This window comes from Mycobacterium sp. NGS39, assembly GCF_059812765.1.
In genome coordinates, this window is record NZ_JCALDH010000007.1 from 1 (window position 1) to 114,232 (window position 114,232).

106 protein-coding genes and 4 pseudogenes (1 of these 110 cut by a window edge) are annotated in these 114,232 nt (G+C 67.5%); 48 read left to right on the forward strand and 62 right to left on the reverse strand.

The features are described from left to right. Positions 1–332: 332 nt before the first annotated feature. The 7 genes from AC5Y39_RS11160 to AC5Y39_RS11190 all read right to left on the reverse strand — a co-directional run bounded on the left by AC5Y39_RS11160 (position 333) and on the right by AC5Y39_RS11190 (position 5,453). Positions 333–548 carry a hypothetical protein gene (locus AC5Y39_RS11160; protein WP_500021468.1) on the reverse strand — a complete coding sequence of 72 codons (216 nt, stop codon included), beginning with the start codon at positions 546–548 and terminating at the stop codon, positions 333–335. Then, the gene (locus AC5Y39_RS11165; RefSeq protein WP_500021470.1) at positions 549–938 is read right to left on the reverse strand and encodes a phage terminase small subunit P27 family; all 390 of its coding nucleotides are present in this window, start codon (positions 936–938) and stop codon (positions 549–551) included. A gap of 383 nt (positions 939–1,321) precedes the next feature. Next, positions 1,322–1,573 (reverse strand): hypothetical protein, encoded by a 252-nt coding sequence (locus tag AC5Y39_RS11170; RefSeq protein WP_500021472.1) that lies wholly within the window; start codon positions 1,571–1,573, stop codon positions 1,322–1,324. Next, positions 1,566–2,012: a hypothetical protein gene (locus AC5Y39_RS11175; protein WP_500021474.1), complete on the reverse strand. Its 447-nt coding sequence runs from the start codon at positions 2,010–2,012 to the stop codon at positions 1,566–1,568. The genes AC5Y39_RS11170 and AC5Y39_RS11175 overlap by 8 nt, the downstream gene beginning before the upstream one ends. Positions 2,013–2,029: 17 nt before the next feature. Next, positions 2,030–3,805, reverse strand: a complete 1,776-nt coding sequence (locus tag AC5Y39_RS11180; RefSeq protein ID WP_500021476.1) for an AAA family ATPase — start codon at positions 3,803–3,805, stop codon at positions 2,030–2,032. A gap of 124 nt (positions 3,806–3,929) precedes the next feature. Then, the gene (locus AC5Y39_RS11185) at positions 3,930–4,154 is read right to left on the reverse strand and encodes a helix-turn-helix domain-containing protein (protein ID WP_500021478.1); all 225 of its coding nucleotides are present in this window, start codon (positions 4,152–4,154) and stop codon (positions 3,930–3,932) included. Between the two features lie 204 nt (positions 4,155–4,358). Beyond that, on the reverse strand, positions 4,359–5,453 hold the full coding sequence (locus AC5Y39_RS11190) for a tyrosine-type recombinase/integrase (protein ID WP_500021480.1): 1,095 nt from the start codon (positions 5,451–5,453) through the stop codon (positions 4,359–4,361). A gap of 572 nt (positions 5,454–6,025) precedes the next feature. On the opposite strand from AC5Y39_RS11190, the gene AC5Y39_RS11195 reads away from it, so the two are divergent. Both AC5Y39_RS11195 and AC5Y39_RS11200 read left to right on the forward strand, forming a co-directional pair. Next, positions 6,026–6,787, forward strand: a complete 762-nt coding sequence (locus AC5Y39_RS11195) for an Rv3717 family N-acetylmuramoyl-L-alanine amidase (RefSeq protein WP_500021482.1) — start codon at positions 6,026–6,028, stop codon at positions 6,785–6,787. A 227-nt stretch (positions 6,788–7,014) separates the two neighbouring features. After that, a complete protein-coding gene (locus AC5Y39_RS11200; RefSeq protein WP_500021484.1) occupies positions 7,015–7,722 on the forward strand; it encodes a serine hydrolase in 708 nt (235 codons plus the stop codon). Positions 7,723–7,734: 12 nt separating this feature from the next. Here the strand turns inward: AC5Y39_RS11200 and AC5Y39_RS11205 are convergent, their stop codons facing one another. After that, complete coding sequence (locus AC5Y39_RS11205) at positions 7,735–9,237, reverse strand: serine/threonine-protein kinase (RefSeq protein WP_500021486.1); 1,503 nt, start codon at positions 9,235–9,237, stop codon at positions 7,735–7,737. 142 nt (positions 9,238–9,379) lie between these two features. Between AC5Y39_RS11205 and AC5Y39_RS11210 the strand changes: the two genes are divergently transcribed. The 3 genes from AC5Y39_RS11210 (at position 9,380) to AC5Y39_RS11220 (ending at position 12,115) form a co-directional block, all read left to right on the forward strand. Continuing rightward, a complete protein-coding gene (locus tag AC5Y39_RS11210) occupies positions 9,380–10,843 on the forward strand; it encodes a neutral zinc metallopeptidase (protein ID WP_500021488.1) in 1,464 nt (487 codons plus the stop codon). A 16-nt stretch (positions 10,844–10,859) separates the two neighbouring features. Next, complete coding sequence (locus tag AC5Y39_RS11215) at positions 10,860–11,381, forward strand: DUF4333 domain-containing protein (RefSeq protein WP_500021490.1); 522 nt, start codon at positions 10,860–10,862, stop codon at positions 11,379–11,381. Between the two features lie 224 nt (positions 11,382–11,605). Next, positions 11,606–12,115: a peptidoglycan endopeptidase gene (locus AC5Y39_RS11220; RefSeq protein WP_500021492.1), complete on the forward strand. Its 510-nt coding sequence runs from the start codon at positions 11,606–11,608 to the stop codon at positions 12,113–12,115. Positions 12,116–12,133: 18 nt separating this feature from the next. On the opposite strand, the gene AC5Y39_RS11225 is transcribed toward AC5Y39_RS11220, so the two are convergent. The 7 genes from AC5Y39_RS11225 to AC5Y39_RS11255 all read right to left on the reverse strand — a co-directional run bounded on the left by AC5Y39_RS11225 (position 12,134) and on the right by AC5Y39_RS11255 (position 17,050). Then, entirely contained in the window at positions 12,134–12,448 is a 315-nt protein-coding gene (locus AC5Y39_RS11225; RefSeq protein WP_500021494.1) for a hypothetical protein, read from the reverse strand. Positions 12,449–12,515: 67 nt separating this feature from the next. Continuing rightward, positions 12,516–13,268, reverse strand: a complete 753-nt coding sequence (locus AC5Y39_RS11230; protein ID WP_500021530.1) for an ABC transporter permease — start codon at positions 13,266–13,268, stop codon at positions 12,516–12,518. A 58-nt stretch (positions 13,269–13,326) separates the two neighbouring features. After that, complete coding sequence (locus AC5Y39_RS11235) at positions 13,327–14,142, reverse strand: ATP-binding cassette domain-containing protein (RefSeq protein WP_500021496.1); 816 nt, start codon at positions 14,140–14,142, stop codon at positions 13,327–13,329. Further along, positions 14,139–14,591, reverse strand: coding sequence for a MarR family winged helix-turn-helix transcriptional regulator (locus AC5Y39_RS11240; RefSeq protein WP_500021498.1), 453 nt, complete (start codon positions 14,589–14,591; stop codon positions 14,139–14,141). Before AC5Y39_RS11240 ends, AC5Y39_RS11235 begins: the two co-directional genes overlap by 4 nt. A 28-nt stretch (positions 14,592–14,619) precedes the next feature. After that, on the reverse strand, positions 14,620–15,495 hold the full coding sequence (locus AC5Y39_RS11245; protein WP_500021532.1) for an LLM class flavin-dependent oxidoreductase: 876 nt from the start codon (positions 15,493–15,495) through the stop codon (positions 14,620–14,622). A gap of 2 nt (positions 15,496–15,497) precedes the next feature. After that, positions 15,498–16,520, reverse strand: a complete 1,023-nt coding sequence (locus tag AC5Y39_RS11250; RefSeq protein ID WP_500021500.1) for a nitronate monooxygenase — start codon at positions 16,518–16,520, stop codon at positions 15,498–15,500. A 2-nt stretch (positions 16,521–16,522) separates the two neighbouring features. Then, positions 16,523–17,050: a GNAT family N-acetyltransferase gene (locus AC5Y39_RS11255; protein ID WP_500021502.1), complete on the reverse strand. Its 528-nt coding sequence runs from the start codon at positions 17,048–17,050 to the stop codon at positions 16,523–16,525. Positions 17,051–17,111: 61 nt separating this feature from the next. On the opposite strand from AC5Y39_RS11255, the gene AC5Y39_RS11260 reads away from it, so the two are divergent. Further along, complete coding sequence (locus AC5Y39_RS11260; RefSeq protein WP_500021504.1) at positions 17,112–17,495, forward strand: VOC family protein; 384 nt, start codon at positions 17,112–17,114, stop codon at positions 17,493–17,495. A 10-nt stretch (positions 17,496–17,505) separates the two neighbouring features. On the opposite strand, the pseudogene AC5Y39_RS11265 reads toward AC5Y39_RS11260, so the two are convergent. Next, a pseudogene (locus AC5Y39_RS11265) lies at positions 17,506–17,996 on the reverse strand (beta-class carbonic anhydrase). 196 nt (positions 17,997–18,192) lie between these two features. Between AC5Y39_RS11265 and AC5Y39_RS11270 the strand changes: the two are divergent. The 4 genes and pseudogenes from AC5Y39_RS11270 to AC5Y39_RS11285 all read left to right on the forward strand — a co-directional run bounded on the left by AC5Y39_RS11270 (position 18,193) and on the right by AC5Y39_RS11285 (position 23,743). Further along, on the forward strand, positions 18,193–19,170 hold the full coding sequence (locus AC5Y39_RS11270) for an ABC transporter permease (RefSeq protein ID WP_500021506.1): 978 nt from the start codon (positions 18,193–18,195) through the stop codon (positions 19,168–19,170). Then, positions 19,167–20,102 carry an ABC transporter permease gene (locus tag AC5Y39_RS11275; protein ID WP_500021508.1) on the forward strand — a complete coding sequence of 312 codons (936 nt, stop codon included), beginning with the start codon at positions 19,167–19,169 and terminating at the stop codon, positions 20,100–20,102. Before AC5Y39_RS11270 ends, AC5Y39_RS11275 begins: the two co-directional genes overlap by 4 nt. After that, positions 20,099–21,928, forward strand: a pseudogene (locus tag AC5Y39_RS11280) (dipeptide ABC transporter ATP-binding protein); the annotation flags it as partial. The gene AC5Y39_RS11275 and the pseudogene AC5Y39_RS11280, both read left to right, overlap by 4 nt. A 207-nt stretch (positions 21,929–22,135) precedes the next feature. Next, the gene (locus tag AC5Y39_RS11285) at positions 22,136–23,743 is read left to right on the forward strand and encodes an ABC transporter family substrate-binding protein (protein ID WP_500021534.1); all 1,608 of its coding nucleotides are present in this window, start codon (positions 22,136–22,138) and stop codon (positions 23,741–23,743) included. Here AC5Y39_RS11285 and AC5Y39_RS11290 read toward each other — a convergent pair. Genes AC5Y39_RS11290 through AC5Y39_RS11305 form a run of 4 tightly spaced genes read right to left on the reverse strand, consistent with a single transcriptional unit; the run spans position 23,733 to position 29,799 of the window. Further along, positions 23,733–24,980 (reverse strand): alpha/beta hydrolase, encoded by a 1,248-nt coding sequence (locus AC5Y39_RS11290; RefSeq protein WP_500021510.1) that lies wholly within the window; start codon positions 24,978–24,980, stop codon positions 23,733–23,735. The genes AC5Y39_RS11285 and AC5Y39_RS11290 overlap by 11 nt on opposite strands. A 48-nt stretch (positions 24,981–25,028) precedes the next feature. Beyond that, positions 25,029–26,006, reverse strand: coding sequence for an alpha/beta hydrolase (locus AC5Y39_RS11295; RefSeq protein WP_500021512.1), 978 nt, complete (start codon positions 26,004–26,006; stop codon positions 25,029–25,031). Positions 26,007–26,056: 50 nt separating this feature from the next. Next, positions 26,057–28,669, reverse strand: a complete 2,613-nt coding sequence (locus AC5Y39_RS11300; protein WP_500021514.1) for an AAA family ATPase — start codon at positions 28,667–28,669, stop codon at positions 26,057–26,059. Continuing rightward, positions 28,666–29,799 (reverse strand): metallophosphoesterase family protein, encoded by a 1,134-nt coding sequence (locus AC5Y39_RS11305; RefSeq protein ID WP_500021516.1) that lies wholly within the window; start codon positions 29,797–29,799, stop codon positions 28,666–28,668. The genes AC5Y39_RS11300 and AC5Y39_RS11305 overlap by 4 nt, the downstream gene beginning before the upstream one ends. A 101-nt stretch (positions 29,800–29,900) precedes the next feature. Here AC5Y39_RS11305 and AC5Y39_RS11310 point away from each other — a divergent pair, with 101 nt between their 5' ends. Beyond that, a complete protein-coding gene (locus AC5Y39_RS11310; protein ID WP_500021518.1) occupies positions 29,901–30,401 on the forward strand; it encodes a SixA phosphatase family protein in 501 nt (166 codons plus the stop codon). A 32-nt stretch (positions 30,402–30,433) separates the two neighbouring features. On the opposite strand, the gene AC5Y39_RS11315 is transcribed toward AC5Y39_RS11310, so the two are convergent. Together AC5Y39_RS11315 and AC5Y39_RS11320 are read right to left on the reverse strand one after the other, a co-directional pair. Further along, a complete protein-coding gene (locus tag AC5Y39_RS11315) occupies positions 30,434–30,940 on the reverse strand; it encodes a DUF3558 domain-containing protein (protein WP_500021536.1) in 507 nt (168 codons plus the stop codon). A 44-nt stretch (positions 30,941–30,984) separates the two neighbouring features. After that, complete coding sequence (locus AC5Y39_RS11320; protein WP_500021520.1) at positions 30,985–31,545, reverse strand: DUF3558 domain-containing protein; 561 nt, start codon at positions 31,543–31,545, stop codon at positions 30,985–30,987. Positions 31,546–31,729: 184 nt separating this feature from the next. Here AC5Y39_RS11320 and AC5Y39_RS11325 point away from each other — a divergent pair, with 184 nt between their 5' ends. The 3 genes from AC5Y39_RS11325 to AC5Y39_RS11335 all read left to right on the forward strand — a co-directional run bounded on the left by AC5Y39_RS11325 (position 31,730) and on the right by AC5Y39_RS11335 (position 37,679). Further along, positions 31,730–33,460 (forward strand): ABC transporter ATP-binding protein, encoded by a 1,731-nt coding sequence (locus AC5Y39_RS11325; protein WP_500021522.1) that lies wholly within the window; start codon positions 31,730–31,732, stop codon positions 33,458–33,460. 14 nt (positions 33,461–33,474) lie between these two features. After that, entirely contained in the window at positions 33,475–35,361 is a 1,887-nt protein-coding gene (locus AC5Y39_RS11330; protein WP_500021538.1) for an ABC transporter ATP-binding protein, read from the forward strand. Between the two features lie 143 nt (positions 35,362–35,504). After that, on the forward strand, positions 35,505–37,679 hold the full coding sequence (locus tag AC5Y39_RS11335) for a molybdopterin-containing oxidoreductase family protein (RefSeq protein ID WP_500021524.1): 2,175 nt from the start codon (positions 35,505–35,507) through the stop codon (positions 37,677–37,679). On the opposite strand, the gene abmR is transcribed toward AC5Y39_RS11335, so the two are convergent. Both abmR and AC5Y39_RS11345 read right to left on the reverse strand, forming a co-directional pair. Then, on the reverse strand, positions 37,676–38,239 hold the full coding sequence (gene abmR / locus AC5Y39_RS11340; RefSeq protein WP_500021526.1) for an ATP-binding transcription factor AbmR: 564 nt from the start codon (positions 38,237–38,239) through the stop codon (positions 37,676–37,678). The genes AC5Y39_RS11335 and abmR overlap by 4 nt on opposite strands. Before the next feature lie 67 nt (positions 38,240–38,306). Next, complete coding sequence (locus AC5Y39_RS11345) at positions 38,307–38,510, reverse strand: hypothetical protein (protein WP_500021528.1); 204 nt, start codon at positions 38,508–38,510, stop codon at positions 38,307–38,309. An 87-nt stretch (positions 38,511–38,597) separates the two neighbouring features. On the opposite strand from AC5Y39_RS11345, the gene AC5Y39_RS11350 reads away from it, so the two are divergent. Then, the gene (locus AC5Y39_RS11350; protein ID WP_500048218.1) at positions 38,598–39,854 is read left to right on the forward strand and encodes an HNH endonuclease signature motif containing protein; all 1,257 of its coding nucleotides are present in this window, start codon (positions 38,598–38,600) and stop codon (positions 39,852–39,854) included. A gap of 382 nt (positions 39,855–40,236) precedes the next feature. Here the strand turns inward: AC5Y39_RS11350 and AC5Y39_RS11355 are convergent, their stop codons facing one another. Further along, a complete protein-coding gene (locus AC5Y39_RS11355; RefSeq protein ID WP_500018817.1) occupies positions 40,237–40,728 on the reverse strand; it encodes a DNA-deoxyinosine glycosylase in 492 nt (163 codons plus the stop codon). A gap of 31 nt (positions 40,729–40,759) precedes the next feature. Here AC5Y39_RS11355 and AC5Y39_RS11360 point away from each other — a divergent pair, with 31 nt between their 5' ends. Next, positions 40,760–41,191 (forward strand): HIT family protein, encoded by a 432-nt coding sequence (locus tag AC5Y39_RS11360; protein WP_500018815.1) that lies wholly within the window; start codon positions 40,760–40,762, stop codon positions 41,189–41,191. Positions 41,192–41,201: 10 nt separating this feature from the next. After that, positions 41,202–41,657: a nitroreductase family deazaflavin-dependent oxidoreductase gene (locus AC5Y39_RS11365; protein WP_499912796.1), complete on the forward strand. Its 456-nt coding sequence runs from the start codon at positions 41,202–41,204 to the stop codon at positions 41,655–41,657. Here AC5Y39_RS11365 and AC5Y39_RS11370 read toward each other — a convergent pair. Together AC5Y39_RS11370 and AC5Y39_RS11375 are read right to left on the reverse strand one after the other, a co-directional pair. Next, positions 41,654–42,691 carry an LLM class flavin-dependent oxidoreductase gene (locus tag AC5Y39_RS11370; protein ID WP_500018813.1) on the reverse strand — a complete coding sequence of 346 codons (1,038 nt, stop codon included), beginning with the start codon at positions 42,689–42,691 and terminating at the stop codon, positions 41,654–41,656. The two genes, AC5Y39_RS11365 and AC5Y39_RS11370, sit on opposite strands and share 4 nt — an antisense overlap. Positions 42,692–42,699: 8 nt before the next feature. Next, a complete protein-coding gene (locus tag AC5Y39_RS11375; protein ID WP_500018811.1) occupies positions 42,700–43,524 on the reverse strand; it encodes a uracil-DNA glycosylase in 825 nt (274 codons plus the stop codon). 73 nt (positions 43,525–43,597) lie between these two features. Between AC5Y39_RS11375 and tap the strand changes: the two genes are divergently transcribed. From tap to AC5Y39_RS11410, 7 genes are all read left to right on the forward strand, one after another. After that, positions 43,598–44,842 carry a multidrug efflux MFS transporter Tap gene (tap, locus tag AC5Y39_RS11380; RefSeq protein ID WP_500018809.1) on the forward strand — a complete coding sequence of 415 codons (1,245 nt, stop codon included), beginning with the start codon at positions 43,598–43,600 and terminating at the stop codon, positions 44,840–44,842. An 89-nt stretch (positions 44,843–44,931) separates the two neighbouring features. Next, complete coding sequence (locus AC5Y39_RS11385) at positions 44,932–45,339, forward strand: dopamine receptor D4 (RefSeq protein ID WP_500018807.1); 408 nt, start codon at positions 44,932–44,934, stop codon at positions 45,337–45,339. A gap of 128 nt (positions 45,340–45,467) precedes the next feature. Continuing rightward, positions 45,468–47,033, forward strand: a complete 1,566-nt coding sequence (locus AC5Y39_RS11390) for a succinic semialdehyde dehydrogenase (protein ID WP_500018805.1) — start codon at positions 45,468–45,470, stop codon at positions 47,031–47,033. After that, positions 47,030–48,394: an FAD-binding oxidoreductase gene (locus AC5Y39_RS11395; protein ID WP_500018803.1), complete on the forward strand. Its 1,365-nt coding sequence runs from the start codon at positions 47,030–47,032 to the stop codon at positions 48,392–48,394. Before AC5Y39_RS11390 ends, AC5Y39_RS11395 begins: the two co-directional genes overlap by 4 nt. Before the next feature lie 45 nt (positions 48,395–48,439). After that, a complete protein-coding gene (locus AC5Y39_RS11400) occupies positions 48,440–49,681 on the forward strand; it encodes a cytochrome P450 (RefSeq protein WP_500018801.1) in 1,242 nt (413 codons plus the stop codon). Continuing rightward, positions 49,681–50,259, forward strand: coding sequence for a TetR/AcrR family transcriptional regulator (locus tag AC5Y39_RS11405; RefSeq protein WP_500018799.1), 579 nt, complete (start codon positions 49,681–49,683; stop codon positions 50,257–50,259). Before AC5Y39_RS11400 ends, AC5Y39_RS11405 begins: the two co-directional genes overlap by 1 nt. 63 nt (positions 50,260–50,322) lie before the next feature. Beyond that, positions 50,323–50,691, forward strand: coding sequence for an aminopeptidase (locus tag AC5Y39_RS11410; protein ID WP_500018797.1), 369 nt, complete (start codon positions 50,323–50,325; stop codon positions 50,689–50,691). Positions 50,692–50,707: 16 nt separating this feature from the next. Here AC5Y39_RS11410 and AC5Y39_RS11415 read toward each other — a convergent pair whose 3' ends face one another. Beyond that, positions 50,708–51,847: an acyltransferase family protein gene (locus AC5Y39_RS11415; protein ID WP_500018795.1), complete on the reverse strand. Its 1,140-nt coding sequence runs from the start codon at positions 51,845–51,847 to the stop codon at positions 50,708–50,710. Beyond that, entirely contained in the window at positions 51,844–53,499 is a 1,656-nt protein-coding gene (locus AC5Y39_RS11420) for a DEAD/DEAH box helicase (RefSeq protein WP_500018793.1), read from the reverse strand. The genes AC5Y39_RS11415 and AC5Y39_RS11420 overlap by 4 nt, the downstream gene beginning before the upstream one ends. Before the next feature lie 78 nt (positions 53,500–53,577). Between AC5Y39_RS11420 and AC5Y39_RS11425 the strand changes: the two genes are divergently transcribed. The 3 genes from AC5Y39_RS11425 to AC5Y39_RS11435 all read left to right on the forward strand — a co-directional run bounded on the left by AC5Y39_RS11425 (position 53,578) and on the right by AC5Y39_RS11435 (position 59,033). Further along, entirely contained in the window at positions 53,578–54,138 is a 561-nt protein-coding gene (locus AC5Y39_RS11425) for an LppP/LprE family lipoprotein (protein WP_500018791.1), read from the forward strand. 105 nt (positions 54,139–54,243) lie between these two features. Further along, positions 54,244–57,684 carry a TM0106 family RecB-like putative nuclease gene (locus AC5Y39_RS11430; RefSeq protein ID WP_500018789.1) on the forward strand — a complete coding sequence of 1,147 codons (3,441 nt, stop codon included), beginning with the start codon at positions 54,244–54,246 and terminating at the stop codon, positions 57,682–57,684. Further along, the gene (locus AC5Y39_RS11435; protein WP_500048219.1) at positions 57,681–59,033 is read left to right on the forward strand and encodes an FAD-binding oxidoreductase; all 1,353 of its coding nucleotides are present in this window, start codon (positions 57,681–57,683) and stop codon (positions 59,031–59,033) included. The genes AC5Y39_RS11430 and AC5Y39_RS11435 overlap by 4 nt, the downstream gene beginning before the upstream one ends. Here AC5Y39_RS11435 and AC5Y39_RS11440 read toward each other — a convergent pair. Both AC5Y39_RS11440 and AC5Y39_RS11445 read right to left on the reverse strand, forming a co-directional pair. Beyond that, on the reverse strand, positions 59,030–60,925 hold the full coding sequence (locus AC5Y39_RS11440; protein ID WP_500018856.1) for an MFS transporter: 1,896 nt from the start codon (positions 60,923–60,925) through the stop codon (positions 59,030–59,032). The two genes, AC5Y39_RS11435 and AC5Y39_RS11440, sit on opposite strands and share 4 nt — an antisense overlap. 206 nt (positions 60,926–61,131) lie before the next feature. Further along, positions 61,132–62,382, reverse strand: a complete 1,251-nt coding sequence (locus tag AC5Y39_RS11445; RefSeq protein WP_500018785.1) for a multidrug effflux MFS transporter — start codon at positions 62,380–62,382, stop codon at positions 61,132–61,134. An 80-nt stretch (positions 62,383–62,462) separates the two neighbouring features. Here AC5Y39_RS11445 and AC5Y39_RS11450 point away from each other — a divergent pair, with 80 nt between their 5' ends. Together AC5Y39_RS11450 and AC5Y39_RS11455 are read left to right on the forward strand one after the other, a co-directional pair. After that, a complete protein-coding gene (locus tag AC5Y39_RS11450; RefSeq protein WP_500018783.1) occupies positions 62,463–63,215 on the forward strand; it encodes a hypothetical protein in 753 nt (250 codons plus the stop codon). 245 nt (positions 63,216–63,460) lie between these two features. Then, entirely contained in the window at positions 63,461–67,105 is a 3,645-nt protein-coding gene (locus AC5Y39_RS11455; RefSeq protein WP_500018854.1) for a multifunctional oxoglutarate decarboxylase/oxoglutarate dehydrogenase thiamine pyrophosphate-binding subunit/dihydrolipoyllysine-residue succinyltransferase subunit, read from the forward strand. Here AC5Y39_RS11455 and AC5Y39_RS11460 read toward each other — a convergent pair. Then, positions 67,102–67,512: a DUF732 domain-containing protein gene (locus tag AC5Y39_RS11460; RefSeq protein ID WP_499912764.1), complete on the reverse strand. Its 411-nt coding sequence runs from the start codon at positions 67,510–67,512 to the stop codon at positions 67,102–67,104. The two genes, AC5Y39_RS11455 and AC5Y39_RS11460, sit on opposite strands and share 4 nt — an antisense overlap. 142 nt (positions 67,513–67,654) lie before the next feature. Here AC5Y39_RS11460 and AC5Y39_RS11465 point away from each other — a divergent pair, with 142 nt between their 5' ends. After that, entirely contained in the window at positions 67,655–68,503 is an 849-nt protein-coding gene (locus AC5Y39_RS11465) for an SDR family NAD(P)-dependent oxidoreductase (protein ID WP_500018781.1), read from the forward strand. Here the strand turns inward: AC5Y39_RS11465 and AC5Y39_RS11470 are convergent. Next, the gene (locus AC5Y39_RS11470) at positions 68,492–69,334 is read right to left on the reverse strand and encodes a glycine betaine ABC transporter substrate-binding protein (RefSeq protein WP_500018779.1); all 843 of its coding nucleotides are present in this window, start codon (positions 69,332–69,334) and stop codon (positions 68,492–68,494) included. The genes AC5Y39_RS11465 and AC5Y39_RS11470 overlap by 12 nt on opposite strands. Further along, positions 69,327–70,526, reverse strand: coding sequence for an NAD(P)-dependent malic enzyme (locus AC5Y39_RS11475; RefSeq protein ID WP_500018777.1), 1,200 nt, complete (start codon positions 70,524–70,526; stop codon positions 69,327–69,329). Before AC5Y39_RS11475 ends, AC5Y39_RS11470 begins: the two co-directional genes overlap by 8 nt. Positions 70,527–70,592: 66 nt before the next feature. Between AC5Y39_RS11475 and AC5Y39_RS11480 the strand changes: the two genes are divergently transcribed. Continuing rightward, positions 70,593–71,432: an SDR family oxidoreductase gene (locus AC5Y39_RS11480; RefSeq protein WP_500018775.1), complete on the forward strand. Its 840-nt coding sequence runs from the start codon at positions 70,593–70,595 to the stop codon at positions 71,430–71,432. Here the strand turns inward: AC5Y39_RS11480 and AC5Y39_RS11485 are convergent. Beyond that, positions 71,429–72,418 carry a malate dehydrogenase gene (locus AC5Y39_RS11485; RefSeq protein ID WP_500018772.1) on the reverse strand — a complete coding sequence of 330 codons (990 nt, stop codon included), beginning with the start codon at positions 72,416–72,418 and terminating at the stop codon, positions 71,429–71,431. The two genes, AC5Y39_RS11480 and AC5Y39_RS11485, sit on opposite strands and share 4 nt — an antisense overlap. Before the next feature lie 167 nt (positions 72,419–72,585). Between AC5Y39_RS11485 and corA the strand changes: the two genes are divergently transcribed. Beyond that, positions 72,586–73,680, forward strand: a complete 1,095-nt coding sequence (gene corA, locus AC5Y39_RS11490; RefSeq protein WP_500018769.1) for a magnesium/cobalt transporter CorA — start codon at positions 72,586–72,588, stop codon at positions 73,678–73,680. 5 nt (positions 73,681–73,685) lie between these two features. Here the strand turns inward: corA and AC5Y39_RS11495 are convergent, their stop codons facing one another. The 6 genes from AC5Y39_RS11495 to AC5Y39_RS11520 all read right to left on the reverse strand — a co-directional run bounded on the left by AC5Y39_RS11495 (position 73,686) and on the right by AC5Y39_RS11520 (position 79,145). Beyond that, positions 73,686–74,180: a suppressor of fused domain protein gene (locus tag AC5Y39_RS11495; protein WP_500018767.1), complete on the reverse strand. Its 495-nt coding sequence runs from the start codon at positions 74,178–74,180 to the stop codon at positions 73,686–73,688. A 5-nt stretch (positions 74,181–74,185) separates the two neighbouring features. Continuing rightward, a complete protein-coding gene (locus tag AC5Y39_RS11500; protein WP_500018765.1) occupies positions 74,186–75,361 on the reverse strand; it encodes an ABC transporter ATP-binding protein in 1,176 nt (391 codons plus the stop codon). Between the two features lie 3 nt (positions 75,362–75,364). Beyond that, positions 75,365–76,201, reverse strand: coding sequence for a carbohydrate ABC transporter permease (locus AC5Y39_RS11505; RefSeq protein ID WP_500018763.1), 837 nt, complete (start codon positions 76,199–76,201; stop codon positions 75,365–75,367). Further along, entirely contained in the window at positions 76,201–77,103 is a 903-nt protein-coding gene (locus tag AC5Y39_RS11510) for a carbohydrate ABC transporter permease (RefSeq protein WP_500018760.1), read from the reverse strand. The genes AC5Y39_RS11505 and AC5Y39_RS11510 overlap by 1 nt, the downstream gene beginning before the upstream one ends. Next, on the reverse strand, positions 77,100–78,515 hold the full coding sequence (locus AC5Y39_RS11515) for an ABC transporter substrate-binding protein (protein ID WP_500018758.1): 1,416 nt from the start codon (positions 78,513–78,515) through the stop codon (positions 77,100–77,102). Before AC5Y39_RS11515 ends, AC5Y39_RS11510 begins: the two co-directional genes overlap by 4 nt. Before the next feature lie 120 nt (positions 78,516–78,635). Next, complete coding sequence (locus tag AC5Y39_RS11520) at positions 78,636–79,145, reverse strand: YflT domain-containing protein (protein WP_500018755.1); 510 nt, start codon at positions 79,143–79,145, stop codon at positions 78,636–78,638. A 108-nt stretch (positions 79,146–79,253) separates the two neighbouring features. Here AC5Y39_RS11520 and AC5Y39_RS11525 point away from each other — a divergent pair, with 108 nt between their 5' ends. Continuing rightward, positions 79,254–79,790 (forward strand): DUF4190 domain-containing protein, encoded by a 537-nt coding sequence (locus AC5Y39_RS11525; RefSeq protein WP_500018753.1) that lies wholly within the window; start codon positions 79,254–79,256, stop codon positions 79,788–79,790. 17 nt (positions 79,791–79,807) lie between these two features. Beyond that, positions 79,808–80,239: a DUF4190 domain-containing protein gene (locus AC5Y39_RS11530; protein WP_500018751.1), complete on the forward strand. Its 432-nt coding sequence runs from the start codon at positions 79,808–79,810 to the stop codon at positions 80,237–80,239. 2 nt (positions 80,240–80,241) lie between these two features. Here AC5Y39_RS11530 and AC5Y39_RS11535 read toward each other — a convergent pair whose 3' ends face one another. Continuing rightward, a complete protein-coding gene (locus AC5Y39_RS11535) occupies positions 80,242–81,207 on the reverse strand; it encodes an HpcH/HpaI aldolase/citrate lyase family protein (RefSeq protein WP_500018749.1) in 966 nt (321 codons plus the stop codon). A gap of 24 nt (positions 81,208–81,231) precedes the next feature. On the opposite strand from AC5Y39_RS11535, the gene AC5Y39_RS11540 reads away from it, so the two are divergent. The 4 genes from AC5Y39_RS11540 (at position 81,232) to AC5Y39_RS11555 (ending at position 85,811) form a co-directional block, all read left to right on the forward strand. After that, positions 81,232–82,530, forward strand: coding sequence for a magnesium transporter MgtE N-terminal domain-containing protein (locus AC5Y39_RS11540; RefSeq protein WP_499909793.1), 1,299 nt, complete (start codon positions 81,232–81,234; stop codon positions 82,528–82,530). Beyond that, positions 82,527–83,108, forward strand: a complete 582-nt coding sequence (locus AC5Y39_RS11545) for a DUF1003 domain-containing protein (protein WP_500018747.1) — start codon at positions 82,527–82,529, stop codon at positions 83,106–83,108. Before AC5Y39_RS11540 ends, AC5Y39_RS11545 begins: the two co-directional genes overlap by 4 nt. Before the next feature lie 124 nt (positions 83,109–83,232). Further along, on the forward strand, positions 83,233–84,636 hold the full coding sequence (locus AC5Y39_RS11550) for a lytic transglycosylase domain-containing protein (RefSeq protein ID WP_500018745.1): 1,404 nt from the start codon (positions 83,233–83,235) through the stop codon (positions 84,634–84,636). A 29-nt stretch (positions 84,637–84,665) separates the two neighbouring features. Continuing rightward, on the forward strand, positions 84,666–85,811 hold the full coding sequence (locus AC5Y39_RS11555; RefSeq protein WP_500018743.1) for an Mrp/NBP35 family ATP-binding protein: 1,146 nt from the start codon (positions 84,666–84,668) through the stop codon (positions 85,809–85,811). 6 nt (positions 85,812–85,817) lie between these two features. On the opposite strand, the gene tatB is transcribed toward AC5Y39_RS11555, so the two are convergent. From tatB to sigE, 4 genes are all read right to left on the reverse strand, one after another. Continuing rightward, positions 85,818–86,228, reverse strand: a complete 411-nt coding sequence (gene tatB, locus AC5Y39_RS11560; protein WP_500018741.1) for a Sec-independent protein translocase protein TatB — start codon at positions 86,226–86,228, stop codon at positions 85,818–85,820. After that, positions 86,228–87,754 (reverse strand): serine protease HtrA, encoded by a 1,527-nt coding sequence (gene htrA / locus AC5Y39_RS11565; protein WP_500018740.1) that lies wholly within the window; start codon positions 87,752–87,754, stop codon positions 86,228–86,230. Before htrA ends, tatB begins: the two co-directional genes overlap by 1 nt. Before the next feature lie 105 nt (positions 87,755–87,859). Further along, positions 87,860–88,255, reverse strand: coding sequence for an anti-sigma E factor RseA (gene rseA, locus AC5Y39_RS11570; RefSeq protein WP_500018738.1), 396 nt, complete (start codon positions 88,253–88,255; stop codon positions 87,860–87,862). Positions 88,256–88,308: 53 nt separating this feature from the next. Next, positions 88,309–89,124 (reverse strand): RNA polymerase sigma factor SigE, encoded by an 816-nt coding sequence (sigE, locus tag AC5Y39_RS11575; protein WP_500018736.1) that lies wholly within the window; start codon positions 89,122–89,124, stop codon positions 88,309–88,311. A 164-nt stretch (positions 89,125–89,288) separates the two neighbouring features. Between sigE and AC5Y39_RS11580 the strand changes: the two genes are divergently transcribed. Continuing rightward, positions 89,289–89,921 (forward strand): O-methyltransferase, encoded by a 633-nt coding sequence (locus AC5Y39_RS11580; RefSeq protein WP_500018735.1) that lies wholly within the window; start codon positions 89,289–89,291, stop codon positions 89,919–89,921. 5 nt (positions 89,922–89,926) lie between these two features. Here AC5Y39_RS11580 and AC5Y39_RS11585 read toward each other — a convergent pair whose 3' ends face one another. After that, the gene (locus AC5Y39_RS11585) at positions 89,927–90,166 is read right to left on the reverse strand and encodes a hypothetical protein (protein ID WP_500018733.1); all 240 of its coding nucleotides are present in this window, start codon (positions 90,164–90,166) and stop codon (positions 89,927–89,929) included. A 130-nt stretch (positions 90,167–90,296) separates the two neighbouring features. Between AC5Y39_RS11585 and AC5Y39_RS11590 the strand changes: the two genes are divergently transcribed. The 4 genes from AC5Y39_RS11590 to AC5Y39_RS11605 are packed head-to-tail and all read left to right on the forward strand — an operon-like array spanning position 90,297 to position 94,154. Then, positions 90,297–90,941: a TetR/AcrR family transcriptional regulator gene (locus AC5Y39_RS11590; protein ID WP_500018731.1), complete on the forward strand. Its 645-nt coding sequence runs from the start codon at positions 90,297–90,299 to the stop codon at positions 90,939–90,941. Further along, positions 90,938–91,843 (forward strand): ABC transporter ATP-binding protein, encoded by a 906-nt coding sequence (locus AC5Y39_RS11595; protein ID WP_500018729.1) that lies wholly within the window; start codon positions 90,938–90,940, stop codon positions 91,841–91,843. The genes AC5Y39_RS11590 and AC5Y39_RS11595 overlap by 4 nt, the downstream gene beginning before the upstream one ends. Beyond that, entirely contained in the window at positions 91,840–93,477 is a 1,638-nt protein-coding gene (locus AC5Y39_RS11600) for an ABC transporter permease (RefSeq protein ID WP_500018727.1), read from the forward strand. Before AC5Y39_RS11595 ends, AC5Y39_RS11600 begins: the two co-directional genes overlap by 4 nt. A gap of 5 nt (positions 93,478–93,482) precedes the next feature. Further along, entirely contained in the window at positions 93,483–94,154 is a 672-nt protein-coding gene (locus AC5Y39_RS11605) for a methyltransferase family protein (protein ID WP_500018852.1), read from the forward strand. Positions 94,155–94,170: 16 nt separating this feature from the next. Here AC5Y39_RS11605 and glgC read toward each other — a convergent pair whose 3' ends face one another. Beyond that, positions 94,171–95,385 carry a glucose-1-phosphate adenylyltransferase gene (gene glgC / locus AC5Y39_RS11610; RefSeq protein ID WP_500018725.1) on the reverse strand — a complete coding sequence of 405 codons (1,215 nt, stop codon included), beginning with the start codon at positions 95,383–95,385 and terminating at the stop codon, positions 94,171–94,173. A 117-nt stretch (positions 95,386–95,502) separates the two neighbouring features. Between glgC and glgA the strand changes: the two genes are divergently transcribed. Beyond that, on the forward strand, positions 95,503–96,666 hold the full coding sequence (gene glgA / locus AC5Y39_RS11615) for a glycogen synthase (protein ID WP_500018723.1): 1,164 nt from the start codon (positions 95,503–95,505) through the stop codon (positions 96,664–96,666). A gap of 31 nt (positions 96,667–96,697) precedes the next feature. Here the strand turns inward: glgA and AC5Y39_RS11620 are convergent, their stop codons facing one another. From AC5Y39_RS11620 to log, 7 genes are all read right to left on the reverse strand, one after another. Then, positions 96,698–96,865 (reverse strand): DUF3117 domain-containing protein, encoded by a 168-nt coding sequence (locus AC5Y39_RS11620; RefSeq protein WP_003931055.1) that lies wholly within the window; start codon positions 96,863–96,865, stop codon positions 96,698–96,700. 43 nt (positions 96,866–96,908) lie between these two features. Further along, the gene (locus tag AC5Y39_RS11625) at positions 96,909–97,505 is read right to left on the reverse strand and encodes a DNA-3-methyladenine glycosylase I (protein ID WP_500018850.1); all 597 of its coding nucleotides are present in this window, start codon (positions 97,503–97,505) and stop codon (positions 96,909–96,911) included. Then, positions 97,498–97,914: a DivIVA domain-containing protein gene (locus AC5Y39_RS11630; protein WP_500018721.1), complete on the reverse strand. Its 417-nt coding sequence runs from the start codon at positions 97,912–97,914 to the stop codon at positions 97,498–97,500. The genes AC5Y39_RS11625 and AC5Y39_RS11630 overlap by 8 nt, the downstream gene beginning before the upstream one ends. Positions 97,915–97,942: 28 nt before the next feature. Beyond that, positions 97,943–98,884: a glucosyl-3-phosphoglycerate synthase gene (locus tag AC5Y39_RS11635; protein WP_500018719.1), complete on the reverse strand. Its 942-nt coding sequence runs from the start codon at positions 98,882–98,884 to the stop codon at positions 97,943–97,945. Next, positions 98,881–99,705: a dihydropteroate synthase gene (folP, locus tag AC5Y39_RS11640; RefSeq protein ID WP_500018848.1), complete on the reverse strand. Its 825-nt coding sequence runs from the start codon at positions 99,703–99,705 to the stop codon at positions 98,881–98,883. The genes AC5Y39_RS11635 and folP overlap by 4 nt, the downstream gene beginning before the upstream one ends. A gap of 136 nt (positions 99,706–99,841) precedes the next feature. After that, on the reverse strand, positions 99,842–101,632 hold the full coding sequence (fadD6, locus tag AC5Y39_RS11645) for a long-chain-acyl-CoA synthetase FadD6 (RefSeq protein ID WP_500018717.1): 1,791 nt from the start codon (positions 101,630–101,632) through the stop codon (positions 99,842–99,844). Positions 101,633–101,679: 47 nt separating this feature from the next. Beyond that, positions 101,680–102,246 (reverse strand): cytokinin riboside 5'-monophosphate phosphoribohydrolase, encoded by a 567-nt coding sequence (gene log, locus AC5Y39_RS11650; protein ID WP_500018715.1) that lies wholly within the window; start codon positions 102,244–102,246, stop codon positions 101,680–101,682. A gap of 48 nt (positions 102,247–102,294) precedes the next feature. Here log and AC5Y39_RS11655 point away from each other — a divergent pair. After that, positions 102,295–103,527: pseudogene (locus AC5Y39_RS11655) on the forward strand (AAA family ATPase); the annotation flags it as partial. Here the strand turns inward: AC5Y39_RS11655 and dapE are convergent. Next, entirely contained in the window at positions 103,512–104,573 is a 1,062-nt protein-coding gene (gene dapE, locus AC5Y39_RS11660) for a succinyl-diaminopimelate desuccinylase (protein ID WP_500018846.1), read from the reverse strand. The pseudogene AC5Y39_RS11655 and the gene dapE overlap by 16 nt on opposite strands. A gap of 55 nt (positions 104,574–104,628) precedes the next feature. On the opposite strand from dapE, the gene dapD reads away from it, so the two are divergent. Further along, positions 104,629–105,582 carry a 2,3,4,5-tetrahydropyridine-2,6-dicarboxylate N-succinyltransferase gene (dapD, locus tag AC5Y39_RS11665; protein WP_500018713.1) on the forward strand — a complete coding sequence of 318 codons (954 nt, stop codon included), beginning with the start codon at positions 104,629–104,631 and terminating at the stop codon, positions 105,580–105,582. Between the two features lie 81 nt (positions 105,583–105,663). Here dapD and AC5Y39_RS11670 read toward each other — a convergent pair whose 3' ends face one another. Next, positions 105,664–107,067 carry an acyl-CoA synthetase gene (locus AC5Y39_RS11670; protein ID WP_500018711.1) on the reverse strand — a complete coding sequence of 468 codons (1,404 nt, stop codon included), beginning with the start codon at positions 107,065–107,067 and terminating at the stop codon, positions 105,664–105,666. 41 nt (positions 107,068–107,108) lie between these two features. Here AC5Y39_RS11670 and AC5Y39_RS11675 point away from each other — a divergent pair, with 41 nt between their 5' ends. Beyond that, positions 107,109–107,651, forward strand: coding sequence for an NUDIX domain-containing protein (locus tag AC5Y39_RS11675; protein WP_500018709.1), 543 nt, complete (start codon positions 107,109–107,111; stop codon positions 107,649–107,651). Between the two features lie 108 nt (positions 107,652–107,759). Next, entirely contained in the window at positions 107,760–108,263 is a 504-nt protein-coding gene (locus AC5Y39_RS11680; protein ID WP_500018708.1) for an Rv2253 family sensor-like surface protein, read from the forward strand. Between the two features lie 2 nt (positions 108,264–108,265). On the opposite strand, the gene AC5Y39_RS11685 is transcribed toward AC5Y39_RS11680, so the two are convergent. The 5 genes and pseudogenes from AC5Y39_RS11685 to AC5Y39_RS11705 all read right to left on the reverse strand — a co-directional run. Further along, complete coding sequence (locus AC5Y39_RS11685; protein ID WP_500018706.1) at positions 108,266–109,471, reverse strand: MFS transporter; 1,206 nt, start codon at positions 109,469–109,471, stop codon at positions 108,266–108,268. 5 nt (positions 109,472–109,476) lie between these two features. Further along, a complete protein-coding gene (gene dapC / locus AC5Y39_RS11690) occupies positions 109,477–110,565 on the reverse strand; it encodes a succinyldiaminopimelate transaminase (protein ID WP_500018704.1) in 1,089 nt (362 codons plus the stop codon). 37 nt (positions 110,566–110,602) lie between these two features. Beyond that, the gene (fdxA, locus tag AC5Y39_RS11695) at positions 110,603–110,929 is read right to left on the reverse strand and encodes a ferredoxin (protein WP_499909736.1); all 327 of its coding nucleotides are present in this window, start codon (positions 110,927–110,929) and stop codon (positions 110,603–110,605) included. A 196-nt stretch (positions 110,930–111,125) separates the two neighbouring features. Continuing rightward, positions 111,126–112,013 (reverse strand): annotated as a pseudogene (locus AC5Y39_RS11700) (type IV toxin-antitoxin system AbiEi family antitoxin). A gap of 162 nt (positions 112,014–112,175) precedes the next feature. After that, positions 112,176–114,232, reverse strand: partial view of a bifunctional FO biosynthesis protein CofGH gene (locus AC5Y39_RS11705; RefSeq protein ID WP_500018700.1) — the 3' portion only. It continues 517 nt past the right edge of the window; only the last 2,057 of its 2,574 coding nucleotides appear in the window; its start codon lies off the right edge, out of view; it ends in the stop codon at positions 112,176–112,178.

The following is a 114,232-nucleotide window of genomic DNA, read 5'->3' on the forward strand; positions in this document are numbered from 1 at the left end:
CCTGCGTGCGCTCGCGGCGCGGCGCGATAGTTGATCTGCCGGGTGCTTCGGCGGCGCGGGCCAATGTTGTTGGCCGGGTGCCGAAGCGGCGCGGCAGCGAGATATTTCGCTTCGCCCTGGGTGAAGCGGCTCACGGTGCCTCGACGGCGCGACCCGAAATGGGCCGGGTGTCGAGGCGGCCGGGCCGCAACCCCATTGCTGACGACAATACCAGCGACGCGCGTCAGGAGTGCGCGAAAAACGCGCGTCAGATCGTCCCTGGCGGGTGATCAGCGGTTGGGTCGATAGACGATAGCGGGCGCGATCAAAACCGTGGTGAGGCGCGGCAGCGCTCAGCGCTTCGCGGCCGCTCGTTTCGCATCGTCCAGCCGGTCGAACAGGCGCGGTGTGCCGTCGTGCTGATCGACGGTGCTCAGCTCCCAAAAAGTCCCGTGGAGCAGCTTCAGACCTGGTGGCGCATCGGACGGATAGAGGATTCGGACGCGCCGGATCACGTTTCCGTGATCGTCAAACCACGTGCCGTCGTCATCCTGTCGCCAGTCGATCACCTAGACCCGTCCCGCCCACGCGAAAGGGTTGTAGGTGTCAATGCTCGGGGTGTCGCCAACCAGCCGTGACGCGCTGCTGTAGGTTAACCCGAATTCGCGCAACCAGCTGCGGAAATCGGCTTCAGCTTGTCGCATGTCGCTGACGAGCGGCGAAAGCGCCACCACACCGGACGGGCGCTTCACCAAACGCCCTGTCTTGCGAATCTTCTCGCGGCAGTCATGCCAGGTCGCGGCGGCTTCGCACATCATCGCCAGCCCAACGGCATCTGAAGCCTTAACGGTTCCAGCACGTTCCAGGTCGGTCATCGCGGCGTCCCAAATCTCGGATGCCTTGGGGCTGAAGTCATCTGGCTTGTCCGGCGCACCGCTGCGGAACCCTGCGCCGGCCATAGCAATGCGCCGACCGCCGCTGTCGCGGCCTGGTGAGCGACCCCCCAGCGCGCGCAGGTGCGGCGGCGCTGGTGCTGGCCCGCGTCGACCCATCTGGAACTCCTTACCGCCCAATGTAGGCCATCCTACCCCTGCGCTGCGGCCACCGAATCCGCTGGTAGAAGCGCATTTCCGGCAAAAAAGTTCGGCAAAACGTGAGCGCGCAAAAATCGGGACGCGGGGCGCTGTCGGTGGGCGCCGGTTCCCTCGACAAGGAGGGTACCCCCTCCTAGTCGGAATCCGATGGGGGCCAACGCGATTGGCGCACCTTCGAGGCGTCGTTGATCAGCGCGTGCGCCGCCTGCTGAGCCTTCGCCTGCGGCGGCGTAGGTGGCAGATAGCTTTCATCGCTGATCCCGTAGCCGCCTCTCGACCCATTCGTCTCGCTCGCCAAACGCAGCCCAGCCAAGTGGATCGTCGTCAGCCAGCTTGTCGAGCCGTTGCTGTTCATCGTCAAGGCCGATGTCGAGGCAGGCCAGTTCGGACTCCTCGTCGGTCAGACTGTGCGAAACCAGTGCCTCGCCTGTGCCTTGCCGGATGCGGGCCAGTTCGTCGTTCATGCGCCGGCGCCGGTCGTCTGCCGCTGTGTCAGTCACTGATGCCTCCATAGTGCGTTCCATTGGGTTGTGGGTGTTCGTCGCTCAGGCTCGATCTGAGCGGGTGTTTCGCTGCGTCTGCGGTCGGCTGATGCGAGCCACGAACAGCGCATTCGCGCCAGCCATGTATGCGCATCGAGGCCAACGAAACGTTTTCGGTGTGAAACAGCCACCGCTGCGAGCTTTCGTTGTTGCCGCTTGCGCCACCAACCAATCCCTCACGTTGGGCCATCTCCTTAAAGGAGATGGCCCCAAACGTGATTGGGTGCGCGTGATTGGTGCGTGAATGGTTGCGTGATTGCTTGACGTGCGAATATGCCTCCTGCGTGATTGCCGTGATTGGTGTGTGAATGCTTGTCGGGCAATCACATTGCGTGATTGCTCTGACCTGCGGGTTGGTCGTGAGCGTGATTGGTAGCACACGATGCGTGAATGCCACGCGATTGCTCCTGTGCGTCAGGCGACGAACCATGTTGTCGCCCCTTCGCCTCTGCGCCCGCCCTTGTGACCGGGATCGGACCTCAACTGCCCGGCACGTTCGAATTTGGTAAGCCTGCGTGCTGCCTTGGCGGTCTGAGCGCGCGTCGGGTTGTCGGTCGTGAACAAGACACAGGCGAGCTGCTTCGCGGTCAGCCCGTAGCCACCGTGGCGCGACACCAGCTCCACCACATCGACCTCGCTCTCCGGGTCAACGATGAACCGCCCGCTGTCCGGGTCGAGGGAAAGGTCGAACGGCCCAACGCTCTCCATCGCCGGCTTGACATGGCGGAAACCCACGACCAACGCACCTGGCTCGCCGGTGAGCATGATCACCGAGCCCGCGCCCGCGGTCAGCCATGTGCTCCCGTAGATGTCGGCCAGCAGTTGGTTCGAGTCGGGGGCTGTCGAAAGCTTGCGCGTGTGGTGCAGTTCGGCGAGCTGCACACCGCTGGCGGTGAGCCGTTGGCGGGCACGGTTATAGCCAGCGCCAACCTCGTCGTCGGCGAGCTTGATCGCGGCGTCCTTCACGCTGTCGATGTACACAACGGCGCACTGGTAGAAGTCGGCCATCTGAGCCAAAAGCTCAGTATCCCTGGCTAAGTCACGCAGCGGTGGCCCGGTGCGCACAATCAGCCGCTCCCGCAGCACATCGCGGTCGTCGTCGCAGAACTGGCGCTGCATCGAGCGGCTGATCTGCGGCGGTCGGTCCATTGCCAGATACAGAATGCGCCCGTCGATCTCACGCACCGGCAGGTCAAGTACCGTGCCGTCGCCCAACCCTAACTGTGCTCTGATCAACTGGCCGGCCAGCGTGGTCTTGCCCAGACCGGGCTGGCTGCCAATCATCATGGATTCACCCTCGGCCCACAACACTTGCTGGCCTTTGCCCCACAGCGCCGGAACCTCTTGGGGTGCATCGAGGATGAACGCATCGCCGGTGAGCGCTTCCCAGCCTGGCGGGTTGTAGCCGTCGGGTCGCCAGTGCGTGCCGTCCGGTAGATCACCAGCCTTGTCGTGATCTTCTATGTGCCTGGCGATCTGACCCCAATCGAAGGTGTGGGTGGCCTTACCGAGCGCACGGTCTAGGTCGTGTTCGATCTGCTGGACCGTCTTGTTGTCGCGGGCATGCCCGTTGGCTTCGCTGGCCGCAATGATCGCCGCGAGCACTTCGTCGCGGCTCAGGTAGCCGGCACGAACAAAGCCGACCAGGTACCACAAGGCATCGCGGGTGTCGTTGTCGCGGGTGGTGTTCGGCAGCAGGCGAGCCAGATCATCGGCGCGGCCGCGCAGCGCGGCAAGCGCATAGTTGCGCTTCCAATTCTCGGACGGCTCGGCGAGCGCTCGAAGCTGGTTGCGCCGCTTAGCTTCCTGTGCCGCCTGCCAATGCCGTAGCGCTGCAATGTTTTTGCGCCATGTCTCTGCTTCTGATTCGGCGTAGTCACGTACCCACATGTCGCCGGGTGCGCCATCGGCGATGGCTCGCTCCACTTCCCGCCGCAACCTCGGCCCCGCGTCGGGGTGGTCATCCCATGGGTAGTACGGCAGCGGCGGCAAATCCGACTCCTGGCAGGGTGAACCGCCGATCACGGTCGAATTTGCTTGCCGCTCCTGCACGGTGGGCGGCGTCGCACCGTCAGTGCTGTTTCGCCTGCTAGGCTCGGCACTATCGACGTGACGGTCGTCGTGGGTGCCGGTCCTCTCGGGGGCCGGCACTTCGCGCTCTGGCGGTCCCTGGTTGTGGTCGTCGGTCATGCCCCATCACCGCCGCCGTATGGCTTCATGACCGCGTCGATGTCGTGTGGCGCAGAACAATTCTCGCGCGGCAGACGCCGCACCTGGCTTGTCACGGCGGACCGCCGGTTACCGCTTACAACGCTCATGCACCACCACCGACCGGGCGCATGACCCTGTCCAGCTCAGCGGTGCTGATCTTGAGCAGCCGCGGGCCGACGCGGACGGCATTCAGCCGACCGGCAGCGATCCAGCGCCGGATTGACCTCGGATGGACGTCGCAATAGGCGGCAGCCTCCTGTAAAGAGATCAGCTCGGGCCGACGTTCGCGACGCTCAGCTTCGCGGCGGTTTCTGGCGGTGACAGACATGGTGCTCCCTGTGCATGGTCATCCCATGACCGGGTGCAGCACCTGGGCGTCGGGGCGGAAACCGGCGTGTCGTGTCTTGATCCGTGCGTTTCGTATATATGCCGGGCGGTTTTTGCCGCTTTTACACCGCCCCCGGTCGGTTGGCCCGAGGGTGAACGTTTGACTGCCAGCCAGTCTATACGCGCTATCGCGTGTCGACAGATGTCACTTTCCGGCGGCCAGCTGGGACAGGCGCTTCGCTATTTCGGCGTCGCGACCCTCGGCCACGTGTTGGTACCGCAGCGCCATCTGCGGGGTCGTGTGGCCGAGCCGGTGCATGAGTTCGGCTGTGGTGGCACCGGATTGGGCGGCGAGCACTGCACCCACGTGGCGCAGATCGTGTACCCGAAGGTGCGGCTTTCCGATCGCGGCGCGCGCTTTTTCCCAGTGAACGCGATAGCGATCGCCGTGCATGTGTCCGCCGTCCTCGGTGGGAAACAGCAAGGAGTCGGCGGTGCGGTCCACATGATTCTTCAAGTGCGCCTTGAGGATTGGGCGGATGTGCGGAGGAATCGCTACATCGCGCACGCCTGCCGCGGTTTTGGGCTCACCGACATAGAAGCTGCCCTGGCGGTACGTGACCGCCCGTCGGACGCGGAGAACGCTCAGGTCGTCTGCTACATCTTTCCGTCGAAGCTCCGACGTTTCGCCCCATCGCAGGCCGCACCAGGCGGCCAGCACAACGCTGGCGCGCAACCTTGGGGGCATCTTGGCGGCGAGCCGGTCTACCTCGGCCGGCGTGAGTATGTCGACCTCACGGCACCGTTTGGTCTGCATGGCGGCGCGAATGCGGCAGGGGTTGGCGTCGAGAACTTCGTCTTGAACGGCTGTCGCGCAGATCGCGTGCAAGAGGGCGTACGCGTGCGCGTTGCGCGTCGGGCGGTCGGTGCCAAGATCGGCGTGCCACTCGCGAACGCGGGCCGGGGTGATGGTGGCGAGTTCAAGGTCGCCCAGCTGGGGCAGAATCAGCCGCTCAAGCAGTGACTCGTACAGCCCGCGGGTCCGGGGGCGCAGATGTCGTTGCTCGATCCAACGCTTCGAGTAGTCACGCAACGCGATGCCGTCGGAACGTTCCATCACGCCCCAGGTCCCCAGCTCGATCTTGCGGCGCTCAGCGGCCAGCCAGCCCTCGGCGTCGGCCTCGGCGGCGTAAGTCCTTGGTGCGCGGTGCAGCTTGGCATCGGGGCCGATATACGCGGCACTGTATCGGCCGGAGCGCTCGCGGCGGATGCGCCCGAATGCGCGTCTTTTTCTGCTCATGCTTCGCCCTTCCGCGCAACATATGCACAACATCAGTGTCCGGATGTGTCCGACAATGTACATTACTGCCGGGGCGTCGGCGCCGCTAAAACCGCACGTCAGAGCATAGAAACGCATGGTCGGGGATGCAGTGAGCTACAGATGCTCAGTCAGGTTCGAATCCTGCCGGGGGCACCCCATCTGACCTCGGCGATGTCGCTAAGAGGCGGGCAGCAAGGTATCCACCGCAGCTGCGACTGACGAGGCCTGTGTGACCCACGAGGGTGTCACAGCTGTGTCCGCTCCGGCCGGGGACCGACATGCCCGCCTAGTAGCGACAATCCGCGAGAGCTTCGAGTTTCGCGAACGGTTACCGCGATCTGGCAGTCGTAGAAGTAGCTGCCGTCACTGTCGGTCTCACAGCACACGCTCTGCGGCGGGTGCACAGGTGCGGCGTTCGCCGTCTGGGCGATGCCAAAGAATCGAGCGCGGCTCTTGGCGGATTCTTGGTGAAGGTTCAACGCCATTAGGTCGGCTCCGGACCACACAATTGCCGCGGTCGAGTCCCATACGGCGTTGTTACGCTGTCCGGGATGCCTCTTGCGGTCGTCCGAACAGCCACTGTCGTACTCGTCGGCGCACTGCTGTGCTGGGTCGCCGGCCAACTGAACGCCCCTCACGCGGCGGCTGTTCCGAATCTCGCCGGAATGGCGGTATTCCTCGATCCCGGTCACAGCGGCGCAAACGACTCGTCGATAACCAGACAAGTCCCCAACGGCCGCGGCGGAACCAAGGACTGCCAGACCACAGGCACGTCGACCAACGACGGCTATCCGGAACACAGCTTCACCTGGGATGTGGCGTCCCGAGTCCGCGATTCCCTGGATCGCCTGGGCGTGCGCACTCAGCTGTCCCGCGCCGACGACGACTCCTCCGGTCCCTGTGTCGACCAGCGCGCTGCGGCCGCCAATGCCATGCGCCCGGACGCCATCGTCAGCATCCATGCCGACGGCGGCCCGCCGTCGGGCCGAGGGTTCCACGTCAACTACTCGAGTCCTCCACTCAACGCCGCGCAGGCGGGTCCGGCGATGCAACTGGCCACCACCATGCGCGACGCACTGTCCTCCGACGGACTGACCCCCTCCACGTATCTCGGCTCCAACGGCCTCTACGGCCGCGCCGATCTCGCCGGTTTGAATCTGGCCGACTATCCGGCGGTCTTGGTGGAGCTGGGCAACATGCTAAACAGCGATGAGGCCGCACTGATGGAGTCCGCAGACGGACGCGCCAAGTATGCCGCTGCGGTGACGCAGGGCGTGGTCGCCTATTTGACAAGCAAAACGCCTGCTGCCTGACGTAGTTGCCTAGACACGCTGCACAACTGGCCTCCGGTCGCCGGCGCGGCCGCATCCCGACCGCCTGGGCGATCGCTGGCGTTATCTTGCTCATCGTCGTTCTGGGTGCCGTCACATGGGGCGGAGTTGCAATCGGGCGTCACTTGAGCACGCCCGCACCCTCCGCACAGCCAATGCCCCGCAGTACTGCCCCACCGCCGAGTTCCATTGCGCCACACAAAAATACCTTGATCGACGATTTCGCACAGATGGCGCAAGAACTACACGCCGCCGTCGGCATCGTGATCCGCCCAGTCGGGGGCGGCGAACCTCTAGTCTCGCTCGGAGATTGGACCAGTGGACCGGCTTGGTCGACAATCAAAGTGCCGCTGGCAATAGCCGCCCTCCGCGAGCAAGACCAACCCCGCGTCACCGATGCGATGACTGCCGCGATCACCCAGTCGGACAACGCGGCCGCCGAATTGATCTGGCAGGGGCTGGGCGACCCGGTCACCGCGGCCCACAAGGTCGAACTCGTACTACAGGAGACCGGCGATCATACGACCGTCCAATCTCAGAAGCTACGCCCCGAGTTCACCGCTTTCGGCCAGACAGACTGGCCATTGGCCGAGCAGACCCGCTTCCTGTCAGTTGCGCTGTGTGACAAGCGAAATATCCCGATCTTCGACCTCATGGCACAAGTAGCCGACGATCAAAGGTGGGGGCTGGGCACGCTAGACGGGACGCGTTTCAAGGGTGGTTGGGGCCCGTCTGTCGCCGGCGATTACTTGGTGCGGCAAATGGGCATCTTGCCGACACCGAACGGTATGGCGGCGGTGGCGATCGCCGTCCAACCTGACTCGGGCTCGTTCACGGACGGCACAAGAGAGCTCACCGATGTGGCCCGTTTTCTGGGCAGTCATCGCACCGAATTACCTGCCGGCGAATGCGGCTGAACCACCTGGAGGTCAGTACAGGAAAACTCGGGCGCCGTCTCCGCCCGTGCACGTGATCCAGTCGCCAGAACCGTCGGGTTCACACCGCATGCGGAAGTTGGCGCCGTCGCACCCGAAACTGGCCGTCTGCGTGCACGGCACCGCGCCCGGGGCCACGACCCACTGCAGTGATCGGGTGGGCCGGCCATGCTGCTCCCAATAGGCTTGAAGGACATTGCGGGTGAACGCGCACGATGTCCGGTCGCTTCCCCGTCGGGAGTGACTCCCGAATCCGGTGGCGCCCGGCATCGAGTAGTCCTGATCGCATACTTCGTGAGCGAGGCTTCTGTCCGGTCCCAGCACGGGCGGTGGCAGCGCGACGGGTTGCATTGGCGGCGGAGCGGAGGATCGATCTGTCAGGTCCGTCGTCGGCGCCTGACGATAGATGGTGCTTGGCTCGCTGGCTGTGTTCGCGCCCGAATTTGACTGCACCAGTAGACCGATCACGATTCCCACCGTTCCAAAAACGAACGCTGCCGCTACGGCAATCACCACTGGAAGCACCCAGGAGCGGTTGCCCGGCTGCGGCTGGAAGATCACGGGATACCCCGGGACGAACCCCTGCGGATAGGAGGCTTCCGGAATCACCGGCGAATACGGCGGATACGGCGCTTGTGGGCCCAACATGGTCTCAGCTGACGAGGATGGCCGCCAGTCCTCACGCAATGCCTGCTGAGCCGCGCGTCCCAGCGCACCGGCTGACTGGTAGCGATCGCCCGGTTCCTTTGCCATTCCTCGCGCGACGACGTCGTCAAACGACGGCGGAACATCAGGATTGACGGCGCTCGGTCGCGGTGGCGGAGACGAGAGGTGTGCACCGATTACCTGCTCAATGCTTTTCGCCGGAAACGGTGTATCGGCCGTTAACGCCTCGTAGAGCACGCACGCCAAGGCGTAGACATCGACCGCCGGCGTGACCTCCTGATCGGCAAATCGTTCCGGGGCCATGTAGGCGAAGGAACCGACCTGGCTGCCTGCCATGGTCAGGCGGGACTCGCCCTTGGCTTCTGCAATGCCGAAGTCGACCAGGTATGCGAAATCGCTTGGCGTAACGATTATGTTCTGCGGCTTGACATCTCGGTGTACCAAGCCCTCGGCATGAGCGGCGTCGAGTGCAGCCGCGATCTGGCTGGTGATGCCGACCGCGCGAGCCGGTTCAAGTGGGCCGTCTTCGAGCAGTTCATGCAAGGTGGCGCCGCGCACCAACCGCATATCGATGTACAGGTTGCCGTCTATTTCTCCCCACGTGTGAATCGGGATGACGTGCGGCTCGCCGAGTATCGCCGCCGCGTGCGATTCCCGACGGAATCGCTCGAGGAATCTCTCGTCGCGCGAGAACTGGTCTGCCAGGATCTTGAGGGCCACAGTTCTATCCTGTTCCGTGTCGTAAGCCTCGTAGACCTGGCCCATGCCGCCCTCACCGAGCAGACCCGTGATCCTGTATTTCCCGAACGTCGTCCCGACGCGCGACCCCACCGCTGACCATCCTCCGTAAATCTGTACCGAAGCAGTATCCGATGGGTGAGCGATTGGTGCGCCACTTTTGGATAGGTGTTATTCCCGCCCCACGCCGATCGCCGTTGTTTTAGCGTTGAGCCCGCCTGGGCGTTGACGGGAGGTGTGCCCTGTGACGCAGCGTCGAACGGCCCTCGCCAGAGCCGTACTCAGCGCCGCCTGTGCGGTCGTGCTCGTCACCGGCTGTAGTGCCACCGTCCTTCACGGCCGGCCCTTGTCGATGCTTTGGGATCCGAACCGCGTCGGCGGCCTTCCCGCCACCAATGGACCCAGCGGCGCCCGTTCGAACGCCCCACAGCCTTCCGGCACCGTGGAGAACACGGACGGCGGTCAAGTCGACCGCCTGGCGTTGTTGGCGCTCAACGACATCGAGGACTTCTGGCAGAAGAACTACTCGGAGTCACTGCAAGGCAGCTTCAGACCGGTGTCGACGATGCTGTCCTACGACGCGTCCGATCCCAGAAGCCCGTCGGCGTGCGGAGCGCCCACCTACCACTTGGTCAACGCGTTCTACTGTCCGCCCGAAGACCTGATGGCATGGGACCGTGGCCGCCTGATGCCGTTGGCCACCAAGTACTTCGGCGTGATGTCGGTAAACGCGGTGCTGGCCCACGAATACGGGCACGCGGTGCAACAGATGGCAAGAACCGTCAATCCCAGCACGCCCGGCCTCGTCGCCGAGCAACAGGCCGACTGCTTCTCCGGGGCCTACATGCGCTGGGTAGCCGAGGGGAAGTCGCCTCGATTCACGCTGAGTACCACCGACGGACTCGACCATGTGCTGGCCGGGGCCATCGAACTGAGGGATCCGGTGATGACGGTCGAGGACTCGAACACCGATCCGCACGGCTCGGCGATGGACCGCGTCAGCGCCTTTCAGGTCGGTTTCGACATCGGTGCTGCCGCGTGCGCCAAGATCGACATGGATGAAATCACTCAGCGGCGCGGTGATCTGCCGACATCCCTGGAAGTCGACCCGGCAGGCAATGTCCAGACCGGCGAGGTGCGCGTCGACACCGACACCCTCTCGACGCTGATGGAGGTTCTCGGCGAGGTCTTCCATCCCACCAACCCACCCACGCTGCATACCGATTCGCAAACCTGTTCTGACGCAAGGACATCGGCGCCGGCGTCCTACTGCCCAGGCACCAACACCATCAACGTCGACATGCCGGCACTGCAAGACATGGGGGCGCCCGCCGACGAATCACAATTGGTCCTGTTGCAAGGCGACAACACCGCTATTTCAGTCGTCACGTCGCGATACATGCTTGCGCTGCAACATGAGAAAGCGATGCGGCTCGACTCGCCGGCGGCGGCGTTGCGAACCGCGTGCCTGACCGGTGTGGCGCAACGCAGGATGGCCGAACCGGTCGGCGTGCCCTCGGGCAAGACGCTGGTGCTGACTGCCGGCGACGTCGACGAAGCGATCTCCGGTCTGCTGACCAACGGTCTCGTCGCGAGCGACACCAACGGCAGTACCGTGCCGGCCGGGTTCACAAGGATTCTCGCCTACCGGTCCGGTCTCGTCGGCGAAGAGAACCAGTGCTATCAGCGATTCCCATGACACAGGACGACGCGCGATGACCCGACCTTCCGAGCCCACGCGTCCGTGGTCCCCGCGGCCCGACCCGCAGCGTCAGCCGCAGGGCGGACCGGCGGAGATCCCGTGGTGGCAGCAGGTACGCCACGACCGGCCGCCGGCACCGCAGTACTATCCCCAGCCGCCTTACGCCAAGCCGCCTGCTGTCTCGACCGCCCCGCGGAAGAGGTCCAGCGGTGCGCTTGTGGCTGTCGGCGTCGTCGTCGGCGTGGTGCTGGCCGTAGCCGTTGTCGCTGCGGTCCTGTGGGCGCTGGGGTTGACGCATCGCAAGGAACTCGATGTCACGTCAGCGGAGAACGGCGTCCGGCAAGTGCTCACCGACTCGACGAACGGCTACGGTCTGGAGAACGTCACCAACGTCCGCTGCAACAACGGCGACAACCCTGCGGTCAAAAAAGGTGAGACGTTTTTCTGCGATGTGACGGTCGACGGTAGCAGGCACCGGGTGGCCGTGTTGTTAGTCGACGACAATGGAACATACGAAGTCGATAGACCGCGATAACCGTTGCAGCACAAGAAATTTCGTCTCATAGCCAGCGAAATATCGTGTCTTGCAACGGTTTTCATGACATCCGCTGCGGACGAGACGCAAATTGTCAAGACGTTCAACGCTTCTCTTCGTGAACCAGGCTATATCGACTGCGTATTGTGAACGGGTTCACAATTTTTGGCGGCCCACAAACCGCTCTGTTAACGTCCGGCCGCGTGTTTGCATTAGCAACGTTGATGAGCCTGATTACCCAGGTATCGGGCACGCCGTACGTCTCCGGCGGCGATTCGCCCGCCGGTACGGATTGTTCCGGCCTGGCGTCCTGGGTCAGCAACGTGGCGACCGGCAGGCCCGCATTCGGCGACCGGTTCACCACGCAGAATGAAGAAAGCGCCCTGCTTGCGCGAGGTTTTCAACATGGCACAAAGCCCGGGGCACTGGTGATCGGCTGGAACAGCTACCACACCGCGGTGACGCTGCCTGATGGCACATCGGTGTCGTCCGGCGAGCGCGGCGGGGTGAGGCTCGGTGGCCCGGGCGCATACCAGCCGCAGTTCACCCACCACATGTATCTGCCGGCGGAAGCGCTGACCCCAGTCGAGGACCAGGCACCCGCGCAAGACGCGCCACAGCCGGACATGGTGCAACTGGCCGCTGACGTGGTCACCTCGCCGGCCCCCGAAGGCGAGCCGGAGGCACCGCCCGCTGACGCACCGCCCGTTGAGCCCCCGCCCGCCGACGCCTGACGACGCCTGCCAAGGCGACTACTGGCTCTGCTGAACCCTCGTATTGGGACTCGGGACGACGACTCTGCCGGGTCCGTACAGCGCGTTCGACAGACATCCCGGGATGCCGCCGCATGCGGTGAGGAGCTGCTGCGTGGGTGCACCACCGCTGGTGGGGGGCGGCGCCACCGGCGCCGGGCACATGTCCACCGGCACACCTTCGGCCAGAACCGACATGTTGATGCCGCCGCAATCGGCAAGAGACTGCGAGGGGGCGGCCTGGATGCCGATCGGAACCGCAACGACCGCCCCGGCCGCCGCTGCATAGGCCACCACTCGCATCGAACGCCGCATGGTCGATTCCGCCCCTCGTCGAGTTCCCGGAGACATTGTGCCCATAGTTGCGGCGAAGCGCGAGTGTTCAGCGCACCAGTCGCCGCAGCAGCGCCGAGGCCGCCACGATGCCCGCGACCGCTGCGACAAATAGCACGGCCATGTCGAGCAGCCAATCCGACGGCGTACCGATCAACAGGCTGCGCAACACGTTCACCTCGTAGCTCAACGGGTTCACCGCCGACAGCCACCGCAGCCAGTGCGGCATCACGTCCACCGGATACAGCGCATTCGAGGCGAAAAACAGCGGCATCGTGATCGCCTGGCCGATGCCCATCAGCCGATCCCGGTTGCGCACCAGCCCGGCCAGCGTCATCGACAAGCACGCGAAGAACGCCGAGCCCAGCACCACCACAGCCATCGCGGCGATGACCCGCAGCGGATTCGTGGTCAAGTGCACGCCCATCAGGTACGCCAGCAGCAGCACCCCGACCACTTGAGCCACCGACCGCACGCCCGCTGCGAACGCCTTACCGGTGATCAACGCCGACGACGGCGCCGGCGTCACCATCAACTTGGCGAGGATGCCGGCATCGCGATCCCAGATGATCTGGATCCCGTAGAAGATCGAGATGAACAACACAGACTGCGCGATGATGCCCGGCGCCAGAAACGCCAGATACGGCACTCCGCCCGTGTAGATGACGCGCAGGCGCGAGAACGTCTGCCCGAAGATCAGCAACCACAACGCGGGCTGCACCATGCGCGTGACCAGCTCGGCACGGTCGTGTGCCAGCTTCTGGAGTTCGACGAGCGAGAACGTGCCGATCCGGACGAACATCCCCTGCACCCGCCGCCAGCCGCGTGGTGCACGGACGATCTCGGCCCTGGCTTGCGGTTCAACTGACACGGCGCGCTGTCCTTCTGCTGGAACGAATTTCGCGCAGACCGGTCCGTGACGTCTCGTCGCCCAGATCCGAGCCCGCATAGTGGCGGAATACGTCTTCGAGGGTGGCGTTGCGTGACACGCTCGCCTTCAGGTGCTCCGGCGTGCCGACGGCCTGAAGCTTGCCGTGGTGCATCAGCGCCACGCGGTCACACAGTGCGTCCGCCTCTTCCATGTAGTGCGTGGTCAGCAGCACCGTCATGCCGAATTCGGCCTGCATGTCTGCGACGTGTGTCCAAACACCGTCGCGGGCAATCGGATCCAGGCCGACGGTCGGTTCGTCCAGGATCAGCAGCGACGGTCGGTTCACCAGCGCCTGCGCCAGCTCGAGCCGCCGGACCATGCCGCCGGAATAGGTGGTGGCGACCTCGTCGGCGACGTCGAGCAGGTTCATCGCCTCGAGCGCCTGGTCCACTCGCTCGGCTCGCTGCCGCCGCGGCACGTCGTACAGCCTGGCGAACCACTCCACATTCTGCCGCCCGGTGAGGGCCGGCTCTATTGAAAGTTGTTGCGGCACATAGCCGATGTTGTAGCGCACGTCCATGGTCTGCCGTCGGCTGTCGAGGCCGAAGATCAATACCTGACCGGCTTGCGGCGGCGTGAGCGTGGTGAGGACACGCACCACCGTGGTCTTGCCGGCACCATTGGGACCGAGCAGCCCCATGGTCTCCCCCGACCTCACTTGCAACGTGAAGTCGTCGACTGCGGTGAAGTCGCCGTACCGGTGCGTCAGATTCCGGCAGTCGACCGCCAACTCGGCGGCACTCATGTCTGCTTCTCCTGCAGTCGTCGGGTGATCTCGGCCAGCACCGACAGCCCCTGCGTCAGCGCGGCACGCTGGTCGTCGTCGAGGTCGTCGAGCACCTCGGCGAGTGCGGCCCGCCCCGCGGCCCGCGACGCGTCGGCGATGTGCTGCGCGGACTCGGTGAGCCGCAGCCGGGCCACGCGGCGGTCGCCGGCGTCGACCGTGCGGGTGATCAGCCCGTCGGCGGCCAGCTTGGACACCAATGTGGAGGCGGTGTTGGGCACCAATCCCAGCTCCGCGGCGGCTTCCCGGATCGAGATATCCGGACGCCTGCCGACCAGCCGCAACAATTCTGCCTGCGATTCCGTCAGCCCGGTGGTGTCGAAGCCCCGCCCCGCGGACCGCCGCAGCTGCCGGCGGAAGCGTCCGACGACAGCGAACACGTCCGTGACGAGGTCGGTGGTGGTCCGCATGACATCCCACGGTACCTCTGCGACAGAGCTATTTCACCTCCGCGGCCACCTCGGCCGCATCGCGTAGCTGGCCGATGTCCTTGCTCGTCGGGATCAGATGCACTTCGTCGGTGCCGATGTCGGCGAACGTACGCAGCACCGCAAGCAATTCGTCTTGGCTTCCGGCGAAGCCGGTGAACGGAGCCATCGCGTCGACGTGCTGGGCCGGGATCCAGTTCATGTAGCGGCGCAAGTGCCGGTGCACCTGCTCGCGCGCGCCCGGCCCGAGCGCAAACCAGAACGACGTCGTCAGCCGCGGCGGCTGTTTGCCTTCTGCGGCCCACGCCGTTCGAGCGACGTCAAACAAGGCGCTCACCTTACCGGCGTCGAGATCAAGCGTCGTGCCCGCCAGCCCGTCGGCCCACTTCGCCGCGCTCCGAACGGTTTTCGGACCCATCGTGCCCACCAGCAGTGGCGGGCCGCCACGCTGGGCCGGCGGCGGACCGACCGGACACACCGACTCGGTGAGCCGCTCCCCCGCCCACACACGCTTCATCACCAGCGCCCGTTGTGCCATGTCGCGCATCGTCTGGGTGGCGGGGTCGGCGCCGACGGCGCGGTAGTCCTCGTGGCGGCCGCCCACCCCTAGCCCGACGGTCAGCCGGCCGCCGCTGAGCATGTCGCCGGTGGCCAGCGCCTTAGCGAGCATGACCGGATCGTGCAGCTGGGGCACGACGACCGTGGTCACCAACTGCACCCGGTCGGTCCACGCCGCGAGAGCTCCCAGCAACGTCAGCGTGTCAGGGTTGTCGAACGCGATGCGCTCACCGAAACACGCTGAGCTGAAAGGCCCTTCGTCGATTGCGCACGCCCACGCCCGCAGCGTCGCGTGGTCCAGATCCGGCTCCATCACCGGCATGGTCATGCCTACTTGCACGCCAGTTCTCCCATGATCGCCGCGACCGGCGCGGCCTTGGCCTTCTTGAATCCCGTTCCGGCCCAGACATTGACGCCGTGCGGGTCACCGGCCCGCACGGCAGCCGCCCGCACCGGACTGGTCAGATAGTGGACGTGCGGATAGGCCAGCGGGGCCTGCGCGTCGTGCTCGTCGATGAAGCGGTTCCGCAGACCCCGGGCATACCTACCCGAAAATGCCTTCGTCACAGCCGTTTCCGTGAATTGTGCGTCCTGCAGCGCCGCGCGGTGCACCGGGCTGCTGCCGGCCTCATCGGACAGCAGGAACGCGGTGCCCAGTTGAGCGGCGACCGCACCCGCCCGCAGCACCGCGGCGACGTCGTCAGCGGTCATCAGTCCGCCGGCCGCCACCACCGGCACCCCCACGCGCGAGAGGACATCGGCGAGAAGCTCCGACAACGGCTGCGTGGCCGGGATGGCCGCCGCGTCATACGTGCCGCGGTGACCGCCCGCCGCGGGACCCTGCACGACGAGCGCATCGACACCGCGCGACACCGCACGCTCGGCCTCCGCCGCAGTGGTCACCGTCGCCGCGGTGGTGATGCCGGCCCCGGCGAAGTTGCGGATGTCCTCTGTGCTGGGCACGTCGAATGTGAACGAGACGATCTCCGGCCGCACATCCAGCAGCATGTCCAGCTTCGCCGCCCACTTGTCGTCGTCGTAGCGCGCTTCACCCAGCTCCGCGCCGTAGCGCTGCGCCTCGTCGGCGAGCGCCTCAGCGTACCGGTCGAGCTCAGCACTATCAGCTGTGTTGCCTTGCGGCACAAACAAATTGGCGCCCAACGGGCCGGTCGTCATTTTACGAGCGGCGGCGAAGCGGTCGGCGAAGTCGTCGACCGACAGGTATCCGCCGGCGACAAAACCGAGCCCGCCCGCATCCGTGGCAGCGGCCGCCAATTGCGGTGTGGACGGGCCGCCCGCCATCGGCGCGGCGATCACCGGTACAGCCAGATCGGCGAACTGGAAATAACTCATCGCTACCTCGCAATCTGCCGCGAGTACAGCAGGCAGTCCTGCGGCCCGGGCGCCAGGTTCGGGAAGACGGTGTGGTCGGACACCCGGGCTTGCAGCACGAAGCCGCACTTCTCGAGTAGCCGGGCTGACCGCTTGTTGTCGACGTGGCAGGCCGCCGTCACCGACGTCACATCCGGGTCGCGTTGCAGCTCAGCCAAACCCAGCTCGATTGCTTCGGCCATCAGCCCCTGCCCCCACCACTGCGCGGCCAGGCAGTAGCCCATTTCGACGGTGTGGCCCCGCAACCGCCGGTAGCCGAACTGACCTATCACCTGCCCGGAGTCACGCAGCACAACCAGCCACGTGTGGTCGCCGCCCTGGTTGAACAGCGCGGTGATCACCCGCCGCGTCTCCTCCACATCGCGGTGCGGCCGCCATGACAGAAACTTCGTGACCGCCGGGTCGGAGGTGATCGCCGAGAACAACTCCTCCGCGTCTTCCGCCCTCGGTTCGCGCAAGACAACGCGCGGGCCGGAAACGGCGGGGGCCATGCTCCGATACTGTATTCGCGCCCTTTTGTCAGCCGCGACCGGCTGGTTGACTGGTCCTATCATGTCCATCGCGTTCAACCACACCATCGTCGCCGCACATGACAAGAACGTGTCGGCGCGGTTCTTCACCGAATTGTTCGGCTTGCCGGAGGCCAGGCCGTTCGGCCACTTCCTTGCGGTCGAGCTGGACCACGGCGCCACTTTGGACTACGCCTATACCGACGGGGACATTCGCCCGCAGCACTACGCGTTCCTGGTGTCAGAAGACGACTTCGACGCCATCTACGGCCGCATCCGCGAGCGGGGCTTAGAGCACTGGGCCGATCCCCGGGGCGCCCGGCCAGGGCAGATCAACCACAACGACGGCGGCCGCGGCGTGTACTTCCGCGATCCGGCCGGTCATTTCCTCGAGATCATCACCAGGCCTTACGGTTCGGGCGCCTGACTACCGCTGACTACGGCGTGACCTCGTTCAGTTTCCCGGTCGCCACGTCGAAGACGAACCCGCGCAGCGACTGGTGCTTGGTGACGAACGGGTTGGCCTCGATGCGGCGGATGGACTGACGCACATCCTCTTCGAGGTCGCTGAATGCTTCGGCCGCCCACTCGGTTTGATGCCGGTCTCGTCCTGGATCGACCGTTTGAAGTCGTCGTCGGTGAAAGTGAGCATGCCGCAATCGGTGTGGTGGATCAGGATGATCTCCGTGGTGCCGAGCAGTCGTTGGCTGATCGCCAGCGACCGGATCTCGTCGTCGGTGATCACCCCGCCGGCGTTACGGATCACGTGCGCCTCGCCCTCTTTGAGGCCGAGGATCCGATACACGTCCAGGCGGGCGTCCATGCACGCGACCACCGCGACATGCTTGCTCGGCGGCAGCGGCAGCGGACCCTTGAAGTTCTTGGCGTATTCGGCGTTGTTGGCCAGATACTCGTCGGTCACGCTCATGGGGACCTCCAGGATGCGGCGGGCAACCGATGGCAGGGCGATGCTACCAACGGCGGAGCTGTCATCGGGCGGTCATGATCAGCCAGATTCTTGGGAGAAAACCGGCGTTCACGAACCGCCGAGTAGCCGATAAGCGGCGCGCCAGTGGGCTCATCTCCTACATTGGCCGCATGCGGCGCGTGGGCGGCAGGGCGGGATGATCGGCTTTTTGACCCGTCGGCTGCTCAAGCACGTGGTGCTGCTTGTGTTCGCGTCGTTTCTGACCTTCAGCCTCACGTCGGTGACCTTCCATCCGCTCGACAGCCTTCTTCAGCGCAATCCGCGACCGCCGCAGTCGGTCATCGACGCGAAAGCGGCCGAACTCGATCTCGACAAGCCGATACCGGTCCGCTACGGCAAGTGGGTGAAAGGGGCGGTGCACGGCGACTTCGGCACGACTGTCGGTGGTCAACCCGTCTCCGAAGAGCTGTGGCGGCGGATCGGAATCAGCCTGCGCCTGGTGGTGACCGGCATGGTGATCGGCACCGTCGTCGGCGTGGTCATCGGAGCGTGGGGGGCAATCCGCCAGTACCGGCTGAGCGATCGCGTGATCACGGCGCTGTCGCTGCTGGTGCTCAGCGTCCCGACCTTCGTCATGGCAAATCTGCTGATTTTGGCCGCCCTTCGGATCAATTCGCTGTTCGGCGTGCAACTGTTCGAGTACACCGGAGAGCTTTCGGCGGGCGGGCATGGCGGCTGGTGGCCTGAGCTCGCCGACAGGTTGCAGCATCTGGTGCTGCCGACGCTGACGCTGGCACTGCTCTCGATGGCCGGCTACAGCAGATACCAGCGCAATGCGATGCTCGACGTGCTGGGCCAGGACTTCATTCGGACCGCCCGGGCCAAGGGGCTGACACGGCGGCGCGCGCTGTTCAAACACGGCCTGCGCACGGCGCTGATACCGATGGCCACGCTGTTCGCGTTCAGCATCAGCGGTCTGGTCGGCGGCGCGGTGTTCGTCGAGAAGATCTTCGGCTGGCACGGCATCGGCGAGTGGGTGGTGCAGGGCATCGCGACCCAGGACACCAATATCGTGGTCGCGGTGACGCTGTTCGCCGCAGCGATGGTTCTGATGGCCGGATTGCTCTCCGACGTCATCTACGCGCTGCTGGACCCGAGGGTGCGGGTGACATGACCCAGCCCCAGGTGGTCCAAAAAAGCGTGGAGTCAACCGAATTCGTGTCGCGGCGCGCGCTGGTGCTGCGACGGTTCCTGCGCAACGAAGCCGCGGTGGTGGCGTTCATTCTGCTGGTGATGTTGTTCGTTGCCTGCTATGCGCTGCCGCCGCTGTTGCCGCACGGCTACACCGATCTGGACTACTCGGCGCTGCAAGAGCCGCCCTCGCCGGACCACCCCTTCGGCACCAACTCGCTTGGCCAGGACATCTTGGCGCAGACCCTGCGAGGCATGCAGAAGTCGATGCTGATCGGCATCTGTGTAGCGTTCATCTCCGCGACGATCGCCGCGACTGTCGGCGCGATCAGTGGGTATTTCGGCGGCTGGCGCGACGCCGTGCTGATGTTCGTCGTCGACCTGCTGCTCGTGGTGCCGTCATTGATTCTGATCGCGATCGTCACGCCGCGCACCAAGCAATCCGGCACCGTCTTCTGGCTCATCCTGCTGCTGGCCGTCTTCAGCTGGATGATCAGCTCACGGATGGTACGCGGCTTGACCATGAGCCTGCGCCAGCGCGAATTCGTCGCTGCCGCAAGGTATATGGGTGTGCCGAACCGGCGCATCATCGTCCGCCACATCCTGCCGAATGTCGCGTCGATCCTGATCATCGACACCGCGCTCAACGTCGGGCTGATGATCATGGCCGAAACCGGGCTCAGTTACTTGGGATTCGGCGTTCAGCCACCCGACGTGTCGCTGGGCACGCTGATCGCCGACGGCACCAGTTCCGCGACCACGTTCCCGTGGGTGTTCTTGTTTCCCGCGGGCGTGCTGGTGGTGATCCTGTTCTGCGCCATCCTCATCGGCGACGGACTGCGCGACGCGCTGGATCCCAGCAGCGGCACGCTGCGACGGCGACGGATGCCCGCGCGCCGGAGACTGCGCGCATGAGCCCGCTGCTGGAAGTCACCGACCTGAGAGTCAGCTTTCCCACCGACACCGACACGGTCGCGGCCGTCCGCGGCCTGAGCTATTCCCTCGCAGCCGGCGAGGTGGTGGCGATCGTCGGCGAATCAGGCTCCGGGAAGTCGGCTTCGGCCATGGCGGTCATCGGCTTGCTGCCCGGGTACGCAGAGGTGTCCGGCTCGGTGCGGCTGCGCGGCGACGAACTGCTCGGCATGCCCGACAAGAAGATGTCGCGAATCCGCGGCAAATCGATCGGCACCGTGTTCCAGGACCCCATGTCCGCGCTGACACCGGTGTACACCGTGGGCGATCAGGTCGCCGAGGCGATTCAGATCCACCAGCCGGGCGTCACGCGCCGGGCTGCCCGCGAGCGAGCGGTCGAGCTGCTCGACCTCGTCGGTATCCGCCAACCGCAACGGCGGATTCGGGCGTTTCCGCACGAGCTGTCCGGCGGCGAGCGGCAGCGCGTGGTGATTGCGATCGCGATTGCCAATGATCCCGACCTGTTGATCTGCGACGAGCCGACCACTGCGCTGGACGTGACCGTGCAGGCGCAGATTCTCGACGTGCTCAAGACCGCCCGCGACGTGACCGGCGCCGGGGTGGTGATCATCACCCACGATCTGGGTGTGGTCGCGGAATTCGCCGATCGTGCGCTGGTGATGTACGCCGGTCGCGCGGTGGAGGTGGCCGACGTCGACACGCTCTACGGTGACCGGCGCATGCCGTACACCGCCGGGCTGCTGGGCTCGGTGCCGCGACTCGACGCGCCGCGCGGCGCACGGCTAGTCCCGATTCCCGGCAGCCCGCCCTCCCTGGCGATGCCGGTGGCGGACGCTTGTCCCTTCGCGCCGCGCTGTCCGCTCGCGATCGACGAATGCCTCACTGCCGAGCCGGAACTCATTACGGTGGGGCCCGCGCATCGCGCGGCGTGCATCAGGACCGAGCACGTCGCCGGCCGCAGCGCCGCCGAGATCTACGGGGTGCCCACCGCGCTGCCACCGCACGTCGAGTCGGGCCACGAGGCCGTGGTGGTGCGGGTACGCGATCTAGTGAAGACCTATCGGCTGACCAAGGGTGTAGTGTTTCGGCGCCAGGTCGGCGAGGTCAGGGCGGTCGACGGCGTCAGCTTCGAACTGCACCAAGGCCGCACGCTGGGAATCGTCGGCGAGTCGGGTTCGGGCAAATCCACGACACTGCACCAGATCCTGGAGCTGGCGCCACCGCAGGCCGGCTCCATCGAGGTGCTGGGCTTTGACGTCGCCACTCTGGACGCTCGAAGCCGACGCGCGCTGCGCGGCGACGTACAGGTGGTGTTCCAGGATCCGGTCGCGTCGCTGGATCCGCGGTTGCCGGTGTCCGATGTGATCGCAGAGCCGTTGCTGGCCAACGGTTTTGACAAGAAGCGCGCCGACGAACGGGTGGGCGAGCTGTTGGACATCGTCGGGCTGCGCCGCGCCGACGCGCCGCGGTATCCGGCCGAGTTCTCCGGCGGGCAGAAGCAGCGCATCGGCATCGCGAGGGCACTGGCCCTGCAGCCGAAGGTGCTGGCTCTCGACGAACCGGTGTCAGCGCTCGACGTCTCGATCCAGGCCGGAATCATCAACCTGCTGCTGGATCTCCAAGAGCAATTTGGTCTTTCATACCTGTTCGTGTCGCACGACTTGTCTGTGGTCAAGCATCTGGCCCACGACGTCGCGGTGATGTACAGGGGCACTGTCGTGGAGCAGGGGGACGCCGACCGCGTGCTGAGCGATCCGCAACATGACTACACCAAGCGGCTTCTCAAGGCTGTGCCGCAACCGCCGCCGGACGTCGCCGGTTCCTCCGATGCCGAGCCGCCGACGCGCAGCGGCGCGGACACACCACCGCCGCCGCCTCCCTCGCCGAGACCGCCGCAACAACCTCCTCCGCCGCCACCACCACCCGAACAAGGCATAGGCAAATCAGCGGTGAAGATCGTTGCGACACTGGCGGTGATCGTCGCGCTGGTGGTCATCGGGGTGCTGGCCACCAGGCTGGGTGGCGATCGCCACGGCACCACCGGAACCGGAGCCGCCGAGCTGGGCACCGCCAACGACATCAACCCGCAGAACCCGGCCACCCTGATCGACGGCGGAACGCTGCGGCTGTCGCTGAGCGAGTTCCCCGTCAACTGGAACATCCTCCACATCGACGGCAACAGCGCCGACACCTCGTCGATGATGAAGGCGACGCTGCCGCGGGCGTTCATCGTCAAGCCCGACGGCTCCACCACACTCAACACCGACTACTTCACCAGTATCGAGCTGACCAGAACCAATCCGCAGGTGGTCACCTACACGATCAACCCGAAAGCGGTGTGGTCGGACGGATCCCCGCTCACCTGGGAAGACATCGCGGCACAGATCCATGCCCTCAGCGGCAAGGACCCCGCGTTCGCGATCGCGAGCCCCAGTGGGGCCGAACGTGTCGCGTCGGTCACCCGGGGGGTCGACGACCGGCAGGCTGTCATGACGTTCGCCAAGCCCTACGCGGATTGGAAGGGCATGTTCGCGGGCAACGGAATGTTGTTGCCGCGCAGCATGACCTCGACGCCGGAGGCGTTCAACAAGGCGCAGCTCGACGGTCCCGGCCCGTCCGCCGGGCCGTTCGTCGTCACCACAGTGGACAGGTCGGCGCAGCGAATTGTGTTGACCCGCAATCCCAGATGGTGGGGCCAGCGACCCCGGCTGGATTCGATCACCTACACCGTCCTGGACCCGGCGGCGATCATCCCCGCGCTGCAGAACAACGCGATCGACGCGGCGGGGCTGGCCTCGCTGGACGACCTGATGCGCGCGCGCAGCTCGCCCGGTATCTCGATTCGCCGCGCGCCGGGCGCCAGTTGGACACACTTCACGTTCAACGGGGCGCCGGGCTCGATCCTCGCCGACCGCAAGCTCCGGCTGGCGATCATGAAAGGCATTGACCGCCAAGCAATTGCCAACGTCAGCCAGCGGGGCCTGGTCAACAACCCCAAGCCGCTGAACAACCACATCTACGTCGCCGGGCAGGAGGGCTACCAGAACAACAGCAACGTGGTGGCCTTCAACCCCGATCAGGCAGGCCGAGAACTCGACGATCTGGGCTGGAAACTCAACGGTCCCTTCCGTCAGAAAGACGGCCGCACGTTGTCGATTCGACTCGTCCTGTTCGACGCGCTCTCCGGTCGCCAGATCGCCCAAGTCGCTCAGAACAGCCTGGCGCAGATCGGGGTCAAGCTGGACATCGACGCCAAGGGCGGCGGCGGTTTCTTCTCGAAGTACATCAACACCGGCGACTTCGACATCGCGCTGTTCGGCTGGGTAGGCGACGCATTCCCACTGTCGAGCCTGACGCAGATCTATGCGTCGTACGGGGAGAGCAACTTCGGCAAGATCGGCAGCCCGGAGATCGACGCGAAAATCGAAGAGACTTTGGGGGAACTGGATTCCGGCGCGGCGCGGCGGCTGGCCAACGAGCTCGACGTGATGATCTGGGACATCGGCTTCAGCCTGCCGCTGATGCAGTCGCCGGGAAATGTCGCCGTGCGAAGCAGTCTCGCCAACTTCGGCCCGGCCGGCCTCGGCGATTTGAACTACACCGCAATCGGTTTCACGAAGTAACGGCAGCGCGGGGGACCGACCGCGGCAGTATGCGCTCGACCGCCGCCGCGACCGAGATCGCCGCCACCATCAGGCGTAGCGCGGGGCTTGTGGGCAGCTCATCCAGCGCGGCCGCGCGGCCCGCCAATGACTGAACGTCGTCGTGCACCACGGCTTTTGCGATCTGCAGGGCGGCTCGCTCCCGGCTGTCCAGCGCGCTGTGGCCGGCCGTCGGCAGCCTCACCAATACCGCGTCCGGGATCAGTGAGACGATCCGGTCGGCGATGGCAGGCGGCGTGATGAGGTCGCGGCCGCCCGACACCACGACGGTGGGCCAGGCGAACGCCGGCATCTCGGACACCAGGTCGTAGGGTTCGGCCTCGAAAGGGACCGGGTCGAACGCGAACTCGCGGTAGGCGGCCGCGGGGTCCAGCGGCGAGCCGTCGGGCACGTCGCCGTAGTTGAGTTCGCGAAAACCGATGCGCTCCACGAGGTCTGGTTCGTTGCGATAGGGCGCCTTGCGGCCGATCAGCAGCCGGGTCAGACGATCGATGAGCGTCCACACCGCATATCGGCCCTGCAGCAGCAGGTCGAATTGGCGGTTCAGTAGTGCGGGTCCGCCGAGCCCGTAGGCCGCCGCGACGAGTTGCCCGGCCGCCGGGGTGAGCACGCCGTCGGTCACCAGCTTGCGGACCTTCGGCGCCACGCTGGCGGTCTCCGGGTCGGTTCCGTCCCACAGCACGCGGCGGATGGCGGCCCGCACCTCGTGGATGTCAGCCGCGGACAGTACCGGCGAGTCGAGGACCATGGCGTGTACCCGCTGCGGATGGCGCACGCCGACGCCGGCGGCGACGTAGCTGCCGTACGAGGCGCCGTACGGGATCGCCTTCTCGACGTGCGCATCGTCGAGCACGGCGACGATGTCGTCGACGACCTGCTCGATGGTCAGCGCCTCCGGAGGAAGGTCGGCGCCGGCGTCGTCGTGGCGCGACATGCCCACACCGCGGTGCTCGACCATGATCACGTCCAAACCGGCCGCGGCCGCCCGGCGGCGGAAACCGCGGTAGAGCGCAATCGACGCCGCACCCGGCCCGCCCGGGATCACCACCAGGGGGTGCGCCGACTTGCGCCCGCTACGGACGTAGTACAGGTCGAACTCATCGGCGGCGTCGGGCGTCACCGGTCGGCGCACCGAGCGCACGCCGGGCAATGACGCCAGCTTCCGGTGCGCGCGGCGACGCTTGGTGTTCATCGTCATCACCGGCCATTGTGCCGGTCCGGCGCACGGGACGTCAGCCCCGCAGCGTCATGCCCGGGAGGTCACACCCAACGCCGGCGCGATGACGTTGTTCCACGACTCGTGCATCTCCGACTCGAACAGGCCCCACGTGTGCGCGCCTTCGGGCCGGACCACGAACGTGATCGGAACGCCGGCGGCCTTCGCGGCGTCGGCGAACTGCTGGGTGCAGTTCAGCGTGATGCTTTCGACGAGCTGGCCGCCGACAGGCGTGGGAAAGTCGGCAGGCAGCTTGTCTATCTCACCCACGGCGCCAGTGGACGCGGCGGCGTACACGGCCACGCCCTTGAGCTTGGTGACGTTCTTCGACGGGTCGTGCGCCACCCAGTCCGGTCCGCCCAGCGGACCCCACATGTTGGCGGCGTTGGCCCCGCTGGGCACCAGTGACAGCGCAATCTGTTGTGCCTGATTGGGATCCGACGTCGCCGGGCAGCCGCTGTAGGAGCCCGCCGCGCGGTACAGACCGGGCGCTTGGGTCGCGAGATCCAGTGCGGCGCCGCCGCTCATCGACAGGCCACCAATTGCGTTGCGGCCGTTGGCTTTCAGCTCCTGGTTGATCAGCGGCGGCAGTTCCTGGGTCAGGTAGGTCTGCCACTTGTTGCGTCCGAGAGCGGGATCGTCGGCAAGCCAATCGGTGTAGTAGCTGTACTGCCCGCCGATCGGCGAGACAACGTTGACATTCTGGTTGGCGAAGAAGCCCTGGATATCGGTGAGCCCGAACCAGCCCTTGTTGTCCAGCCCGCCGTCAATTCCGTTCAGCAGATAGAACACCGGCGCCGAGGCACCTGGGGCCTTGTACACGTCGTTGACGATGACCTTGTCCATCGACGGCGAGTACACCGAAATCTTGACCCAGCGATCGTTGACCGGCTCGATTCCGGTTATCCGTGCGCCTGCAGGATCGGCGAAGGCGACCGACTTTGGCAGAAGCGACAACATGAGCAACAGCACAGCAAGGACGCACGCACGATTCTTCAGTTGGGTCACCGGGTGATTATGGAGTGCCGTTCACAGCAAGGCAACAGCGACACCAGCGACTATGCAGTGAGCTTGATGTGGTGCGCGCCGCCGACGCTGTCATAGCGGTGCGGGCTGCACGTCAGCACGAGCACTTGCGCGTCGCTGCCCACCGCGTCGAACACGGCGCCCATCTTGACCAGCCGCTCAGAGTCGGTGAAGCCGAGGGCGTCGTCGATGATGACCGGCACGCCGTCCTCCTTGGCCACCAACGCCGCCCCGGCGAGGCGCGCGACAATGCCCAATTGCTCCTTGGCACCGCCGGACAGCGAATCGTACGGCACGGTGCGGCCATCCAGCGTGCGGCTGCAGATCCGCAGCGAGCTGTCGACCTCCACATCGAAGGTGTCGCCGAACACCATTCGCCCGAGTCGCACCACCTCGGCTTTGAACGGCTCGACATAACGCAGACGCGTGTCATCGCGGTGGCGCAGCATCACCGAGCGCAGCAGCTGCACGGCGCGTGCTCGACGGCCCACCCGCTGCCATTCGCTGTGCGCATGTTCGCGTTCAGTTTCGGCCGCGTCGAGTCTGCCCTTGCGGCCTTCGCCGCCCAGGATGCGTAGTTGCGTTGTCACGTCGCGCAATTCACCGACGACGACGTCATGACGCCGCAAAACCTCCTCGGCGTGGGATCGGGCATCGACCAATTCGCCTGCCACATCGGCGTTTTGGACCAACCGGGACTGCAGGTCGGCTACGCGCGCCGCGGCCTGTGCCGACGCATCGGCATCATCTCGTGCGCATTCAGCCAACTGCTCGTCGCTGCTGGCGGCGCGTTGTTGGGCCAGTCGCGCTCGGGCGGCGTCCAATTCGGCACGGGTGGTAGCCAGCTTCTCGCGCAGCACCGCAGCGCGAGTGGCCTTCTCGGCGAAGCTGGCGGCAGCTGCGGCGGCGAGATCGCGGTCGCGTTGGCAGTTCGCAATGGCCTCGCGGTGAGCGGCGGTCGCGGCGTCCAGCGCCGCACGGGCTGCCGGCAGGTCGATGCCCGCGGCGTCATCCGCGTGGTCGCGGCCGGCCAACACTGCGAGCCTGCACCGCAGTTCTTCGAGTGAGTCGTCACCGCAGAGTCCCGCCAGGGTAGCGGTCAGGCGGTCGCGCTCACCGACCAGTTGGCGGCGCTGCTCGGCGAGCGCACGGGCGTCGTCTCCGTCGGCGACACCCGCCGTGGCGAGCAGACCGGCCAGGTGGTGGCGGGCGGCCTCGAGCGTGGCCTGGGTATCACCCGCGGGTGCACCGGGGATGATCCTGGCCCGCAGCACACCAGGCAACTCGATGTCGGTGGGTGCCGTGGCGCTGACGGCGAAGCCCTGGTCGGCCGCCAGCTCAACCGGTTGCCCGTCGACCGTGACCACCAAATCAGCGCTGGACGCGAGTTCTATTCTGGCCGAGGCGTCTTCGGCGCGAACCGCCGCTCGGTCCACCGCGGCGGCCGCGACGTCGATGTCGCGCAGGACAGCGTCGGTGACCGGGTTGGCCGAGATCGCGCGTTCGGTGGTGTCGAGCTCGGCGCGAGCGGCGTCGATCTTGGCCAGCCGCGCTTGCAGCCGGCGGGCCTCGTCGCGATCCGACAACGTGTCGACCGTGGCCCGGGCGGCGTCGACGCGGGACTGCGCGGCATCGACTGCCGCGCTGGCCTGTTCGGCAGCGGCGGCGGCGACGTCACGCACTTCGGCTGCCACCGCCTCGTCGTCAACGGCCTGCGCCACCTGCAATTCCAGTTGCGCCGTTGCGCTTTCGCGGTCCGAGACATCAGCAGCCAACTGCTGCCGTTCGCTCAGCGCCGCGACCGACGCTTGCGCCTTTATTCGGGTAGCAGTCGAAAGCGCCTGCGCCTCTTTCAGTTCCGCTTCGAGCGCAGAGACCACCGCGGCAGCCGCCCGAGCTGCGTCGAGGCGTTCTTGGGCCGCGGTGCGCTGGGCCGAGAGCTCTGCCAGTTGCTCCGAGAGTTCGGCGTGGCGGCGGACGCATTCGTCGACCTCCTCGACCGCCTTTGTGCAGCAAGCGACTTCTTCCTCCGCGGCTGCGAGACGGGTCTGGACCGCCGCCCACTCGCCTGTCGGGCGGCCGGTCGCCGTGAAATACCGCGCGTACTCGGCATCGATGCGATCGATCAACACCGGCTCGCCGCCCGACAGTGCGTCCGACTGACCGGCCGCCACGTCGAGTGCGCGCGACAGCGCATCGCAGCCCGACAGGTCCACCGCGGCAGTGGAGGCCGCTTGTAAGACGCGTTGCGCTCGCCACAGCTCGGTGTCGACGGTCTCGGCCAGAATGGCGCAGACCCGTTCGTGCGCTTCGTCACCGGTGAGCTGCTCACGCTTGGGCGCCAACACGGTCAACTCCGTCTCGCACCGCTTGTGGAAGCGCTTGCGGTACACGAATCGGTATGGGCCGGTGCTGATTTCAGCTGTCACCTCGGCCCCGACGTCGGCATGGGTGGGCTTGACTTGCTTGACTTCTTTTTTGTTCGAGCGGTCCTTGGCGTCCAGCAGGAGATCGACTGCCTCGATCATCGACGACTTCCCGATCTCGTTGGCGCCGCTGACCACGATCACGCCGTTGTCGGGCAGCACGAGCTCGCGGTATGCGATGCCGCGGTAATTCTGCAGAACCAGCCGGTGCAGCTTCATGCCGGTTGTCCTGTGAGCCTGAGCAGCAGAGCCAGGGCCGCCTGCGCGTCGGCCGCCGCCTGCTCCGTCGAGCGCGCAGTTGTGACCAACTCCTCGACAGCCGCGGCCGCGAACCCGCCGATGCCGAGGTCGGTGAACTCGGCGTCTTCGGGCACTACTGCAATGTCGCTGTGCCGCTCCCAGATTCGTAGCGACGCGAACAGGCGAGCATACTTGTCCAGGCACGCGTCCAGCGCTGCCCGTTCGGTGACGCTGAGCGTCCCCGTCAGCGCCAACCGCACGACCGTACGGTCCTTGTCGGTCAGCAGGTCCAGGTTTATGTCGAGGTCGGTGACGTCGCGGCTGCCGTCCACGGGGCGGCGAAGCGTGACGAAACGCCACCGCCCGACACGGTGCGGCGTGACCGTCACTGGCCGTGCCGCGTCGTCTTCGTCGATGTCGACGACCAGCACGTGCCCCGGATCGTGTTCGACGTCGTCGAAGTTGGTGACCTCCGGCGATCCGGAGTACCACACCCGTCCCGTCTCACCGACCTGCGTGCGAGAGTGCCTGTCCCCCAATGCCACATAGTGAGCCACGCCCTCGGCCAGTGCCCGGTGCACGGTGTCCAGCGACATCGCCGACGGCGCAGGTGCCAGTACATCGACCCCGCCGTGCGCCACGACGATGCGGGTGACACCGTCGGCGGTCAGCCCTCGCAGCGCGTCAGCGACGAGATCGGTGGTGGGTGCCTTCGACCGCCACGGCGCCGCGACGACCTGCACCCCGGGCCGCACGTCGACGACCTGCCGGTCGAGCACGATGACGTTCGCGGGCCGCTCGGCCGCGAACAGTGTGCTGGTGTACACCGACGACGCATCCAGCGGGTCGTGGTTGCCGGGCAGCAGGTAGACCGGAACCTCGATCGCGCGCATGGCCTCCAACGACTGACTGACCACCCGCGGGTCCAGTTGATTGTGTTCGAACACGTCACCGGCCACCACGACGAACTCGGCCCCCGTCTCGGCGGCCAGCGGGCCGAGCGCCCGGACCGCGTCACGACGAGCGGCCGAATACCGCGGCTGCGCATCGTCGTTGAGGAAGTGCCGCGTCATGCCCAGCTGCCAGTCGGCGGTGTGGATGAATCGCATGTCGGCCTCCCTTCCGGTGCTCGGGGTCATGAGCAAGGCGAGTGTAGGACCGGTCACCGACAAGTTCGTGGACCTCGAGCGGCATGGCTTAGCGTGAACGGATGGCTCGGCGCACGCTGCTCCTCATGCGCCACGCCAAGTCGGACTACCCGACCGGCGTGGCCGACCACGACCGGCCGCTCGCACCGCGCGGAGTGCGGCAGGCCAGGCTCGCCGGCGAATGGCTGCGATCCCACGTGCCGCCGATCGAGGCGGTGCTGTGCTCGACCGCGACGCGAACGCGCGAAACCCTGGCCGCGACGGGACTCGACGCGCCGGTGACGTTCGCCGAACGGCTCTACGACGCGGTGCCCGGGACCGTGATCGACGAGATCAACAGTGTCGACGATGCTGTCGCCACGCTGCTGGTGCTCGCACACGAGCCGGCGATGAGCAGTGTCACGCTCATGCTCGCCGACGCGGCGAGCAGTGATCCCGTTGCGGCAGAACAGATTTCGACGAAGTTCCCGACCTCGGCGATCGCGGTGCTGCAATTCGAGGGACCGTGGCGTGACCTCACCCTACGCGGAGCGACGCTGGTGGAATTCCACGTCCCGAGGTAACCGCGATCACGCGCCGTCCGCCGAGCGGACAATCAGGCATTCGTGGCGAGCGTCAGCTCCATCAGCTTGACCGCCATTCCGCACGCATCGATTCCCGGCGTCTGCGGGTTGACCCACCACCCGACCACCCCGCCGGCGTCGCTGGCCACTCCGCATGCGCCGTTGGCGTCGTTGGCCTTCATCACGATCGACCGGACGCCGGCGATCGTGCGGCTGTCGACTTGGTACTTCAGCTGATCGGCGACCTTGCGCTCGTTGTCGAGGCTGCCCTGCTCGAACCAGAACCGGGTGATGTCGATCAGCCCCTCGGGATTGGCCGCCTGCCACCGGCACACCGCGCCCACGAAGGTGCTCTGGATGTCCAGGGGGTCGGCGCCGACGGTCTTGGCCAGCACATCGGTGGTCAGCACGTCGCATTCCTTGAGCAGGTTGGGATACTGCCGCTCGGAGTTGTCGTTGCGCGGCGTGTCACCGTTGGCTCCGGCGACGACGGCGTTGCCGCCCGTCGTGCGGGTGCAGCCGCCGACCACCGCGACCATGGCCAGCGCGGCAACAAGCGCGCACAGCAGCCGGCCGGCCCGGCTCATTTCGCGTTCCTGATCGACTGGCGGGCAAGTTCCTTGGCGACGTCGCATGGCGGCGGGAACGGCTGCTGGTTGTAGCTGATCGACCATTCGATGAAGTCGTCGTCGAATTGAATACCGACCTCACACAGGTTGTCACCCAGAGTCGGATCGTTCGCCAGCGCGATGAAGCCCTTGTGGCCGTCGATGTCGATGTCCTCGACGCTGGTGCGCGACAGCTCCTCGGTCTTACGCTCGCGCCCGATCGGGCTGCCGCGATACCAGGTGAACGAGAAGTGCGGGCCCATGATGCCGCCGTTCTGCAGCCATTGGCAGCCGGCGGAGTTCTTTGCCGTGTTCACCAGGCCCGGCACCTGCGCCAGCTGGTTGACCGTCTGGTCGCTGACCCCACCGCATTCCGGGAAGAACGGGCCATGGCTGGCTTTCTGCTGAGTGGGGGCCGCTGAGGTGGTGGCGTTGCCGGGGCCCGACGAGTCGTTGGAGCAGGCGGCGACCAGTGCGACGGTGGCTACTCCAATGACCACGGGGCCGATGGCCGCGGAGGGCAGTCTGCGTCTCACGGAACTCGCTTCCTGGTCACGTCACTTTCGCCGACGCGGCGGCACCCCCACCGCCCGTCACAGCAAGCAGGATAGCCGCAGCCTCCCAGACGCCGCGCAATCTGACGGTTGACCAGCAGTTTTGGGCCGCAGCACGCCGTGCGTCAGCTGCCGGACCGCGATCGCGATGTGCGACAGTACGGAGATGCTCCTGGGCCTGCTGCGCAACTATGTGCGGCCGTACCGGTCGCTGCTGGCGGTCGTGGCGCTGCTGCAGGTGATCAGCACGCTGGCGTCGTTGTACTTGCCGACCGTGAACGCGGCGATCATCGACGAGGGCGTCGCCAAGGGCGACACTGAGACGATTCTGCGGCTCGGCGGCGTGATGCTGGCTGTCACCGCGCTGCAGGTGCTGTGCTCGGTGGGAGTGGTGTACTTCGCGTCGCGCACCGGGATGGGGTTCGGTCGTGACCTGCGCTCGGCGATCTTCAACCACATCACGGGCTTCTCCGCTCAGGAGACCGCACGCTTCGGCGCGCCGTCGCTGCTGACGCGCACGACCAACGACGTCCAGCAGATCCAGATGGTGATCCAGCTGACCTGCACGATGCTGATCGCCGCGCCGATCATGTGCGTCGGCGGCATCATCATGGCCCTGCACCAGGACGCGCAGCTGTCCTGGCTGCTGCTGGTCAGCGTGCCCGTGCTGGCGATCGCGAATTTTCTGATCGTGTCGCAGATGCTGCCGATCTTCCGCCGGCTGCAGAAGTTGATCGACAACATCAACCGCGTGCTGCGCGAGCAGTTGTCGGGCATCCGGGTGGTCCGGGCCTTCGCGCGTGAATCCGTCGAACGTCGGCGCTTCGCCGAGGCAAGCCAGGCGCTGTCGGACACCGCCCTGGCGGCCGGACGCTGGCAGGCGCTGCTGCTGCCCGTCACGACGCTGGTGATCAACCTGTCCAGCGTGGCGCTGATCTGGTTCGGCGGCCTTCGGATCGACGCCGGCCAGGTGCAGGTCGGCTCGCTGATCGCGTTCCTGTCCTATTTCATGCAGATCCTGACCGCCGTCATGATGGCGACGCTGATCCTGGTCATCCTGCCGCGGGCATCGGTGTGCGCCGAGCGGATCACCGACGTGCTGTCGACCCAGCCGACGATCGGCAGCCCAGCACGCACCGCAGCGTCGGCTCCGGCGCACGGACTGGTGCAGTTGACGGCAGCGACGTTTCGTTACCCGGGCGCCGATCGGCCTGTGCTGCAGGATGTTTCGCTGACCGCTCGGCCCGGGACAGTGACCGCGATCGTCGGCAGCACCGGGTCGGGCAAATCCACGCTGGTGTCGTTGATCTGCCGGCTCTACGACGTGACCGACGGCTCGGTCACCGTCGACGGCGTCGACGTCCGCGACTACGACATCGAGAAACTGTGGTCGACCCTGGGCCTGGTGCCGCAGCGCGGCTATCTGTTCTCGGGCACTGTCGCCGACAATCTGCGCTACGGCAAGGCCGACGCCACCGAGGCTGAGATGTGGGACGCCCTGCGGGTGGCAGCCGCCGACGGGTTCGTGCGCGCGCACGCCGACGGTCTGGATATGCCTGTGGCACAAGGCGGTATCAACTTCTCCGGCGGTCAGCGGCAGCGATTGGCGATCGCTCGTGCGGTCATCCGCCGGCCGCGGATCTACCTGTTCGACGACGCGTTCTCCGCACTCGACGTGCACACCGACGCGCGGGTGCGGGCGGCGCTGCGGGGCGTGTCCGCGGACTCGACGGTCATCATTGTGTCGCAACGAGTTTCGACCGTCGCCGAGGCGGACCAGGTGGTCGCGATCGAGGACGGACGAGTCGTCGGGGCCGGCACACACCGCGAACTGCTGGCGCAGTGCCCGGAGTATGCGGAGTTCGCGGACTCCCAAGCGGTGAGGGTCGCGTCGTGAGCGGCCCGCTGCGGATGGGCACCCGCATCGCGATGCAGCCTCCGGTGGAGCGGTCGCGAGACTTCCGGGGCACCGCAATTCGGCTCTTGCAGCGGCTGACTCCACAGCGCGGACTGACCGCCGCGGTGATCGGGCTGGGCATCGGCGGCATCGCGATCGGGGTCATCGGACCACGGGTGCTCGGCCACGCCACGGACCTGTTGTTCAGCGGGGTCGTCGGCCGTCACCTGCCGGCCGGCATCACCAAGGAGCAGGCCGTCGCGGCGGCCCGGGCCCGCGGCGACTCGACGTTCGCCGATCTGCTATCCGGAATGGACGTCACACCCGGCGTCGGCGTGGACTTCGGCGCGGTGGGCCGCACATTGTTGTTGGCGCTCGGCCTGTATCTGCTTGCAGCGCTTCTGGTTTGGACACAAGCGCGGGTGCTCAACGTCACCGTGCAGCGCACGATGGTGGCTCTGCGAGCCGACGTCGAGGACAAGGTGCACCGACTGCCGTTGGCGTACTTCGACTCCCGGCAGCGCGGCGAGGTGCTGAGCCGGGTCACCAACGACATCGACAACGTGCAGACGTCCGTGTCGATGACGATCAGCCAGCTGCTGACCTCGGTGCTGACCGTGGTTGCGGTGCTGGTGATGATGCTGACCATCTCGCCGCTGCTGGCGTTGATCACGGTGCTGACGGTGCCGCTGTCGCTGTGGGTGACGCGGACGATCGCGCGCAAGTCGCAACGGCTGTTCGCCAGGCAGTGGGCCAACACCGGACGCCTCAACGCGCACATCGAAGAGACCTACAGCGGCTTCACGCTGGTGAAGACGTTCGGCCACCGCGCGCACGCGCAGCAACGGTTCGCCGAACTGAACACCAACGTGTACGACGTCAGCTTCCGCGCGCAGTTCCTGTCGGGCCTGGTGTCGCCGTTCACGATGTTCATCGGCAACCTGAGCTACGTCGCCGTCGCGGTGGTCGGCGGGTTGCAGGTGGCGACCGGCCAGATCACGCTGGGCAGCATCCAGGCGTTCATCCAGTACGTGCGCCAGTTCAACCAGCCGTTGACCCAGGTGGCCGGGATGTACAACACGCTGCAGTCCGGAATCGCCAGCGCCGAAAGGGTTTTCGACCTGCTGGATGCCGAGGAGCAACAGCCGGACACCGGAGTGCCGTTGCCGTCATTGAACGGCAGGGGCGGGCGCGTCGAGTTCGAGCACGTCGAATTCAGCTACCGGCCCGGCACTCCGGTGATCGAAGACCTGTCGTTCGTGGCGGAGCCGGGCAGCACGGTCGCGATCGTCGGCCCGACCGGTGCCGGCAAGACGACGCTCGTGAATTTGTTGATGCGGTTCTACGAAGTGGACTCCGGCCGCATTCTGGTGGACGGGGTGGACATCGCGACGGTGAGCCGTCAATCGCTGCGCTCCCGCATCGGGATGGTGCTGCAGGACACCTGGCTGTTCGGCGGGACGATCGCCGAGAACATTCGCTACGGACGCCCTGACGCCAGCGACGACGAGGTGCGGGCCGCCGCGACGGCGGCATACGTCGACCGGTTCGTACACACGCTGCCCGACGGCTACGACACATGGGTAAGCGACGACGGCGGCAACATCAGCGCGGGCGAGAAGCAGTTGATCACGATCGCGCGGGCGTTTCTGGCCCAGCCGCAACTGCTGATCCTCGACGAAGCCACCAGCTCCGTGGACACGCGCACCGAGGTGCTGATCCAGCATGCGATGAGCGAATTGCGCCGTGACCGAACGAGTTTCATCATCGCGCACCGCCTTTCGACGATCCGGGACGCCGACGTGATCCTGGTGATGAACGACGGGCGGATCGTCGAACGCGGCAGCCACGCCGACCTGATGGCTAAGCGTGGCGCTTACTGGGCGATGACGCGGGTATAGGCGCCGGTTCGCCGAGACTTCGGTTGATGACGCATTTTCGGCTGATCTCGTCTCCAAGCGTCGCCTCGGCGTAGCTTGAAATGCCGAGACTACGGTTGGCGACGAAGTGGCCGCGTTTCAGGCGGGATGGGCGGGATGGGCTGATGGCAACAGACACGACGACAACGGTGTATACGTTCTGCCGGTACTGCCTTGCGGCCTGCGGCGTCGCGGTGACGGTCGAGGACAACCGCGTCACCAAGATTTCGCCCGACCGCCTCAACCCGCACAGCTGGCAAGACTTCTGCGCCAAGGGCCGCACGGCGGCACAGCTCGTCGAGCATCCGCGGCGGATCCTCAATCCGATGCGCCGGATCGGCGATTCATACGTCGAAGCGACCTGGGAGGAGGCGATCACCGACATCGCGGCGCGGATGACCGCGCTCATCGAGGCGGACGGCCCGGACGCGGTCGGCTTGTATTACGGCAACCCGGCAGGCTTTTCGTCGTCGAATGTGTTGTTCATGAACGCGTGGCTCGACGCGGTCGGCACCCAGAATCGGTATGCCGTCGGCTCGGTCGACCAGAACGCCATGCACGTCGTCGCCGAGGCAATGTACGGATCGGCGCTCATGGCGCCGGTGTCTGACGTCGACAACTGCGACTTCTTCGTTCTCGTCGGCACGAATCCCGCAGTGAGCGCGTGGAATTGGCTGGAAACGGTGCCCAGCGGCTGGCAGCGGGCGTTGGCGCGGCAGCGGCTGGGCGCGAAGATCGTGGTTGTCGACCCGCTGCGCACGGAGACCGCAGACAAGGCCGACCAGCATCTGGCGGTGCGGCCGGGTCAGGACTGGGCGCTGCTACTGGCGATGGTGAAGGTGATCCTCGACGAAGGCCTCGAAAACCGTACGGACTGCGCCGAATTGGCGACCGGAGTCGACGATCTACGAGCCCTTGTCGCCGGCGCCGATCTCGACGATCTCGCCGCACGCTGCGACATCGAGCGGTCGGTGATCGAACGGCTGGCCCGAGATTTCGCTGCCGCCCGCGCCGCGATGGTGGTCACCCGCACCGGGGTGTCGATGCATCTGACCGGAACCGTCGGCGAGTGGCTGGGACACGTCCTCAACGTGATCACGGGGCGCATGGACAAGCCCGGCGGCCGCAGATTCGAGCCGGGTTACGTCGACGCGCTGCGGATGTTCGACATGGTCAAGCCGTCTGCGCACAAGAGTCGCGTGAAGGGACGCGGCATGGTGGCGGGTGCGCACGCACTGGCCGAGTTGCCGGACGAGATCACGACTTCAGGGCCGGGGCGAATCCGGGCGATGGTGATCAATTGCGGCAACCCGGTGGTGTCCGGGCCCGATGGCGCGAAACTGGATGCAGCACTGGCGCAACTGGATCTGCTGGTGGCAATCGACTTCGTGCAGCGGGAAAGCCATCGCCACGCGCACTGGCTATTACCGGCGGTGCACTGGCTGGAGCGGGACGACTTGATGGCCTTCACCAGCAACTTGCACGACGAACCGTACGTGCAATACGGGCGCAAGGCCGTCGAACCGCCAGCGGGCGCGCGCGAGGAGTGGCGGATCTTCGTCGATCTCGCGCTTGCTATGCGCCGACCGTTGTTCGGCGTCAAGGGCGTCAACGGCTTCGTCACGGCGACCCGTCGACTGGCGCGGGCGACGCGGCGGCCGAGCCTCGAGTTCTCACCGCGCTGGATCGACCGGGTGTTGGTGGCTACGGGCCGAAAGGTCAACGGCCACAAGGTCAGATGGCGAGAGATCGTAGATCATCCGCATGGCATGGTGCTGGGTCCTCGCGAGTTCGGCCACCTACGTGGTGCGCTCCGAACCGAGGACAAGAAGACTCACGTCGCGCCGCCGGAGCTCGTCGCGCGCGCCCGGGAGCTGCTCGCCGGGCCGGCGCCGGAAGCGCCGGTCGGTTATCCGTTCGAGTTGGCCAATCGGCGGAACCGGCATTCGATGAATTCGTGGCTCAACGAGCTTCCCGGGTTGCACCCCGCCGGCAAGGGCAATGTGGCGGTGATCAATACCGAAGACGCTGCAGCGCTGGGCATCAGCGACGGCGACTCGGTTCGGGTGTTCTCCCCCGTTGGAGCGATCGAGCTACCCGCGGCGGTGAGCTCGAGGCCGCGTCGTGGGGTCGTGATCGTCGACCACGGCTGGGGCTCAAGAGTTTTCGATCCGCGCGGCGGCGGCTCGGCGGAGTCGTACGGCGCCAACCGGAACTTGCTGATCGACGGCTCGGTGGTGGATCCGCTGTCGCAGACGCCGCCGCTGAGCTCCTCGTACGTCGGAGTGGAGCGAGTCTAGAGCTCGGGGCCTTTGGCCCTCAGGTCGTCGACGGCCGACATCGCCTCACGCAGTTGCGACAGCCACTCGTCGGTGTGCTCACCGACCAGTCGCACGCACCAGGCCAGGGCGTCCGACCGAGACCGCGCGACACCGGCGTCGACAAGCGTGTCGAGGACGCGACGTTCTTGTTGGCGCAGCCGCGTCATCACCGGCACCGCCATGTTCGTGAACATGATCAGATCGCCGCCGATCCGCACCCCCCAACTGACTGTGCGGCGGTAGCGGGCCTGCGCCTCGTCGGCGATCCGCATGCGCTCCGGCCGCGTCTCCTCGCGGAAGCGGGCCGCCCGACCGGCACCACGGGCGTCGGCACCCTCTTCTGCACCTTCGGGTTCGGGGAGTCTGCCGATGACCGTGATCTCCTCGCGGTCGACGACGACCTCGGGGTCCTCGGTGAACCAGGAGTCGGGCAACCGGCCGGCGAACCAGTCGGCTGCGTCTGCGGCGTCGGGCTGGTCGGCCTGCTGCCAGCCGCCGGGACGGCCGAACCGCCGTCCGTGTTGGTGATGTGATCGCATGATTACATGATTACACCGTTGCAGCGGCGGGTGAAGGTTGTTCTCCCACGGCGGAAGCGTTTGGGAGCTACCGCTTGCGGACGACCGCCCAGCTACCCACCGCGAGCGCGACGATGAACAGCAGCACTCCCCAGAATGGGTGCGTCAGCCAGCCGACCAGGATCGCCACGGCAATCGCCGGCGAGAGCCCGAACAGCACCATGACGGGGTGCTGTTTGACGACGTCCAGCGCACTGCGGACCCTGACGCGGTCGATTTCTTTGCCAGCCATGAGCCAAGGATGCCAGCGGTCCGATCGCGAGGGCGGCCTCATACTTGGCGGCCCCGACTTGTCGGTGGTGGGTGCGATGCTGTCGTCGTGTCTTCTTCCGCTTCTGGTGGCGCTGTTGCGGTGAGTCCTGCGCGGCGTCTTGAGGTGTTGTTCGGGGAGTTGGCGGAGTTGGCGGGTCAGCGTAATGCGATTGATGGGCGCATTGTGGAGATCGTCGCTGAGATCGATGGTGAGGGGTTGTGGGGCGCGACGGGGGCGCGGTCGGTGCCGGCGTTGGTGGCCTGGAAGCTGGGGGTGTCGTCGTCGACCGCGCACACGATCACTACGGTGGCGGGCCGGCGTGAGCAGTTTCCGCGGTGTGTGCAGGGTCTGGCCGAGGGCCGGTTGTCGTTGGATCAGGTCGGGGTGATCGCCGGGAAGGCGGCCGAGGGCTCTGATGAGCATTATGCGCAGCTGGCTAGCGTGGCCACGGTCAATCAGTTGCGCACCGCGGTCAGGCTCGAACCGCGACGCGAGCCCGAAGCGCAACCGCAACGCGAGCCGCGGGCGTCGATCACCAAGAGCTCCGACGAACAGTTCAGTTACTGGCGGATCAAACTGCCGCATCTGGAGGCGGCGACGTTCGAGGCGGCGTTGGCGTCGCATCTGGAGGCGCTGATCGGCGAGTGGAAACACGACCACGACACCGACGAGCGCCCGTCAGAGACGGCGCCGCCCATGCCCAGCAGCGTTGAGGCGTTCATGCGGCTGGTCGAGACGGGCTGGGATGTCGAGGCGGCGCGTCGCCCGCACGGCCAGCACACCACGGTGGTGGTGCATCTGGAGGTCAAAGACCGTGTCGCGGCGCTGCATCTGGGTCCGGTGCTCACCGACGCCGAGCGCCGCTACCTGAGCTGTGAGGCCACCGGTGAGGTGTGGTTCGAACGCGACGGGCAACCCATCGGGGCCGGGCGGGCGAGCAGAGTGGTCAGCCGGCGGCTGCGGCGCGCGCTCGAGCATCGCGACCGCACCTGTGTGGTGCCCGGGTGCGGGGCCACGCGGGGTTTGCACGCCCATCACCTTCGGCATTGGGAGGACGGCGGCGCCACCGAGTTGGCCAACCTGGTGCTGGTCTGCCCGCATCACCATCGGCTGCATCACCGCGGCCTGATCACCATCACCGGACCCGCCGACGCTCTCGTCGTCGCCGACAGCGCGGGCCGACCATTGAGCGCCGCCTCGCTGGCCCGCCCACCCAAGCACCCCCCGCCCGCGGTCCCACCATGCCCCGGACCCACCGGCGAACGCGCCCAGTGGTGGTGGTACCAACCCTTCCAACCCCAACCCCCACCGACAAACAACTGAGGTGCCCTCACCCGGCAGACGGGTCATGTCCTCGAAAGCCAAGCGGCACAATCACGCTCGACGGGGGCGCCGCGCACCCGCGGCCGGTCGGGCGGCAGAAGTCACCTGGCTCGCGAGGTTGACCGGGCTTTCGAAGCAGTCCCCCGCCCCGCTTACCGCAGACCCGCTCGCGACGCCTACGCGCAACCGTGGCAAGTCCGAATTGCGGTTGTTGGCAATGAGATTCAGCATTGCTTCGAACAGAGGAGCCGGCTGGGACAGACGAGCATCACCGCGTCGCCGTCGTCTAGATCATCCGGACCGGCGGAACGGCGATCCCGCGCCGCACCGTCGAGTCCGTCGAGCAGTCCCGATGCGTGCTAGCCCGATCCGGCCGCGCGCGTCAATCGTTGACCGCAGCACGCCACGCGCGCACCTTGTCGCGGTACGAGACCGCTGCGTTGGCCGGGCTCGTCGACGGCAAGCGAATGCAGACCGGCAACGACGTCAACGACGGCGCGACGAGCCTACGGAACACTTGCTCGGCCTTCGCGCCGTTGAAGCAGACCCGGCGAACATGCGGATGTTCGGTAAAAAGGACGTCAAAGTTGTTTGCCTCCATGCCTTCTCGCATGATCGCCAAATCCAGGCTGCCGACCCGCTCGCACTTATGCAACACGTCCCACAGCCCGACGCCGGCCGATAACAATGCATCAAGCCGAGCTGAATAGTCGGCGGATTCATCGAACCCGAGAAGCTCGCTCATGATGCGCCAGAACGCATTCCGCGGGTGCGCGTAATACTGGCCCTTCCGCAACGACACCTCACCCGGCATCGAGCCCAAGACCAGAACGCGGGTACGTGAATCGACGATGGGTGGCAGACCACTCGGCACCGCCTCACCCTACGACCGCTACGGTGGCGGGATGTCATGCGTGTTCTGTGAGATCGTCGCGGGCAACGCGCCTGCGATCCGGATTTACGAAGACAACGACTACCTGGCGATCCTCGACATCCGCCCGTTCACGCGAGGACACACCCTGGTGCTGCCGAAGCGGCACACCGTCGATCTGACCGACACCCCTGGGCAGACGCTGGCTGACATGGTCTCGATCGGGCAGCGCATCGGGCTGGCGGCCCGCGCATCGGAACTCGGCGCCGACGGCAACAACGTCGTGATCAACGACGGCAGCGCCGCCTTTCAGTCGGTGTTCCACATCCACCTTCACGTCGTGCCCCGCAGAAACGGCGACAAGTTGTCGTTCGCAAAGGGCATGGTGTTGCGTCGCGACCATGACCGCGAGGAGACCGCACGCATCCTGCGCGAGGCGCTGGCGCGGATAGACGCCGACCAGTAAGACTTGCGGCATGGGTGTTTCCGAGTGGGTCGAAAAGAACGTCGGTGCGCGACTGCTGAGGCTTCACGATCAGCTCTACCAGCGGACCGATGGCCGGATCGGGCACAAGTTCCCCGGCGTCCCGCCGATGCTGCTGTTGCACACCACCGGCGCCAAGACGGGCCAACCGCGGACGAACTCGTTGACGTACGCGCGCGACGGCGACGCCTACCTGATCGTCGCGTCCAACGGCGGTTCGCCGCGTTATCCCGGCTGGTACCACAACCTGCGAAAGAACCCGAATGCCGAAATCAACGTCGGCACAAGGCGTTTCCCGGTGAGCACCCGCTGCGTCACTCCTGACGACCCCGACTATGAGCGGCTGTGGGAAATCGTCAACAAGAACAACAGCAACCGTTACAAGGGCTATCAGCGCCGGACGTCGCGGCCGATCCCGATCTTCGAACTCAAAGCCAAAACCGCTTAGAACAGTTCCTTGGCCAACAATTCCAGCGTCATCTCCCGGCCAGGACTTGTCGCCGGGTCGGTGCCCCGGTGCGCTGATGCGACGGGGTGGACCATCACTTCGTCGACGTCGAAACGTTGCGCCAGCGCCCGCACCTGCGCGGCCGCTTCAGCTGGGGTGCCGACGACGGCGCGCTCGAGTCCTGCGTCGACGATCGCCTGCTCGGCTGAGCTGAGCCGGGCAGCCTGCGCGTCCTCCACGAGATCGAGCGGGCCGAGCGGTTGCCCGGTGCGCAGTCGCGCCATCATCTGCAGGTTCGGCAGCAGCAGCGCCTCGGCCTCCTCCCCGGTGGGCGCCACTGACGCGTTCACGGTCAAGAACGTCACCGGCTCCGAGGCCAGGTCACTGGGCACGAATTCGGACCGGTAGATCCGCAGCGCCTCCTCGGTGCCCTTGCCGGTGAAGTGGTGCGCGAACACGTACGGCAGGCCCTTGGCGGCCGCCAGATGCGCCGAGTACGCCGACGACCCGAGCAGCCACAGGCGCGGCTCGCTTACCGCCGCCGGGGTGGCCTTGAGGAGGTAGCGCTGACCGGGAATTGCCACCTGCGCCCCATACGGGCTCATCAGCGCGACGACATGGTCGAGGTACTGGGGGAACTTGTCGATGTCCGAATCGTCGCGACCGGCGGGTCCACGCAGCATGTACGACGTCACCGGGTCGGTTCCCGGCGCGCGGCCGATACCGATGTCGATGCGGCCGGGGTAAGCCGCCTCGAGCAACGCGAACTGCTCGGCAACAGCCAGCGGCGCATGGTTAGGCAGCATCACACCGCCGGAACCCAACCGCAGCTGCGACGTGTGCGCCCCGAGCAGTGCGATCAGCACGGGTGGGCTGGTGGCCGCCACCGACGGCATATTGTGGTGCTCGGCCACCCAGTAGCGGGTGTAGCCGAGCCGGTCGGCGGTCTGGGCGAGCCGCACCGTCGCGGCGAGCGCGTCGGCCGTGGACTGGTCGGCGCGCACCGGAACGAGATCGAGAACAGAAAGCCGCATCGGTTTCTTCAACGCGTCGGTGAATCCGGAATTCCCGCCACCGCCCGGGCGCGGGTGAACACGTCGTCGAGCATCGCCGGGGTCAGCTTGCCGGTGAACGTGTTCTGCTGACTCGGGTGATAACAGCCGAGCAGCACCAGGCCGGGACCGACGGTCGCTTCGGCGCCATGTCCGAAGCGCGGCGCCGGTGAGCCCGCTCCCACCATCTGCAGGGCGGCGCGCCAGGCGAACGCGCCGAGGGCGACGATCACCTTGACGTGGCCTCCCACCAGCCGCCACTCGGCCTCCAGCCAAGGCTTGCACGTTTGCCGCTCCTCCGGTGTGGGGGCGTTGGCGGGCGGAGCGCATCGCACGGCGGCTGCGACGCGGGTGTCGGTCAGCGCCAGCCCGTCGGCGGCGTCGACGGCCAACGCCTGGTTGGCCAGGCCGGCGCGGTGCAGAGCGGCATACAGCACGTCGCCGGATCGATCGCCGGTGAACACCCGGCCGGTGCGGTTGCCCCCATGGGCCGCCGGCGCCAATCCGACGATCAGCACGCGTGGCTCCTCAGATCCCCACCCCGGTACCGGACGCCCCCAATATGGTTCTGCGGCAAAGGATTTGCGCTTCACCCGGGCCACCTGCTCACGCCATTCCACGAGCCGCGGGCAGGCCCGGCACACCGACACCATCGCGTCCAGCTCCGCGACGGCCGAAACATCCGCGGCGAAAGCGGCCACCTGTTCGGGTGTCGAGGCGACGGGCGTCTGCGGCGTCGCCGGATCGCCGGGCCAGCCGCGGCCGGGCGGCACCGGGGAGTCGAAACGCGTGCCGAGACGCGGATGAGGCAGCACCGGTCCACTGTGCCCGCCCGGAAATTCGGTCGTCGACCCGGATGCCCGCTGCTAGATTCCGGGCAGAAACCCCATGAAGTCCACCACGTCACGCGCGCCGGTCTCGCTCCTGCTGTTCGCCGCGCTGGTGGCCGCGGCCGGAAACGGCATCAGCATCGTCGCGTTCCCGTGGCTGGTGCTGCAGCGCAATGGCAGTGCACTGCAGGCCTCGCTGGTGGCCGGCGCGGCGTCGCTGCCGCTGCTGTTCTCGACACTGCTGGCCGGTACCGCGGTGGATTTCTTTGGCAGGAAACGCATTTCGATCGCCTCCGATGTGATGTCGGCGGCGACGGTGGCGGCGATCCCGGTGCTGGCGTTGGCGCTCGGCGAAACCGCGGTCAATGTGACCGCGCTGGCCGTGCTCGCCGCGTTGGGCGCCGTGTTCGACCCGGCCGGAATCACCGCGCGCGAGTCGATGCTTCCGGAGGCGGCCGCGCGTGCGGGATGGACGCTGGACCGCACCAACGGCTTGTACGAAGCCGTGTTCAACGTCGCCTACATCGTCGGGCCCGGCCTCGGTGGGCTGCTGATCGCGACGATCGGCGGCATCAACACGATGTGGGTGACCGCGGCGACGTTCGTGCTCTCGATCGTCGCGGTCGCCGTGCTGAGGCTGGAGGGCGCCGGGCCGCCCGCGGTGCATGAACGCCCCGACAGCGTCTGGTCCGGGATGGCCGAGGGCCTGCGGTTTGTATGGAACCTCAAGGTGCTGCGCACGCTCGCGTTGATCGAGCTGGCGATGACCGGCCTGTACCTGCCGATGGAAAGCGTGCTGTTTCCGAAGTACTTCACCGATCGCGACGAACCCGCCCAGCTCGGGTGGGTGCTGATGGCGCTGAGCGTCGGCGGGCTCGTCGGCGCGCTCGCCTATCCGCTGCTGGTGCGGCGGATCAGCCGCCGCGTGACACTGCTGGTGGCGACGCTGACCCTCGGTGTGTGCACCGCCGCGATCTCAGTGCTGCCGCCGCTGCCGGTGATCCTGCTGCTGTGCGCAGTGGTCGGTCTGGTGTACGGGCCGATCGCGCCGATCTACAACTACGTGATGCAGACCAAGTCGCCGCCGCCGCTGCGCGGCCGGGTGGTCGGTGTGATGACCTCGCTGGCGTATGCGGCCGGCCCGCTGGGCTTCATGCTGGCCGGTCCCCTGGCTGACGCATTCGGGCTGCGCACGACCTTTTTGGCCTTGGCCGTTCCGATGATGGGGGTGGGGCTGGTTTCGCTGCGGCTGCCCTCCCTGCATGAGCTGGACCGGCACGATCCAGAGCCGGCACCGAATTGACAGCGGCGAGGCCGCCCGCAGAATAGGTGTCACCTGTAACGATTGTGTCGTCGCAACGAAGCCTTAGACAGGGACACGAGAGGTTGACGATGAAGATCGACACCCGAGTAGCCGCGGGTTTCGGCGCCGCCGCCTGTACTGCGGCGATTCTGTCGGCGCCGGCCGCGCTGGCCGATCCGACGACGCCCGATATCCCGCCGTCGCCGGACGTCGTCGCCCAGGCCTCGGCCCCGGACTCAGCCTCCACCCCTCAACCAGCTTCGGTGCCGCATCTGACCAGCCCCGAGAACCTGCCACCGGGAACCACGGACACGCCGAGCAACGAGGGTCCCCGCATGTCGTACCTGCGGGGTATCTGGAACGCGATCCAGGATCGAGACCTCACCTGGAAGGACGGCCTTCTTCTGCTGGCGCAGCGGCCGATGAACCCCGACGCCGCTCCTCCGCCGGGAGTCGCGCCCGGTCCGCAGCCGCCCGCCGCCGCGCCGACTCCCTAAGCGGTCCGTAGCCAGTCCCCCTGTCCCCTCGGTAGCCCCCGACCTTTCCTCGACTCCTTCACAGGGGAAGCATGGAGGTAACCGGCGCACTGTCGGCTGTACCGCCTGATTCGAGGAAAGGATCGTCGATGACCACCGTTCGCGAGTCCGTCTCCGTTGGCCCCCTGTTGGAGAAGCTTGCGGCGCGGGTCGACAGCACCAACACCGGCGCCTACCGCGAAGTCACCAACGCGATGACCGGCGAGCCGCTGGGCCGCGTGCCGCACTGCACCGCTGACGACGTCGCCGCCGCCGCGCGCCGGGCCCGCGAGGCGCAGGCGCAGTGGGTGGCGCGGCCGGTGCAGGAGCGCGCGCAGGTGCTGATGCGGCTGCACGACCTGGTCTTGCAGCACCAGGACGAGATCCTCGACATCATCCAGCTCGAGAACGGCAAGGCCCGCAGGCATGCATTCGAGGAAGTCGCCGACGTTGCGCTGACAGCGCGCTACTACGCCAACACCGCCGAGGCCTATCTCAGCCCCAAACGCCGTCAAGGCGTGCAGTTGATGTTGACCGAGGTGTGGGAACACCACCACCCCAAAGGCCTGGTGGGCATCATCTCGCCGTGGAACTACCCGCTGACGCTGGGCATCAGCGATGCGCTTCCGGCGCTCGTCGCCGGCAACGCCGTGCTGGCCAAGCCCGACGACCGAACCCCGTTCTCGGCGCTGTGGGCGGTGCAGATGCTCGAGCAGGCCGGGATGCCGGCTGGCCTGGTGCAGATGGTGACCGGGCCCGGCTCCGAGTTGGGCACGCCGATCATCCAGCAGAGCGACTACCTGATGTTCACGGGTTCCACCGAGACCGGACGAAAGGTGGCGGCCCAAGCGGGCGAACGCCTCATCGACTGCTCGATGGAACTGGGCGGCAAGAACGCGCTACTTGTTCTCGACGACGCCGACGTCGGCAAGGCCGCGACCGGCGCGGTGCGGGCCGCCTTCTCCAACGCGGGCCAGCTGTGCATCTCGATCGAGCGGATCTACGTTCCGACGCCGTTGTGGGACGACTTCGTCGACCGGTTCGTCGCAGCCACCAAGGCCATGAAACTGTCTGCCGCGCTTGATTATTCGGCAGACATGGGGTCGCTGATCAACGAGACGCAGTTGCAGACCGTCACACAGCACGTCGACGACGCGGTGAGCAAGGGCGCGACCGTGCTGGCGGGTGGCCGGGCGAGGCCGGACATCGGCCCGTTCTTCTACGAGCCGACGATTCTCACCGGCGTGCGCGAGGGCATGACGGCGTTCGCCGACGAGACGTTCGGGCCGGTGGTGTCGCTCTACCGCGTCGACAGCGAGGAGGAGGCGATCACGAAGGCCAACGACAGCCGGTTCGGCCTGAACTTCAGCGTCTGGACCTCAGACCCGGCGCGCGGGCGGCGTGTCGCGACTCGGCTGCAGGCGGGCACCGTCAACGTCAACGAAGGCTACGCCGCCGCGTGGGGGTCGATCGACGCCCCGATGGGCGGCATGAAGGACTCCGGCCTCGGCCGGCGCCACGGGGAGCACGGCATCTTGAAATACACTGAGCCGCAGACGATTGCGATCGAAAAGTTGCTGCCGGTGGGACCGCCACCGTGGTTGCGCGCCGACCGCTACGCCCGCGTGATGACGACCGGCCTTCGCACGCTGCGCCGGCTGCCGGGCGTCAAATGACCGCAGACGTCCTCGCCGAACTGATCGCCTCGCTGCCCGACGGCATGGTGGTGACCGATCCGGCGATCACCGAGTCGTACCGCCAGGACCGTGCGGCAGACCCCGCCGCGGGCAAGCCGATGGCCGTGGTCCGGCCGCGCCGCACCGAAGACGTGCAGACCGTGCTGCGCTGGGCTACGCGGTATCGTGTCCCAGTCGTGCCGCGGGGCGCCGGCAGCGGATTGTCAGGTGGCGCAACCGCTTTGGACAACGGCATCGTGCTGTCCACCGAGCGGATGCGTGACATCGCCGTCGACCCGGTCACCCGCACGGCCGTCGTGCAGCCGGGGCTGTTCAACGCCGAGGTGAAACGCGCAGTCGCCGAACACGGGCTGTGGTATCCGCCGGACCCGTCGTCGTATGAGATCTGCAGCATCGGCGGCAACATCGCCACCAATGCCGGCGGGCTGTGCTGTGTGAAGTACGGCGTCACGACGGACTATGTGCTGGGACTGCAGGTGGTATTGGCCGACGGCACTGCGGTGCGGCTGGGCGGACCGCGACTGAAAGACGTTGCGGGGCTGAGCCTGACGAAGCTGTTCGTCGGCAGTGAGGGCACGCTGGGTGTGATCACCGAGGTGACGCTGCGGCTGCTGCCACCGCAACAGCCGCAGAGCACCGTGGTGGCCACGTTCTCGTCCGTGGAGGCCGCCATGCGGTCGGTGCTGGCGGTGACGGCGAAGATCCGCCCGGCCATGCTGGAGTTCATGGACGCCGTCGCGATCAACGCGGTCGAAGACAAGCTGCGAATGGGGCTGGACCGCAACGCGGCTGCGATGCTGGTAGCCGCCTCTGACGAGCGTGGCGCGTCCGGGCAAGACGCTGACTTCATGGCGTCGGCTTTCGCCGAGCATGCGGCCACCGAGGTGTTCTCCACCGACGACCCCGACGAGGGCGAGGCGTTCGTCGCCGCGCGCCGCTTTGCGATACCAGCAGTGGAATTGAAGGGCTCGCTGCTGCTGGAGGACGTCGGGGTGCCCCTGCCGGCGCTGGCCGATCTGGTCACTGGAGTGGCCCGGATCGCCGCCGAACGCGACGTGATGATCTCGGTGATCGCGCACGCCGGCGACGGCAACACCCACCCGCTGATCGTGTTCGACCCGTCGGATCCCGCGATGAGCCAGCGCGCAGAGCTGGCGTTCGGCGAGATCATGGATCTGGCCGTGCAGTTGGGCGGCACGATCACCGGTGAGCATGGGGTGGGTCGGCTGAAGCGGCCATGGCTGGCCGGTCAGCTGGGGCCCGACGCAATGGCGCTGAACCGCCGCATCAAGGACGCACTCGACCCGGCGGGCATTCTGAATCCTGGCGCGGCGATCTAGCGCCCGCCCTTGACAGGTGCGCCTAGGCTGTCGAAGCTATGAGACATGCCGTCAGTTCTGTCTCATAATTCTCCGGTGGCGTTCCAGCTCGCGAGCGCGCAGACCTGGCCCAATCCGTGGCCGATGTACAAGGCCCTGCGCGACCACGATCCCGTCCACCACGTCGTCCCGCCGGAAAAGCCCGACCACGACTATTGGGTGCTGTCTCGGCATGCCGACGTGTGGGCGACAGCTCGCGACCACGAGACCTTCTCCTCCGCACAGGGCTTGACGATCAATTACGGCGAGCTGGAAATGATTGGGCTGCAAGACAATCCACCGATGGTGATGCAAGACCCGCCGGTGCACACCGAATTTCGCAAGCTGGTGGCGCGCGGTTTCACACCGCGCCAGGTGCAGGCCGTCGAGCCCGCGGTGCGCGCATTCGTCGTCGAACGGCTCGAGAAGCTACTGGCGGACGGCGGCGGCGACATTGTCACCGAGCTGTTCAAGCCGCTGCCGTCGATGGTCGTCGCCCACTACCTCGGCGTACCGGAAGAGGACCGCGACCAGTTCGACGGCTGGACGGAGGCGATCGTCGCGGCCAACACCGTCGAAGGGGGCATCGGCAACGCGCTGGAATCGGTAGGCGACGCGGTGGGCTCGATGATGGCTTACTTCACCCAGCTGATCGAGCGCAGACGGCGCGAGCCGGGCGACGACACGGTGTCGCACCTGGTGGCTGCCGGCGTCGGGGCCGACGGCGACATCGCGGGCACGCTGTCAGTGCTGGCGTTCACGTTCACGATGGTCACCGGAGGCAACGACACCACCACCGGCATGCTCGGCGGCTCCGTGCAACTGCTCCACCAGCGGCCCGACCAGCGCAGGCTGCTGGCACAACAGCCGGACCTGATCGCCGACGCGGTCGACGAGCTGCTGAGGCTGACCTCGCCGGTGCAGGGGCTGGCCCGCACGACGACGCGCGACGTCACCGTCGGCGACACTACGATTCCGGCCGGACGCAGGGTGCTGCTGCTGTACGGGTCGGCCAACCGCGACGAACGCGAATACGGCCCTGACGCAGGCGAACTCGACGTGACACGCCGCCCGGCGAAGATTCTGACGTTCAGCCACGGCGCTCACCACTGCCTCGGCGCGGCCGCCGCCCGTATGCAGGCCCGCGTCGCGCTGACGGAACTGCTCACCCGCTGCCCGGATTTCGAGGTCGACGAGGACCGCATCGTCTGGGCCGGCGGCAGCTACGTGCGGCGTCCGCTGTCGGTGCCGTTCCGGGTTGCGAGCTGATGGCACGCGACTGGCTGGCCAGCAACCGGAGCGAGGTCGCTGCCGACCGCATCCTGGACGCGGCGGCGACGCTGTTCGCCGAACGAGACGCGGCAACCGTCGGTATGCAGGAAATCGCAAGTGCCGCAGGCTGTTCCCGCGCAACGCTGTATCGCTACTTCGAAAACCGCGAGGCGCTGCACACCGCGTTCGTCAACCGGGAGGCCTACCGGCTGCACCGGGAACTTACCGAGCAGATCCGCGACGTCGAAGACCCCGCCGAGCGGCTGATCGCCGGTGTCACTACCGCGCTGAGAATGGTGCGCAGCAGTCCGGCGCTGGCGTCGTGGTTCGCGGTGAACGAGCCGCCCATCGGCGGCGAGATGGCCGAGCAGTCCGAGGTGATCAAAGCGCTGACGGCCGCGTTCTTGAACTCACTTGGCGCCGACGATCCCGCCGTCGTCGAGCGGCGCGCCCGCTGGCTGGTCCGGGTGATCACGTCGCTGTTGATCTTCCCGGGCCGCGACGAGGACGACGAACGTGAAGTGCTGCGTGAGTTCGTCGTGCCGACCGTCGTCGGCGCCCCGGCGCGACGCTAGGTTTGGACCCGACTGGGCCCGGGTATCGAGGCTCAGACATCAGACAGCCCAGGGGGTTAAACGGTGAACGCGCAACGGTTGTTATTGCTGGTCGGGGCGATCGCAGCGATCGTCGGGATCGTCTTCTTGCTGGTCCCGCCCAGCGCTTCGGGTGATCGGGGCAGCGTCGGCTGCGGAGTTCCGATCGCCGGTGGCGACCTGCAAGCGGCGCGCGACAAGGACAACGAGACCGTCGGCAATCAGCTCGGCAACACCCCGGTCATCGGGCCGGTCATCCAGGACGTCGCGCCGCAAACCCAGAGCCACCAGTACGAGGACAACTGCAAGAACGCGATCAACAACCGCCTCGAGTGGGCGATCCCCGTGGCGGTGCTGGGATTGGTTCTGGCGGGTGGCTCGTTCCTGATCCGCGGTCGGGCACCGGCCCGCTGATTTCCACGCGCCGACGTCAGGCGCGCACGCGAGTGACGCGGTGCAGCAGCCATGCCAGCGGCACCGTAATGGTCAGCGTGACCGTGAACAGCGTGAGCATGTTGCCGGTGTAGACCCGCCAATGCAGCACCTCGACCATCGCGATCTCCATCACGACGAGGTGAATCAGAAAGATCTCGTAGGAGATTTCGCCCAGCCACACCATCGGCCGGCTGGCGAGTGCACGGGCGTACCAGCCGCGGTTCCCCAGAGCTAGTGGTCCCACCATCAACGTCGCGATCACCGCGTAGAACGCCGCCTTGGCCAGCGCCTCCCACAACTTCGTGGGAGACGTCGTCGGCTCGCCGCCGATCGGCGTCGAGACGATCAGGTAGCACACCAGCGCCAGTGGCAGGCAGACGCCGGCAAGCCAGCGCCGGCCCATCGGGGCCAGGACGGCCAGCATCATGCCGCCGAGAAACCACACGAAATATGTTGGCAGCCACAGTCGTCCGCCATCGGGCAGCCAGTCGGTGGTGTGCACCAGAATCAGCCACAGCGGCGTGACCAGGCTCAGTGCGGCCAGACCCGTTAGCAGCAGCCGCGGCTGCCACCGTCGGCGGCACAGAACCGCCAACAGCAGATAGGCGAGCAGCGGCAGCACCACGTAGAACGCCACCTCCACGGCCAAGCTCCACATCTGCGTAAGCCCTTGGTGCAGATAGGAATACATGTAGTTGTCGGTGTAGATCTGCGTCAGGGTCAGGTTGCGCACCAACCCGGTCCAGTGGTGGCCGGGGTTCGGACCGGCGGCACGGAAGTGGTACACCACATAGGCAACGACGACCGTGACCACATAGGCCGGCATGATGCGTCGCACCCGGTGCCAGCCATAGCGGGCGACCGACGGAGCCGGCCGATCCTGCTCGGCCGCGCGTACCCAGGGGCCGAACAGCAAGAACCCCGACAACACGAAGAAAACCGGCACGCCGATCTCCATGCGCGAGAAGAACAAGCCCCAGTAGCCCTGCGGATACTTGCCCGTCGTGTAGGCCGCATGCGTGCCCATGACCAGCAGCGCGGCCACCGCGCGGATGCCGGTCAGAGACGCCACCCGCTCGGCCCGCGAGACCGACTCCAAACCACCCTGCGCGTCGAGTTCCCGCGACACCGTCATTGCGTCGGCCGTCTCCTGCGGTCGGGCTTGAGGTTGATGAGCACGCCGGAGATGCGGGTCTTCTCCAGCGCCTTGAGCGTCTCGCGGGGCAGCTTCGCCGGAAGTTCGACGAGCGAGAAGTCGGGGCGGATGGCGATGTGGCCGAAATCGCTTCGGTGCAAACCACCTTCGTTGGCGATGGCGCCCACGATGGCGCCCGGGCCGATCTTGTGCCGCTTGCCGACGTCGATGCGGTAGGTGGCCATCTTCTGATTGGTGCGGCGCGGCTTGGCCGGGCGCTCGGCGCGCTCCTTGCGCCGTTCGACCGGCGGCTCCGGCGCCATCAGGAACTGCTCACCGTCGCGCGACTGCAAAGCGAGCGCAGCGGCGATGTCGGCCATCGGCACGTCGTGCTCGCGTTCGTACTCTTCGACCAAGCTGCGGAACAGTTCGATGCCGGGCGCACTGAGCGCGTCGGTGATCGAATCGCGGAACCTGGCGACCCGCTGGGCGTTGACGTCTTCGACAGTGGGAAGCTGTGCCTCAGTGAGCTTTTGGCGCGTCGCCTTCTCAATCGCCTTGAGTAGGTGCCGTTCCCGCGGCGAGACGAACAACAACGCCGAGCCACTGCGGCCGGCCCGGCCCGTGCGTCCGATCCGGTGCACGTACGACTCGGTGTCATGAGGGATGTCGTAGTTGAGGACGTGCGAAATGCGCTCCACGTCTAGGCCGCGGGCCGCGACGTCGGTGGCGACGAGGATGTCGATGCCACCGTCCCGCAGCGCCGCGATGGTGCGCTCGCGCTGGGCCTGCGGCACGTCACCGTTGATCGCCGCCGCGGAAAACCCACGGGCGCTGAGCTTCTCGGCCACCTCCTCGGCGGCTTGCTTGGTGCGCACGAACACGATCATCGCGTCGAACGGCTCGACTTCGAGCACGCGTGTCAGGGCGTCCATCTTGCGTGGACCGGCCACTTGGATGTAGCGCTGCGAGATGTTCTCTGCCGTCGCGGTCTTCGCCTCGACGGTGACCTCGACCGGGTCGTGCAGGTACTTGGAGGTGATCTTGCGGATGGCCGGTGGCATGGTCGCGGAGAACAGCGCCACCTGCTTGTACTCGGGGGTGTCGGCGAGGATCCGTTCGACGTCTTCGGCGAAGCCCATCTGCAGCATTTCGTCGGCCTCGTCGAGCACCAGATAGTCCAGGCGGGACAGATCCAGCGTGCCCCGTTCGAGGTGGTCGATCACCCGTCCGGGAGTGCCGACCACCACGTGCGCGCCGCGTTTGAGCCCGGCCAGCTGCACGCCGTAGGACTGACCGCCGTAGATCGGCAGCACGTTGATCCGTGGCAGATGTGCGCCGTAGCGGCGGAACGCCTCGGCCACCTGCAGCGCGAGCTCGCGGGTGGGTGCCAGCACCAGCGCCTGCGTCGCGGTGCTCGACGTGTCGATCTTCGACAGGATCGGCATCGCGAACGCGGCGGTCTTGCCGGTACCGGTCTGCGCCAGGCCGACGACGTCGGAGCCGGCCATCATCGCCGGGATCGTCGCCGCCTGGACCGGTGAAGGCGATTCGTAGCCGACGTCGTCGACAGCGGCCAGCACCGCGGGATGGATGTTCAGGTCGGCGAACGAGGTGGCAGGGTGCGAAAGGTCCTGGTCGGGGGAGGTCATCGTGAGTTGAGTCTAGTGGCCGCGCAGTCGGCCCCGCCTGCGATCAAATCGCGGACCGCGACGGTACGGTGCGCACTTGTGAAAGGGATCGGGATCGTCGTCGCGGTGGCCGCGGCGGTGACGGTGGCGTCGGCCGGTTGCGGCGCCGGGGACTCCACCGTCGCCAAGACCCCGGAGCCGCGTAGCTCTGCGCTGGCGGCTCGGCCCCCGGCACCGGCCGCGCCGCCGCCAGCGACGCCTGCCCCGCCGCCCGCCCCATACGACCCCTGCGCGGTCAACCTGGCGGCACCTGAGATCGCCAAAGCCGTCGCCAGCCTGCCGCCCGACCCGCGCAGTGGCCAGGGCTGGAACCCTGAGCCCGTCGCCGGGAACTACAACGAATGCGCGCAGCTGTCGGTGGTGATCGTGCGGGCCAACACCAACGCCGACAACCCGAACACCCGCGCGGTGATGTTCCACCAGGGCAAGTTCATTCCCTCCGGGGTGCCTGACACGTTCGGCTTCAATGCGATCGACTCGTCGGCGAGTACTGGCGACACCGTCGCGCTGAAGTTCTCCAACGGGATGCCCGGGCTGGACAGCGTGGTGCGATTCCGGTGGAACGGCAACAACGTGGAGCTGGTCGCCAACACGGCGTAAGCATGCGCACGCTGGGGAGCCGCGAGTGTGCACCGGGGTACGGCGAACGCGGCGTGTCGGTGTACAGACATGCACGCTCGCGGCGAAGAAACCTACAGTGGCAGCGTGTTCGTCGACAACGGCCGGGTGTATTACAGCGCCTCGGACCTGGCCGCCGCCGCCAGGTGTGAGTATGCGCTGTTGCGCGAGTTCGACCACAAGCTCGGCCGCGGACCCGCCCCCGAGACCGACGACGACGAACTCCTCAGGCGCACCGCCGAATTGGGCGGTGCGCACGAGCGCCGCATCCTCGACGAGTACGTCGCCCGCTACGGAGACGGGGTGGTCACCATCGGCCGGCCCGCGTACAGCGTGGCGTCGTTCGAGGCAGCGGCGCGCGCGACGCTCGAGGCGCTGGCCCGCCAACCCGCGGTGGTGTATCAGGCGGCCCTGATCGACGGCAGGTTCGTCGGATTCGCCGACTTCCTGGTCCGGGAGGACGCCAGCGGCGCGTATCAGATTCGCGACACCAAACTGGCGCGGCACGCCAAAGTCGAAGCGCTGCTGCAGATCGCGGGCTACGCCGAAGCGCTGCGCGCGATGGGCGCCGCGGTGAGCCCCACCGCCGGTCTGATCCTCGGCGACCAGTCCGTGGCGGAATACCCGGTGCACGAGCTCGTAGAGGTGTATCGGCGGCAGCGGGCCGCGCTCGAGGACCTGCTCGACCGCCACCTCGCGTCGGGACAGCCGGTCAGGTGGGGCGACCCGCAACTGCGTGCCTGCATGCGCTGCGCGGCCTGCGAACCGAACCTGCGGGCATCCGACGATCTGCTGCTGGTCGCCGGCATGCGGGTCAGCCAGCGGGCCAAACTGCTCGGCGCGGGCATCAGCACCGTCGCCGAACTCGCCCACCACACCGGCCCGGTGGACGGAATGACTGCAGCCACGCTTGCCACGCTGACCGCCCAGGCGCGCATACAGGTGCGCCAGTCGCAGTCCGGTGTCGCCGAGTACGAAGTCGTCGACCCCGACCCGCTGGGCGCGCTGCCCCCGATCGACGACGGCGACCTGTTCTTCGACTTCGAAGGCGATCCGCTGTGGACCAGCAATGGCGTCGACTGGGGTCTGGAGTACCTGTTCGGGGTGCTCGAGCGCGACGGCACCTTCCACCCTTTGTGGGCGCACGATCGACCCGGCGAACGCGAAGCGCTGGCCGAGTTCCTGGCGATGGTCCGCAAGCGCCGCAAGCGCTACCCGAACATGCACATCTACCACTACGCCGCGTACGAGAAGACCGCGTTGCTGCGGCTGGCCGCGCGCCACGGCGTCGGCGAAGACGAGGTCGACGAGCTGCTGCGCAGCGAGGTGCTGGTGAACCTGTATCCCATCGTGCGCAAGGCCATCCTCGTCGGCGCGGAATCCTACGGGCTCAAGGCGCTCGAGCCGCTGTACATGGGTGAGCAGCTGCGCGGCGGAGACGTCACCACCGCCACCGACTCGATCGCCCAGTACGCCCGCTACTGCGCGCTGCGCGACGCCGGCCGCGACGACGAGGCCGCAAGCGTGCTCAAGGAGATCGAGGACTACAACCACTACGACTGCACGTCGACGCGCAAGCTGCGCGACTGGCTGGTGCTGCGGGCGTTCGAGAACGGGGTCACCCATCTGACCCGGCCGGCGCCGCCGGGCGAAACCGTACCCGCTGCCGATGACATCGCTTGTGTGCTGAGCGATTTCGCGGGAGACGCAGCAGACCGCGATCGCCGCTCACCCGACCAGATGGCGGCTGCATTGATCGGCGGTGCCCGCGGCTACTTCCAACGGGAGCGAAAGCCCTTCTGGTGGAGTCACTTCGACCGGCTCACCGGGCCGGTCGAGGAGTGGGCCGACACCTCGGGGGTGTTCCGCGTCGAGGACGCGCGCGTGGAGGCCGACTGGCATCTGCCGCCGCGCAAACGCAAACCGCGGCGACATGTCCGGCTGTACGGCAGCCTCTGCGGCGGGCAGCTCGACCGTAACGTGTGCGTGCTCTACGACCGCCCGGCGCCACCGGGCCTCGACGACGCCCACCCCGACCGGCGCGCGGCAGGCAAGGCGACGGTGCTCGAAAGTGTCGACGCCGCAGCCGGTTTGCCCGTCGAGGTGCTGATCTGTGAACTGCAGCCCGACGCGGGTCCGTTCGACAACCTCCCGATGGCGTTGACGCCGGGATTTCCGGTGTCCACAGACAACATGGAGCAGGTGATCGAGACCGTTGCGGCAGGGGCCGCCGAATCGGTGCGCACCTGCTCGCGGTTGCCGCGTGGCGCGGTGATCGACATCTTGCGCCGCCATCCGCCGACGCTGGCCGGCGGCGGGCCCCTCCCCCGGCTCGGCGACCACATCGAGTCGATCACGGCGGCGCTGCTGGCGTTGAGCGACTCGTACGTCGCAGTGCACGGTCCCCCGGGCACCGGCAAGACGTACACGGCCGCACGTGTGATCGCCAGGTTGGTCAACGAGCACAACTGGCGCATCGGAGTGGTCGCGCAGTCGCATGCGGTGGTCGAAAACCTGCTCGACGAGATCGTAGGCGCGGGTGTCGATCCGTCGCTGGTGGGAAAGAAATCCGGTGCCGATCACGCCAAACATCCTGCGTGGCAGGTGGTTCCGGAGAACAAGTACGCCGAGTTCATCGCCGGCCACGCCGGCTGCGTCATCGGCGGCACGGCGTGGGATTTCGCCAACGCGGCCCGGGTTCCACCGCGCAGCCTCGACGTGTTGACCATCGACGAGGCCGGCCAGTTCTCGCTGGCCAGCACCATCGCAGTCTCCCTGGCCGCGAAAAACCTGCTGCTGTTGGGCGATCCGCAGCAGTTGCCGGAAGTCAGCCAGGGCACCCACCCCGAACCGGTGGACCGATCGGCGCTGGGCTGGCTGGTCGACGACCGCGATGTGTTACCCGACGAGTTCGGGTATTTCCTCGAACGTAGCTACCGCATGCATCCTGCTGTCTGCCAAGCGGTTTCGGCGCTGTCGTATGAGAATCGGCTGCAGCCCGACGACATCGCCGCGCATCGCGAGCTGGCCGGTCATGCGCCGGGTGTGCACACCGTGTTCGTGGACCACCGCGACAACGACACCGCGAGCGACGAAGAGGCCGCGGCAATCGTCGAGCAGATCCACGCGCTGATCGGCACGCCGTGGACCGACGAGTACGGCACGCGCCCGCTGACACAGGACGACGTGCTTGTGGTGGCGCCCTACAACGCCCAGGTGCTGTGCATCCGGTCGCACTTGCGCGCGGCGAAGCTCGACGACGTGCGGGTGGGCACCGTCGACAAGTTCCAGGGCCGGCAGGCGCCGGTGGTGTTCTTGTCGATGGCCTCGTCGACCATCGACGACATTCCGCGAGGCATGGGTTTTCTGCTGAACCGCAACAGGCTCAACGTCGCGATCAGCCGGGCCAAGTATCGGGCCGTGATCGTGCGCTCGCCGTCGCTGACCGAGTATCTGCCGGCCAGCCCCGACGACTTGGTGGCCCTCGGCGGGTTTCTCACCTTGTCGCCGGGCGAGACGCTGCAATGACTTTGGCGCAGCGGCTGGCAGGCGTCGTCGGCGGCAGCTACCTGAGCACCGACCCTGACGTGCTCGCGGCGCGCAGCCTCGACCACACCGGGCGCTACCGCGGGCGGGCGGCGGCGCTAGTGCGGCCGGGGTCCGCCGACGAGATCGCGGCAGTGCTGGCCGAATGCCGCGACGCCGGCGCGCACGTCACGATCCAGGGCGGGCGGACGTCGTTGGTGGCCGGCACCGTGCCCGAACACGACGACGTGTTGCTGTCCACGGAACGGCTCACCGCAGTCGGCGAGGTCGACTCCGGCGAGCGCCGGCTGCGGCTGGGTGCTGGCGTCACGCTGGCGGCGGCGCAGCGCGCCGCCGCTGGAGCCGGGCTGGTGTTCGGGGTGGACCTCGCCGCCCGCGATTCCGCGACCGTCGGGGGCATGGCATCGACGAACGCAGGCGGGCTGCGCACCGTGCGGTACGGCAACATGGGCGAGCAGGTGGTCGGACTGGAGGTGGTGCTGCCCGACGGCTCGATCATGCGGCGGCACAGCGCTGTTCGTCGCGACAACACCGGCTACGACTTGGCTGCGCTGTTCGTCGGCGCCGAGGGCACCCTGGGGGTGATCACCGAGCTCGACGTGCGGTTGCACCCCACGCCCGCGCACCGGGTCACCGCGGTCGCGGGGTTTGCAGACCTGTCCGCGGTGACCGCAGCCGGTCAAGTCCTTCGCGATCTCGACGGCATCGCGGCGCTGGAATTGATCGACGCGCGGGCGCTCGAGCTCACCGCACGGCATCTGGACGTCGCGTCACCGGTGGCGGCCCCCTGGCTGCTGCTGATCGAGATGGCCGGCGACCGGGATCAGTCGGACCGACTGGCCGATGCGCTGAACGATGCGCCGCTGTGCGCGGAGCCGGCCGTCGGCGTGGATGCCGTTGCGCAGCAGCGGCTGTGGCGGCTGCGCGAGGCGATCGCCGACATCCTCGGCATCTTCGGGCCGCCGCTGAAGTTCGACGTCTCGCTGCCGCTGCCGGCGATCGCGACCTTCGCCGAGCAGTCGTCCGCCCTGATCGCCGAGCATGCACCCGATGCGATCCCCGTGCTGTTCGGCCACATCGCCGAGGGCAACCTGCATCTGAACGTGTTGCGCTGCAACATAACTGGTGAGCGTAAACAGGCGCTGTACGCGGCGATGATGACGCTGATCGCCGGCTGCGGCGGCAACGTCAGCTCTGAGCACGGCGTCGGCAGCCTCAAGCGCGACTACGTCGGGATGTCGCGCGAACCGGCGGATATCGCCGCCATGCGGACGATCAAGACCGCCCTCGACCCCACCGGCTACCTGAACGCCGCGGTGCTGTTCGCCTAGTCGCCGGCACGAGTCGCGTGCCTGCCGTAACTGTCGGCGTCCGGATCGAACCACGTGAACGTCGGCCCACTGTCGTCGGCGGCGTGCCTGCCTGGCCGCCGCCGCTGCTCGGGCACGTCCGGCAGTCCGTTACCGTGAGGCACCCGAAAGCCGTTGTGCGCGAAGCCGATCGGCTCGCTCACCGAACGCAGCCAGCGCTCCGGTGGCTCGTGGTACAGCGTCTGGTACGGGTTGTCGGCCCCCAGCTCGACCGGCTCGCTGCCCGCCGCCTCGGCAGCGACGGCCAGCGGTTCGGTGTCGGAGTCGTCGGCGTCCGGCGAAGGAATCGGTTGTGGCCCACTGTCGGGCTCCGGTGGCGCGAGGATGTATTCCGGGTAATCGTCGTCGTCGCCGAAGTAGCCGCCGGTGTCGCCAGCGCGCGCAGGGATCATTGGCATCGCGTCGGTGCGGGGCTCGGAATCGTCCGATGGTTGCCACTCAACGGCTTTCGCGACAGCAGGTGTTCGGCCACCGATGAGGAACAGTGCCGCGATCACCCCGAACAGCGCCACGAAGGCCGGCAACAGCGTCGACGTGGACATCGCGTTGGAGAACGGCTGGTGCAAGAACCCGGGCAGCTGGCTCACCGCCCCCTCGCCGCCACGCGGAGTACCCGCCGGCATCGGCGGCAGTTCTTCGTTGATCCGCCAGGTCATCATCGCGGCCATGCTCGCGCTGCCCAGTACCGAACCCACCTGCCGGGTCGCGTTGTAGACGCCCGACCCCGCGCCGGCCAAATCCGGCGGCAGGTTACGGGTTGCGGTGGCGGCCAACGGCGACCACACGAACGCCATGCCGACGCCCATTGCGGCGAACGGCAACACCAGCCGCCAGATCGGCGTCGTCGGCGTCATCTCCGCCGACAGCCACGTCAGCGCGATCGCCAGCATCGAGAAACCGAACCCGACGACCGGGCGAGGATGAGACCGGTCGACGATGCGCCCGACGATCGGCGCGAGCAGCCCGGTGCACACCGCCATCGGCACGGTCACCAACGCCGACCGGGTAGGCGACAAGCCGCAGACGCCCTGCAGATAGAACATCAGCGGCAGCACCATTCCCACGGCGATGAAGCCCATGACCGCGACCCCGACATTCGACAGCGAGAAGTCGCGATCGCGGAACACCCGCAGCGGGATCAGCGGCTCGTTCTTGTTCACCCACTGCCACCAGACGAACAGTCCCATCACCGCGATGCCGCCGGCGATGGTCGCCCAGATCCACAGCGCCCAGTCGTGCGACTGGCCCTCTTGCAGGCCGAACACGATCAAGAACATCGCCGCGCCCGACAGCAGCACGCCCGGAACGTCGAAGCGGTGAGGTTGCGTCGGCAACACCGGGATCAGCCACACCGCCAGCGCCAGGCCGAGCACCCCGATCGGCACGTTGACGAAGAAGATCCACTGCCAGCCCAGGCTGTCGACCAAGGTGCCGCCGGCCAGCGGGCCGACCAGCGTGGCGACCCCTGCGGTGGCACCCCAGACGCTCATCGCGACGCCGCGGCGTTCCGGCGGGAAGATGCGGGTGATCGTCGACAACGTCTGGGGGGTGAGCAGCGCGGCGCCGAGGCCCTGCACCACCCGCGCGGCGATCAGCATCTCGATCGAACCGGCCAGCCCGCACCACAGCGACGAGGCGGTGAAGATCGCCAGGCCGGCCAGGTACAGGTTCTTGGGGCCGAACCGGTCACCGAGCCGGCCGGCCACCAATAGCGGCACCGCGTACGCCAGCAGGTAAGCGCTGGTCACCCAGATCACCGCGTCGTAATCGGTGTTGAGCTTCTCCATGATGCGCGGGTTGGCGACGGCGACGATCGTCGAGTCGACCAGGATCATGAAGAAGCCGACCATCATGGCCCACAGCGCACGCCACGGTTGGATGTCGCGCTCCTGTGGCCGGATGTCGCGCTCCCCGCGCTCCCAGCGCTCAGCGGCGGTCACGTCGTCACCGGCACCGAGGTGCCCCACAACGTCACATGACCGGCCATGCGCAGATCATTCCCTATTCCGGCGCGAAGTACTCCGCCGGAGTAACCGCGTGCGACGGTGCCCAGCGGCCGCTAGGCCGAGGCGTTCTCGGTGCTGCGGATCACGGTGACCAACGCGACCAGCGCCACCACCACGCCTGCCGTCATCACTGCCGCCAACGCGCGCTCGTCGTTGCCCAGCAGTCCCACCACCGGCGCGACGGCTGCGCCGATGCCGAACTGTGCGGCGCCCAACATCGCGGCCGCGGTTCCCGCCGCCTCATGGTGGCGGGACAGGGCCAACGCCGGCGCATTGGGAATCACCAGGCCCATCGAGCCAAGGATCAGCCACACCGGGACCAGGAAGGCGACCAGCCCGCCGACGCGAGACAGCGCCAGCGCGACGAACGCGGCGCCGACGACCACGCCGAAGCCCAACGCGAACACGACGATGCGCTGCGGCGAAAACCGTTTCAGCAGAACGACATTGATCTGCGATGCGGTGATGAACGAGATCGCTCCGGCACCGAACACGACCGCGAACACCTGCTGGGTCAGCCCATAGCCACCCTGCAGCACGAAGGAGGCCCCCGAGATGTAGGCGAACAACCCCGACATCGCCAGCGCGGCGACCAGCACCAGCGCCACGAACCGCAGGTCACGCAACAACGCAAGGTACGTGGCGCCGACCGCACCCAGCCGCAACGGCCGGCGACGCTCGACCGGGAGCGTTTCGGGCAACGCCAGCGCGGCCACCACAAGCAGGCCACCCGCCAGCACCACGAGCACCGCGAACACCCAGTGCCACGACGCATGCAGCAGCACCGCCGCCCCCAGTGACGGCGCGACGACTGGCGCCACACCGAGCACCAGCATCAGCCGCGACAACACCGTGGCGGCGGCCGAGTCGTCGAACAGGTCACCGACCACGGCGATCGCGACCACCATCGCCGCCGACGCGCCCACGCCTTGGAGCACTCTGGCGCTGCCCAGCACCACGATGTCGGGGGCGGCCAGGCAGACCAGCGACGCGATCATGTGCAGCACGATCCCGGCCATCAGCGGCCGGCGCCTGCCCAGCGAGTCCGACAAGGGTCCGACGATCAGCTGGCCCAGCGCCAGCCCGGCCAGCGTCCCCGTCAACGTCAACTGCGTCACCGACGAGGACACCGCCAACTCTTCGGTGATCCTCGGCAGCGCCGGCAGATAGAGGTCGAGCGTCAACGGACCCAGCGCGACCAGGGCACCGAGCACGACGATCATCCGGGTGCGGCTCGCAGTTACAGGACGTCCTGTCGTCAGCTCGCCCTCGCTCGTCACACCCACAGCCCGCGATGTTGCCATGACCCAGACCAGCACCGCACGCCGGTATTTTCTTCCCACCCGCCGGTAGCCTGGAAAGACGCGATCCGCCAGGAGGCCTCATGAACGCCGCACGCCAGCGCCCTCCAGCGCAACTGAACTCCGCCACCGACGACAACGCCGGGGCGGGCGCCAAAGCGCTGTCATACATCCTCGAGCGCGGGGCGCGCGTTCAGGCGCCGGCGGTCACGGCGTACGTGCAGCGGCTGCGACGACAGCATCCCGATGCCTCACCGGCCGAGATCGTCACCAAGCTCGAGAAGCGCTATCTGGCCGCGGCCATGGCCAGCGGTGCGGCGGTGGGCTCGGCGGCCGCCCTCCCCGGCATCGGCACGGTGGCTGCGCTGTCCGCGGTGGCCGGCGAGACCGTGCTGTTCCTGGAAACCACCGCGCTTTTCGTGCTGGCCGTCGCCGAAGTGCACGGCATCCCGGCCGATCAGCGTGAGCACCGGCGAGCGTTGGTGCTGGCCGTGCTGGTCGGTGAGGACAGTAAGCGCGCGGTGCGCGACCTGGTCGGTCCGGGCCGCACCAACGGCGGCTGGCTCGCCGAGGGCACCGCGTCGCTGCCGTTGCCGGTGGTGTCGCAACTCAACAATCGGCTGCTGCGCTACTTCGTGAAGCGCTACACCCTCAAGCGGGGTGTGATGGCCGTCGGCAAGATGTTGCCGATGGGCATCGGCGCCGCGATCGGCGGCGGCGGTAACCGGATGATGGCCAAGAAGATCATTGCCAACGCGCGCAAGGCTTTTGGGCCTGCACCGGCCCGCTGGCCCGTAGCGCTGCACGTGCTGCCGTCGGCCACCGCGTCGTCGTAGGCCGCGCACCTCTCCCAGAACGGGCGTACTGTTAGAAACGGCGACGCCGGGAATACCGCGCACGTGGTCGCTGCGAAGACCAACGGGTTAGCCTTTACCGAGGCGGAAACAGCAGTGTCCGTCGCCAGTAGCAGAGGTGGGCAGGCGCCCTCCAGGACGCTTCCCGGACAGAGGAATCGAGGCGAGCAGCCGCTGTGAGCAGTTCACCTTCGCCATTCGGTCAGAACGAGTGGCTCGTCGAAGAGATGTACCGCAAGTTCCGCGACGACCCCTCGTCGGTTGACCCGAGTTGGCACGATTTCCTGGTCGACTACTCACCCGAACCGACGGGCAACGGTCAGCAGACCGACAGCGCGCCGCAGAAGCAGCAGCAGTCCGCCGAGAAGCCGGCAGCCGACGGCCAGGCTAAGACCGTATCCGCCGAACCGAAAGACGCTGAACCCAAGAGCAAGCCGGAGCCGAAGAAGGAGTCCAAGCCGGCCAAGGCGCCCGCAGTCAGCGTGGCGCCCGACGACGAGGTGCAGGTGATCCGTGGCGCCGCGGCGGCGGTGGCCAAGAACATGGCGGCGTCGCTGGACGTGCCGACCGCCACCAGCGTGCGAGCGGTCCCGGCCAAGCTGATGATCGACAACCGGATCGTCATCAACAACCACCTCAAGCGCACGCGCGGCGGCAAGATCTCGTTCACCCATGTCCTCGGGTTCGCGATCGTGGCTGCGGTCAAGAAGTTCCCGAACATGAACCGGCACTACGCCGAGGTGGACGGCAAGCCGACTGTGATCACGCCGGCCCACACCAATCTGGGCCTCGCGATCGACCTGCAAGGCAAAGACGGCAGCCGCCAGTTGGTGGTCGCCGGGATCAAGAAGGCCGAGACCATGCGGTTCGGCCAGTTCATCGCCGCCTATGAGGACATCGTCCGGCGGGCCCGCGACGGCAAGCTCACCGCCGAGGACTTCAGCGGGGTGACGATCTCGCTGACCAACCCCGGCACCATCGGCACCGTGCATTCCGTGCCGCGGCTGATGCGCGGGCAAGGTGCCATCATCGGCGTCGGCGCCATGGAGTACCCCGCCGAGTTCCAGGGCGCCAGCGAAGAACGCATCGCCGACCTGGGCGTCGGCAAGCTGGTGACGCTGACGTCGACCTACGACCACCGCATCATCCAGGGCGCGGAATCCGGCGACTTCCTGCGCACGGTGCACCAGCTGCTGCTCTCCGACGACTTCTGGGACGACATCTTCCACGAGCTGGGCATCCCCTACGAGCCGGTCCGCTGGCGTACCGACAACCCCGACTCGATCCAAGACAAGAACGCTCGCGTCATCGAACTGATCGCGGCGTACCGCAACCGCGGCCATCTGATGGCCGACATCGACCCGCTGCGCCTGGACAAGACCCGGTTCCGCAGCCATCCCGACCTCGACATCGCGACCCACGGGCTGACGCTGTGGGACCTCGACCGCGTGTTCAAGGTGGGCGGGTTCGGCGGCGCGGAATACAAGAAGCTGCGCGACGTGCTCGGCCTGCTGCGCGACGCGTACTGCCGCCACATCGGCGTCGAGTACACCCACATCCTCGAGCCCGAGCAGCAGAAGTGGCTGCAGGAGCGCATCGAGGTCAAGCACGAGAAACCCACCGTCGCCCAGCAGAAGTACATCCTGAGCAAGCTCAACGCCGCCGAGGCGTTCGAGACCTTCCTGCAGACGAAATACGTTGGGCAGAAACGGTTTTCGCTCGAGGGCGCCGAGACCGTCATCCCGGCGATGGATGCGGTGATCGACCAGTCCGCCGAGCACGGGCTCGACGAAGTGGTGATCGGCATGCCCCACCGCGGCCGGCTCAACGTGCTGGCCAACATCGTCGGCAAGCCGTACAGCCAGATCTTCTCCGAGTTCGAAGGCAACCTGAACCCGTCGCAGGCGCACGGCTCCGGCGACGTGAAATATCACCTCGGCGCCGAAGGCAAGTTCATCCAGATGTTCGGCGACAACGACATCAAGGTGTCGCTGACCGCCAACCCCTCGCACCTGGAAGCCGTCGACCCGGTGCTCGAGGGCCTGGTGCGGGCCAAACAGGATCTGCTGGACAAAGGTGACGGCGACGACGGGTTCACCGTGCTGCCGCTGATGCTGCACGGCGATGCCGCGTTCGCCGGGCAGGGCGTGGTGGCCGAGACGCTGAACCTGGCGCTGCTGCGCGGCTATCGCACCGGCGGCACGATCCACATCGTCGTCAACAACCAAATCGGTTTCACCACATCGCCTTCCGACGCGAAGTCGTCTGAGTACTGCACCGACGTGGCGAAGATGATCGGCGCGCCGATCTTCCACGTCAACGGCGACGACCCGGAAGCCTGCGTGTGGGTGGCGCGGCTGGCGGTCGACTTCCGGCAGAAGTTCAAAAAAGACGTCGTCATCGACATGATCTGCTACCGCCGCCGCGGGCACAACGAGGGCGACGACCCGTCGATGACGCAGCCGGCGATGTACGACGTGATCGACACCAAGCGCGGCGTCCGCAAGACCTACACCGAGGCGCTGATCGGTCGCGGCGACATCTCGATCAAAGAGGCCGAGGACGCGCTGCGTGACTACCAGGGCCAGCTGGAACAGGTCTTCAACGAAGTGCGCGAACTCGAGAAACACGAGATCGAGCCGAGCGAGTCGGTGGAAGCCGAACAGCAGCTGCCGCGCGGGCTGGCCACGGCCGTCGAGAAGTCACTGCTGGCCCGCATCGGCGACGCGCACCTGTCCTTCCCCGACGGGTTCACCGTTCACCCGCGCGTGAAGCCCGGCCTGGAGAAGCGCCGCGAGATGGCCTACAACGGCAAGATCGACTGGGCGTTCGCCGAGCTGCTCGCGCTTGGTTCGCTGGTGGCCGAGGGCCGCACCGTGCGGCTGACGGGCCAGGACAGCCGCCGCGGTACGTTCAGCCAGCGTCACTCGGTGATCATCGACCGCAAGACCGGCAAAGAGTTCACACCTCTTCAGCTGCTGGCCGCCGACGAGGACGGCAACCCCACGGGCGGCAAGTTCATGGTGTACGACTCTCCGCTGTCGGAGTTCGCGGCCGTCGGCTTCGAATACGGCTACTCGCTGGGCAACCCGGACGCGCTGGTGCTGTGGGAGGCGCAGTTCGGCGACTTCATCAACGGCGCCCAGTCGATCATCGACGAGTTCATCAGCTCCGGCGAGGCCAAGTGGGGCCAGACGTCCGACGTGGTGCTGCTGCTGCCGCACGGCCACGAGGGGCAAGGGCCCGACCACACCTCCGGGCGCATCGAGCGGTTCCTTCAGGTGTGCGCGGAGGGCTCGATGACGGTCGCGCAGCCGTCGACGCCCGCGAACTACTTCCACCTGCTGCGCCGGCATGCACTCGACGGCATCCACCGGCCGCTGATCGTGTTCACGCCGAAGTCGATGCTGCGCAACAAGGCCGCGGTCAGCGAGCTGCGTGAGTTCACCGAGATGAAGTTCCGCTCGGTGCTCGAGGAACCGATGTACGACGTGGGCGACGGCGACCGCAGCAAGGTCAAGAGGATGCTTCTGGTCAGCGGCAAGCTGTACTACGAGCTGGCGCAGCGCAAAGCCAAGGAGAAGCGCGAGGACGTGGGGATCGTGCGCGTCGAGCAGCTGTACCCGATCCCGCGCTACCGGCTGCCGAACACGCTCGAGCAATACCCGAACGTCGAGGAATACTTCTGGGTGCAGGAGGAGCCGGCGAACCAGGGTGCCTGGCCGACCTTCGGTTTGACGTTGCCCGAGCTGGTGCCCGAACTGCAAGGGATCAAACGGATTTCGCGACGGGCCATGTCCGCGCCGTCATCGGGTTCGGCGAAAGTGCACGCGGTCGAGCAGCAGGAGATTCTCGACGAGGCGTTCGCCTAGCGGGCGAGAATGCTGTTGAGGCTGTTGAGGGCCGGCAGGGTGTCGATGCCCGGCAGGCCGTCGATCTGCCCGTTGCCGATCCGCGCGATCGCTCCCGGGCACCACAGCGAGATCGCGATCCCGGTGAACATGGTGGCGGGCCCCATCGACATGCCACCCGCGTCGGCGACCTTGGACGCGACGTCCGCCGTGTTCTGGCCACTTTCGGCCAGCATGGGGCAGACCTGCTGACCCAGCTGCGCCGCGTATGCCGGGTCGACGTTGCCCAGGCCGGCGTCTGCGAGGTTCCTGATGAACGCGTCGCTGTCGGGGTCGGCCTGCGCCGGGGCGGCCACCCCGGTCGCCGCGGCCGCGAGTCCGCCGGAAACAATCAGCGACCCGACGGCCGCAGCAAAAGTGCGCTTCATGATTGGGGCATCGTAACCGGACGGGTGGGCGTTACCGAATTGCCCGACCGTCCACGCACCTGGCGAGCGTGCGTAGAGTGTCAGCGACATCGGCGTGTCGCTGACACGACACGCACGCTCGCGCAAGACGGTAAGGAGCTCAGTGGACGGGTTCGCCGGAAAAGTCGTTTCAATCACCGGGGCGGGCTCCGGCATCGGCCAGGCGCTGGCCGTCGAACTGGCGCGTTCGGGCGCCAAGCTGGCCATCAGTGACGTCGACCTCGAGGGCCTGGCCGCCACTGAGGAGCGGATCAAGGCCATCGGCGCACCGGTGAAGGCCGACCGCCTCGACGTCACCGAGCGCGAAGCCGTGCTCGCCTACGCCGACGCCGTCAACGACCACTACGGCACGGTCAACCAGATCTACAACAACGCCGGCATCGCGTTCACCGGCGACATCGAGGTCAGCGGATTCAAAGACATCGAACGCGTGATGGACGTGGACTTCTGGGGCGTGGTCAACGGCACGAAGGCATTTCTGCCCCACCTGATAGCCTCCGGCGACGGACACGTCGTCAACGTCTCGAGCATCTTCGGGTTGTTCTCGGTGCCCGGGCAAGCCGCCTACAACTCGGCCAAATTCGCGGTGCGCGGCTTCACCGAGGCGCTGCGCCAGGAGATGATTCTGGCCAAGCATCCGGTGAAGGTCACCACCGTGCACCCCGGCGGAATCAAGACCGCGATCGCGCGCAACATGACCGCCGCCGAAGGCATCGACATCGCCGACCTGGCACACCGGTTCGACACCAGGCTGGCCAACACCACACCCGAGAAGGCGGCACGCGTCATCCTCGACGGGGTGCGCAAGAACAAGGCCCGCGTCCTGGTGGGCCCGGACGCAAAGGTGCTCGACGTGATCGTGCGGCTGACCGGCTCGGGTTACCAGCGGCTGTTCGCCGCTGTCACCGCGCGCGCAATTCCGACCAAGCCGCGGTACGGGTCATCGACCTAGCGGGTGCGCGGCCAGCCACGCCTCGGCGACCTGTCGCGGGTCGGCCCCCTGGTCGACCTGGCGGCGCATGTCGGCCAGCGCGGTGGTGTCGAATTCACCGGCGATCCCGTTGACGGCAAGCACTTCCTGCTCGGTCAGCTTGTTGCGGAGGTACAGCGGCACCACGTTTTCGGCCTGGATCATCGGGGGCGAGCGGTCCGCCAGCAGCACGACGTCGACGGGAAGGTCGGGCGCAGCGCTGGTAGTCCACGCCGCGGTGAGCCGGCCCGCGCTGAGCGCATCGAAAAGTGCTGCGGCCGTTGGGAATTCGCGAGGCGGCGCAAGGGTGCAACTGCCAAGCTTCGCCGGTGGCCGCGCACCGGCCCGCGCACCCGTCGTCACCTGCGCACAGTGGCGGACCGCCGCGCTCAGATCCCGGCCGCCCCACGCGTCGGCGGTCTTCGTCGTCACCGCCAGCGCCGGCTTGTCCTGCGCCGCGGTGGCATAGTCACCGGCCGCCACCCCTTCGGGCAGCGCCGACACCAGCGCGGTGTAGACGCTTTTGTCGGAGATCGCCACGGTCCCCGGGGCGAACCGTTGCAGCAGCTGGCCGGTGAACCCCGGCACCACGTCCACGTCACCGCTCTCGAGGGCGCCCACCGGGTCGGGCATGCGTGCCACCCTCGCCGCCGAGCCGTAGGACCGCATCGCCGCCGCGTACAACTCCGCGAGCACCGCCGATCGGGCGTCGGTTCCGGCGCCGACCACCACGTCACGAGTCGCGGGCCGCTCGCCGCAGCCGGCCAGCAGCAACACCGCGGCCAGCAACACACCGAGCAGGCGGTTAGCCACCCGAGACGTCTGCTGAGGCTTCTGCCGCGGCGGCCACCGCCGCCGACACCGCTGGCGCCACGCGCGAATCCAGCGGACTGGGCACGATCCGATCCGGCGCGAGATCGTCGGCCACCACCGAGAAGATCGCCTCGGCGGCGGCCACCATCATCTTCTGGGTGATCCTGGGCGCACCGGCGTCCAAGGCTCCGCGGAACACACCGGGGAACGCGAGCACGTTGTTGATCTGGTTGGGGAAGTCGCTGCGGCCGGTGGCCACCACCGCTGCGTGCTTGGCGGCCACATCCGGATGAATCTCCGGGTCCGGATTGGACAGCGCGAACACAATTCCCTCGGGAGCCATCGTGGCGATCAGCTCCTCGGGCACCACACCTGCCGACACCCCGATGAACACGTCGGCCTTATCGAGCGCCTCCACCATGCCGCCGGTGCGTCCGGCCGGGTTGGTGCGTTGCGCCAACTCAGCCTTGACGCTGTTCATGTCGCCGCGGCTGGGATGGACTATGCCTTGCGAGTCGAGCACGATGATGTCCGAAACTCCGCTTGCGAGAAGAAGATTCGCACAGGCGACGCCCGCAGCGCCGGCACCGGAGATCACCACGCGCAGCGACGTCATGTCGCGGTCGAGCAGTGTGGTGGCACCCTTGAGCGCCGCCAGCACCACGATCGCGGTGCCGTGCTGGTCGTCGTGCATGACCGGGCAGTCCAGCGCTTCGACGACGCGCCGCTCGATCTCGAAGCAGCGGGGCGCCGAGATGTCTTCGAGGCTGACGGCGCCGAACGTGGGGCGCAGCCGCACCAGGGTTTCGACGATCTCGTCGGGATCCTTGGTGTCCAGCACGATCGGGATCGAGTCCAGCCCGCCGAACGCCTTGAACAGCGCGCTCTTGCCTTCCATCACCGGCAGCGACGCAGCCGCGCCGATGTCGCCCAGGCCCAGCACTGCGCTGCCGTCGCTGACCACGGCCACCAGCCGGTGCGCCCAGGTGTAGCGGGCGGCCAGCGTGTGGTCGGCCGCGATCGCACGGCTGACCTGTGCAACTCCGGGGGTGTAGGCGATCGACAGCGCCCGCTGCGTGTCGAGCGGGGCCTTCAGCTCCACGGAAAGCTTGCCTCCCACATGCGCTTCGAAGATCTCGTCATCTCCGATGACGATTGGCGAGTTTTCGTTGGCGGGGGGCTTTTCGGACACGGGGGTCTAGCGTACTGAACCGCTGCCCGCAGGTTTTCACGGCGCCGGATCGGCTATCCGTGCGCCATGGGTTTCCCCGAACAACAGCAACAGGTTCCCGGCAGTCAAGCGCAGATGGATCCGGTACCCGACTGCGGCGAGCAGAGCTACCGCGGGTCGGGCAAGCTGAGCGGCAAGAAGGCGGTGATCACCGGCGGGGACAGCGGCATCGGCCGCGCGGTTGCGATCGCGTTCGCCCGCGAAGGCGCCGACGTGCTGATCGCCTACCTCAACGAGCACGACGACGCCCGCGACGTCGCGCGCCTCGTCGAGGAGGCCGGGCGCAAATGCGTGCTGGTCGACGGCGACCTGTCCAACCCCGAGCACTGCCGCGCGGTGATCCAGCGTGCCGTCGACGAATTCGGCAGCATCGACGTGCTGGTCAACAACGCGGCCTTCCAGATGACCCACCAGAGCCTCGACGAGATCTCCGACGAGGAGTGGGACTACACGTTCAGGCTCAACGTCGGCGCGTACTTCTATCTCGTCAAGGCGGCGCTGCCGCACATGCCGCCCGGCTCGTCGATCATCGGCAGCTCGTCGGTCAACTCCGACATGCCCTCCCCCACGCTGGCGCCGTATGCCGCCACCAAGGCGGCGATCGCCAACCTGTCGGCCAGCCTCGCGCAGCTGTTGGGCGACAGGGGAATTCGCGTGAACAGCGTTGCGCCAGGACCGATTTGGACCCCGTTGATCCCGGCGACGATGCCGCCGGAGAAGGTCAGGAACTTCGGCGACGACACCCCGCTCGGGCGGGCCGGTCAGCCCGCCGAGCTGGCGCCGGTGTACGTGCTGCTGGCCTCCGACGAGGGCAGCTACATCTCCGGCGCGCGGATCGCGGTGACCGGCGGCAGGCCGATCCTCTAGATCAGCCCGAGCTCGGTGACGGCCTTGCGCTCGTCGGCGAGCTCGGCGGTCGACTTGTCGATCCGGGAGCGGGAGAAGTCGTTGATCTCCAGGCCGCTCACGATCGTCCAGTTGCCGTCCTTGGTGGTGACGGGGAACGACGAGATCAGGCCTTCCGGCACGTCGTAGCTGCCGTCGGACACCACCGCCATCGACACCCAGTCACCCTCTGGCGAGCCCAGCAGCCAGTCGCGCGCGGCGTCGACGGTCGCCGACGCGGCCGACGCTGCGGACGAGGCGCCGCGTGCGTCGATGATCGCAGCGCCACGCTTGGCGACGGTGGGGATGAAGTCGTTTTCGATCCAGTCCTGGTCGTTGACCACTTCGGCGGCATTCTTGCCGCCGATCTCGGCGTGGAAGATGTCCGGGTACTGGGTGGCCGAGTGGTTGCCCCAGATTGTCATCTTCTTGATGTCGGTGACTTTCGCGCCGGTCTTCTTGGCCAGCTGGGATATCGCGCGGTTGTGGTCCAGGCGGGTGAGCGCAGAGAAGCGCTCGCGCGGGATGTCGGGTGCATTGCTCATCGCGATCAGCGCGTTGGTGTTGGCCGGGTTGCCAGTGATCAAGACGCGGACATCGTCGGCCGCAACCTCGTTGAGCGCCTTGCCTTGTGCGGTGAAGATCGCGCCGTTGGCCTCCAACAGGTCACTGCGCTCCATGCCCGGCCCGCGCGGACGGGCGCCGACGAGCAGGGCCAGGTTGGCGCCGTCGAAGATCTTGTTCGGGTCGGCACCGATCTCGACGCCGGCCAAGAGCGGGAACGCGCAGTCGTCGAGCTCCATCACCACACCTTCGAGTGCCTTCAGCGCGGGCTCGATCTCGAGCAGCCGCAGCTCGATCTGGCGGTCCGGCCCCAGCAACGAGCCGCTCGCCAGGCGGAACAGCAGGCTGTAGCCGATCTGGCCGGCGGCGCCGGTGACGGCGACCTTGAGGGGAGTTGTGCTCACGTCAGGTTGCTCCTCGTCTCCGATGGGTTCGCCGACGAAACTAGCGCACCTCGAAAAGGCGCCGGGCACCAGTAGGCGAGGCGTACCGTCAGTTCACCGGCGCCGACCCTGCCGCGCGTAACATTGGTCGTCGCTGCACATGCGTTGCGACGGGAGGTACGGTCCCGATGCCATCGTTCCCCTCGTTGCCGCCGTCGCTGCGACCGGCCGTGCGCGGCAAGACCGCCGACCCCAGCTCCATCCATGTTCCCGTCGCGCACGCGATGGTGGACTGCGGCGTCTACATGGACGGCAAGCGCCTGCCCGGCAAGTACACCCACGCTGCGGCGCTGGACAAGGTGCACGAGCTGGAACGTGCGGGCAACGAGGCGTTCGTGTGGATCGGATTGCACGAACCCGACGAGCGCCAGATGCAGACGGTCGCTGATGTTTTCGGCCTGCACGAGCTGGCCGTGGAGGACGCGGTGCACGCACACCAGCGGCCCAAGCTGGAGCGCTACGACGAGACGCTGTTCATGGTGCTCAAGACCGTCAAGTACGTCGAGCACGAGTCCATGGCCAAGGCGCGTGAGGTGGTCGAGACCGGCGAGATCATGATCTTTGTCGGTCGCGACTTCGTCGTCACCGTCCGCCACGGCGACTTCAGCGGCCTTGCGGGCGTGCGCAAGCGGCTGGAGACTTCGCCTGCGATGCTCAACCTGGGCCCGTACGCGGTGATGCACGCGATCGCCGACCATGTGGTGGACCACTACCTGGAAGTCACCGACATGATCGAAGTCGACGTCGACGCAATGGAATTGGACATCTTCTCGCCGCGCAAGCGCACCAACATCGAAGCCATCTACCTGCTCAAGCGTGAGGTCGCCGAGCTGCGCCGGTCAGTCAGCCCGCTGACGTTGGCGCTGCAGCGGCTGGCCGAAAACGACGATCTGGTCTCGATCGAGGTGCGCCGCTACATGCGCGACGTACTGGACCACAACATCGCGGCGTCCGACCGGATCGTCAGCTACGACGAGATGTTGTCCTCGCTGGTGCAGGCAGCGCTCGGCAAGGTCGCGATGCAGCAGAACGTCGACATGCGCAAGATCTCGGCCTGGGTGGCCATCGCCGCAGTGCCGACCGCGTTGGCCGGCATCTACGGGATGAACTTCGACCACATGCCCGAAACCCATTTGGTGTGGGGCTATCCCGCAGTGCTCGGGTTGATGCTGGTGGTCTGCTTGACGCTGTATCGCATCTTCCGCAACAACGAGTGGCTGTAGCGGCGTCAACGGGGCTGGGCGGCAGGCCGATTCGGGTCGAGCACATCGACGCCGTCCTCGCGCCACGCCTCGCGCATCGCCGCGGGCCCTTTCAGCCGCACCCACGCTGCCTCGTTGGCGGTGACCGGGATCGCGCTGAAGAACTCCACCGCATCGAACGGCTCAATAGTGCTGTGGCCCAACAGGACTGCCGTGAACGGGCCACCCTGCCACAGCGGGTGGCCCAGGTCGACGAGCGCGTCGGCCGTCAGCACCAATCCCTCCACGGTCGGCGCCGCGGCCAGCACCGCGACGCTGCGCGCCAAGCCGGGCAGCGGGGTGGCGGTCCTCAGGCTGACCACCACCTGCGCGGCCGCGTCGCGCGCGACCGACACGTGGTGCACCACCCCGTCGACGTCAGGACCGAACCGCAGCACGTCGATCGGTGCGACGCCGACGAATGTGACGCTCGCGGTGTCCGGCTCACCGGCAGCGAAGTGCGCCTGCAGGTGCGCGCGCACGTCGGTCACCCGGAAGCGGGCGGAATCGTCAGGTTCACCCCCGAGTCGGCGTCGAAGATCACCAGCTTGGTGATGTCGAACGCCAACTCGATGCGCTGACCGGCCGCGGCGGCCGATTCGGCGGAAAGCCTTGCGACGAAATCGTTTTGGCCTACCCCGGAGTCGGCGGCCAGTTCGGCCAGCTGAGCCGATTGGGCCGAGGCGCCGTCGGTGGAGAAGTGCACCACCTTCTCCGAGCCCAACGACTCGACGATTTCGACGTCGGCTTCGAATACCAGCGCGCGCAGCCGCTGGAACGTGTCGATCAGCGCAGCGTCGTCGAGGTGCTCCGGCCGCACACCGACGATGACGTTGTCGGGCGAGGGGTGTTTGGCAACGACGTCGAGTACCTCAGGCATGAGCGTGATCTCACCGAACGGCAGGCGGACCCCGACATCGGTAAGCTGCGCAGGAAAGAAGTTCATCGACGGTGAACCGATGAATCCGGCGACGAACAAGTTGGCCGGTTTGTCGTAGAGCTCCTGCGGACTCCCGACCTGTTGGGCCACTCCGGCGCGCATCACCACGACGCGGTCACCCAGCGTCATCGCCTCCGTCTGGTCATGGGTGACGTAGACCGTGGTAGTGCCGAGGCGGTGCTGCAGGCGGGCGATTTCACTGCGCATCTGCACGCGCAGCTTGGCGTCGAGGTTGCTCAACGGCTCGTCCATCAGAAAAGCCTTGGGGTTGCGGACGATCGCACGTCCCATCGCCACACGCTGCCGCTGACCGCCGGACAGGCTGGCGGGCTTGCGGTCCAACAGCTCGGTCAGGTCGAGGATTTTGGCGGTCTCCTCGACCTTCTGGGCGATCTCGGCCTTCTTCATCTTCGCCAATGTCAAAGGGAAAGCGATGTTTTGACGCACGGTCATATGCGGATACAGCGCATACGACTGGAACACCATCGCGATGTCGCGGTCTTTGGGCGCCTTCTCGTTGACCCGCTGCCCGTCGATGCGCAACTCCCCCGACGTGATCTCCTCGAGGCCGGCGATCATGTTCAGCGTCGTGGACTTGCCGCAGCCCGACGGACCGACCAGGATGATGAACTCGCCGTCGGCGATCTCGAGGGACAGCTCGGAGACGGCGGTGGTGCCGTCGGGGTAACTCTTGGTCACCCTGTCCAGCACGATCTCGGCCATCGGCTATCCCTTCACTGCGCCGGACGTCAGCCCGGCGACGATCCGTCGCTGGAAGACTAGAACAAAAACGATGATCGGCACCGTGATCACGATCGCGCCGGCGGCGATGGATCCGGTGGGCTCGACGAACTGCGAACTGCCCGGGAAGTTCGCGATCGCCACCGGCGCGGTGAGCGACGCGGTGGTGGCCGTCAACGAAATCGCCAGCAGCAGATCGTTCCACGCGAAGATGAAGACCAGGATCGCCGCGGTGACCACACCGGGCGCCGCCAGCGGAACGATCACCTTACGGAAGGCCTGGAACGGAGTGGCGCCGTCCATCTTGGCGGCCTTCTCCAAGTCCCACGGGATCTCGCGGAAGAACGCCGACAGCGTGTAGATGGCCAGCGGCAGCGCAAACGTGATGTACGGGATGATCAGCCCTGGCCAGGTGTTGAACAGCCCAAGTGCGCGGGAGATGTCGAACAGCGGTGACACCAGCGATATCTGGGGGAACATCGCGATCAGCAGCGCGACGCCGACGAGCAGCCTCTTGCCCGGGAAGTCAAGGCGCGCAACCGCATACGCGGCCATCGCGCCGATGACGACCGCGATGACCGTGGTGATCAGCCCGATGCCCACCGAATTGCGCAGCGCCGGGCCGAACAGGTCGCCGCGGAAGATGCCGCGGTAGTTGTCGAAGGTGATCTGCGACGGGATCAGCTTGCCGTCCTTGACCGTCGAGGTCGGCTTGAGCGACAGCGAGAGGATCCACAGCACCGGAAACAGCGCGTAGACCACCACGAGCACGTCGACAATCACCCACCACGCTTTGCGCCCAGCGCTCACCCGTTCGGCCATCAGGTCTCTCTGTCGTCCGCTCCGGGTGCCGACGTCCCGAACAGCTTGACGAAGACGAACGCGATCAGCGCCACGCACGCGAAGATCAGCACGCTGATCGCCGAACCGAGCCCGAGGTTGAAGGCCTTGAACAGGTTGTCGTAGCCAAGGATCGACACCGAACCGGTGTTGTTGGCGCCGGCGGTCAGGATGTAGATGTTGTCGAAGATCCGGAACGCGTCCAGCGTGCGAAACAGCAAGGCCACCAGCACGGCCGGCTTGATCAGCGGCAGCGTGATCTTCACCAGCCGCTTCCATGCGCCCGCGCCGTCCACCTGGGCGGCCCGCATCAGCTCGTCGGGCACAAGTGCCAGGCCGGCCAGCAGCAGCAGAGCCATGAACGGGGTGGTCTTCCACACCTCGGCGAGCACGATGATGGCCAGCGACGGAATCTGCTGTGTCAGTGGGGCACTGCCTTGTGGGAGCAGGTTCGCCAGGTAGCCGGTGCCCGGCGTCCACGCGTAGTACCAGCTGTACGACGCGGCGACGGTCACGATCCCGTACGGGATCAGCACAGCGGTGCGCACCACGCCTTTGCCGTAGATCGTGCGGTGCATCACCAGCGCCAGCGCAAGGCCGAGGATCAGCTCGACGGTCACCGAGACCACCGTGATCGCCGATGTCACCGCCAATGCGGTCCACCAGTAGTGGTCGGTGAGCACGGTCTGATAGTTGGCCAGCCCGACAAACGCACGGTCGGCGGGCGTGGCCAGATTGATCCGCTGCAGCGACAGCCACACCGCGTAGCCGATCGGGTACGCCGCCACCGCCAACATCATCAGCACCGCGGGGGTGATCAGCAGATAGGCCAGTCGCAGCTGCGCTCGACGTTCGCCGCGCGCCGGGGCGGTCGTGGCTGTCACGGGATCAGTCCCTTGCCGTCGATAGCCTTCTGCACCTCGGCGGCCAGCTTGTCCGCACTCTTTTCAGGATCGATCTCGGTGATCGGCGCGAGCGCCGTGGAGATCCGCATCGACACGGTCTGGTAATTCGGCGTCACAGGTCGCACCGCGGCGTCAGTGAGCTGGCGCCGGATGATCTCGTAGGCCGGATATTTCAGCTGGAACTGCGGATCGTCATACAGCGAAGCCCGCACCGCGGGCAGGCCGCCCTGCGTCGACAGGTACTTCTCGTTCTCGAGGTCGCGCAGGCAGCGGATCGCTTCGAAGGCCTCGGCGCGGTGTTGCGTGGTCTTGGCGACGGCCAGGTTCAGGCCGCCGAGAGTCACTTTGGCCGGCTGGTCGGCCTGCACGCCGGGGTATGGCGCGAAGCCGAACACCTGCTTGGTTGCGTCGTAGGCGGTGGCGAACTGACTGTCGTCGGCGTCGAAGTCGCCGACGTCGTTGATCGCGCCGGCGAGGTCGCCGCGCTGGTTGAGCGGCAGGAACGACACCCCGCCCTTGATCGCGTTGCCCATGATCGACGGCAGCACGAACGGCCAGTTCACCTCCAGCGCTGCCTTGCCCTGCTCCACCGCCAGCCGCGCGGTCTCTTCGTTGGTCTGGGTGATCGACGGGTCGGCTCCGGGCGCGGTGGCGACGTTCTTGATGATCTGCAGTGCCCGGACGGTCGCCGCTCGGTGCTGCGGGGTGTCTGTCAGCGTGACCGTCTTGCCGTCGTCGGAAAGTACCTGTCCCCCAGCGCTTTCCAGCAACGTGTTGAACCACACCACCAGGCCCTCGTACTGCCTGCCCTGCACCGCGATCCAGCTGGGCTTGCCCTCGTTGTGCAGGCGGGTGGCCTCGGCCACCATCTGATCCCAGTCCGTCGGAGGTGTGGACACCAAATCGGCTCGGTACCAGAGCAATTGGGTGTTCGTCGAGATCGGTGCGGCGTAGAGTTTGCCGTTCCATTCGGCGGTCTCGAGCGGGCCGGGCAGGGTGTCGGCCCGAGCGTCGGCCTCCGCTTGGCCCGCCGGGTCGTCGGATAGCGGCAACGCCCAGCCTGCCTCGGCGAATTCGGCCGTCCACACCACGTCCAGCGCCATCACGTCGAGCGTCGTGTCGTTGCCGGTGAGTCGGCGGGCCAGTTGCAGCCGCTGGTCGTCGGCACCTTTGGGCAGGCTCATCTGCTGGACGCGAAAGCGTCCGGAGAACTGCTCGGTGCACTTCTTGGCCAGCGCGGCGAATGTGTTCGCGTCGCCGGCCGGCGTGTAGAACGTGATCACGGTGCCGTGGGCGCCGGTGGTGCACCCGGACACGACGGTCGTCGCGGTCAGTGCGGCAGCCGTCGCCGCACAGAGCCGGCGCAGTGCACTGCGCCACCTGTCCCGCACGGCCGCCTCCTTTCCCGCGCGCAAACGGTAAAGGCCGACGCGCGCGATGTCCAACACTTCGCGGCGCTTGCAGCGCAATCGTGACCTGCACCGAGAAACGGCACAGCGGCAACTGCGCGGCTATAACGTCAAGCGGGCCAGCAAATCTCGGGCCTTCTCGGCGTTCTGCGGATCGCACAGGACGTCGTAGCGCCCGGCCACGAGTTGCATCGTGGAGCTGAAATCCCTTGTGCCGCGGGCCATTGCGTACGGAACCGCTGAGGTGATCAACCCGAAGACCACGCCCGAGACCACCCCGTACAGCAGTGGCACCAGCAATGTCCCGGTGAAAAGCCCGAGCACCAGGCCGATGAAAATACCCAGCCAGGCCCCGGTGACGACGCCGCCGCCGAGCACCTTGGGCCAGGTCAGCCGGCCGGTGACGCGTTCCACCTGCATCAGGTCGACGCCGACGATCGTGACCTGCTGAACCGGAAACTGTTGGTCGGAAAGGTAGTCCACCGCGCGCTGCGCTTCGGCATATGTCGGATACGACCCGATCGGCCAACCTTTCGGCGGGGTCGGCAGCGCCGGCCCTTTGGGCCCCGGTCCCGGTGTGTTGGGCGTTTGCCCCTGGAATGGGCTCGTCATCGGTCCTGTCTCCTCACGTGTGTGCGGTGCACCGCTCGATTGTGCCCGGCCGGCGTCGAAGTCGGTGAAGGTCCGCGCGTCACCAGCCCGTAAGCTATTTTGATCGCCATGACGACACCCGGCGACCCGGGCCAGCGGCCCGGCGAGCACGACGTTCCCTCGGGAGGATACGAGCCGCCCCCCATCGAGCAGCCGCAGTCGCCGCCGCCAAGCTATCCGCCGCCTCCTGCGCCGGCGTATGGGCCGCCGGGCTATCCACCGCCGTCATACCCGCCGCCGTCATACCCGCCGCCGGGCGGTTATCCGCCGCCGCCGGGCGGTTATCCGCCGCCGCCGATGCCCGGATATCCCCTCGCGCCCTACCCGGGAGGCTATCCGCCCCAACAGAACACCAACGGCTTGGCGATCGGCTCGCTGGTCGCCTCGATCATCGGTATTCCTCTGGCTTTCCTGTGCGGAATATTTGGTGTGATCGCCGCGATCGTCGGCGTCGTGCTCGGCATCATCGCGATCAACCAGATCAAGGAATCCGGTGAACAGGGCCGCGGTATGGCGCTTGCCGGGATCATCGTCGGTGCCGTGACGCTTGTGCTCGCCATTGTCGCGATCCTCGTCATCGGCCTCTTCGCCTTCGGTCATTCATAGTCCGCCGAGAGCCCGCCGTGACATACGATCCCAATGATCCCGACCGTCCGTTCGAATACCCGTCCACGGAAGGGTTTTCGGGTCCGCCGCCATATCCGCCGCCGTATCCCGGCCCGCCTCCCGGCTATCCGCCCTTTCCGCCGCCGTACCAGGGATACGGCGCGAGCCCTTACGACCCGTACGCGATGCAGCGGCCGCAAGGCACCAACGGCATGGCGATCGGTGCGCTCGTGGCGGCCTGCCTCGGGGTGCCGCTGTGCTTCTGCTTCGTTCCGTCGCTTGTCGGGATCGTGCTGGGCGTCGTCGCGATGAGTCAGACGGCGCGCACCGGCCAGAGCGGGCACGGGATGGCGCTGGCGGCCGTGATCGTCGGCGTCGTCACGCTGGTGCTCGGCATACCGTTTTGGATTTTCGTCGGGATGTCCCCGGACCCCTCGTCCTACACCTAGCCTCAGCGCGGCGGCCGGAACCGTTCGCCTTGACGGGTCATGCCCGCGGCCCGACCCTTCGCGGCGATCACCAGCGCCATCTTGCGACTGGCCTCGTCGAGCATCTCGTCGCCGAGCATCACCGCGCCCCGCGCGCCCCCGGCCGCCGAGGTGTGCCACTCGTAGGCTTCCAGAACCAGCTCGGCGTGGTCGTACTCGTCCTGGCGCGGGCTGAAGATCTCGTTGCCCGCCGCGATCTGGTCGGGATGCAGCACCCACTTGCCGTCATAGCCCAGTGCCGCGGATCTTCCTGCGGCCCTTCGGAATCCGTCCACATCGCGTACCTTCAGGTACGGCCCGTCGATCGCGGCGATCCCGTGCGTGCGGGCGGCGATCAAAATCGACATCAGGACGTGGTGGTACGCGTCGCCGTCGTAGCCGGGCGGCTGCTCGCCCACCTGTTGCGTGCGCATGTTGAGGCTGGCGATCAAATCGGCGGGTCCGAGAATCAGCGCCTGCATCCGCGGGCCGGCCGCGATCGCGTCGAGGTTCGTCAGCCCCTGGGCGTTCTCGATCTGCGCCTCGATGCCGATGCGGCCGACCGGAAGTCCGTGCGTCATCTCCAGCTGAGTCAGCAGGAGATCGAGCGCCTGAACGTGTGACACGTCGCTGACCTTCGGCAGCACCACGATGTCCAGCGCGGCACCAGCGGTGGACACCACCTCGATGACGTCGGTGTACGTCCACGGCGTCGTCCAGTCGTTGACGCGAACCCCGAGCAGCTTCGCATTCCACCCCGGTTCTGAGAGCGCGATCGCCGCCTGCGTGCGGGCTTGTTCCTTGGCGTCGACCGCGACGGCGTCCTCCAGGTCGACGAACACCTCGTCGGCGCTCAGGCCCCTGGCCTTCTCGATCATCTTGGCGCTGCTGCCCGGCACGGAAAGACAGGTCCGGCGCGGCCGATAGGCGGTCTGCTCAGTCTCATCCACGGGATAACTCCTACCCTTGCAGTCATGGCTGCGGTGAACAGGGTGTACGCGGCTCGGCTGGCGGGCATGGTCGTGCTCGGCCCCGACGGCGAGTCGATCGGCCGGGTGCGCGATGTGGTGATCAGCATCAGCATCGTCCGCCAGCAGCCGCGCGTGTTGGGTCTGGTCGTCGAATTGCTCACGCGCCGAAGGATTTTCGTTCCGATCACCCGGGTGACCGCGATCGAGCCGAATGCGGTCACGCTCACCACGGCCAATGTGTCGCTGCGCCGGTTCGCACAGCGCCCCGGTGAGGTGCTGGTGCTCGGCCAGGTGGTCGAGACCCGCGTGCGGGTCACCGATCCCGAACTCGAGCAGCTGGCCGGCATGGACGTCGTGGTCGTGGATCTGGGCGTAGAGCAGACGCGTACCCGCGAGTGGGTGGTGACCAAGGTCGCGGTGCGCAGCCCGCGCCGGCTCGGACGGCGCAGCAACATCTACGTCGTCGACTGGCAGCACGTGCAGGGCCTCACGCCGTCGGCGCTGGCGCTGCCCGGGCAGGGCGTGGCACAGCTGCTGCACCAGTTCGAGGACCAGCGCCCGATCGAGGTCGCCGAAGCGATCCGCGAATTGCCCACCAAGCGCCGCGTCGAGCTGATCAACGCCCTTGACGACGAACGTCTGGCCGACGTGCTGCAGGAGCTGTCCGAAAGCGAGCAGCGCGCGCTGCTGATGCAGCTGGACACCGAACGCGCGGCTGACGTGCTCGAGGCGATGGATCCTGACGACGCCACCGACCTCCTGCAGGTGATCAACCCGGTCGATCGCGAGGTGCTGCTGCGTCGGATGGACCCCGAGGACTCGGAGCCGGTGCGCCGGCTGCTGAGCCACTCCCCTGACACCGCGGGCGGGTTGATGACGTCCGATCCGGTGGTGCTCGCGCCGGACACCACTGTCGCCGAAGCGCTGGCCCGGGTCCGCGACCCGGATCTGACGCCGGCGCTGGCGTCGCTGGTGTTCGTCGCGCGGCCGCCGACCGCCACCCCGACCGGCCGCTATCTGGGCTGCGTGCATCTGCAGCGACTGCTGCGTGAACCCCCGGCGGCGCTGGTCAGCGGCATGGTCGACACCGACCTGCCGAGCCTGGCCCCCGAGTCGTCGCTGGCGGCGGTGACCCGCTACTTCGCTGCCTACAATCTCGTCTGCGGGCCGGTGGTCGACGACCAGAACCACCTGCTGGGCGCCGTGACCGTCGACGACGTTCTCGACCACCTGCTGCCTGACGACTGGCGCCTGCAATTCGAGGAACCCGAACTCTCGTCGAGCGCTGAGGGGGTGACATGAGCAGCCGGCGAGAAGCGCAGACGGATCGCCCCGTCAGCACGGCGTCGGCGCGTCAGCGGCTCGACACCCCACGGCCCTACCGGCACCGCTTGACGCCTTCGTTCGATCCCGAGGCGGTGGGGCGGTTCAGCGAGTCGATCGCGCGTTTTTTGGGCACCGGCCGCTATCTGCTGTGGCAGACGATCATCGTGATCGTGTGGATCGGGCTGAACCTCGGCGCGGTGCGCTGGCGCTGGGACCCCTACCCGTTCATCCTGCTCAATCTGGCGTTCTCCACGCAGGCCGCCTACGCCGCGCCGCTGATCCTGCTGGCGCAGAACCGGCAGGAGAACCGCGACCGGGTGGCGCTCGACGAGGACCGCCGACGAGCCGCCCAAACCAAGGCCGACACCGAGTACCTGGCCCGTGAGCTGGCGGCGCTGCGCCTGGCGATCGGCGAAGTGGCGACCCGCGACTATCTTCGCCGCGAGCTCGACGAGCTGCGCGAAGTCATCGAGCAGTCCCTGGCGGATTCGTCGCAGCCGGAGGCCGCGGCCAAGGCCGATCTCGCCGAGCGGCGGGCGAAGCGGGCTACGTAGCCGGGGAGATCACGGCGAGTCGCTTTGGTGCGGGAGATTTCACAGTGACCAATGTGCATACATCTCGTTTCCGAATAGGTATGGTGATTCAGTTCACAGGCCCGACGACGTCAGGACGGTGTGAGTGCACGAAGGGGGAGGCTCCGGGGCTCGCAACGCCCTCGAGTGGGCGCGCCGACGGGTTACCCGGGCCGCTCGCACGCCTGCGACGGCCTTGATCGTTGTCGCGCCGGTGGTGTTCGCCGGCGCTGTCGCCGCGGCGCCGAACCCGGCGCCGCTGGTGCATCCGCCCACCCAGGACGCCAACGTGATGACGCTGGCCGCGGTGGTGCCCAACCGCGGTGACATCTCCGGCCCGTCGGTGGTCCAGGTCAGCCGCCCGCCGTCGAGCTTCCGCGTGGCCGCCGCGTCGATCTCCGCGCCGCCGCCCGCAGTCGTCGTCAATTCGCCCGGCGCGCTTCGCATCCCGTCGATGGCGCTGTCCGCCTACCGCAACGCCGAGCGGATGATGTCGCTGGCCCAGCCGGCCTGTGGCGTCAGCTGGAACCTGCTCGCCGGCATCGGGCGCATCGAGTCGCTGCACGCCAACAATGGCGCCACCGACGCCCGCGGTACAGCCGTGCGCCCGATCTACGGCCCGACGCTGGACGGATCGCTGCCGGGCAACGAGGTGATCGTGCAGAGCATGGCGCCCAGCGGTCAGCCGACCTACGCCCGCGCGATGGGCCCGATGCAGTTCCTGCCGGGCACCTGGGCCCGCTATGCGTCCGACGGCGACGGCGACGGCAAGGCCGACCCGCAGAACCTGTTCGACTCTTCGCTGGCCGCGGCGCGCTACCTGTGCAGCGGCGGGCTGAACCTGCGTGACCAGTCGCAGGTGCTGAGCGCGATCCTGCGCTACAACAACTCGATGCCGTATGCCCGCAACGTCCTGGGTTGGGCCGCGGCATATGCGACCGGCGTGGTGCCCGTCGATCTGCCGCCGATCACCGGACCGGTTCCGCCGATGGGTGACGCACACTTGGAGGGCGCACAGGGGTCCATGCCAGAGGGGCTCGGGCCCGGCCTGCCGCTCAACGTGCTGGGTCTGCCGATGGGCGACCCGATGACCCAGATGCAACTGGTCAACTTCGGCAACACGTCGGTCGCCAACCAGATGCCCGCGCTACCGCCGGGCATGGACCCCAGCCAGTACCCGGAGCAACCGCCTGCCTGCCCGACGCTGGTGTGCTTCGGCCCCAACTCCATGCCCGCCGTCACACCGCCGACCGCGACGCCGTTCGGGCCGCCGCTGCCCGGGATGGCGCCGGCTGGCCAGTGGCCGGTCGGGCTTCCCGGCCCGGCGCCGGCCGCACCGCTGCCGGGTCCCGCTGCGCCGCTGCCCGTCGTCGCAGCACCGGCACCCGCGATGCCGCCGTGGCCGGGCATGCCTGCGCCACCCGCGCCCGCTCCCGCCGCTCCTGCCGAACAGCCGCCGGCCGCTGCGTTGGCGCCGTCGACGGGACCGCTGCCCGGCCCAGCCAGCTGAACCGAGGTCGGCCCGTAGACTCGTCGGCGATGGCCGAAAACCCCACCGACCTGACGTTGGCAGCCGTGCGCTCAGCGCTGGCCAAGGTGATCGATCCTGAGCTGCGCCGGCCTATCACCGAGCTGGGCATGGTCAAGAACATCACGATCGAGCCGGACGGCGGCGTGCACGTCGAGATCTACCTGACCACCGCGGCCTGCCCGAAGAAGACCGAGATCGCCGAGCGGGTCACCCGAGCCGTCACCGACGTCCCCGGCACCGGCGCGGTCCGGGTCAGCCTCGACGTGATGACCGATGAGCAGCGCACCGAGCTGCGCAAGATGCTGCGCGGCGACGAACGCGAACCGGTGATTCCGTTCGCCCAGCCCGGCTCGCTGACCCGGGTGTATGCCGTCGCCTCCGGAAAAGGCGGCGTGGGCAAGTCGAGCGTGACGGTGAACCTGGCGGCGGCAATGGCGGCCCGGGGCCTGTCCGTCGGGCTGCTCGATGCCGACATCTACGGTCACTCGGTCCCGCGGATGATGGGCGTCACCGACCGGCCCACGCAGGTCGAGTCGATGATCCTGCCTCCCGTCGCCCACGACGTGCGGGTGATTTCGATCGCGATGTTCACCCAAGGCAATACCCCGGTGGTGTGGCGCGGCCCGATGTTGCACCGCGCGCTTCAGCAGTTCCTCGCCGACGTGTACTGGGGTGACCTGGACGTGCTGCTGCTCGACTTGCCGCCGGGCACCGGCGACGTCGCGATCTCGGTGGCCCAGCTGATCCCGACCGCGGAGATCCTGGTGGTCACCACTCCGCAGACGGCGGCCGCCGAGGTGGCCGAGCGCGCCGGCGCGATCGCGTTGCAGACCCGTCAGCGCATCGTCGGGGTGGTCGAGAACATGTCCGGGCTGCTGATGCCTGACGGGTCCACGATGCAGCTGTTCGGCGAGGGCGGTGGCCGCCAGGTGGCCGAACGGCTGTCCCGGGCCGTCGGCGCGGAGATTCCGCTGCTGGGTCAGGTGCCGCTGGATCCTGCGCTGGTGACCGCCGGCGATTCGGGCGTGCCGCTGGTGCTGTCGGCGCCGGATTCGCCGGCCGGCAAGGAACTCGGCAAGGTTGCCGACACGCTGGCGTCGCGCCGGCGCGGGCTGGCCGGCCTGTCGCTGGGCATCGACACCGCCCGCCGCTGAGCGCGCCTACGTCGCGTCGGTGTCGAAAGGCGTTGCGCCGCTACGGGTTTCGGGCTTTGTGGTCGGCGTGTCCGGCGGCAGGTGGAATTTTTGCTCTTCGCGCAAGCGCTCATCGGCCGACTTGTCGAACTTGCCGGTGAGAATCGAGTCGTCGCCGTCGAGCAGATGCTTGGTCAACGCCGCACGCGGCGACATGCCGCGCAGCTTCTGCAACTCGGCGAGCGGCTCGCGCAGTTCGTCGAAATCGGGCCCCAGCTCGTCGCGCAGGTCCTTGGTGGCGCCGCTGACGTAGTCGCGGGCTTGGCGCAGTGTGTTGGCGGTCCAGCGGATGGCTCCCGGGAGCCGTTCCGGACCCAGCACGACGAGCCCGATCACCACCAGCACGAGCATCTCGCCCCAGCCGATGTTGGCGAACATCAGCTTTCCGGCGCTGGAGTAACCGTCAGCGTCACGTGCCGGCCGTCGCGCACCACCTCGATCGGAGCCGGCTCGCCGATCTTGAGCTGACGGACCGCGACCACGAACTCGTCGGCGTCCGCGACTGTTCGGTCACCCACCTTCACCACCACGTCGTTCTCGAGAACGCCGCCCTTCTCGGCGGGTCCGCCGGCCTTGACGTTGGCCACCTGCGCGCCGGACGCCACCGAGTTGCTGACCGAGCGGGCCGTCAGGCCGAGCGTGGGATGGACGACCTTGCCGTCTTTGATCAGCGCCTCGATGGTGTCTTTCGCCTCGTTGATCGGGATCGCGAAGCCGAGCCCACTTGCGCTGTCCGACAACGATTTACCGGCGGTGTTGATTCCGATGACGTGAGAGTTCATGTCGATCAGCGGACCGCCGGAGTTGCCGTGGTTGATCGACGCGTCGGTCTGCAGGGCGTCGATGACGGTGTCGGTGTCGGACCCTTCGCCGGACAGCGGGACCGGCCGGTGCAGCGCGCTGATGATGCCTGCCGTGACGGTGCTGCGCAGGCCGAGCGGCGCACCCGCGGCGATCACTTCGTCGCCGACGCGAACCTTGTCGGAGTCCCCGAACTGGGCGACGGTCAGGTTGTTGACGTTGTCGACCTTCAGCACCGCGAGGTCCGTCTTGGGGTCACGGCCGACCAGGTTGGCCGGCACCTCCTTGCCGTCGTTGAACACCACCGTGATCTTGAACTGGCTCGGGCTGGTGGCCGCTTCCGAGATGACGTGATTGTTGGTGACGATGTAGCCGCGGCCGTCGACCACCACGCCGGAGCCCTGAGACCCCTCTTGGTCGCTGAGCGCCTCGACGGTGACGACGGAGTCGGCCACGGCGGCGGCCACTTGCGCGAACCGCCCCTCGGGCGGCTGGCTGCCGCTGGTCGACAGCGTGACCTTCGACGTGGTGAACGCCTCGACCACCTCGGCGGTCTTGCGGCCCACCCAGCCGCCGATGAACGCGATCGCCAACGCGATGCCCGCCAGTACCGCCAATGCGCGGTACGACACCTTGCCGCCGAACAGCACGTCGCGCACGCCGAGCTTGCCAGTGTCGCCGCTCGCCGCGACCGGTCGGGGTTGCGGCAACGCCGGCGCGGTCAGCGACGCCGGCGCGGCCGGGTCGCGCCACGGGTCCTCGGCGGCATCGGTCTCGTCGTCGCGCTCGCCGTCGAGCGCACCCGCGTCGGCGGGGTGGCGCTGCAGGGACTCGACACCCGGGTAGGGGCGGCCGAACGCCTCGGCCAGTACCGGGTCTGGCGGGGCGTTGCGCGGGGTGAATTCGCCTTGGTCGCGATGCTTGTCGGCGCCGAGGAACGAGCCGGCGACGCCGGCCGGGCGGCCGAACGCGCGGCTGGCGGCAGGATCGACCGGAGGCCGCGAGATCGGCCGGGGGGCCAGGCGGGTGGACACGTTGCCGTCGCCCGAGCCGGGGGGCGGGCTGCCGTCAGGGGTGTCGGTGTTGTGCTTGTCGGGGCTCAACGGGCTCCTCTTTCGGGCCTGCGGACGGCGTGCCATGGCGGGGCGCTGATCGCACTGTGGTGTCCGTCGCGTGATGCGCTCATGGCCTGTGAAGTGCTGTCCACCCTACCGGCGCTTACGACGACCGCGCGGCATGCCTGACTCGTCGGTGGCCGTGCCGCCCGGCTCATCCTCGGGTTCCTCGGACAGGTTCGGGATTTGCGCCAGCGCGCCCAGCAGCGAGGTGGGCACGTGGATGGGCCGCGAGTCACGCAACGCGGCGCGGGCCTGCCGCTGGCCTTCGACCTCGGCCGCGCATTGCGGGCACAGCGACAGGTGGTTGGCGGCGCGCAGATGAGCCGTCATCCGCAGTTCCCCGTCGACGAACGCGGCGATGGCCTCAGTGGACAGGTGCTCGGTAGAGCTGAATTGGCGGGGGCCGACTGGCGCGTCGTTTTGCGAGGCGAACGGCGAGGGCAGCCTTGAGAACACGCGCCTGAACACGTGCCCTGGATCGGCCATGATCCCTCCTCTGGCGGACGTGGCACCCTCGAATGTAGCGCGGGTCACGGCGCTCAGACAGATTCGGCGGCCGGGGCTTCGGTGCTGCCGTGTGCGGCGAGGTAGTCGCGCAGCGCCTGGCGACCCCGGTGGATGCGGCTGCGCACGGTGCCCAACTTGACGCCCAGCGTCGCGCCGATCTCCTCGTACGACAGGCCTTCGATGTCGCACAACACCACCGCGGCGCGGAACTCCGGCGGCAGCGAATCGAGCGCGGCCTGCAGGTCCGGCCCCAGCCGGGCGTCGTGGTAGATCTGCTCCGGGTTCGGCTCGTCGGCGGGCACGCGGTCGTAATCCTCCGGCAGCGCCTCCATCCGGATCCGCGCGCGCCGGCGCACCATGTCCAGGAACAGGTTGGTGGTGATGCGGTGCAGCCAGCCCTCGAAGGTTCCGGGCTGGTAATTCTGCAGCGAACGGAACACCCGGATGAACGTCTCCTGGGTCAGGTCTTCGGCGTCGTGCTGGTTGCCGGACAGCCGGTACGCCAGCCGGTACACCCGGTCGGCGTGCTGGCGCACCAGCTCGTCCCACGACGGCATGGTGCTCTTGTCGCCGGTGGCGTCGAACACCGCGGTGCCTTGGGGCTCGTCGGGTTCCTCCACCCATCCGGAATCGAAGGAACGCTCGAAATGCGTCATGCTTGCAGGCGGCACCACGGTCGGGGCTAGCGTGCGGGTCGTGAGATCCTCCAGGTCCGAGCCGGCGGGCGCCGGCAATTCGTCGCTGCCGGCTGGCGCCGGCGATGATGCGTCGTAGCGGCCAACGTCGATGCCGTCGGAGCTATTCCCGAACAGCCAGCCTGGGTGAGCCATCCGCCTACCGTTCCCCATGCCGGTGTGCCCGATATATGAGGTACCTGAAGTTTCCCTGAGAAAGCCGGTCCCGAGGGCCGCTGGCTGGGCGAATCCGGGCGAGATTGGTGCCGAGAACCGGGCGTGTCGGTTCTCTGGCGCGCCTGCCCGGGTCCGGCGGGTTTTGGCTCTACGCTGCGGGCATGGTCGCCTCGCAGCTTGGAATCCTGGGACACGCCGAGGGCTCGATCTCGGAGGATCCGATTGTCGCCGCCGCCAGAGAGCGCGCGGTCGACGCCGGCGCCGGCGCCGTCACCCCAGCGGTGGGTGCGCTGCTTTCCGTGCTGGCGCGGCTGTCGGGCGCCAAGGCGGTCGCCGAGGTGGGCACCGGTGCCGGTGTCAGTGGGTTGTGGTTGTTGAGCGGCATGGCCGACGACGGCGTGCTGACCACCATCGATGTGGAGCCAGAGCACCAGCGGCTGGCCAAGCAAGCGTTCAACGAGGCGGGCATCGCCCCGTCACGCACCCGCGTGATCGCGGGCCGGGGCCAACAGGTTCTGCAGCGGCTGGCCGACGAGTCGTACGACCTCGTCTTCGTCGACGCTGATCCGATCGACCAGCCGCAGTTCATTGCCGAGGGCGTCCGGTTGCTGCGGTCCGGCGGCGCGATCGTGGTGCATCGCGCGGCACTCGGCGGCCGCGCGGGCGACCCCGAGGCAGCCGACCCCGAGGTGACCGCGGTGCGCGAGGCGGCGCGCCTGATCGCCGAAGACGAGCGGCTGACCCCCGTGCTGGTGCCGCTGGGCGACGGCATCTTGATCGCCGCCCGGGACTGAATTCGTCAGGCCGAGTACTTGGTCGCGTGGTGCGCGTGACGCGGCAGCCGACCGACGGCCTCGTCGAAGATGTCCCCGTAGCCATTGGCCAGCAGGCTCAGACGCAACGCGGGCCCAGCTACGTTGGCGCGCAACCAGTTTCGCAGTGCCGCCGCCTGGCTTTCGGCGGACGCATGGTTCACCTTCAGCATCCGTAGCAGCGCCGACACAGTGTGCGGCGCCCTCCCCTGCAATGGTGTGGCCATCTCACCCCCACTTCGTCCTGGTGTTGACAGCGTGACACCGAGGGTGCTGCCCGTGGGGCGTTTCCCCCACATTGCGACGACGCCCGATCATCCTTGACGGCGGACTGAACGCACGTTTAGTATCCTGAACATGCGTTCAGCCGACCTGACCGCGGCGGCGAAAATCCGCGATGCAGCCATCGAGCAGTGGGGCCAGCACGGCTTTCAGATGAGCCTGCGCGCCATCGCCGAAGCGGCCGGTGTCAGTGCTGCACTGGTGATCCACCACTTCGGCTCCAAAGACGGTCTGCGCAAGGCCTGCGACGACTACATCGCCGAGGAGGTCCGCAGCATGAAATCGGAGTCGCTGCGGTCGGCCGATCCCGCGACCTGGTTCGCGCAGGTCGCCGAAATGGAGTCCTACGCGCCGATGATGGCGTATCTGGTGCGCAGCCTGCAGTCCGGCACCCCGCTCGCGAAGGCGTTCTGGCAGCGGATGATCGACAACGCCGAGCAATACATCGAAGAAGGTGTGCAAGCCGGCACCATCAAGCCCAGCCGTGACCCGAAGGCCCGCGCGAAATTCCTTGCCATGACCGGTGGCGGCGCGTTCCTGATGTATCTGCAGATGCATGACAAGCCGACAGACATGGCCGCGGTGTTGCACGACTACGGCGAGGAAATGATCCTGCCGGCCCTGGAGGTCTATTCGCACGGGCTCTTGACCGACACCACGATGTTCGACGCGTTCGTGGCGCAACGAGAACAACTGGACAAGCAAGGAGAAGTCGGATGACGGCTATCGAGATCCACGGGCTGACCAAGAACTTCGGCACCGTACGCGCGCTCGACGGCTTCGAGATGACAGTGCACGACGGTGAAGTCCACGGCTTTCTGGGACCCAACGGCGCCGGCAAGTCGACGACGATCCGGATCCTGCTGGGCCTGGTGCGAGCCGACGGCGGCACGGTGCGTGTGCTCGGCGGCGACCCGTGGACCGACGCGGTCGCTCTGCACCGCCAAATCGCTTATGTGCCGGGCGATGTCACGCTGTGGCCCTCGCTGACCGGCGGTGAGATCATCGACCTGCTGGGCCGCATGCGCGGCGGCATCGACGCCAAGCGCCGCGACGAGCTCATCGAGCGCTTCGAGCTCGACCCGCACAAGAAGGCGCGCACCTACTCGAAAGGCAACCGCCAGAAGGTATCACTGGTTTCGGCGTTCTCGTCGAACGCCCGACTGCTTCTCCTCGACGAGCCGAGCAGTGGGCTGGACCCGTTGATGGAGAACGTCTTTCAGCAATGCGTGCGCGAAGCGCGCGAGCGCGGCGCCACGATTTTGCTGTCCAGCCACATCCTCGGGGAGACAGAAGCGCTCTGCCAGCGGATGACCATCATCCGCGCCGGCAAGACCGTGGAGAGCGGGACGCTGGACTCGATGCGTCACCTCAGCCGCACCTCGATCAAGGCGGAGATGATCGGCGACCCGGGCGACATCAGCCGCATCGACGGGGTCGAAGACGTGTCCGTCGACGGCAACACGATACGAGCCCAGGTCGACGCCGAGGCTTTAGGTGAGCTGGTCAGGGTGCTCGGCAACGCCGGGGTACGCAGTCTGACCAGTCAGCCGCCCACGCTCGAAGAGTTGTTCTTGCGGCACTACAACGTCGACGACGAAGCGCAGAAGGTGAGCGCATGAGCACCGCGACTCTGCAGCGTCCGCACCCTGCACACGAGCTGCCAAGCGGCTCGCTGTTCTCTGGCACCAGTGCTCTGCTGCGGTTGTACCTGCGCCGCGACCGGATCGTGCTGCCGCTGTGGGTGCTGCTGCTGTCGGTGCCGTTGGCCACCGTGTATGTCGGCAGCATCGCGGCGGTCTATCCCAGTCAGGCAGACCGAGCGGCGTTCGCCGCAACGATCATGGCCAGCCCCGCCCAGCGGGCGCTCTACGGGGCAATTTACGCGGACAACCTTGGCGCCGTGGGGATTTGGAAGGCCGGTATGTTCCACACGCTGATCGCGGTGGCCGTCATCCTGACAGTGATCCGCCACACGCGGGGCGACGAGGAGAACGGCCGCACGGAGTTGATCGACTCCACAGCAGTCGGCCGGTACGCGAGTTTGACCGCCGCCCTGATCCTGGCCTCGGGTGCGTCGATTCTGACCGGTCTCGTGGGATTTGCCGGGCTGCTCACCACCGATGTGCCGGCGACCGGTTCGCTGGCATTCGGGCTCGCACTCGCCTGCTCCGGGTTGGTGTTCACTGCGGTGGCCGGCGTCGCCGCGCAGCTGTCACCGAGTGCCCGCTTCACGCGCGGTGCTGCGTTCGCCGTGCTGGCAGCCGCTTTCACACTGCGCGCCGTCGGCGATGCCGGAGCGTCGGCGATGTCATGGCTGTCACCGCTCGGCTGGTCACTGCAGGTGCGGCCATATGCCGGCGACCGCTTCTGGGTACTGACACTGCACCTGGCCACCACCGCGGTGCTGCTGCTCGTCGCCTACCGGTTGCTGTCCCGGCGCGACGTAGGCGCCGGCCTGATCGCCGACCGGCCCGGCCCTGGTGAGGCGCGGCCGTGGTTGCGCGGGCCGTTGAGTCTGGCCTGGCGGCTCGACCGCGGCGCGGTTGCGTTGTGGACGATCGGACTGGGCCTATACGGGCTGGTGGTCGGCAGCGTCGTGCACGGCATCGGCGACGAGCTCGGCAGTGCGTCGGCGCGCGAGATCGTGGCGCGCCTCGGTGGCAGCGGAGCGCTCGAGCAGGCGTTCATGGCGGTCGCATTCACCATGCTCGCAATGGTGGCGTCGGCGTTCGCGATCTCGCTCACCCTGCGGCTGCACAACGAGGAGTCGAGTACCCGCGCTGAGACCCTATTGGCCGGTGCAGTGAGCCGAACACGTTGGCTGGCAAGCCATTTCGGCATTGCGCTGCTCGGGTCGGCGGCTGCACTGATGATCACGGGCCTGGTCGCCGGCGTGACCTACGGCGCAGCGGCCGGCGACATCGGCGCGAAGTTGTCCTTCGTGCTGGGCACCGCCGCCGTGCAGATACCTGCGGTGTGGCTGTCGGCGGCCGTCACGGTGGCACTGTTCGGGATTGTTCCGCGTTCCACGCCGGTGGCTTGGGGCGTATTGGTGGCGTTCATCGCGCTCTACCTGATCGGGTCGTTGTCGGGGTTCCCCCAGTGGCTGCTGAACCTCGAGCCGTTCGGGCAGATCCCGCTCGTGGGCACCGGTACCTTCACCGCGACGCCGCTGGTGTGGCTGCTGGTACTCGATCTTGTGCTGACTGTGCTCGGCGCAATTGCCTTCAGGCGCAGGGATTTACGCGTGTGAGCACGATGGTTGCCGCTCGCGCCGCGACCACGTCGCTGCTGGGACTGGTGGGCTTGGGCGCCCTGCTGTTCATTCCCGCCGGGACGTTACGGTATTGGCAGGCATGGGTTTTCATCGCCGTGTTCATGGTATGCACAGTGGTGCCGGCCATCTATCTGCTCGCGACGAATCCGGCTGCGTTGGAGCGCCGCATGCATGCCGGACCTGCGGCCGAAACCCGGACAATCCAGAAGATCGCCGTCACGGGCGTGTTCGTCTCGGGCCTGGCGAGCATCGTGATCAGCGCGCTCGACTACCGGTTCGGCTGGTCGACGGTGCCGTTGTGGGCGGTGATCGCCGGTGACGTCCTGGTCGCGACGGGTTTCTCGGTGTCGCAATTGGTGGTCATCCAAAACGCTTATGCCGCAGCAAATATCACCATCGAAGACGGACAACAGCTGGTCAGCACAGGGCTCTACCGCGTCGTCCGCCACCCCATGTACGCCGGGGCGCTGATCATGTCGGCAGGCATGCCGCTGGCGCTCGGCTCCTACTGGGCACTGCTGACCCTCGTGCCGGCCGTCGCGATGCTCGTCATGCGGATCTTCGACGAGGAGCGGGCACTGGAACAGGGGCTCGCCGGCTACCGCGAATACACCAACGACGTCCGTTACCGTCTGGTGCCGTACGTGTGGTGACGGCGCCTACAGCCAGCTAGATCCAGATGCCCTTGCCGACGGCCACCACGCCGCCAGCACTGACCGCGAAGCGTTCACGGTCGCGTTCCAGGTCGACACCCACCATTTCGCCCGGCCCGACGACGACGTTCTTGTCCAGGATCGCGTGCCGCACCACCGCGCCGCGGCCCACCCGCACGCCGGGCATCAGCACGCTGCCTTCGACGATCGCGCCGTCGTCGACCACGACGTTGGACGACAGCACGGAGTTGCGCACCGATGCCGCGGACACGATGCTGCCGGCGCCGACCACCGACTCCTGCGCCGAGCCGCCGTTGACGAATTTCGCCGGCGCCAGGTTCTCCGACTCGCCGCGGATAGGCCAGCGCTTGTTGTACAGGTTGAAGATCGGGTGCACCGACACCAGGTCCATGTGCGCGTCGTAGAACGCGTCCAGCGTGCCGACGTCGCGCCAATATCCGCGGTCGCGCTCGGTCGCGCCGGGCACTTCGTTGTCGGCGAAGTCGTACACCGCCGCACGCCCGTCGGCCACCAGCCGCGGGATGATGTCGCCGCCCATGTCGTGATCGGAGGTGTCGTCGTCGGCGTCGGCGCGCACCGCGTCGATGAGCACCTTGGTGGTGAAGATGTAGTTGCCCATCGACACGAACGTCTGGTCGGGATCGTCGGGCGTGCCGGGCGGGTCGGCCGGCTTCTCGATGAAGTTGCGAATGCGCCCCGACTCGTCAGAGTCGATGCAGCCGAACGCCGTTGCCTCCGCCCGCGGAACCCTGATGCCCGCCACCGTGGCGCCCGCTCCGCTTTCGATGTGGAAGTGCAGCATCTGCTCGGGGTCCATCCGGTACACGTGGTCGGCTCCGAACACCACGATGTAGTCGGGGTCCTCGTCATAGATCAGGTTCATCGACTGGTAGATCGCGTCAGCGCTGCCGGTGTACCAGCGCGGGCCCAGCCGCTGCTGCGCGGGCACCGGCGTGATGTATTCGCCGGCCAGACCGGAAAGCCGCCAATTCTGCGAGATGTGCCGGTCCAGGGAATGGGACTTGTACTGCGTGAGTACGCAGATCCGTAGATACCTGGCATTCACCAGGTTCGACAACACGAAGTCGATGAGCCGGTAGGCGCCCCCGAAGGGAACTGCCGGTTTTGCCCTGTCTGCGGTCAACGGATACAGCCGCTTGCCTTCTCCACCGGCGAGGACAATGCCCAGCACATGTGGCAATTCCCTCATGGGACAAACCTATCGGTCACTGTTGAGTGCCACCAGAATTCCCCCCTTTTAGGGGGCTCCAAACGCCAGAGCGGACGGCGTTGTACATCGGCCGCCGAGCGGCACTACGTTCAGATCATGCGGGTGGCGATGATGACTCGGGAGTATCCGCCAGAGGTCTACGGCGGCGCCGGCGTGCACGTCACCGAGCTCGTCGCGCAGCTGCGCAAACTATGCGACGTCGACGTGCATTGCATGGGCGCTCCGCGGCACGGCGCATTCGTTCACCAGCCCGATCCTGCACTGCGCGGCGCAAATCCGGCCCTATCCACGCTGTCAGCGGACTTGGTGATGGCCAACGCCGCGTACGACGCCACCGTCGTGCACTCGCACACCTGGTACACCGGGCTGGCCGGCCATGTGGCTGCCCTGCTCTACGGCATCCCCCACGTGCTCACCGCGCATTCGCTCGAGCCGCGGCGGCCATGGAAGGCCGAGCAGCTCGGCGGCGGTTACCGGGTGTCGTCGTGGGTGGAGCGCACCGCGATCGAGGCGGCGGACGCGGTGATCGCGGTGAGTTCTGGCATGCGCGACGACGTGCTGGCCACCTATCCCGCGCTGGACCCCAGCCGGGTGCATGTGGTGCGCAACGGGATCGACACCGACGTGTGGCACCCCGCCCCGCCCGCGCCCGGCGAATCGGTGCTCGCGGACTTGGGTGTGGACCTCGGCAAGCCGATCGTCGCGTTCGTCGGCCGCATCACGCGCCAGAAAGGGGTCGCGCATCTGTTGGCGGCTGCGCACCGCTTCGCCGACGACGTGCAGCTGGTGTTGTGCGCGGGCGCACCCGACACGCCCGAGATCGCCGCCGAGGTGACCGAGGCCGTGCAGAACCTGTCGCGGGCACGTCACGGCGTGTTCTGGGTGCGCGAGATGCTGCCGATCGGCAAGGTTCGCGAAATACTCTCCGCCGCAACGGTTTTCGTATGTCCGTCGGTGTACGAGCCGCTAGGGATCGTCAATCTGGAGGCGATGGCATGCGCGACGGCGGTGGTCGCCTCCGACGTGGGCGGAATCCCAGAAGTGGTGGCGGACGGCCAGACCGGGTTGCTGGTGCACTACGACCCCGGCGCGCCTTCGGATTTCGAGGTCGGACTGGCCGACGCCGTCAACTCACTGGTCGCCGACCCCGCGCGTGCGGAGCAGTTCGGCCGGGCGGGCCGGCAACGGTGCATCGACGAGTTCTCGTGGACTCACATCGCCGAACAGACGCTGCAGATCTACCGCAAGGTGAGCTCGTGAGCCGCGCACGCGAGGAGCGCAACAGCGTGAGTTAGCTGGTGACGCCCTTCAATTCGTCGCCCAGCGCGGCGGCCTCTTCGGGGGTGAGTTCGACCACGAGGCGGCCACCGCCCTCCAGCGGTACTCGCATGACGATGCCGCGCCCCTCCTTGGTTGCTTCCAATGGACCGTCGCCGGTCCGGGGCTTCATCGCGGCCATCGAGCGCTCCCTCCAGACTGCACGTTCACGCCCCCATTGTTCCTTATCGGCGAGCGTTGGTGTGCAAAGACCCCGCAGGCGGCACCCAACACGACTGCAGGTGGTCGTCCACCATGCCGGTGGATTGCATCAGCGCGTACGCCGTGGTGGGGCCGACGAACCTGAATCCGCGGCGTTTCAACTCCTTGGCCATCGCAGTGGATTCCGGGCTAAGCGCCGCCACATCGGCGGGCGTGGCCGGCCGCGGCCGCGAACCCGACGGCGCGAACGACCACAGCAAATCGGACAGATCGACGTCCAGGTCCGCGGCCGCGCGTGCGTTGCTGATCGTCGCGTCGATCTTCGCGCGGTTGCGGACGATTCCGGTGTCCGCCATCAGCCGCGCCACGTCGCGGTCGGTGTAGCGCGCCACCTTCTCGACGGCGAAGCCGCAGAATGCCCGCCGGAAGTTCTCCCGCTTGCGCAGGATCGTCAGCCAGGACAGGCCACTTTGGAACGCTTCCAACGACATTCGCTCGAACAGTGCGTCGCGGCCATGAAGCGGGCGGCCCCACTCGTAGTCGTGGTAGTCGCGGTACATCGTCGCGTGCGCGCCGCCGCTGTTCGCCCACGGGCAGCGGACGCGCCCGTCGTCAATCACGTGTCGGCTCGGGATCGCTGCCTTCTGCTCTTCGCCCGAGAGGCTCATCACTGCCTTCTGCTCTTCGCCCGAGAGGCTCATCGCTGCCTTCTGCTCTTCGCCCGAGAGGCTCATCGCTGCCATTGACGGCCTGCAACGCCGAGACCTGCCCGCGCAGCAGCTCGATCTCGCGGCTGAGCCGGTCGAGCACCCAGTCCACCTCGCTGGTCTTGTAGCCGCGCAGGGTCTGCGTGAACTTGACCGCGTCCACGTCGTCGCCGGTGATGCCGGATGCAGGCAGCGCGGTGGCGGTCGTGGCCCGAGGCAGCGGCGGCAGTGGCTCGCCGCGGCCGAACACCGCGCTGGCGATCACGAACAGCAGCCCGGCGACGAGCACCAGTACCAGCAGGTAGAGCAGGATCAGCGTCACGTCACCGATCCTGCCATCGGCGCAACCGCTACGGCCGCAGCGTGTTCATCGGCGGGCGGTCGGCCAGCGACACCTCCGACACGCGCGGGGTGAGGTCGGCACCGTCGGCGAAGAACTGCGTCAGCCCCACCCCGGAGTCGCTGACGCCGCAGCGCGACAGCAACGTGGCCACCACCTGCCGGCTCATCGCGGAAAGTTCGGTCAGCGGCCGGTTGCGGTGCGCCCGCACACCGAGGTTCACCTGCGCGATCGCATCGAGACCGAGCTTGTCGTAGGTGTCGATGAGCAGGCCGATCTCGACGCCGTAGCCCGGCGCGAAAGGCACCGACGTCAGCAGTTCGCGGGTGCCCGCGTACTCGCCGCCGAGTGGCTGCAACACCGCGGACAGCTCCGGCCGCAGCGCGGCCAGCAGCGGGCGGGCGACCAGCTGGGTGACCCGGCCGCCGCCGTTGGCGTCTTCTCGGCCACTGACCCGCAGCGGGCGGCGGTAGAAGCCCTTGACCAGGTGCACGCCGTCGGCGGTCAGCAGCGGTCCGATCAGATTCGGCACGAACATCGGATCGGGGTCGATCAAGTCGGAGTCGACGAACGCGACGATGTCGCCGGTGGCGACAGCCAGGGAACGCCACAGCGCCTCACCCTTGCCGGGCTGCGGCCGCAGCTCTGGTACCGCTTGCTCACGGCTGAACACCCGTGCGCCGGCCGCAAGGGCGCGGATCGCGGTGTCGTCGGTGGAGCCGGAGTCCAGCACGATCAGCTCGTCGACCAGCCCGCCGAGCATCGGCGCGATGCTCTCCACGACGCCGCCGACGGTCTCTTCCTCGTCGAGCGCGGGCAGCACCACCGAGACCGTGCGGCCCGCCTTGGCGGCTTGCAAGTCGGCCACGGTCCAGCTGGGCCGGTTCCAGCTGCGTTCGGCCAGCCACTTGTCGACGGTGGTGACCTCGGTCAATTCCGGAGCAGTCGTCATGCCAGTCCCCTCACCGTGCGCGTCGGCGGGCGCACACCCTGGATCGCCGCGACCATCTCCAGCACGCGCCGAGTGGCGCCGACTTCGTGCACTCGAAACATCCGCACCCCGGCCGCCGCTGCTAGTGCAGTCGCGGCCAGCGTGCCCTCCAGGCGTTCAGTCAGACCCACACCCAAAGTTTCCCCGATGAAGTCCTTGTTGCTCAGCGCCATGAGCACTGGCCACCCGGTGTTAACAAGATCTTCCGCATGGCGCAACAAAGCGAGCCCGTGGAAGGTGTTCTTGCCGAAATCATGGGTCGGGTCGATGAGGATTCGGTCGCGCGGCACGCCGATTTGCGCCGCCCGCTCGGCTGCGGCGCTCACTTCGGCGATCACCTCGTCGACGACTCCGCGGGTGGTGTGGCCGTAGCTGACCCGAAACGGGCGGGTGCGTGGCGCTGCGCCACCGGTGTGCGAGCACACCAGACCGGCGCCGAACTCCGCGGCGACGTCGGGCAGGTTCGGGTCGGCCCCGGCCCACGTGTCGTTGATGAGGTCGGCGCCTGCGGAGCAGGCCTGCTTGGCCACCGCTGAGCGCCAGGTGTCGACGCTGATCAGCTGCTGCGGGTAGGCGCCACGCAGCCATTCGATGAACGGCACCACCCGGGCGACCTCTTCGTCGGCGTCCACCGCCCGGCCCGGTCCGGCCTTGACCCCGCCGACGTCGATCACGTCGGCGCCCTGCTCGATCGCGCGGTGCACGGCCTGCTTCGCGGCGTCGTCGGCGAACGTGGCGCCGCGGTCGTAGAACGAGTCGGGCGTGCGATTGACGATCGCCATGATCAGCGCCCGATCGTGCGCAACGGGGCGCCCGCAGAACGTTTGCACCCCTCAAGGGTGCCAGGCTCGCTCGCCCGCGCGATTTCGGTGCGATTTCAGGCGCTCAGCGCCGGTTTTCGCACCGAAATAGCGGAGGCTACTTGCTCTTGGGGACCTTGCCGTCCTTCACTTCCTGCGGATAGGAGTCGTAGAACTCGACGTAGCCTTCCTCGCGGCTCTTGAGCACGTAGATCGGGTCTTCGATGTCGTCGGAGGCGTAGCCCTGCTTGGCCAGGTCGACCTTCTTGACCTTCTGCGTCGAGGTCTTCTCGAGCTCTTTGACCACACGCACGAACAACGGCATCGCGTAGGGCGGCAGGTTCTCGTAGACGGTCTTGGCCAGCGCCTTGCCGTCGAACTCCGCGCCTTCCTTGAGTTGGATCGCCGCCATTCCGGCCTTGCCGCCGGCGCCTTCGACCTCGACCCCGTAGACCGTCACTTCCTCGACGTTGCTGTCTTGCGCGACGGCGTGCTCGACCTCCGTGGTCGCGACGTTTTCGCCCTTCCACCGGAACGTGTCCCCGAGGCGGTCGGCGAACGCGGCATGCCCGAAGCCCTGCGCGCGCATCAGGTCGCCGGTGTTGAACCAGACGTCGCCTTTCTTGAAGGCGTCGCGGACCAGCTTCTTCTCCGTGGCCTCTTTGTCGGTGTAGCCGTCGAACGGCTGGAAGTTGCTCACCTTGGAGAGCAGCAGCCCCGGCTCGCCGTTCTTGACCTTCTTGACCCGACCGTTCTCGTCGCGCACCGGGTCGCCGGTCTCGTTGTCGTACTCGACGAACGCCACCGGCGTCGGACAGATGCCGGCGCTCTTGGGGATGTTGAGGACGTTGACGAACGCGGTGTTCGCCTCGCTGGCCGAGTAGAACTCGCAGACCCGCGGGATGTTGAACCGCTTGGTGAACTCGTCCCAGATGCCCGGCCGCAGCCCGTTTCCGGCGATCACCCGCACCTTGTGCTTGCGGTCGGTGTCCTTCTCCGGCTGGTTGAGCAGATAGCCGCAGATCTCGCCGATGTAGACGAACGCGGTCGCGTCGTAGCGGATCACCTCGTCCCAGAACTTCGACGCCGAGAACGACTTGCCCAGCGCCAGCGTCGCGCCGGCGCTCAGCACCGACGACACCGCGACCGTCAGCGCGTTGTTGTGGTACAGCGGCAGGCAGCAGTACAGGGTGTCGTTGCTGTTCAGCCGCATGCCGATGCCGCCGAATCCGCCGAGTGCGCGCAGCCAGCGGTAGTGCGTCATCACGCTGGCCTTCGGCATCCCGGTGGTGCCCGAGGTGAAGATGTAGAACGCCTTGTCCTTGGCCAGGATCGACGACGTGACGGCGGGGTTGTCGGCAGGCGCGTCGGCGGCGAGCCGGTCCAGCTCGGTGACCGAGAGCGTCTCGTTGGTGTCGGCGCCGGACTCCTGCACCGCCTCCAACAGCTCGTCCTCGCCGATCAGCAGCTTGGCGTCCAGCAGCCCGACGCTGTGGGCGAGCACCTTGCCGCGCTGGTTGTAGTTGAGCATGCCCGCGATCGCGCCGAGCTTGACCACGGCCAGCATCAGCAGCACCGCGCGCGGCGAGTTCTTCAGCATGATCCCGACGACGTCACCGCGGCCGACGCCGCGGGCCGCCAGCACCGCCGCATAGCGGTTGGCGGTCTCGTTCGCCTCGCGGTAGGTGACGGTCTCGTCCTGGAACCGGATGAAAGCTTTGTCGCCGTATCGGGCAGCGCGTTCCTGGAAGACCTTGCCGATCGAGGTCTTCGCCGAGGGCCGGGCCATGAACCCGGTCAGCACCCCTTGCACGATGGCCGGGGCATCCATGATCAATCCGGGCAACCGGGTCGCTATGTCAAGCAAGCCGACGGTTGATTTGTCCTTCGCTTCGCCTTTTTCCGCCATAACGGTTCATCTTCCCTCTGCAGGCCGGGCGCAAACTGGCGGAAAGCCTAGTCAGCGGGGGCGCAGGCGGCTAGTGCGCCGTCCACGTCGCGGGCCACCACGATGCGCGTCATCGCACCCGGGTGTACGTATCCCTTCTCGACCAGTCCCTCGAGCCAGGCCCACAGCCCGTCGTAGTGGCCGTCGGGGTCGAGCAGCACCACGGGCTTGTCGTGCATGCCCAGGTAGCCGGCGGTCCAGGTCTCGAACAGCTCCTCGAGCGTGCCGATGCCGCCGGGTAGCGCGATGAACGCGTCGGAGCGCTCCTCCATCACCTGCTTGCGTTGACGCATCGTGTCGGTGACGACGAGTTCGTCGGCGTCGACGTCGGCCATCTCCTTGTGCACCAGCGCCTTCGGAATCACCCCGACCGTCCGGCCGCCGTGCGCGCGTGCTCCGTCGGCCAGCGCGCCCATTGCCGACACATTGCCGCCGCCCGACACCAATGTCCATCCGCGGTCGGCGATCTCTTTGCCCACTGTGGCCGCCAGCGCCAACAGCTCGGGGTGGCGCGGGCCCGACGCGCAGTACACACAAACCGCCCACTCACCGCGCGACTCCGCCGACTCCGACACATCCGACAAACTAGCCTCCATAGCATGCAGCAGGTGACCGACGCTGGGGCCGCGGCCGCCGAGGCGTTGCGCCGCGGCGACATGGAAGCCGGCGAGCGGCTTGCCCGGGCCGCACTGCAAGAGTCGGAGTCGCTGGACGCGCGGCTGGTCCTCGCTCAAGCTCTGGCATGGCAGGGCCGGGGCCGAGAAGCCGACGAAGTGCTGGCCGCCGTCGACCCGCAGCAGCTGTCGGAAACCGAGCTGATGGCGTGGGCGTTGCCGCGGGCTGCCAACCAGTTCTGGATGCTCTCGGAGCCAACCAAGGCCGCGGCGTTCCTGCAGACCGTGCGCAACCGGGTGTCGGCGCCGGGGGCGCGGATCACGCTGGACGCGCTCGCCGCCACGTTCGCGATGAATGCCGGTACCCCACTGCGCGCGTTGCGGCTCGCGGACGAGGTGCTGGCGTCACCGCACGCCGACGATCAGGCGGTGGGCTGGGCGGCGTCGGCGGCCGCGTTGTCGTCGGCGCGAGTCGGGCGGTTCGGCCGGGTCGACGAGCTCGCGGCCCGGGCGGTGTCCGCCGGCCAGCCCGGGCTGTTGCGGTTCACCAGCGGGTTCGGCCGCATCACGGCGCGGCTGATGTCGGGCCGGCTCGACGAGGCGCTGGCGCTGGCGCAGCGCTACGCCGACTCCGCCGAAGGCCAGCAGCCGGCCCGCGCGATCGGCGAGGTGCTCGTGGGGTACGTCGCGACCGCGCAGGGCGAATTCAGTGCGGCTGTCCAGGTTCTCGACGTCGCCGCGAACGCGCTGGCGCCGACCGGCTACTCCTGGGGTCCGCTGGCCTTCATGCTGCTGGCGCAGGCTCTGGGCCAGCAGGGCGACCAGAAAGGCGCGGCGAAGGCGCTGAGCGCCGCCGAGTCGCGGCACGGAATGAAGTCGGCGTTGTTCACGCCGGAACTGGCGCTGGCCCGCGCCTGGACGAAGTTCGCTCGCGGCGACAGGGCCGAGGCCCTCGACGCGGCTCGCGAGGCGGTGCAGGCCGCCGAGCGTGGCGGGCAGTCAGCGGTCGCGCTGCGCGCGCTGCAGGACTCGGTGCGGCTGGGCGACACGAGGGCGATCTACCGCGCCCAGCGGCTGGCCGGCGAGGTCGACTGCGTTTTGGGACGGCTCACGCTGGCGCACGCGCAAGCCCTGACTGACGGTGACGCGACCGCGCTCAAAGAGGTCGCCGAGGAGTTGGCCGCCGTCGGGTTGGAGCCCGTGGCCGCCGACGCGGCGCGGCAGGGTCAGGCGCTCAGGTAGCCGCGCAGCATCTCGACGGCCGCGGTGATCTGCTCGACGGGCACGCGTTCGTCGGCGCGGTGGGCCAGGCTTGGGTCACCGGGCCCGTAGTTGACGGCCGGGATGCCGCGCGCCGCGAACCGCGCCACGTCGGTCCAGCCGAACTTCGCGCGCACCCGCCCGCCCGCAGCAGCCACCAACGCGGCCGCGGCCGGATGCGACAACCCGGGCAGCGCCCCCGCCGCTGCGTCGGTCTGCTCGATCCGCACGTCGAGCCCGTCGAACACCTCATGAACGTGAGCCAGCGCCTGATCGACGCCGCGGTCCGGGGCGAAGCGGAAGTTCACGGTCACCGACGCCTGGTCGGGGATCACGTTTCCGGCAATGCCGCCGTCGATGCGCACGGCGCTCAGGCCTTCGCGGTAGGTGCAGCCGTCGATGTCGACGTGTCGCGGCTGATATGCCGCGAGCCGGTTCAGCACCGCGCCGAGTTTGTGAATTGCGTTGTCGCCCATCCACGGTCGGGCCGAATGCGCTCGGGTGCCGTTGGCCGTCACGACCACGCGCAGCGTGCCTTGGCAGCCCGCTTCGATGTAGCCGCCGGACGGTTCGCCCAGGATCGCCACGTCGGCCGCCAGCCAGTCAGGCAGGTCGCGTTCGATGCGGCCTAAACCGTTTGCTGCCGCTTCGATCTCCTCGCAGTCGTAGAACACCAGTGTCAGGTCACGAGCCGGCTCGACCAGCGTGGCGGCCAGGTGCAAAAACACTGCGTCGCCGGATTTCATGTCGACCGTGCCGCAGCCGTGCAACTGCCCGTCGGTCAAGCGGCTGGGCACATTGCCGGCGATCGGCACGGTGTCGAGGTGACCGGCCAGCAGCACCCGGGTGGGCCGCCCTAGCTGCGTGCGCGCCAGCACCGCATTGCCGTTACGGACGATTTCGAATCCGCTCGTCTGCTCACGCAGCGCGGCCTCGACCTCGTCGGCGATGCGGGCCTCGCGCCCTGACTCGCTGGGGATGTCGACGAGCGCGGCGGTCAGCGTCACCGGATCGCCACGCAAGTTCAGGCCCACGAGGATCAGGCTAGCCGGGCGATTCGGCTGCGAGTGCCACACAGTAACGTTGAGCCTCGTGACTTCTGCTGCGGGTGTGGGTTTGGCGACCATCGCCGCCAACGGGGCGGTGCTCGACGTCTGGTTTCCCGCACCGGAACTCGACGTGGACGACCCGGCCGGCACAGTGCGGTTGTCGGTGGCCGAGGTGCCTGCCGACCTCGCCGGCCTGGCAGGACGCGACGACGACCGCGCCGTCGAAACCGTGCTGGTGCGCACGGTCATCGGCGCGCTGGCCGACCCGCCCGCCGACGCGTATGACGCCTACCTGAGGCTGCATCTGCTCTCGCACCGGCTGATCAAGCCGCACGGGGCGAACGTCGACGGCATCTTCGGCGTGCTGACCAATGTGGTGTGGACCAATCACGGCCCCTGTGCGGTCGAGGGTTTCGACACCGTTCGGGCGCGGCTGCGTCGGCGCGGCCCGGTGACCGTCTACGGCGTCGACAAGTTTCCCCGCATGGTCGACTACGTGCTGCCCACCGGTGTGCGGGTCGCTGACGCGGACCGGGTGCGCCTCGGCGCGCACCTGGCGCCCGGCACGACCGTCATGCACGAGGGCTTCGTCAATTTCAACGCGGGCACGCTGGGCGCGTCGATGGTGGAAGGTCGCATCTCCGCAGGCGTCGTAGTGGGCGACGGATCCGACATCGGCGGTGGCGCGTCGATCATGGGGACATTGTCCGGCGGTGGGACACAAGTGATTTCGATCGGCAAGCGCTGCCTGCTCGGCGCCAACGCGGGGCTCGGGATTTCCCTTGGCGACGACTGCGTGGTGGAGGCGGGGCTGTACGTGACTGCCGGTACCAAGGTCGCGACGCCGGACGGCGGCACGGTCAAGGCGCGAGAGTTGTCCGGCGCCAACAACTTGCTGTTCCGGCGCAATTCGGTGACCGGTGCGGTCGAGGTGGTGTCGCGCGACCGCGAAGGCATCGCGCTCAACGACGCCCTGCACGCCAACTAGCTCCCTCGACCACCGCGAGCGTGCGTGTCGTGCCGGGGACACGCCGGTGAGACTGACACGCGGCGCACGCTCGCGCAGAGCTCAACCCCATGTCGCGAGCTCCTTCTTCAACACCTTGCCCATCGCGTTGCGGGGCAGCGCGTCCACCAGCCGGACTTCACGCGGCCGCTTGTGTACTGAAAGCTGTTGTGCCACATAGTCAATCAACTCTGCCGAGTCGACGTCGCCGACCACGAATGCGACGATGCGCTGGCCCAGGTCGTCGTCGGACAGACCCACCACCGCGGCCTCAACCACAGCGGGATGGCCCAGCAATGCGGTCTCTACCTCGCCTGCCCCGATGCGGTAGCCGCCGCTTTTGATCAGGTCGGTGGACTCGCGCCCGACGATGCGGTGCATGCCGCCGGCATCGATCACCGCGACGTCGCCGGTGCGGTACCAGCCGTCGTCGGTGAACGCCGCAGCCGTTGCGTCGGGCCGGCCCAGGTAACCGTCGAACATCATCGGCCCGCGCACCTGCAGGCGCGCCACAGTTTCCCCGTCGTGGGGGGCTGGCGCCTCGTCGTCGTCGACCAGCCGCGTCGTCACCCCACGCAGTGGAAGACCCACCCAGCCCGGGCGTCGCTCTCCCTCGGCGCGGGTGCTCAGCGTGATCAGCGATTCGGTACTGCCGTACCGCTCCACCGGCTCATGGCCGGTGAGCGAAGCGAGCCTTTCGAACACCGGCACGGGCAGCGGCGCGCTGCCGGACACCAGTAACCGCGCCGGCCGCAGCGCCTCGGCGGCGGACCGGTCGGCGGCCATCCGCGACCACACCGTCGGAACCCCGAAATACAGCGTGCCGCGAGCCTGCGCATACGCCTCCGGAGTCGGCTTGCCCGTGTGCACGAACCGGTTGCCCACCCGTAGCGAACCAAGCAGGCCGAGGACCAGCCCGTGGACGTGGAACAGCGGCAACCCGTGCACCAGCGTGTCGTCGGCGGTCCACTGCCACGCCTCGGCGAGCGCGTCGAGGTCCGCGGCGATCGCTCGGCGGGACAACACGACGCCCTTCGGCGGTCCGGTGGTCCCCGAGGTGTACATGATCAGCGCCGCGGCGTCGGGCGACGGTTCCGGATAGCGGTGCCACGAGCGGGCATGCAGCCGCACCGGGATGTTCGGCAGCCCCTCCGCGCCCGGGGGCGCCTCGCCCAGCCACGCCTGTGCACCGGAGTCGCTGAGAATGTGGCGCCGTTCGGCGTGGCCGACGTCAGCCGGCACCGGCACCACCGGCACCCCGGCGATCAGGCACCCGGTCACGGCCAGCACGGTCTGCGCGGTGGGGGTGGCCAGCACCGCGACCCGGTGCGCACCGCCGACCCGTTCAGCCACCGATGTGGCGGCGCCGACGAGGTCGCTACGGCTCAGCGCGACGGGTCCTTCGGGGGAGCCGATCCGCACGGCGTCGTGGACGTCAGGACCGGTGTTCAACGACGCCAGCAGCACGCCAGCGAGGCTACCCGCCGCAACCCGCGATACTGACGGGCGTGGCACAGATCGAGCGCATCGGCTCCCGGGAGGTCTACCGCAGTGCGTGGATGGTGGTGCGAGAGGACGACATCCGCCGGCCGGACGGCAGCGTGGGCATCTACGGGGTGGTCGACAAACCCACTTACGCTCTAGTAATCCCCTACGACGGCAAGCGATTTCGTTTGGTCGAGCAGTTCCGCTACCCCGTCGGCGCGCGGCGCTGGGAGTTTCCCCAAGGCACTGCACCTGATCTAGCGGAGGCTGAACCGACCGAGCTCGCCCGCCGCGAGCTCAGCGAGGAAACCGGGCTGCGGGCCGAGTCGTTCGAGCGGCTCGGCCAGCTCGACGTCGCACCGGGCATGTCCAGCCAACGCGGCTGGGTGTTTCTGGCCACCGGGATCACCGAAGGCGAAGCCGACCGTGAGCATGAGGAGCAGGACATGCGCAGCGCGTGGTTCTCCCACGAGGACGTGGTGTCGATGATCCGCTCCGGAGAAATCGTCGACGCTCAGTCGATCGCCGCGTTCGCGCTGTTCCTGCTGCACCGACCGACGGCCTAGCGGCGACCGAAATGCGCTGTGGCGTAGTCGAATTGTGACCCAACTGGGACGTCGACGACGCGGTAGCGAGGCGTGAATCGGCAGTTACGCCACATAAACTCGGCCATCATGTGTGTCTTCTGGCGGAGATGGGCTGCGTTGCTCGGCGCAGCCCTGTTCGTCGTGCTCGCTTCGAGCCCGGCACCGGCAGACGCACAAACACCTTCGTGGAACGGCAAATACACGCTCGTCGGCTACGCCGACCAGAAGACCGGCAACAGCCGAGCGGCCAAACAAGCCGAACCTCCGTTCAGCGGACAGCTGACGTTTGTCACACAGTGCTCGAGGTCGTCGTGCGTGGCGACCGTGGTCGACGGGCCGCGTCCCACCAACCCCACCGTCCCGCTGCCCGAGCGCTACACCTGGGACGGCGGCCGATGGGCCAATGTCTATGACTGGCAATGGGATTGCTTAGTCGACGACGGCGTCCCCAAGGTGTGGAGTCCGGCCCGGTCGTGGACGTACTACGTACCGCAGCCGGATGGCACGTTGCGCGGAACCTGGATGACGGAGATCTACGGCGGCCCGTGCGAGGGCAGCGTATGGATGCCGGTGGCGGCGTTCCCGGCGTGATCTCAGCGTCGGCGTCGCGCGGCGGCGAGCAGTAACGCGATCGCGGAGAGCGCTCCCACGCCGCCGGATATCAACAACGGCAGCTGTCCGGCCGCACCCCACGACAGCCCGGCCCAGAGGCCGGCGAACAGGATCGCGAAACCGTTGAGCCCCTGGAAGACCCCCTGCCCGCTGGACTGCAGCCCGCCGGGAAGCAGCGTCGAAATCCAGGCTTTGCCGACACCGTCGTAGCAGGCGGTGAATACGCCGTACACCGCGATCAGCAGCCACGCCAGGACCGCGTCGGTGGTCAGCCCCAGCCCGAGGTAACCGATCGCGAAGAACACCAGTCCGATGCCGAAAACCGTTGCCGGCGTGAGCTTGTCGGCTAGCGCGCCAGCCGGGTAGCTGGCGAGCGCGTACACCGCGTTGTAGCCGACATAAGCCAGTACCACGCCGGCCACACCGAACCCGATGTCGTTGAGACGCAACAACAGCAGTGCGTCGGGGAAGTTGGCCAGACTGAACGCCACCAGCGCGGCCGTCACCTTCCAGTAGCGGCCGGGAAGTTGCCGCACGTTGGCGAACACGGGCGGCCTCGCCGCTCGGACGTGCACGCGTTCGCGCACCCAGAACACCATCAGCACCGAAAGCAGCGCGGGGATGACGGCCAGGTACAGCACCGGAGCGATCTGGTGATCCAGCAGCTCGTAGCCGGCCAGCCCGAGCAGCGGTCCGACGACCGCGCCGGCCGTGTCCATGGTGCGGTGGAACCCGAACACGCGGCCGCGCGCGGTCGGATCGATGCCGTCGACCAGCAGCGCGTCGCGCGGCGCGCCGCGCAAGCCCTTGCCCAGCCGGTCCACCACCCGGCCCGCCAGTACGCCCGGCCATGCGGCGGCCATAGCGACGATCACCTTGCCCAGCGCCGCCATGCCGTAGCCGGTGGCGATCAACGGTCGCCGCGCGAACCGGTCCCCTAGCGGCCCGGCAGCGATCTTGGTCAACGACGCGGCGCCTTCGGCGGCGCCCTCGACGGCACCGACCACCCCGGGCGGCGCACCGAGCACGCCGGTCAGATAAATGGGCAGCAGTGGGTAGAGCAGCTCGCTGGCGGCGTCCTGCAGAAACGACACCAGTGCGAGCACCCGCACATTGCGGGTGAGCCACGTCCGCCGACTGTCAACGGTCACTGCGAGAGTCTGCCTCAGCCCGCGGTGCGGCGACATGGGTGCTATGCCGCGAGCCGGTCGGCCGCGGCGGCGATCCGCTCGTCGGTCGCGGTGAGCGCGATCCGCACGTGCTGGCGCCCGCGCGCACCGTAGAACTCCCCCGGCGCAACCAGGATGCCGCGGTGCGCGAACCACGACACTGTGTCGCGGCACGGCTCGCCGCGAGTGGCCCACAGGTACAGGCCGGCTTCTGAGTGGTCGACGGTCAGGCCCGCCGCACGCACCGCGGGCAGCAACACGTCGCGGCGCCGGGCGTAGCGGTCGCGCTGCTGCTGTTCGTGCGCGTCGTCGGACAACGCCGCAACCATCGCGGCCTGCACGGGTGTGGGCATCATCATCCCGGCGTGCTTGCGCACGGCCAGCAGCTCGGCCACCACCGCCGGGTCTCCGGCGACGAAACCGGCCCGATAGCCCGCCAGCGAGCTGGTCTTCGACAGCGAGTGCGCGACCAGCAGGCCGGTGTGGTCGCCGTCGGACACCGCGGCGTCGAGCACCGACACCGGCTCGGCGTCCCAGCCCAGGCCGAGGTAACACTCGTCGGACACCACCAGCGCCCCGCGCTGACGGGCCCACCCGACCACCTTGCGAAGGTGGTCGACGCCGAGCACCCGGCCGGTGGGGTTGCTCGGCGAGTTGAGGTACACCATCGCCGGTCGTTGCGGGCCCAGCTGCGTCAGCGAGTCGGCGAACACCACCCGCGCGCCGGCCAGCTGAGCGCCGACTTCGTAGGTGGGATAGGCGAGCTCGGGGACGACGACGAGGTCGTCGGGACCCAGGCCCAACAGCGTCGGCAACCAGGCGATCAGCTCCTTGGTGCCGATCACCGGCAGCACCGCGTCAGGTGTGAGGCCGCCGACCCCGTATCGGCGGGCCAACGCGGCGACCGCCGCCTCGCGCAGCGCCGGGGTGCCCGCCGTGGTCGGATAGCCCGGCGATGCGCTCGCCGCCGCCAGCGCTTCTCGGATCACCGGCGCGACGGGATCAACCGGAGTGCCGACGGACAGGTCGACGATGCCGTCGGGATGCGCCGCGGCCTGCGCCCACGCGTCGGCGAGCGTGTCCCACGGAAACACCGGCAGTGCCGCCGACACCCTGTGCCGGCCGATGGGGCGACGTGCGTCGGTCAGGCTAGGCGCTTTCGCCCTGCGGCGGCAGATCCTTGACCGGCTGCGGATCGTTCTCGGTCAGGCCGACCTTCGACGCGCCGCCCGGGGAGCCGAGCTCCTCGAAGAAGTCGGCGTTGTACTGGGTGTACTGCGACCACTGGTCGGGCACGTCGTCCTCGTAGTAGATGGCCTCCACGGGGCAGACCGGCTCGCACGCACCACAGTCCACGCACTCGTCGGGGTGGATGTAGAGCATGCGGGCGCCCTCGTAGATGCAGTCGACAGGACATTCCTCGATGCACGCCTTGTCCTTGACGTCGACGCAGGGTTCGGCGATCACGTACGTCACAGAGCTCTCCTCAAGAGTTCTTCTCGATGTTCGGCGTGGGCTGCTTGGTACGTGATACTAGACGTTGCATCTACTGGCGCTGTCGCAGGCGCCTCGTATTGGCGAGGGTGCGCCTCGTTCCGCGACCGCCTCGTATTCCGCGAGCGTGCGTGTCTGTGCGCCGACACGCCGAGCAGCACCGCACCCCAGCGCACGCTCAGGCGGCACGAGTGCGACGCAACTGTCGGTCGATCGCCGCGACGAAGTCCCACGACCGATGCCTGACGTCGTCGAAGACGATCGCGATGACCACCCAGCCCACGTCCATCAGCGCAATCTGGCGTCTGCGGTCCCTGCGCATCGCCTCTGCGCCGCTGTGCCAGTCCAGCCCCTCGTACTCGACCGCGACCCGTTGCTCAGGCCATGCGAAATCCACTCGGCGCAGCTCGCCGTTGGCGTCGACGATCTCGTACTGCAGCTCGGGGATCGGCAAGCCGCCGTCGATCATGGCCAGCCGCGCTTCACTTTCCATCGGCGACTCGGCTCGAGCATCGGCGAGCGGCAGCAGATCACGGACCGCGACGATGCCTCGACGGCCGGCCTGCTCGATTGCCGCGCGCCATAGGTCGGGACGGCTGCACGCGCCGCTGCGCAGCGCCGCGTCGAGGGTCGCCAGAGCTCACGGGCGGCGCAGGCTGCGGGCCACCTCAATAGCCGTCCATGCTGGCGACGTGGCCGGGCGCCCGTCGACGATCCGAAGAGGCGCCCCGTCGCGGCGATGCACCACAAGGCCGTCTGCGCAACGCAATTGGTGCCCGGGCGGATTCAGCACATGCAGATCAGCGTCGTTTCGGACGTCGAAGCCATACAGCGCCGCGGCGGTTGTCATGCAGACCGGAACGACGGTGCCGCACGACAGGTCCAGCCCGCGCAATCGAGTGGTGTCATCAGGTTCGCCCAGACAGTAGATGCCGGTCCAAATGCGTTCCACCTCACCGGTATTCAGCAACCGATCCAATGTCCTTCGGCTGACGAGCCGCAGGATCTGTCCACTGGTCGCCACCCCTTGCTGGTCCGAGAACAGCCGCATGAGATCTTCGTGCATCACCACATCGTCGAACGGCGTTGTCCGTCATAGGGACACCGACGGCCAGTCTGTGGATGGATGCGCAAGTGCGCACAACGGACGCGGCGCGAACGTGCGCTCGGGTACGCAGGTGCCGGCGTGTCGATGCGCAGACACGCACGCTCGCGGCACGAAGGGGAACTAAGCGGCGAGCGGCAGGTACGTCGTTGTCCGCTGGCGTGCTGGCCGGCCGATGCCTGCCGCGATCTCGACGAGCTCGGCCACCGTCTTGGCCGAGCCGTATTCAGAGCCGGCCATCCGCGAAATCGTCTCCTCCATCAGCGTGCCGCCGAGGTCGTTCGCGCCGCCGTTGAGCATCACCTGCGTGCGCTCGACCCCCAGCTTGACCCAGCTGGTCTGGATATGAGAGATCCTGCCGTGCAACATGATCCGCGCCAACGCGTGCACCGCCCTGTTGTCGCGGTGGGTCGGGCCGGGACGGGCACCACCGGCCAGGTACAGCGGCGAGTTCTGATGCACGAACGGCAGCGGCACGAACTCGGTGAAACCGCCTGTGCGGTCTTGGATGTCACGAAGGATCCGCAGGTGCCCGACCCAGTGCTTGGGGGTGTCGACGTGGCCGTACATCATCGTCGAGCTGGACCGCAGCCCAACCTCGTGCGCTGTCGTCACCACCTCGATCCATGCCGAGGTCGGCAGCTTCCCCTTGGTGAGCACCCAGCGGACCTCGTCGTCGAGAATCTCAGCGGCTGTGCCAGGTATGGTGTCCAGTCCGGCCTCGCGCAGGCCGATCAGCCAATCCCGAATGCTCTCACCGCTTTTCGCTGCACCGTTGACGATCTCCATCGGCGAGAACGCGTGCACGTGCATGTCAGGCACCCGCTCCTTGACGGCACGCACCAGTTCGGCGTATCCAGTGGCCGGCAACTCCGGGTCGATGCCGCCCTGCATGCAAACCTCGGTGGCACCGTCCAGATACGCCTGGTGCGCCCGCTCCCCCACCTCGTCGTAGGACAGCGTGTAGGCGTCGGCGTCACCCTTGCGTTGGGCGAACGCGCAGAACCGGCAGCCGGTGTAGCAGATGTTGGTGAAGTTGATATTGCGGTTGACGACGAACGTCACGTCGTCGCCGACGGCGTCGCGCCGCAGCGAATTGGCAAACGCCGCAACGGCATCCAACCCCGGGCCGTCGGCCGTTGCGAGCGCGAGATATTCCGCGTCGGTGCAGCCGGCCGGGTCCCGCTCGGCTGAGCGTAAGGCCGCCAGCACGTCGGCGTCCACCCGCTCCGGCGCGCGGGCCGCTAGCTCGGCGACCTTCTGGCGCACCGACTCCCAGTCGCCGAACGCGCTGCCCAAGTCGCTGCGGGCCTCCGTCAACCGGCCTTCGGTGTCGATCGCCGCATTGAGATCCACCCGCCCGCTGGACTGCAGCGCTGCGTCGGGCTCCTGCCACCGGCGCCCAACCGGATTGACGTCGCGCGCCCACCCAGTCGCGGGGTCGGCCAGCGCCGCGACGTGCCCGCGCACCCGCGGGTCGATCCACGCCGCACCGGCCAGCACATAGGGCGGATGCGCGGTGAGCCGCTGCACCAGCTCGAAGCCCGCCTCGGCGGTCACCGCGGCCAGCTCGTCGAGCGCCGGCCACGGCCGCTCGGGGTTCACATGGTCGGGGGTCAACGGCGACACCCCACCCCAGTCGTCCACGCCGGCACCGACAAGAGCCAGACATTCGTTGCGCGACACCAGGTTCGGTGGCGCCTGAATGCGCATCTTCGGGCCCAGTATCAGCCGGGCAACGGCGATTGTCGCGACGAAGTCGTCGATGTCGGCGTCGGGAACCGCGCGCATCGCGGTCGCCGGCTTGGCGCGGAAATTCTGCACGATCACTTCCTGGACGTGCCCGAACTCCTTGTGCGCGTTGCGAATCGCGAAAAGCGTCTCCGCCCGCTCCACCAACGTCTCGCCGATGCCGACCAGCAATCCGGTGGTAAACGGAATCGACAGCCGCCCCGCGTCGGTCAGTGTGCGCAGCCGTATGGCCGGATCCTTGTCCGGGCTGCCGTAGTGCGCCAGGCCTTTGGTCTCGAACAGCCGCCGCGACGTCGTCTCCAGCATCATGCCCATCGACGGCGCGACCGGCTTGAGCCGCGACATCTCCGCCCACGACATGACGCCGGGGTTCAGGTGCGGCAGCAGTCCGGTGTCCTCGAGCACCCTGATCGCCATCGCCCGCACGT

Bases quoted from the DNA above. Each gene is read 5' to 3' on its own strand.
- AC5Y39_RS11165 (WP_500021470.1), bottom strand. From the start codon at position 938: ATGGCCGGCGCAGGGTTCCGCAGCGGTGCGCCGGACAAGCCAGATGAC.
- AC5Y39_RS11180 (WP_500021476.1), bottom strand. From the start codon at position 3,805: ATGACCGACGACCACAACCAGGGACCGCCAGAGCGCGAAGTGCCGGCC.
- AC5Y39_RS11185 (WP_500021478.1), bottom strand. From the start codon at position 4,154: ATGTCTGTCACCGCCAGAAACCGCCGCGAAGCTGAGCGTCGCGAACGT.
- AC5Y39_RS11190 (WP_500021480.1), bottom strand. From the start codon at position 5,453: ATGAGCAGAAAAAGACGCGCATTCGGGCGCATCCGCCGCGAGCGCTCC.
- AC5Y39_RS11195 (WP_500021482.1), top strand. From the start codon at position 6,026: ATGCCTCTTGCGGTCGTCCGAACAGCCACTGTCGTACTCGTCGGCGCA.
- AC5Y39_RS11215 (WP_500021490.1), top strand. From the start codon at position 10,860: ATGACCCGACCTTCCGAGCCCACGCGTCCGTGGTCCCCGCGGCCCGAC.
- AC5Y39_RS11220 (WP_500021492.1), top strand. From the start codon at position 11,606: ATGAGCCTGATTACCCAGGTATCGGGCACGCCGTACGTCTCCGGCGGC.
- AC5Y39_RS11225 (WP_500021494.1), bottom strand. From the start codon at position 12,448: ATGCGGCGTTCGATGCGAGTGGTGGCCTATGCAGCGGCGGCCGGGGCG.
- AC5Y39_RS11230 (WP_500021530.1), bottom strand. From the start codon at position 13,268: ATGTTCGTCCGGATCGGCACGTTCTCGCTCGTCGAACTCCAGAAGCTG.
- AC5Y39_RS11235 (WP_500021496.1), bottom strand. From the start codon at position 14,142: ATGAGTGCCGCCGAGTTGGCGGTCGACTGCCGGAATCTGACGCACCGG.
- AC5Y39_RS11240 (WP_500021498.1), bottom strand. From the start codon at position 14,591: ATGCGGACCACCACCGACCTCGTCACGGACGTGTTCGCTGTCGTCGGA.
- AC5Y39_RS11245 (WP_500021532.1), bottom strand. From the start codon at position 15,495: ATGACCATGCCGGTGATGGAGCCGGATCTGGACCACGCGACGCTGCGG.
- AC5Y39_RS11250 (WP_500021500.1), bottom strand. From the start codon at position 16,520: ATGAGTTATTTCCAGTTCGCCGATCTGGCTGTACCGGTGATCGCCGCG.
- AC5Y39_RS11255 (WP_500021502.1), bottom strand. From the start codon at position 17,050: ATGGCCCCCGCCGTTTCCGGCCCGCGCGTTGTCTTGCGCGAACCGAGG.
- AC5Y39_RS11260 (WP_500021504.1), top strand. From the start codon at position 17,112: ATGTCCATCGCGTTCAACCACACCATCGTCGCCGCACATGACAAGAAC.
- AC5Y39_RS11270 (WP_500021506.1), top strand. From the start codon at position 18,193: ATGATCGGCTTTTTGACCCGTCGGCTGCTCAAGCACGTGGTGCTGCTT.
- AC5Y39_RS11275 (WP_500021508.1), top strand. From the start codon at position 19,167: ATGACCCAGCCCCAGGTGGTCCAAAAAAGCGTGGAGTCAACCGAATTC.
- AC5Y39_RS11290 (WP_500021510.1), bottom strand. From the start codon at position 24,980: ATGACGATGAACACCAAGCGTCGCCGCGCGCACCGGAAGCTGGCGTCA.
- AC5Y39_RS11300 (WP_500021514.1), bottom strand. From the start codon at position 28,669: ATGAAGCTGCACCGGCTGGTTCTGCAGAATTACCGCGGCATCGCATAC.
- AC5Y39_RS11305 (WP_500021516.1), bottom strand. From the start codon at position 29,799: ATGCGATTCATCCACACCGCCGACTGGCAGCTGGGCATGACGCGGCAC.
- AC5Y39_RS11310 (WP_500021518.1), top strand. From the start codon at position 29,901: ATGGCTCGGCGCACGCTGCTCCTCATGCGCCACGCCAAGTCGGACTAC.
- AC5Y39_RS11315 (WP_500021536.1), bottom strand. From the start codon at position 30,940: ATGGTCGCGGTGGTCGGCGGCTGCACCCGCACGACGGGCGGCAACGCC.
- AC5Y39_RS11325 (WP_500021522.1), top strand. From the start codon at position 31,730: ATGCTCCTGGGCCTGCTGCGCAACTATGTGCGGCCGTACCGGTCGCTG.
- AC5Y39_RS11330 (WP_500021538.1), top strand. From the start codon at position 33,475: ATGGGCACCCGCATCGCGATGCAGCCTCCGGTGGAGCGGTCGCGAGAC.
- AC5Y39_RS11335 (WP_500021524.1), top strand. From the start codon at position 35,505: ATGGCAACAGACACGACGACAACGGTGTATACGTTCTGCCGGTACTGC.
- abmR (WP_500021526.1), bottom strand. From the start codon at position 38,239: ATGCGATCACATCACCAACACGGACGGCGGTTCGGCCGTCCCGGCGGC.
- AC5Y39_RS11345 (WP_500021528.1), bottom strand. From the start codon at position 38,510: ATGGCTGGCAAAGAAATCGACCGCGTCAGGGTCCGCAGTGCGCTGGAC.
- AC5Y39_RS11360 (WP_500018815.1), top strand. From the start codon at position 40,760: ATGTCATGCGTGTTCTGTGAGATCGTCGCGGGCAACGCGCCTGCGATC.
- AC5Y39_RS11365 (WP_499912796.1), top strand. From the start codon at position 41,202: ATGGGTGTTTCCGAGTGGGTCGAAAAGAACGTCGGTGCGCGACTGCTG.
- AC5Y39_RS11370 (WP_500018813.1), bottom strand. From the start codon at position 42,691: ATGCGGCTTTCTGTTCTCGATCTCGTTCCGGTGCGCGCCGACCAGTCC.
- tap (WP_500018809.1), top strand. From the start codon at position 43,598: ATGAAGTCCACCACGTCACGCGCGCCGGTCTCGCTCCTGCTGTTCGCC.
- AC5Y39_RS11385 (WP_500018807.1), top strand. From the start codon at position 44,932: ATGAAGATCGACACCCGAGTAGCCGCGGGTTTCGGCGCCGCCGCCTGT.
- AC5Y39_RS11390 (WP_500018805.1), top strand. From the start codon at position 45,468: ATGACCACCGTTCGCGAGTCCGTCTCCGTTGGCCCCCTGTTGGAGAAG.
- AC5Y39_RS11395 (WP_500018803.1), top strand. From the start codon at position 47,030: ATGACCGCAGACGTCCTCGCCGAACTGATCGCCTCGCTGCCCGACGGC.
- AC5Y39_RS11400 (WP_500018801.1), top strand. From the start codon at position 48,440: ATGCCGTCAGTTCTGTCTCATAATTCTCCGGTGGCGTTCCAGCTCGCG.
- AC5Y39_RS11405 (WP_500018799.1), top strand. From the start codon at position 49,681: ATGGCACGCGACTGGCTGGCCAGCAACCGGAGCGAGGTCGCTGCCGAC.
- AC5Y39_RS11415 (WP_500018795.1), bottom strand. From the start codon at position 51,847: ATGACGGTGTCGCGGGAACTCGACGCGCAGGGTGGTTTGGAGTCGGTC.
- AC5Y39_RS11420 (WP_500018793.1), bottom strand. From the start codon at position 53,499: ATGACCTCCCCCGACCAGGACCTTTCGCACCCTGCCACCTCGTTCGCC.
- AC5Y39_RS11435 (WP_500048219.1), top strand. From the start codon at position 57,681: ATGACTTTGGCGCAGCGGCTGGCAGGCGTCGTCGGCGGCAGCTACCTG.
- AC5Y39_RS11440 (WP_500018856.1), bottom strand. From the start codon at position 60,925: ATGATGGTCGGCTTCTTCATGATCCTGGTCGACTCGACGATCGTCGCC.
- AC5Y39_RS11445 (WP_500018785.1), bottom strand. From the start codon at position 62,382: ATGGCAACATCGCGGGCTGTGGGTGTGACGAGCGAGGGCGAGCTGACG.
- AC5Y39_RS11450 (WP_500018783.1), top strand. From the start codon at position 62,463: ATGAACGCCGCACGCCAGCGCCCTCCAGCGCAACTGAACTCCGCCACC.
- AC5Y39_RS11455 (WP_500018854.1), top strand. From the start codon at position 63,461: ATGTACCGCAAGTTCCGCGACGACCCCTCGTCGGTTGACCCGAGTTGG.
- AC5Y39_RS11460 (WP_499912764.1), bottom strand. From the start codon at position 67,512: ATGAAGCGCACTTTTGCTGCGGCCGTCGGGTCGCTGATTGTTTCCGGC.
- AC5Y39_RS11480 (WP_500018775.1), top strand. From the start codon at position 70,593: ATGGGTTTCCCCGAACAACAGCAACAGGTTCCCGGCAGTCAAGCGCAG.
- corA (WP_500018769.1), top strand. From the start codon at position 72,586: ATGCCATCGTTCCCCTCGTTGCCGCCGTCGCTGCGACCGGCCGTGCGC.
- AC5Y39_RS11500 (WP_500018765.1), bottom strand. From the start codon at position 75,361: ATGGCCGAGATCGTGCTGGACAGGGTGACCAAGAGTTACCCCGACGGC.
- AC5Y39_RS11505 (WP_500018763.1), bottom strand. From the start codon at position 76,201: ATGGCCGAACGGGTGAGCGCTGGGCGCAAAGCGTGGTGGGTGATTGTC.
- AC5Y39_RS11520 (WP_500018755.1), bottom strand. From the start codon at position 79,145: ATGACGAGCCCATTCCAGGGGCAAACGCCCAACACACCGGGACCGGGG.
- AC5Y39_RS11525 (WP_500018753.1), top strand. From the start codon at position 79,254: ATGACGACACCCGGCGACCCGGGCCAGCGGCCCGGCGAGCACGACGTT.
- AC5Y39_RS11540 (WP_499909793.1), top strand. From the start codon at position 81,232: ATGGCTGCGGTGAACAGGGTGTACGCGGCTCGGCTGGCGGGCATGGTC.
- AC5Y39_RS11545 (WP_500018747.1), top strand. From the start codon at position 82,527: ATGAGCAGCCGGCGAGAAGCGCAGACGGATCGCCCCGTCAGCACGGCG.
- AC5Y39_RS11555 (WP_500018743.1), top strand. From the start codon at position 84,666: ATGGCCGAAAACCCCACCGACCTGACGTTGGCAGCCGTGCGCTCAGCG.
- tatB (WP_500018741.1), bottom strand. From the start codon at position 86,228: ATGTTCGCCAACATCGGCTGGGGCGAGATGCTCGTGCTGGTGGTGATC.
- rseA (WP_500018738.1), bottom strand. From the start codon at position 88,255: ATGGCCGATCCAGGGCACGTGTTCAGGCGCGTGTTCTCAAGGCTGCCC.
- sigE (WP_500018736.1), bottom strand. From the start codon at position 89,124: ATGGGGAACGGTAGGCGGATGGCTCACCCAGGCTGGCTGTTCGGGAAT.
- AC5Y39_RS11580 (WP_500018735.1), top strand. From the start codon at position 89,289: ATGGTCGCCTCGCAGCTTGGAATCCTGGGACACGCCGAGGGCTCGATC.
- AC5Y39_RS11585 (WP_500018733.1), bottom strand. From the start codon at position 90,166: ATGGCCACACCATTGCAGGGGAGGGCGCCGCACACTGTGTCGGCGCTG.
- AC5Y39_RS11590 (WP_500018731.1), top strand. From the start codon at position 90,297: ATGCGTTCAGCCGACCTGACCGCGGCGGCGAAAATCCGCGATGCAGCC.
- AC5Y39_RS11595 (WP_500018729.1), top strand. From the start codon at position 90,938: ATGACGGCTATCGAGATCCACGGGCTGACCAAGAACTTCGGCACCGTA.
- AC5Y39_RS11600 (WP_500018727.1), top strand. From the start codon at position 91,840: ATGAGCACCGCGACTCTGCAGCGTCCGCACCCTGCACACGAGCTGCCA.
- AC5Y39_RS11605 (WP_500018852.1), top strand. From the start codon at position 93,483: ATGGTTGCCGCTCGCGCCGCGACCACGTCGCTGCTGGGACTGGTGGGC.
- glgC (WP_500018725.1), bottom strand. From the start codon at position 95,385: ATGAGGGAATTGCCACATGTGCTGGGCATTGTCCTCGCCGGTGGAGAA.
- glgA (WP_500018723.1), top strand. From the start codon at position 95,503: ATGCGGGTGGCGATGATGACTCGGGAGTATCCGCCAGAGGTCTACGGC.
- AC5Y39_RS11620 (WP_003931055.1), bottom strand. From the start codon at position 96,865: ATGGCCGCGATGAAGCCCCGGACCGGCGACGGTCCATTGGAAGCAACC.
- AC5Y39_RS11635 (WP_500018719.1), bottom strand. From the start codon at position 98,884: ATGACGACTGCTCCGGAATTGACCGAGGTCACCACCGTCGACAAGTGG.
- folP (WP_500018848.1), bottom strand. From the start codon at position 99,705: ATGGCGATCGTCAATCGCACGCCCGACTCGTTCTACGACCGCGGCGCC.
- fadD6 (WP_500018717.1), bottom strand. From the start codon at position 101,632: ATGGCGGAAAAAGGCGAAGCGAAGGACAAATCAACCGTCGGCTTGCTT.
- AC5Y39_RS11680 (WP_500018708.1), top strand. From the start codon at position 107,760: ATGTGTGTCTTCTGGCGGAGATGGGCTGCGTTGCTCGGCGCAGCCCTG.
- AC5Y39_RS11685 (WP_500018706.1), bottom strand. From the start codon at position 109,471: ATGTCGCCGCACCGCGGGCTGAGGCAGACTCTCGCAGTGACCGTTGAC.